The 115,343-nt window shown below is 31.2% G+C and carries 130 protein-coding genes, 2 pseudogenes and 1 riboswitch (1 of these 133 running past the window's edge); of the genes and pseudogenes, 46 read left to right on the top strand and 86 right to left on the bottom strand.

What is annotated here, in order from left to right:
• Nucleotides 1–450 carry the 3' portion of a CoA-disulfide reductase gene (locus KA814_RS12210; protein WP_064209436.1) on the top strand. The gene continues 873 nt to the left of window position 1, outside the view, so 450 of the gene's 1,323 nt are visible here — the last part of the coding sequence; the start codon falls outside the window, past its left edge; the stop codon is at nucleotides 448–450.
• 63 nt (nucleotides 451–513) lie between these two features.
• On the opposite strand, the gene KA814_RS12205 is transcribed toward KA814_RS12210, so the two are convergent.
• The 9 genes from KA814_RS12205 to KA814_RS12165 all read right to left on the bottom strand — a co-directional run bounded on the left by KA814_RS12205 (nucleotide 514) and on the right by KA814_RS12165 (nucleotide 13,932).
• The gene (locus tag KA814_RS12205; protein WP_046208041.1) at nucleotides 514–903 is read right to left on the bottom strand and encodes a YisL family protein; all 390 of its coding nucleotides are present in this window, start codon (nucleotides 901–903) and stop codon (nucleotides 514–516) included.
• 227 nt (nucleotides 904–1,130) lie between these two features.
• Nucleotides 1,131–2,036 carry a fumarylacetoacetate hydrolase family protein gene (locus tag KA814_RS12200; protein WP_046208040.1) on the bottom strand — a complete coding sequence of 302 codons (906 nt, stop codon included), beginning with the start codon at nucleotides 2,034–2,036 and terminating at the stop codon, nucleotides 1,131–1,133.
• A gap of 119 nt (nucleotides 2,037–2,155) precedes the next feature.
• Nucleotides 2,156–3,295 carry a DUF418 domain-containing protein gene (locus tag KA814_RS12195; RefSeq protein WP_064209437.1) on the bottom strand — a complete coding sequence of 380 codons (1,140 nt, stop codon included), beginning with the start codon at nucleotides 3,293–3,295 and terminating at the stop codon, nucleotides 2,156–2,158.
• Between the two features lie 25 nt (nucleotides 3,296–3,320).
• Nucleotides 3,321–6,992: a helicase-exonuclease AddAB subunit AddA gene (addA, locus tag KA814_RS12190; RefSeq protein ID WP_107521906.1), complete on the bottom strand. Its 3,672-nt coding sequence runs from the start codon at nucleotides 6,990–6,992 to the stop codon at nucleotides 3,321–3,323.
• The gene (gene addB, locus KA814_RS12185) at nucleotides 6,989–10,453 is read right to left on the bottom strand and encodes a helicase-exonuclease AddAB subunit AddB (RefSeq protein ID WP_064209439.1); all 3,465 of its coding nucleotides are present in this window, start codon (nucleotides 10,451–10,453) and stop codon (nucleotides 6,989–6,991) included. The genes addA and addB overlap by 4 nt, the downstream gene beginning before the upstream one ends.
• A gap of 229 nt (nucleotides 10,454–10,682) precedes the next feature.
• Nucleotides 10,683–11,255 carry a signal peptidase I gene (gene lepB, locus KA814_RS12180; protein WP_064209440.1) on the bottom strand — a complete coding sequence of 191 codons (573 nt, stop codon included), beginning with the start codon at nucleotides 11,253–11,255 and terminating at the stop codon, nucleotides 10,683–10,685.
• Nucleotides 11,256–11,273: 18 nt separating this feature from the next.
• A complete protein-coding gene (gene lepB / locus KA814_RS12175) occupies nucleotides 11,274–11,792 on the bottom strand; it encodes a signal peptidase I (RefSeq protein WP_064209441.1) in 519 nt (172 codons plus the stop codon).
• 4 nt (nucleotides 11,793–11,796) lie between these two features.
• Nucleotides 11,797–12,372 (bottom strand): TVP38/TMEM64 family protein, encoded by a 576-nt coding sequence (locus KA814_RS12170; RefSeq protein ID WP_046208034.1) that lies wholly within the window; start codon nucleotides 12,370–12,372, stop codon nucleotides 11,797–11,799.
• A 228-nt stretch (nucleotides 12,373–12,600) separates the two neighbouring features.
• Nucleotides 12,601–13,932 (bottom strand): glucose-6-phosphate isomerase, encoded by a 1,332-nt coding sequence (locus KA814_RS12165; RefSeq protein ID WP_064209442.1) that lies wholly within the window; start codon nucleotides 13,930–13,932, stop codon nucleotides 12,601–12,603.
• A gap of 354 nt (nucleotides 13,933–14,286) precedes the next feature.
• Here KA814_RS12165 and KA814_RS12160 point away from each other — a divergent pair, with 354 nt between their 5' ends.
• From KA814_RS12160 to KA814_RS12135, 6 genes are all read left to right on the top strand, one after another.
• Entirely contained in the window at nucleotides 14,287–15,489 is a 1,203-nt protein-coding gene (locus KA814_RS12160; RefSeq protein ID WP_064209443.1) for an argininosuccinate synthase, read from the top strand.
• Nucleotides 15,482–16,864 (top strand): argininosuccinate lyase, encoded by a 1,383-nt coding sequence (gene argH, locus KA814_RS12155; RefSeq protein WP_064209444.1) that lies wholly within the window; start codon nucleotides 15,482–15,484, stop codon nucleotides 16,862–16,864. Before KA814_RS12160 ends, argH begins: the two co-directional genes overlap by 8 nt.
• A 252-nt stretch (nucleotides 16,865–17,116) precedes the next feature.
• Entirely contained in the window at nucleotides 17,117–17,431 is a 315-nt protein-coding gene (locus KA814_RS12150) for an ArsR/SmtB family transcription factor (protein WP_064209445.1), read from the top strand.
• A 3-nt stretch (nucleotides 17,432–17,434) separates the two neighbouring features.
• Nucleotides 17,435–18,724, top strand: coding sequence for an arsenite efflux transporter membrane subunit ArsB (arsB, locus tag KA814_RS12145; RefSeq protein WP_064209446.1), 1,290 nt, complete (start codon nucleotides 17,435–17,437; stop codon nucleotides 18,722–18,724).
• A 17-nt stretch (nucleotides 18,725–18,741) separates the two neighbouring features.
• Nucleotides 18,742–19,137: an arsenate reductase (thioredoxin) gene (gene arsC, locus KA814_RS12140; RefSeq protein ID WP_064209447.1), complete on the top strand. Its 396-nt coding sequence runs from the start codon at nucleotides 18,742–18,744 to the stop codon at nucleotides 19,135–19,137.
• 284 nt (nucleotides 19,138–19,421) lie between these two features.
• Nucleotides 19,422–20,405, top strand: a complete 984-nt coding sequence (locus KA814_RS12135) for a glycerophosphodiester phosphodiesterase (protein WP_064209448.1) — start codon at nucleotides 19,422–19,424, stop codon at nucleotides 20,403–20,405.
• 61 nt (nucleotides 20,406–20,466) lie between these two features.
• Here the strand turns inward: KA814_RS12135 and KA814_RS12130 are convergent, their stop codons facing one another.
• From KA814_RS12130 to KA814_RS12110, 5 genes are all read right to left on the bottom strand, one after another.
• Nucleotides 20,467–21,711, bottom strand: a complete 1,245-nt coding sequence (locus KA814_RS12130) for a Glu/Leu/Phe/Val family dehydrogenase (protein WP_019469653.1) — start codon at nucleotides 21,709–21,711, stop codon at nucleotides 20,467–20,469.
• A gap of 107 nt (nucleotides 21,712–21,818) precedes the next feature.
• Nucleotides 21,819–23,009 carry an ornithine--oxo-acid transaminase gene (locus KA814_RS12125; protein ID WP_046208027.1) on the bottom strand — a complete coding sequence of 397 codons (1,191 nt, stop codon included), beginning with the start codon at nucleotides 23,007–23,009 and terminating at the stop codon, nucleotides 21,819–21,821.
• Nucleotides 23,010–23,455: 446 nt separating this feature from the next.
• Nucleotides 23,456–24,589: an NADH-dependent flavin oxidoreductase gene (locus KA814_RS12120; RefSeq protein ID WP_064209449.1), complete on the bottom strand. Its 1,134-nt coding sequence runs from the start codon at nucleotides 24,587–24,589 to the stop codon at nucleotides 23,456–23,458.
• A 186-nt stretch (nucleotides 24,590–24,775) separates the two neighbouring features.
• A complete protein-coding gene (gene ygs / locus KA814_RS12115) occupies nucleotides 24,776–25,177 on the bottom strand; it encodes a S1 domain-containing post-transcriptional regulator Ygs (RefSeq protein WP_046208025.1) in 402 nt (133 codons plus the stop codon).
• Nucleotides 25,178–25,605: 428 nt separating this feature from the next.
• Nucleotides 25,606–26,202: a peptidylprolyl isomerase gene (locus tag KA814_RS12110; RefSeq protein ID WP_064209450.1), complete on the bottom strand. Its 597-nt coding sequence runs from the start codon at nucleotides 26,200–26,202 to the stop codon at nucleotides 25,606–25,608.
• A 67-nt stretch (nucleotides 26,203–26,269) separates the two neighbouring features.
• Between KA814_RS12110 and kapB the strand changes: the two genes are divergently transcribed.
• The 9 genes from kapB (at nucleotide 26,270) to KA814_RS12065 (ending at nucleotide 33,852) form a co-directional block, all read left to right on the top strand.
• A complete protein-coding gene (gene kapB, locus KA814_RS12105; RefSeq protein WP_064209451.1) occupies nucleotides 26,270–26,650 on the top strand; it encodes a sporulation phosphorelay system protein KapB in 381 nt (126 codons plus the stop codon).
• 128 nt (nucleotides 26,651–26,778) lie between these two features.
• Nucleotides 26,779–29,196 (top strand): Na+/H+ antiporter subunit A, encoded by a 2,418-nt coding sequence (locus KA814_RS12100; protein WP_210122762.1) that lies wholly within the window; start codon nucleotides 26,779–26,781, stop codon nucleotides 29,194–29,196.
• On the top strand, nucleotides 29,177–29,605 hold the full coding sequence (locus KA814_RS12095; RefSeq protein ID WP_080760407.1) for a Na(+)/H(+) antiporter subunit B: 429 nt from the start codon (nucleotides 29,177–29,179) through the stop codon (nucleotides 29,603–29,605). Before KA814_RS12100 ends, KA814_RS12095 begins: the two co-directional genes overlap by 20 nt.
• Nucleotides 29,605–29,952, top strand: a complete 348-nt coding sequence (gene mnhC1, locus KA814_RS12090) for a Na+/H+ antiporter Mnh1 subunit C (protein WP_040030166.1) — start codon at nucleotides 29,605–29,607, stop codon at nucleotides 29,950–29,952. The genes KA814_RS12095 and mnhC1 overlap by 1 nt, the downstream gene beginning before the upstream one ends.
• A complete protein-coding gene (locus KA814_RS12085) occupies nucleotides 29,939–31,435 on the top strand; it encodes a Na+/H+ antiporter subunit D (protein WP_064209453.1) in 1,497 nt (498 codons plus the stop codon). Before mnhC1 ends, KA814_RS12085 begins: the two co-directional genes overlap by 14 nt.
• 1 nt (nucleotide 31,436) lies before the next feature.
• Nucleotides 31,437–31,916 (top strand): Na+/H+ antiporter subunit E, encoded by a 480-nt coding sequence (locus KA814_RS12080; protein ID WP_064209454.1) that lies wholly within the window; start codon nucleotides 31,437–31,439, stop codon nucleotides 31,914–31,916.
• Nucleotides 31,916–32,209: a Na(+)/H(+) antiporter subunit F1 gene (locus KA814_RS12075; RefSeq protein ID WP_046208018.1), complete on the top strand. Its 294-nt coding sequence runs from the start codon at nucleotides 31,916–31,918 to the stop codon at nucleotides 32,207–32,209. Before KA814_RS12080 ends, KA814_RS12075 begins: the two co-directional genes overlap by 1 nt.
• Complete coding sequence (locus tag KA814_RS12070) at nucleotides 32,187–32,543, top strand: Na+/H+ antiporter subunit G1 (RefSeq protein WP_064209455.1); 357 nt, start codon at nucleotides 32,187–32,189, stop codon at nucleotides 32,541–32,543. The genes KA814_RS12075 and KA814_RS12070 overlap by 23 nt, the downstream gene beginning before the upstream one ends.
• A 127-nt stretch (nucleotides 32,544–32,670) precedes the next feature.
• Nucleotides 32,671–33,852 carry an NAD(P)-binding domain-containing protein gene (locus KA814_RS12065; protein WP_064209456.1) on the top strand — a complete coding sequence of 394 codons (1,182 nt, stop codon included), beginning with the start codon at nucleotides 32,671–32,673 and terminating at the stop codon, nucleotides 33,850–33,852.
• Nucleotides 33,853–33,960: 108 nt separating this feature from the next.
• On the opposite strand, the pseudogene KA814_RS13710 reads toward KA814_RS12065, so the two are convergent.
• The 7 genes and pseudogenes from KA814_RS13710 to KA814_RS12035 all read right to left on the bottom strand — a co-directional run.
• A pseudogene (locus tag KA814_RS13710) lies at nucleotides 33,961–34,149 on the bottom strand (transposase); the annotation flags it as partial.
• 297 nt (nucleotides 34,150–34,446) lie between these two features.
• Nucleotides 34,447–34,827, bottom strand: a complete 381-nt coding sequence (locus tag KA814_RS12060) for a PaaI family thioesterase (RefSeq protein WP_064209457.1) — start codon at nucleotides 34,825–34,827, stop codon at nucleotides 34,447–34,449.
• A gap of 29 nt (nucleotides 34,828–34,856) precedes the next feature.
• Nucleotides 34,857–36,173 (bottom strand): Na+/H+ antiporter family protein, encoded by a 1,317-nt coding sequence (locus KA814_RS12055; protein WP_046207525.1) that lies wholly within the window; start codon nucleotides 36,171–36,173, stop codon nucleotides 34,857–34,859.
• Nucleotides 36,174–36,383: 210 nt separating this feature from the next.
• Nucleotides 36,384–37,859 carry a M17 family metallopeptidase gene (locus tag KA814_RS12050; RefSeq protein ID WP_064209458.1) on the bottom strand — a complete coding sequence of 492 codons (1,476 nt, stop codon included), beginning with the start codon at nucleotides 37,857–37,859 and terminating at the stop codon, nucleotides 36,384–36,386.
• A 170-nt stretch (nucleotides 37,860–38,029) separates the two neighbouring features.
• Complete coding sequence (locus KA814_RS12045; RefSeq protein WP_046207523.1) at nucleotides 38,030–39,238, bottom strand: NAD(P)/FAD-dependent oxidoreductase; 1,209 nt, start codon at nucleotides 39,236–39,238, stop codon at nucleotides 38,030–38,032.
• A 237-nt stretch (nucleotides 39,239–39,475) separates the two neighbouring features.
• Nucleotides 39,476–39,835 (bottom strand): HesB/IscA family protein, encoded by a 360-nt coding sequence (locus KA814_RS12040; RefSeq protein WP_046207522.1) that lies wholly within the window; start codon nucleotides 39,833–39,835, stop codon nucleotides 39,476–39,478.
• 13 nt (nucleotides 39,836–39,848) lie between these two features.
• On the bottom strand, nucleotides 39,849–40,085 hold the full coding sequence (locus KA814_RS12035; protein WP_019469672.1) for a YuzB family protein: 237 nt from the start codon (nucleotides 40,083–40,085) through the stop codon (nucleotides 39,849–39,851).
• A gap of 440 nt (nucleotides 40,086–40,525) precedes the next feature.
• Between KA814_RS12035 and KA814_RS12030 the strand changes: the two genes are divergently transcribed.
• On the top strand, nucleotides 40,526–41,590 hold the full coding sequence (locus tag KA814_RS12030) for an NAD(P)/FAD-dependent oxidoreductase (protein ID WP_064209459.1): 1,065 nt from the start codon (nucleotides 40,526–40,528) through the stop codon (nucleotides 41,588–41,590).
• A 92-nt stretch (nucleotides 41,591–41,682) separates the two neighbouring features.
• Here the strand turns inward: KA814_RS12030 and KA814_RS12025 are convergent, their stop codons facing one another.
• Nucleotides 41,683–41,994 (bottom strand): YuzD family protein, encoded by a 312-nt coding sequence (locus KA814_RS12025; protein ID WP_064209460.1) that lies wholly within the window; start codon nucleotides 41,992–41,994, stop codon nucleotides 41,683–41,685.
• 106 nt (nucleotides 41,995–42,100) lie between these two features.
• Between KA814_RS12025 and KA814_RS12020 the strand changes: the two genes are divergently transcribed.
• Complete coding sequence (locus KA814_RS12020) at nucleotides 42,101–42,343, top strand: NifU family protein (protein WP_019469675.1); 243 nt, start codon at nucleotides 42,101–42,103, stop codon at nucleotides 42,341–42,343.
• 363 nt (nucleotides 42,344–42,706) lie between these two features.
• Here KA814_RS12020 and dltD read toward each other — a convergent pair whose 3' ends face one another.
• From dltD to KA814_RS11980, 8 genes are all read right to left on the bottom strand, one after another.
• Nucleotides 42,707–43,852 (bottom strand): D-alanyl-lipoteichoic acid biosynthesis protein DltD, encoded by a 1,146-nt coding sequence (gene dltD, locus KA814_RS12015; protein ID WP_064209461.1) that lies wholly within the window; start codon nucleotides 43,850–43,852, stop codon nucleotides 42,707–42,709.
• Nucleotides 43,849–44,085 carry a D-alanine--poly(phosphoribitol) ligase subunit 2 gene (dltC, locus tag KA814_RS12010; protein WP_064209462.1) on the bottom strand — a complete coding sequence of 79 codons (237 nt, stop codon included), beginning with the start codon at nucleotides 44,083–44,085 and terminating at the stop codon, nucleotides 43,849–43,851. The genes dltD and dltC overlap by 4 nt, the downstream gene beginning before the upstream one ends.
• A gap of 17 nt (nucleotides 44,086–44,102) precedes the next feature.
• Nucleotides 44,103–45,317 carry a D-alanyl-lipoteichoic acid biosynthesis protein DltB gene (gene dltB, locus KA814_RS12005; RefSeq protein WP_046207517.1) on the bottom strand — a complete coding sequence of 405 codons (1,215 nt, stop codon included), beginning with the start codon at nucleotides 45,315–45,317 and terminating at the stop codon, nucleotides 44,103–44,105.
• Nucleotides 45,314–46,777 carry a D-alanine--poly(phosphoribitol) ligase subunit DltA gene (gene dltA / locus KA814_RS12000; protein ID WP_064209463.1) on the bottom strand — a complete coding sequence of 488 codons (1,464 nt, stop codon included), beginning with the start codon at nucleotides 46,775–46,777 and terminating at the stop codon, nucleotides 45,314–45,316. The genes dltB and dltA overlap by 4 nt, the downstream gene beginning before the upstream one ends.
• Before the next feature lie 14 nt (nucleotides 46,778–46,791).
• Complete coding sequence (locus KA814_RS11995; protein ID WP_046207515.1) at nucleotides 46,792–46,938, bottom strand: teichoic acid D-Ala incorporation-associated protein DltX; 147 nt, start codon at nucleotides 46,936–46,938, stop codon at nucleotides 46,792–46,794.
• A gap of 446 nt (nucleotides 46,939–47,384) precedes the next feature.
• Entirely contained in the window at nucleotides 47,385–48,344 is a 960-nt protein-coding gene (locus KA814_RS11990; protein ID WP_064209464.1) for a 2-hydroxyacid dehydrogenase, read from the bottom strand.
• A 10-nt stretch (nucleotides 48,345–48,354) separates the two neighbouring features.
• Nucleotides 48,355–49,134, bottom strand: a complete 780-nt coding sequence (locus KA814_RS11985) for a TIGR01457 family HAD-type hydrolase (protein ID WP_064209604.1) — start codon at nucleotides 49,132–49,134, stop codon at nucleotides 48,355–48,357.
• 6 nt (nucleotides 49,135–49,140) lie between these two features.
• On the bottom strand, nucleotides 49,141–49,575 hold the full coding sequence (locus tag KA814_RS11980; protein WP_046207512.1) for a DUF86 domain-containing protein: 435 nt from the start codon (nucleotides 49,573–49,575) through the stop codon (nucleotides 49,141–49,143).
• 145 nt (nucleotides 49,576–49,720) lie between these two features.
• On the opposite strand from KA814_RS11980, the gene KA814_RS11975 reads away from it, so the two are divergent.
• On the top strand, nucleotides 49,721–49,987 hold the full coding sequence (locus KA814_RS11975; protein ID WP_046207511.1) for a DUF3055 domain-containing protein: 267 nt from the start codon (nucleotides 49,721–49,723) through the stop codon (nucleotides 49,985–49,987).
• Nucleotides 49,988–50,288: 301 nt separating this feature from the next.
• Here KA814_RS11975 and KA814_RS11970 read toward each other — a convergent pair whose 3' ends face one another.
• From KA814_RS11970 to sufC, 12 genes are all read right to left on the bottom strand, one after another.
• Nucleotides 50,289–50,675 (bottom strand): YutD family protein, encoded by a 387-nt coding sequence (locus KA814_RS11970; protein WP_064209465.1) that lies wholly within the window; start codon nucleotides 50,673–50,675, stop codon nucleotides 50,289–50,291.
• A gap of 171 nt (nucleotides 50,676–50,846) precedes the next feature.
• The gene (gene lipA, locus KA814_RS11965; protein WP_046207509.1) at nucleotides 50,847–51,776 is read right to left on the bottom strand and encodes a lipoyl synthase; all 930 of its coding nucleotides are present in this window, start codon (nucleotides 51,774–51,776) and stop codon (nucleotides 50,847–50,849) included.
• A gap of 81 nt (nucleotides 51,777–51,857) precedes the next feature.
• The gene (locus KA814_RS11960) at nucleotides 51,858–53,177 is read right to left on the bottom strand and encodes a bifunctional metallophosphatase/5'-nucleotidase (protein ID WP_046207508.1); all 1,320 of its coding nucleotides are present in this window, start codon (nucleotides 53,175–53,177) and stop codon (nucleotides 51,858–51,860) included.
• 20 nt (nucleotides 53,178–53,197) lie between these two features.
• Nucleotides 53,198–54,022: a sulfite exporter TauE/SafE family protein gene (locus KA814_RS11955; protein ID WP_046207507.1), complete on the bottom strand. Its 825-nt coding sequence runs from the start codon at nucleotides 54,020–54,022 to the stop codon at nucleotides 53,198–53,200.
• A gap of 12 nt (nucleotides 54,023–54,034) precedes the next feature.
• Nucleotides 54,035–54,883: a DUF72 domain-containing protein gene (locus KA814_RS11950; protein WP_064209466.1), complete on the bottom strand. Its 849-nt coding sequence runs from the start codon at nucleotides 54,881–54,883 to the stop codon at nucleotides 54,035–54,037.
• Nucleotides 54,884–55,068: 185 nt separating this feature from the next.
• Nucleotides 55,069–56,139 (bottom strand): NAD(P)H-dependent flavin oxidoreductase, encoded by a 1,071-nt coding sequence (locus KA814_RS11945; RefSeq protein ID WP_046207505.1) that lies wholly within the window; start codon nucleotides 56,137–56,139, stop codon nucleotides 55,069–55,071.
• Nucleotides 56,140–56,204: 65 nt separating this feature from the next.
• On the bottom strand, nucleotides 56,205–57,224 hold the full coding sequence (locus tag KA814_RS11940) for a hemolysin family protein (RefSeq protein ID WP_046207504.1): 1,020 nt from the start codon (nucleotides 57,222–57,224) through the stop codon (nucleotides 56,205–56,207).
• Nucleotides 57,225–57,461: 237 nt separating this feature from the next.
• Nucleotides 57,462–58,859, bottom strand: coding sequence for a Fe-S cluster assembly protein SufB (gene sufB / locus KA814_RS11935; protein ID WP_046207503.1), 1,398 nt, complete (start codon nucleotides 58,857–58,859; stop codon nucleotides 57,462–57,464).
• 136 nt (nucleotides 58,860–58,995) lie between these two features.
• On the bottom strand, nucleotides 58,996–59,445 hold the full coding sequence (gene sufU, locus KA814_RS11930; RefSeq protein WP_046207502.1) for a Fe-S cluster assembly sulfur transfer protein SufU: 450 nt from the start codon (nucleotides 59,443–59,445) through the stop codon (nucleotides 58,996–58,998).
• Nucleotides 59,435–60,673 (bottom strand): cysteine desulfurase, encoded by a 1,239-nt coding sequence (locus tag KA814_RS11925; protein WP_064209605.1) that lies wholly within the window; start codon nucleotides 60,671–60,673, stop codon nucleotides 59,435–59,437. The genes sufU and KA814_RS11925 overlap by 11 nt, the downstream gene beginning before the upstream one ends.
• Nucleotides 60,674–60,844: 171 nt before the next feature.
• Complete coding sequence (gene sufD, locus KA814_RS11920; RefSeq protein WP_046207500.1) at nucleotides 60,845–62,152, bottom strand: Fe-S cluster assembly protein SufD; 1,308 nt, start codon at nucleotides 62,150–62,152, stop codon at nucleotides 60,845–60,847.
• 98 nt (nucleotides 62,153–62,250) lie between these two features.
• Nucleotides 62,251–63,012, bottom strand: a complete 762-nt coding sequence (gene sufC / locus KA814_RS11915; protein WP_046207499.1) for a Fe-S cluster assembly ATPase SufC — start codon at nucleotides 63,010–63,012, stop codon at nucleotides 62,251–62,253.
• 365 nt (nucleotides 63,013–63,377) lie between these two features.
• Between sufC and popT the strand changes: the two genes are divergently transcribed.
• Entirely contained in the window at nucleotides 63,378–64,229 is an 852-nt protein-coding gene (popT, locus tag KA814_RS11910; RefSeq protein ID WP_046207498.1) for a polyprenyl-phosphate transporter PopT, read from the top strand.
• Between the two features lie 902 nt (nucleotides 64,230–65,131).
• Here popT and KA814_RS11905 read toward each other — a convergent pair.
• The 3 genes from KA814_RS11905 to KA814_RS11895 are packed head-to-tail and all read right to left on the bottom strand — an operon-like array spanning nucleotide 65,132 to nucleotide 67,163.
• Nucleotides 65,132–66,070, bottom strand: a complete 939-nt coding sequence (locus KA814_RS11905) for a hypothetical protein (protein WP_107521903.1) — start codon at nucleotides 66,068–66,070, stop codon at nucleotides 65,132–65,134.
• Nucleotides 66,071–66,724, bottom strand: coding sequence for a hypothetical protein (locus KA814_RS11900; protein WP_107521904.1), 654 nt, complete (start codon nucleotides 66,722–66,724; stop codon nucleotides 66,071–66,073).
• A complete protein-coding gene (locus tag KA814_RS11895) occupies nucleotides 66,684–67,163 on the bottom strand; it encodes a hypothetical protein (RefSeq protein ID WP_107521905.1) in 480 nt (159 codons plus the stop codon). The genes KA814_RS11900 and KA814_RS11895 overlap by 41 nt, the downstream gene beginning before the upstream one ends.
• 265 nt (nucleotides 67,164–67,428) lie before the next feature.
• On the opposite strand from KA814_RS11895, the gene KA814_RS11890 reads away from it, so the two are divergent.
• Complete coding sequence (locus KA814_RS11890; protein WP_107521957.1) at nucleotides 67,429–67,845, top strand: VOC family protein; 417 nt, start codon at nucleotides 67,429–67,431, stop codon at nucleotides 67,843–67,845.
• 80 nt (nucleotides 67,846–67,925) lie between these two features.
• Here KA814_RS11890 and KA814_RS11885 read toward each other — a convergent pair whose 3' ends face one another.
• The 3 genes from KA814_RS11885 to KA814_RS11875 form a co-directional block, all read right to left on the bottom strand.
• Nucleotides 67,926–68,126, bottom strand: a complete 201-nt coding sequence (locus tag KA814_RS11885) for a hypothetical protein (protein ID WP_107521956.1) — start codon at nucleotides 68,124–68,126, stop codon at nucleotides 67,926–67,928.
• A 111-nt stretch (nucleotides 68,127–68,237) separates the two neighbouring features.
• Nucleotides 68,238–68,537, bottom strand: a complete 300-nt coding sequence (locus KA814_RS11880) for a hypothetical protein (RefSeq protein WP_107521955.1) — start codon at nucleotides 68,535–68,537, stop codon at nucleotides 68,238–68,240.
• Between the two features lie 52 nt (nucleotides 68,538–68,589).
• The gene (locus KA814_RS11875) at nucleotides 68,590–68,832 is read right to left on the bottom strand and encodes a hypothetical protein (RefSeq protein ID WP_107528231.1); all 243 of its coding nucleotides are present in this window, start codon (nucleotides 68,830–68,832) and stop codon (nucleotides 68,590–68,592) included.
• 402 nt (nucleotides 68,833–69,234) lie between these two features.
• Here KA814_RS11875 and KA814_RS11870 point away from each other — a divergent pair, with 402 nt between their 5' ends.
• A complete protein-coding gene (locus KA814_RS11870; RefSeq protein WP_107528230.1) occupies nucleotides 69,235–69,759 on the top strand; it encodes a tubby C-terminal domain-like protein in 525 nt (174 codons plus the stop codon).
• Nucleotides 69,760–69,798: 39 nt separating this feature from the next.
• On the opposite strand, the pseudogene KA814_RS11865 reads toward KA814_RS11870, so the two are convergent.
• From KA814_RS11865 to KA814_RS11800, 14 genes and pseudogenes are all read right to left on the bottom strand, one after another.
• Nucleotides 69,799–70,368, bottom strand: a pseudogene (locus KA814_RS11865) (terminase small subunit).
• Nucleotides 70,369–70,383: 15 nt separating this feature from the next.
• On the bottom strand, nucleotides 70,384–70,944 hold the full coding sequence (locus tag KA814_RS11860; RefSeq protein ID WP_107521853.1) for a GumC domain-containing protein: 561 nt from the start codon (nucleotides 70,942–70,944) through the stop codon (nucleotides 70,384–70,386).
• 12 nt (nucleotides 70,945–70,956) lie between these two features.
• Entirely contained in the window at nucleotides 70,957–71,214 is a 258-nt protein-coding gene (locus KA814_RS11855) for a hypothetical protein (RefSeq protein ID WP_083600676.1), read from the bottom strand.
• Entirely contained in the window at nucleotides 71,192–71,761 is a 570-nt protein-coding gene (locus tag KA814_RS11850) for a hypothetical protein (protein WP_107521854.1), read from the bottom strand. The genes KA814_RS11855 and KA814_RS11850 overlap by 23 nt, the downstream gene beginning before the upstream one ends.
• Before the next feature lie 3 nt (nucleotides 71,762–71,764).
• Nucleotides 71,765–72,109 carry a pathogenicity island protein gene (locus tag KA814_RS11845; protein WP_107521855.1) on the bottom strand — a complete coding sequence of 115 codons (345 nt, stop codon included), beginning with the start codon at nucleotides 72,107–72,109 and terminating at the stop codon, nucleotides 71,765–71,767.
• A gap of 177 nt (nucleotides 72,110–72,286) precedes the next feature.
• Nucleotides 72,287–72,625 (bottom strand): DUF3102 domain-containing protein, encoded by a 339-nt coding sequence (locus KA814_RS11840; RefSeq protein WP_107521856.1) that lies wholly within the window; start codon nucleotides 72,623–72,625, stop codon nucleotides 72,287–72,289.
• A gap of 353 nt (nucleotides 72,626–72,978) precedes the next feature.
• Nucleotides 72,979–73,497 carry a hypothetical protein gene (locus KA814_RS11835; protein WP_107521857.1) on the bottom strand — a complete coding sequence of 173 codons (519 nt, stop codon included), beginning with the start codon at nucleotides 73,495–73,497 and terminating at the stop codon, nucleotides 72,979–72,981.
• 287 nt (nucleotides 73,498–73,784) lie between these two features.
• Nucleotides 73,785–75,497, bottom strand: coding sequence for a DUF927 domain-containing protein (locus tag KA814_RS11830; protein ID WP_107521858.1), 1,713 nt, complete (start codon nucleotides 75,495–75,497; stop codon nucleotides 73,785–73,787).
• Between the two features lie 13 nt (nucleotides 75,498–75,510).
• The gene (locus KA814_RS11825; protein ID WP_107521859.1) at nucleotides 75,511–76,386 is read right to left on the bottom strand and encodes a primase alpha helix C-terminal domain-containing protein; all 876 of its coding nucleotides are present in this window, start codon (nucleotides 76,384–76,386) and stop codon (nucleotides 75,511–75,513) included.
• Nucleotides 76,387–76,459: 73 nt separating this feature from the next.
• Nucleotides 76,460–76,768, bottom strand: a complete 309-nt coding sequence (locus KA814_RS11820; RefSeq protein ID WP_107521860.1) for a hypothetical protein — start codon at nucleotides 76,766–76,768, stop codon at nucleotides 76,460–76,462.
• Nucleotides 76,769–76,781: 13 nt separating this feature from the next.
• A complete protein-coding gene (locus KA814_RS11815) occupies nucleotides 76,782–77,165 on the bottom strand; it encodes a hypothetical protein (protein WP_107521861.1) in 384 nt (127 codons plus the stop codon).
• Between the two features lies 1 nt (nucleotide 77,166).
• Nucleotides 77,167–77,325, bottom strand: a complete 159-nt coding sequence (locus KA814_RS11810) for a hypothetical protein (protein WP_157947932.1) — start codon at nucleotides 77,323–77,325, stop codon at nucleotides 77,167–77,169.
• Nucleotides 77,325–77,597: a pathogenicity island protein gene (locus KA814_RS11805; RefSeq protein ID WP_107521862.1), complete on the bottom strand. Its 273-nt coding sequence runs from the start codon at nucleotides 77,595–77,597 to the stop codon at nucleotides 77,325–77,327. The genes KA814_RS11810 and KA814_RS11805 overlap by 1 nt, the downstream gene beginning before the upstream one ends.
• Complete coding sequence (locus KA814_RS11800; RefSeq protein ID WP_226955478.1) at nucleotides 77,597–77,821, bottom strand: helix-turn-helix domain-containing protein; 225 nt, start codon at nucleotides 77,819–77,821, stop codon at nucleotides 77,597–77,599. Before KA814_RS11800 ends, KA814_RS11805 begins: the two co-directional genes overlap by 1 nt.
• Nucleotides 77,822–77,970: 149 nt before the next feature.
• Between KA814_RS11800 and KA814_RS11795 the strand changes: the two genes are divergently transcribed.
• From KA814_RS11795 to KA814_RS11775, 5 genes are all read left to right on the top strand, one after another.
• Nucleotides 77,971–78,537 carry a helix-turn-helix domain-containing protein gene (locus tag KA814_RS11795; RefSeq protein ID WP_107521863.1) on the top strand — a complete coding sequence of 189 codons (567 nt, stop codon included), beginning with the start codon at nucleotides 77,971–77,973 and terminating at the stop codon, nucleotides 78,535–78,537.
• A gap of 362 nt (nucleotides 78,538–78,899) precedes the next feature.
• Nucleotides 78,900–79,037, top strand: coding sequence for a hypothetical protein (locus tag KA814_RS11790; protein ID WP_192958337.1), 138 nt, complete (start codon nucleotides 78,900–78,902; stop codon nucleotides 79,035–79,037).
• 10 nt (nucleotides 79,038–79,047) lie between these two features.
• Nucleotides 79,048–79,185, top strand: coding sequence for a hypothetical protein (locus KA814_RS11785; RefSeq protein WP_191905125.1), 138 nt, complete (start codon nucleotides 79,048–79,050; stop codon nucleotides 79,183–79,185).
• Between the two features lie 24 nt (nucleotides 79,186–79,209).
• Complete coding sequence (locus KA814_RS11780) at nucleotides 79,210–79,611, top strand: hypothetical protein (protein WP_107521864.1); 402 nt, start codon at nucleotides 79,210–79,212, stop codon at nucleotides 79,609–79,611.
• A 52-nt stretch (nucleotides 79,612–79,663) separates the two neighbouring features.
• Nucleotides 79,664–80,884: a tyrosine-type recombinase/integrase gene (locus KA814_RS11775; RefSeq protein ID WP_107521865.1), complete on the top strand. Its 1,221-nt coding sequence runs from the start codon at nucleotides 79,664–79,666 to the stop codon at nucleotides 80,882–80,884.
• Between the two features lie 145 nt (nucleotides 80,885–81,029).
• Here KA814_RS11775 and KA814_RS11770 read toward each other — a convergent pair whose 3' ends face one another.
• From KA814_RS11770 to KA814_RS11740, 7 genes are all read right to left on the bottom strand, one after another.
• Nucleotides 81,030–81,845, bottom strand: a complete 816-nt coding sequence (locus KA814_RS11770) for a MetQ/NlpA family ABC transporter substrate-binding protein (protein WP_046207497.1) — start codon at nucleotides 81,843–81,845, stop codon at nucleotides 81,030–81,032.
• An 18-nt stretch (nucleotides 81,846–81,863) separates the two neighbouring features.
• The gene (locus KA814_RS11765) at nucleotides 81,864–82,559 is read right to left on the bottom strand and encodes a methionine ABC transporter permease (protein ID WP_046207496.1); all 696 of its coding nucleotides are present in this window, start codon (nucleotides 82,557–82,559) and stop codon (nucleotides 81,864–81,866) included.
• A complete protein-coding gene (locus tag KA814_RS11760) occupies nucleotides 82,552–83,577 on the bottom strand; it encodes a methionine ABC transporter ATP-binding protein (RefSeq protein ID WP_064209467.1) in 1,026 nt (341 codons plus the stop codon). Before KA814_RS11760 ends, KA814_RS11765 begins: the two co-directional genes overlap by 8 nt.
• Before the next feature lie 81 nt (nucleotides 83,578–83,658).
• Nucleotides 83,659–83,764, bottom strand: a riboswitch (SAM riboswitch).
• Between the two features lie 53 nt (nucleotides 83,765–83,817).
• Nucleotides 83,818–84,117, bottom strand: a complete 300-nt coding sequence (locus KA814_RS11755) for a thioredoxin family protein (protein ID WP_046207494.1) — start codon at nucleotides 84,115–84,117, stop codon at nucleotides 83,818–83,820.
• Nucleotides 84,114–84,506, bottom strand: coding sequence for a toprim domain-containing protein (locus tag KA814_RS11750; protein WP_046207493.1), 393 nt, complete (start codon nucleotides 84,504–84,506; stop codon nucleotides 84,114–84,116). The genes KA814_RS11755 and KA814_RS11750 overlap by 4 nt, the downstream gene beginning before the upstream one ends.
• Nucleotides 84,507–84,754: 248 nt before the next feature.
• Complete coding sequence (gcvH, locus tag KA814_RS11745) at nucleotides 84,755–85,135, bottom strand: glycine cleavage system protein GcvH (RefSeq protein WP_046207492.1); 381 nt, start codon at nucleotides 85,133–85,135, stop codon at nucleotides 84,755–84,757.
• Between the two features lie 179 nt (nucleotides 85,136–85,314).
• Nucleotides 85,315–85,668: an arsenate reductase family protein gene (locus tag KA814_RS11740; protein WP_046207491.1), complete on the bottom strand. Its 354-nt coding sequence runs from the start codon at nucleotides 85,666–85,668 to the stop codon at nucleotides 85,315–85,317.
• 143 nt (nucleotides 85,669–85,811) lie between these two features.
• Between KA814_RS11740 and KA814_RS11735 the strand changes: the two genes are divergently transcribed.
• Entirely contained in the window at nucleotides 85,812–86,132 is a 321-nt protein-coding gene (locus KA814_RS11735; protein WP_046207490.1) for a thioredoxin family protein, read from the top strand.
• A gap of 122 nt (nucleotides 86,133–86,254) precedes the next feature.
• Here KA814_RS11735 and KA814_RS11730 read toward each other — a convergent pair whose 3' ends face one another.
• Complete coding sequence (locus KA814_RS11730) at nucleotides 86,255–86,800, bottom strand: nitroreductase family protein (RefSeq protein ID WP_046207489.1); 546 nt, start codon at nucleotides 86,798–86,800, stop codon at nucleotides 86,255–86,257.
• A 66-nt stretch (nucleotides 86,801–86,866) separates the two neighbouring features.
• Entirely contained in the window at nucleotides 86,867–87,586 is a 720-nt protein-coding gene (aroD, locus tag KA814_RS11725; RefSeq protein WP_064209470.1) for a type I 3-dehydroquinate dehydratase, read from the bottom strand.
• Nucleotides 87,587–87,760: 174 nt separating this feature from the next.
• Between aroD and KA814_RS11720 the strand changes: the two genes are divergently transcribed.
• The 5 genes from KA814_RS11720 to KA814_RS11700 all read left to right on the top strand — a co-directional run bounded on the left by KA814_RS11720 (nucleotide 87,761) and on the right by KA814_RS11700 (nucleotide 91,746).
• On the top strand, nucleotides 87,761–88,186 hold the full coding sequence (locus tag KA814_RS11720; RefSeq protein ID WP_046207487.1) for an organic hydroperoxide resistance protein: 426 nt from the start codon (nucleotides 87,761–87,763) through the stop codon (nucleotides 88,184–88,186).
• Nucleotides 88,187–88,673: 487 nt separating this feature from the next.
• A complete protein-coding gene (locus tag KA814_RS11715; RefSeq protein ID WP_064209471.1) occupies nucleotides 88,674–89,210 on the top strand; it encodes a GNAT family N-acetyltransferase in 537 nt (178 codons plus the stop codon).
• A 212-nt stretch (nucleotides 89,211–89,422) separates the two neighbouring features.
• The gene (locus KA814_RS11710) at nucleotides 89,423–89,689 is read left to right on the top strand and encodes a hypothetical protein (protein WP_064209472.1); all 267 of its coding nucleotides are present in this window, start codon (nucleotides 89,423–89,425) and stop codon (nucleotides 89,687–89,689) included.
• Between the two features lie 172 nt (nucleotides 89,690–89,861).
• The gene (locus KA814_RS11705) at nucleotides 89,862–91,157 is read left to right on the top strand and encodes a CitMHS family transporter (protein ID WP_064209473.1); all 1,296 of its coding nucleotides are present in this window, start codon (nucleotides 89,862–89,864) and stop codon (nucleotides 91,155–91,157) included.
• A 352-nt stretch (nucleotides 91,158–91,509) separates the two neighbouring features.
• The gene (locus KA814_RS11700; protein ID WP_046207483.1) at nucleotides 91,510–91,746 is read left to right on the top strand and encodes a hypothetical protein; all 237 of its coding nucleotides are present in this window, start codon (nucleotides 91,510–91,512) and stop codon (nucleotides 91,744–91,746) included.
• Between the two features lie 9 nt (nucleotides 91,747–91,755).
• Here KA814_RS11700 and KA814_RS11695 read toward each other — a convergent pair whose 3' ends face one another.
• On the bottom strand, nucleotides 91,756–91,971 hold the full coding sequence (locus tag KA814_RS11695) for a sterile alpha motif-like domain-containing protein (protein ID WP_046207482.1): 216 nt from the start codon (nucleotides 91,969–91,971) through the stop codon (nucleotides 91,756–91,758).
• Between the two features lie 311 nt (nucleotides 91,972–92,282).
• Nucleotides 92,283–92,489, bottom strand: a complete 207-nt coding sequence (locus KA814_RS11690) for a TM2 domain-containing protein (protein WP_019467917.1) — start codon at nucleotides 92,487–92,489, stop codon at nucleotides 92,283–92,285.
• A 277-nt stretch (nucleotides 92,490–92,766) separates the two neighbouring features.
• Between KA814_RS11690 and tsaT the strand changes: the two genes are divergently transcribed.
• The 5 genes from tsaT to KA814_RS11670 all read left to right on the top strand — a co-directional run bounded on the left by tsaT (nucleotide 92,767) and on the right by KA814_RS11670 (nucleotide 95,491).
• Complete coding sequence (gene tsaT, locus KA814_RS11685) at nucleotides 92,767–92,949, top strand: type II toxin-antitoxin system toxin TsaT (RefSeq protein ID WP_064209474.1); 183 nt, start codon at nucleotides 92,767–92,769, stop codon at nucleotides 92,947–92,949.
• Between the two features lie 568 nt (nucleotides 92,950–93,517).
• On the top strand, nucleotides 93,518–93,766 hold the full coding sequence (locus tag KA814_RS11680) for a hypothetical protein (protein WP_046207479.1): 249 nt from the start codon (nucleotides 93,518–93,520) through the stop codon (nucleotides 93,764–93,766).
• Between the two features lie 127 nt (nucleotides 93,767–93,893).
• Nucleotides 93,894–94,028, top strand: a complete 135-nt coding sequence (locus KA814_RS13775; RefSeq protein ID WP_256277551.1) for a hypothetical protein — start codon at nucleotides 93,894–93,896, stop codon at nucleotides 94,026–94,028.
• A 149-nt stretch (nucleotides 94,029–94,177) separates the two neighbouring features.
• The gene (locus KA814_RS11675; protein ID WP_064209475.1) at nucleotides 94,178–95,140 is read left to right on the top strand and encodes an arsenic resistance protein; all 963 of its coding nucleotides are present in this window, start codon (nucleotides 94,178–94,180) and stop codon (nucleotides 95,138–95,140) included.
• 162 nt (nucleotides 95,141–95,302) lie between these two features.
• The gene (locus KA814_RS11670; protein ID WP_046207477.1) at nucleotides 95,303–95,491 is read left to right on the top strand and encodes a hypothetical protein; all 189 of its coding nucleotides are present in this window, start codon (nucleotides 95,303–95,305) and stop codon (nucleotides 95,489–95,491) included.
• 92 nt (nucleotides 95,492–95,583) lie between these two features.
• Here the strand turns inward: KA814_RS11670 and KA814_RS11665 are convergent, their stop codons facing one another.
• Nucleotides 95,584–95,823 carry a hypothetical protein gene (locus tag KA814_RS11665; RefSeq protein WP_225309938.1) on the bottom strand — a complete coding sequence of 80 codons (240 nt, stop codon included), beginning with the start codon at nucleotides 95,821–95,823 and terminating at the stop codon, nucleotides 95,584–95,586.
• Between the two features lie 412 nt (nucleotides 95,824–96,235).
• Here KA814_RS11665 and vraX point away from each other — a divergent pair, with 412 nt between their 5' ends.
• Nucleotides 96,236–96,400 carry a C1q-binding complement inhibitor VraX gene (gene vraX / locus KA814_RS11660; RefSeq protein ID WP_164996921.1) on the top strand — a complete coding sequence of 55 codons (165 nt, stop codon included), beginning with the start codon at nucleotides 96,236–96,238 and terminating at the stop codon, nucleotides 96,398–96,400.
• 262 nt (nucleotides 96,401–96,662) lie between these two features.
• On the opposite strand, the gene KA814_RS11655 is transcribed toward vraX, so the two are convergent.
• The gene (locus tag KA814_RS11655) at nucleotides 96,663–97,049 is read right to left on the bottom strand and encodes a VOC family protein (RefSeq protein ID WP_064209476.1); all 387 of its coding nucleotides are present in this window, start codon (nucleotides 97,047–97,049) and stop codon (nucleotides 96,663–96,665) included.
• Between the two features lie 234 nt (nucleotides 97,050–97,283).
• Between KA814_RS11655 and KA814_RS11650 the strand changes: the two genes are divergently transcribed.
• Nucleotides 97,284–97,484, top strand: coding sequence for a helix-turn-helix domain-containing protein (locus KA814_RS11650; RefSeq protein ID WP_064209477.1), 201 nt, complete (start codon nucleotides 97,284–97,286; stop codon nucleotides 97,482–97,484).
• 251 nt (nucleotides 97,485–97,735) lie between these two features.
• On the opposite strand, the gene KA814_RS11645 is transcribed toward KA814_RS11650, so the two are convergent.
• Together KA814_RS11645 and KA814_RS11640 are read right to left on the bottom strand one after the other, a co-directional pair.
• Nucleotides 97,736–97,918: a hypothetical protein gene (locus tag KA814_RS11645; RefSeq protein WP_064209478.1), complete on the bottom strand. Its 183-nt coding sequence runs from the start codon at nucleotides 97,916–97,918 to the stop codon at nucleotides 97,736–97,738.
• Nucleotides 97,919–98,051: 133 nt separating this feature from the next.
• Nucleotides 98,052–98,861 (bottom strand): alpha/beta hydrolase, encoded by an 810-nt coding sequence (locus KA814_RS11640; protein ID WP_064209479.1) that lies wholly within the window; start codon nucleotides 98,859–98,861, stop codon nucleotides 98,052–98,054.
• Nucleotides 98,862–99,044: 183 nt separating this feature from the next.
• Between KA814_RS11640 and KA814_RS11635 the strand changes: the two genes are divergently transcribed.
• Together KA814_RS11635 and KA814_RS11630 are read left to right on the top strand one after the other, a co-directional pair.
• Nucleotides 99,045–99,317 carry a hypothetical protein gene (locus KA814_RS11635; RefSeq protein ID WP_046207471.1) on the top strand — a complete coding sequence of 91 codons (273 nt, stop codon included), beginning with the start codon at nucleotides 99,045–99,047 and terminating at the stop codon, nucleotides 99,315–99,317.
• Between the two features lie 649 nt (nucleotides 99,318–99,966).
• Nucleotides 99,967–101,397 carry a YfcC family protein gene (locus KA814_RS11630; RefSeq protein WP_046207470.1) on the top strand — a complete coding sequence of 477 codons (1,431 nt, stop codon included), beginning with the start codon at nucleotides 99,967–99,969 and terminating at the stop codon, nucleotides 101,395–101,397.
• A 347-nt stretch (nucleotides 101,398–101,744) separates the two neighbouring features.
• Here the strand turns inward: KA814_RS11630 and KA814_RS11625 are convergent, their stop codons facing one another.
• The 5 genes from KA814_RS11625 to isaB form a co-directional block, all read right to left on the bottom strand.
• Complete coding sequence (locus KA814_RS11625) at nucleotides 101,745–102,224, bottom strand: GNAT family N-acetyltransferase (RefSeq protein ID WP_064209480.1); 480 nt, start codon at nucleotides 102,222–102,224, stop codon at nucleotides 101,745–101,747.
• Between the two features lie 160 nt (nucleotides 102,225–102,384).
• The gene (locus KA814_RS11620; protein ID WP_064209481.1) at nucleotides 102,385–104,451 is read right to left on the bottom strand and encodes a heavy metal translocating P-type ATPase; all 2,067 of its coding nucleotides are present in this window, start codon (nucleotides 104,449–104,451) and stop codon (nucleotides 102,385–102,387) included.
• A 179-nt stretch (nucleotides 104,452–104,630) separates the two neighbouring features.
• Complete coding sequence (locus KA814_RS11615) at nucleotides 104,631–105,002, bottom strand: VOC family protein (protein ID WP_046207467.1); 372 nt, start codon at nucleotides 105,000–105,002, stop codon at nucleotides 104,631–104,633.
• A 212-nt stretch (nucleotides 105,003–105,214) separates the two neighbouring features.
• A complete protein-coding gene (locus tag KA814_RS11610) occupies nucleotides 105,215–106,012 on the bottom strand; it encodes a glycerophosphodiester phosphodiesterase family protein (RefSeq protein ID WP_210122761.1) in 798 nt (265 codons plus the stop codon).
• Nucleotides 106,013–106,884: 872 nt separating this feature from the next.
• Nucleotides 106,885–107,364 carry an immunodominant staphylococcal antigen IsaB family protein gene (gene isaB / locus KA814_RS11605; protein ID WP_064209483.1) on the bottom strand — a complete coding sequence of 160 codons (480 nt, stop codon included), beginning with the start codon at nucleotides 107,362–107,364 and terminating at the stop codon, nucleotides 106,885–106,887.
• 216 nt (nucleotides 107,365–107,580) lie between these two features.
• Here isaB and qac point away from each other — a divergent pair, with 216 nt between their 5' ends.
• Both qac and KA814_RS11595 read left to right on the top strand, forming a co-directional pair.
• Nucleotides 107,581–107,904, top strand: coding sequence for a QacCGHJ group quaternary ammonium compound efflux SMR transporter (gene qac, locus KA814_RS11600; RefSeq protein ID WP_046207463.1), 324 nt, complete (start codon nucleotides 107,581–107,583; stop codon nucleotides 107,902–107,904).
• A gap of 209 nt (nucleotides 107,905–108,113) precedes the next feature.
• Nucleotides 108,114–108,302, top strand: a complete 189-nt coding sequence (locus KA814_RS11595; protein WP_064209484.1) for a hypothetical protein — start codon at nucleotides 108,114–108,116, stop codon at nucleotides 108,300–108,302.
• Between the two features lie 115 nt (nucleotides 108,303–108,417).
• Here KA814_RS11595 and KA814_RS11590 read toward each other — a convergent pair whose 3' ends face one another.
• On the bottom strand, nucleotides 108,418–108,801 hold the full coding sequence (locus KA814_RS11590) for a YxeA family protein (RefSeq protein ID WP_046207461.1): 384 nt from the start codon (nucleotides 108,799–108,801) through the stop codon (nucleotides 108,418–108,420).
• 365 nt (nucleotides 108,802–109,166) lie between these two features.
• On the opposite strand from KA814_RS11590, the gene KA814_RS11585 reads away from it, so the two are divergent.
• Entirely contained in the window at nucleotides 109,167–110,306 is a 1,140-nt protein-coding gene (locus tag KA814_RS11585; protein WP_210122760.1) for an MFS transporter, read from the top strand.
• 102 nt (nucleotides 110,307–110,408) lie between these two features.
• On the opposite strand, the gene KA814_RS11580 is transcribed toward KA814_RS11585, so the two are convergent.
• Nucleotides 110,409–111,164: an SGNH/GDSL hydrolase family protein gene (locus tag KA814_RS11580; protein ID WP_107521944.1), complete on the bottom strand. Its 756-nt coding sequence runs from the start codon at nucleotides 111,162–111,164 to the stop codon at nucleotides 110,409–110,411.
• A gap of 229 nt (nucleotides 111,165–111,393) precedes the next feature.
• Nucleotides 111,394–111,603, bottom strand: a complete 210-nt coding sequence (locus KA814_RS11575) for a hypothetical protein (RefSeq protein WP_064209486.1) — start codon at nucleotides 111,601–111,603, stop codon at nucleotides 111,394–111,396.
• A 1,581-nt stretch (nucleotides 111,604–113,184) separates the two neighbouring features.
• Between KA814_RS11575 and KA814_RS11570 the strand changes: the two genes are divergently transcribed.
• Entirely contained in the window at nucleotides 113,185–113,796 is a 612-nt protein-coding gene (locus KA814_RS11570) for a hypothetical protein (RefSeq protein ID WP_064209487.1), read from the top strand.
• A 1,008-nt stretch (nucleotides 113,797–114,804) separates the two neighbouring features.
• On the opposite strand, the gene KA814_RS11560 is transcribed toward KA814_RS11570, so the two are convergent.
• A complete protein-coding gene (locus KA814_RS11560; protein ID WP_064209488.1) occupies nucleotides 114,805–115,098 on the bottom strand; it encodes an antibiotic biosynthesis monooxygenase family protein in 294 nt (97 codons plus the stop codon).
• Between the last annotated feature and the right edge of the window lie 245 nt (nucleotides 115,099–115,343).

Genomic DNA, 115,343 nt, shown 5'->3' with positions numbered 1-115,343 from the left:
GTACCATTAGCATGGGGTGCTCATAGAGCAGCGAGTATTATAGCAGAACAACTAGCTGGTAATGCATCTATACACTTTAAAGGTTACTTGGGTGCAAATATTGTAAAATTCTTTGATTATACGTTTGCCAGCGTTGGCGTAACACCACAAGAATTAGATAACTTTGATTACGAAATGGTAGAAGCTAACCAAGGAGAACACGCGGGCTATTACCCAGGAAATACTAAGTTACATTTACGTGTTTATTTCGATAAATCAAGCAGACGCATTATTCGAGCTGCCGCAGTAGGAAAAAATGGTGCAGATAAACGTATAGATGTTTTATCTATGGCAATGTTGCATAAGTTGACAATAGATGAACTTACTGAGTTCGAAGTTTCCTATGCCCCACCTTATAGTCGACCAAAAGATATCATCAATATGATTGGTTATAAAGCGCGCAACAAATAATTTCAGCTAATTTAATACGTGAAAATAAAAAGCGGAGACAGCTTAATGTCTCCGCTTTTTATATTACATACCAAACATTTGTGTGATTGGGCCTTGCGGTAAAATAACCCCAATAATGATAGTGATTATAATAACTGCAATTGTGCTCCACATCATACCATGACTTGCTTGTCCTTTTTTTCGTTTTGTAACTGTAACTTCCATTAATGCTACGACAGCCACACCACAAATCATTTTCAATGTTAATAACATGTGCCCGCCTGAATTTCCATCACCAAATGCTTGAATCCAAATCCAGAATCCTGAAATTAAGACTAAAACCATGAATAACCTTAATAACATATGAATTGGTTTAAAATAAGGTGTCGCACCTTGTTTTTCTGAGAAATTAAAATAAGCAGCGAAAAACAAGATAATTAGCAATACCCAACTTGCAATATGCATATGTAACATATTTAATACCCCCACACTATTTTTACTTTATAAAAAATATCAATACATTGTTACTTTTAATTATAAAATTAAAAGCGTACTTTTTTAATCATACTGAAAAAGTAAATATTTTTCAAAAAAAGTTCTGCACTTCACATTTTATCTTCATTTTCAATTTATAGCAACATCATTACTTTGTATCAAAAAAATTAGGCTAACTTATTATAATTAGCCTAATTCGTTTATAATTATTTTTCTGCTATGACATTTGTTAAAGTACCAATATTATCAATCGTTACTTTTACTTCATCACCTGGTTGTAAAAATTTAGGCGGTGTCATACCTGCCCCCACACCAGCTGGTGTACCAGTAGCAATAATATCACCAGGATGTAATGCTACATATTTCGAAATCTCTTCAATCAATTCATCGATTTTAAGAATCATTTCTCCTGTATTACCATCTTGACGAATTTCATTGTTTACTTTAGTTACAATATTTACATCTTCAGGTGTAGGTAATTCATCTTTAGTTACTATATATGGACCAACTGGGCAACCACCAGTTAAACTTTTAGATAAGAATGCTTGATCCTGTTCATTTTGGGCTTTGCGGTCAGTAATATCATTAATGATTGTATAGCCATATACATAGTCAAGTGCTAAAGCTTTAGGAATTTTCTCACCTGATTTACCTATCACAATACCTAGCTCACCTTCATAATCTAACTGATCTGTAATATCTTTATGATTTGGTATTACACTATTATCACCAGTTAACGATGAAGCTGCTTTTGTGAAGACGTATAAACGCTGTACCTCATGATTTAATTCGCTAGCATGGTCTTGATAATTACGTCCAAAAGCAATCACATTATTTGTTGGCGTGACCGGTGGCAAAAATTCAATATCTGCAAATGCGACTTTATATTCTTCACCTCTACCACTATCTTCTGCCGCTACGACTGCTTTACGAACCTGTTCTTGGAAATCTAATATTTGATTTTGTTGAAGACCATTCAATAATGTCTTAGGATGAAAGTCCCCTTCCGCAAAATCTGCAAAGACTTTTTTCAAGTCCCAAGCAGCTTCTTCTCTTTTAACTTTCACACCATAAGATGTCTGTTCATTATGTCTGAATGATAGAAATTTCATTCAATATCAGCTCCTCATCTTTATCTTATTACATATTATAACTATATTTAGTAACAAATCACAAATAAATACCCATTATTTTCAAAAAATTCAATAAACATAGACATGATATTGTATCGCTATTTTAAATAAGTCACTTTACGCCACAACCATTCAATAGGGCCGTATCTATAAAATTTCAGATACACATAACAGAAAATTAGTTGTAAGTTATATACAACCAATACGATTAAATAAGATTCATACAGTGGTAACTTATTATATAAACCTAAACCTACATAAATAAATGTAAAAATAAAACTTTGCATTAAGTATACTGTTAGACTCAATTTTCCTGGGTATTTAAAGATATTTACGGTTTTGGAAAATTGCTTAAATCGACAACAATAGATAAATAACAATATGTAGCCAAACGCTACAAGTGGCCCACCAATCATAGCACTAATGATTGCAAAAGCTTGGTTTCCAATGTCCACTACATATGGCATTTTAAAAGCGTATCCAACAATTAACATAAGGCATGCATATAAAACGTGACGATAACGATTTTGTGCGAATTGTACCTTTTCAACCAAGTTGTATTTTTGTGCTGCCATTCCTAAAAACACATACGGTAAAAATTCAAAATATGCAGAAAAAGTTATTGTATCTATAATATTATAGGTGTTTTCTACAACATTTACTTTTAAATAGTTAAAATATTCGCCACTTTGCTTTAGATTGACGATTTCAGAAACATTAAATCCGCTTATATTAATAGTACTATATGGATCATCTAAGTATGTTACTAAAAAAGTAGGTAAAATTAAGATAAATGCTTTTATTGCATATAAAATAACACCTATTTTAAAGAGTTTCTTGCTACTTTTTTTAATACATAATACTGCAATCATCCCTGTAAATGCATAACTGAACAAAATATCTCCTGAAAATAGTAAAAAACCGTGTAATGCACCTAATATTAATAAAAAAGTTAATCTTCTATAAATAAAGGGATAATATTTCATCGCTCTTCTCTGACTATGTTTGTACATAATGGCTAAACCATAACCAAATAAAAAGGTGAAAATAGGATAAAAAGAACTGATTACAAACAGTGTAATAACTCTTAATATACTTTGATCTATCCCTTTCACTAAACCCGGTAAAAATGATTCCTCATATGGCATACTAAATGTCAATATATTCATCAATACAATACCTAACAAACTGAATCCACGTAAAGCATCCAGTTCGAATATTCTCTGCTGTGTCGACACTGTTTAGCACTCCTTTATCAAAGCATTATTTAATCGATTTATCATCTATTGAAAGCTGACCAAATTTAAAGAAGTATAAATAACCTTTAACAGGTTCGCCAAGTATGGTCTGTAAGGTATTTCTATAGTATTCCATTTGTATTTTATAACGCGCACGCAATTGATTTCCAACTTCTTCATCTGACATATGCAAGCGTCTATTAAATGCATCTGTTTTATAATCAACAAAGTAATATTGCTGATCTTTAATAAAAATCAAATCAATCATCCCTTGAATGATTGATGCGTCTGTTTCTACATCTTTCAACTGGTCTACTTTTGCTTGATTCACAACGAAAGGTAATTCACGATAAATATAATCACTTTGAGCAATCGTAAGATACAAGTCACTCTCAACAAATTTATAAATATCATCAAATTGAATATCAGCTTTTGCATCTTTAGGTATGATCGCTTTAACTATTAATTGGTCAACAAATATTCCAATTTCTTCTGCTGTCAGCCTTTCTTCTTTAAATGGTAAATGCTGCATTACCGTATGCATTAATGTCCCTATTTCATTTGCTTTTCTCTTTGTTTGTTGACTTAAGAAAGCTGGTCTTTCATATGAAGTTGTGCCAATACGATACTGACGAACTCTATCATAATTTGTATCCGCTTGTTCTGTTTCTAATTGTCGTTTTAATTCAGAAACGGACTGTTTTGAAGGTTTCATCATAGCTTCTTGATATGGATAGACGTAACTTAATTGCTGATGTATTTGCGTTTTTAATGTGTCATTGCCACCATTTATATACTCAATATCACTAACTGTACGCTGTTCACTATCTGAAATAACTTGTTCTGAAGCAATGTCTTCATAAAATTCTGTAGTCAAATTCACATAAGGTTGCATCGTTGAATCAATATCTTCTATTGATTGCTCAAAACGCATCTCTCTTGGTAAAGATGATGATTGATATTTTGCTAATATTGGGTATATCATATCAATCGGTCTTTGGGCTGTAATCCGATAACTGACTGGTAAATGTGTTTCCGAAACAGAAACCTGCTCTAATTGTGTTAATTCTTTCTCATCTTTAACACGGCCAATCAAAAATAATTGTTCCTTAGCACGTGTCAACGCCACATAAATTAATCTCATCTCTTCTGAGACCATTTCTTTTTCCGCGATTGCTTTCAAAGTGACTGATGATAATGAAGGATAAGCTAAATTTGATTCTACATCATAATACGTCATTCCAAGTCCATAATTTTGATTTAAAATCACAGGTTTATGTAAGTCATCTCTTCTAAACTTACGCGATAAGCCAGAGTAAATAACAAATGGAAATTCCAGCCCCTTACTGCTATGGATTGTCATCATTCTCACAACATCATCATTAGGACCTATGATGTTTTCTTCACCGAAATCTTTTCCTCGCTCCATAAGTTCATCAATAAATCGAATAAATTGATATAGACCACGAAAACTAGAATTTTCAAATTCTACTGCTTTATTAAACAAACCATATAAATTCGCACGTCGACCTTTGCCACCAATAAGACCACTAAAATATTGTATAACATAGTGATCATTGTAAAATTTATTAATCAGTTGATATACAGGATGATTTTGACTGTACGATTGATACATAGCTATATCTTTTAAAAATACTTCTAATTTTTTGACCAATTTCTTATTTGCCAGGTCATTTTCCATATAATGTTGGATAGATTGATAAAAATAATCATCATGAGGACTAAATACTCTAATGTTTGATAATTCATCTTCTGTAAATTGGTAAATAACTGAACGCATTAAACCGACTAAATAAATATCTTGTAGTGGGTTGTCGATCGTTCTTAAAAAAGACAATATCAGTTGCACTTCTGTTTGTTCAAAATAACCTTCTTTACTATTAACATGGAACGGAATATTATGATCCTTAAATGCTTGTTGTATTTTTCGTGCTTGCCCATATGATCTCTCTAAAATAACAATGTCCTTGTAGTTAGGCTTTCGATATTTTTGGGCTTTAATATCAAAGATTTCACGTGTATTCATTATTTTTTCAACTTGTTGTACAATATATTCTGCTTCTTGTTCAAAACCATTTAACTCAGAAGATGCATCTTCTACTAGCATATTTAAATTCACATCATATGGCTTGTTGTCAAAGGGAGCTCCATAATATAACTGTGCTGCATCATCATAGTTAATCTCTCCTACAGATTCATCCATCATATGTTTAAATAAATAATTAGTTGTCGTTAACACTTCTAATCTTGAACGGAAATTTTGTGATAAATCTATACGTAAGCCATATGATGAGCCATCTACAGTAAAACGATTATACTTTTCGATAAACAAACTAGGATCTGCTTGTCTAAATTTATAAATCGACTGTTTGACGTCCCCTACCATGAATAAGTTGCCATCATGTTCCTCACCACGTTTAATACATGACAAAATCTTTTCTTGTACTCTGTTTGTGTCTTGATATTCATCTACTAATATTTCTTCAAACTGATCACGATAAGATTGTGCAATCATTGAAGGTGAACCATCATCATTTGTTAAAATTTTCAAAGCAAAATGTTCATAATCCGAGAAATCTAAAATATTTCGACTGCGCTTTTTTTGATTAAAAAGTTCTATGACATCTTTTGTAATAAGGCTAAGATAAGATACTCTAGGCGCTAAACGTTGCATATCTTCTTTTAGATTTTCTGAAGACCTTGAAAAATAATCATTCTTAACTTTTGACACTAATTTTTTATAATTATCATAATATGCTTTACCATCATCATAAGCATCTATCATCATTTCGTTTGCTTCTTTAATTTTTTTATCTTTTCGAGGAAATGTTTTTTCAAATTCGTGTTGTACGATTGCTTCATGATTGATATGGCCATTTTCCATAGCTTTGTTTAAGAATTGTTGTTCTTTTTCAATAACTGCAATTTGTTTATCGACTTGTTCCAGCATCATAAATAAATCATAACTTTTATTTAATGACTCTAAGGCAGACCTCATAAATATCATGGCCAACTCATTAAGTAATTTTAATAACGCTTCCTGTTGCACTACATCTTTATATGGTGTTGCAAGACCGCTTAACCAATTCAAAGGATTGGGGTTAGCAACACTAAAGAAATACATTTTTTTCACAATATCTCTGAGTTGTTCATCATTCCTATCTGAGGACAACTGTTCAGTTAAATCAACAAAATGCGGGTCTAAGATGTCATAATGTTGTTCTAAAACCTCATCTATGGTTTGTTCCAGTAATAAAATATTTTCCGCTTCACCACTTGTTTTAAAGTTTGGATCAATATCCAATACATCGTAATGTTGCTGAATTAACTTTAAACAAAAACTGTGTAGTGTAGAAATTTGAGCTTGGTGAATTTTGATGCGCTGATTCTTTAAATGCGTATTATCAGGTGATTCAATAAATGCTTCTTGTATTCGTTGATCTACACGTTGCTTCATCTCTCTTGCACTTGCATTAGTAAACGTTACGACTAATAAACGATCTACATCGACCTTATCTCTAAGAATGCGTTGAATGATGCGTTCTACTAAAACCGCTGTTTTACCAGAACCTGCAGCTGCTGCTACAAGTATGTCTTGATCCTTTGCAAAGATACTTTTCCACTGATTATCGGTCCATCTTGTGCCAGCTGGTTTTACAGGAATCTCACTGATCATTCTTCTTCCTCACTTTCTAACTCCATATTTTGTACTGCTTCAATTGGGTTGATTGTTTCGTCTACGGTTCTATAGCGTTTACTGTCAATCATGCCATCAACATGACAGACTGGTTTATAGTTACAGAAATCACATGGCAGTGTTTGATTATATTTCATTGGCGCTACTTCTGTGTGACCATCCATAATATTAGATGCTGTTTCTATAAAATTTTGCTTATTATGTTGAATTAATTTATAAATCGTCTTTTCGTCCGCGACCTTACTATTAGATTTAATGCCTCCATCTTTTTTTAAACCTAAAGGTACAATATCTGAATTATAGCTAGGTTCTATTCGAGTATCAAAAGCATCCAATACTGCTTCGTCACTATTTAATAAGCCACTTAATTTAAAGGATTGGATAAATTCTAAATCCCTTTTCGTTTCATTTAATTCATTCCACGCAAGTTTAATACGTGGTTCATGGACATGAAAGTACAATAACCCACCCGGCTTAGTCATATTGGTTAGGCCGAGCCTTGCTTTATTTTGTAATACAATATCCATATAAGTCATCATTTGCATTTGCATGCCATAATATACTTTTGTTAAATCTAAGGTCCCACTATATTTTGATGATTTATAATCAATAATATTCACAAAACTTTCATTTCCATGGTTATACGTATCTATCCTGTCAATTTGTCCTCGAATGTTGATAGGAACCCCTTGTTTAGTTTGTAAAGGCTGCGCATACAGTTCTTGATTGTCCCTAGGTTTTTTTCTGAAACTGGCTTCAAAGCGTTGCGGTGTGAATTTACTATAACTACCTTGATATTTTAACGCCGTTAAAGTTGTTTCTACTATTGAACCAATGCGCTGTGACAAATAGCGATAATAAGCTGTTGAATTTAATAGATTAAATTGTATCTCTGGTAGGATTTCAGATAACGCGTCACTCGTCAATTTGTGAATTTGTTTGATGTTTAAATTCTTAAAGTCGCCATTAATTTTTTCAGAGATAAATTTTAATACTTGATGGAATATATCACCTAAATCAAAGTTTTCTAGTTTATATTTTGTTCGTTCATTAAGTCGTAAACCATGTGAAGCAAAATGCTTAAATGGACATGATTGATACCCTTCAAAACGTGATACACTAGCATTTATAGTCGTACCATATAAATCCTTTGATAAAGATTCACTTAATTGTACAGTTTTATTATCGTAAGTGAGTGCTGATAACAAATAAGTAAGCCCTTCATTTAACTGCTCATCATCCCTCATAACTTGGTATGTATCTAACCACGTATCAGCGACGATTTCTTCATCAAGCCAAGCTTTAAGTGATTCAAATAATGCAATTTTTGTTTGATGTGGATGTTCCATTAACGTTAGCGGATTTGCTCGATGTTGACGTTGGATGTTTTGTACTTCAAGATCTGTAAATAATTGCTGAATTTGACCTAAAAATGGACTTGCTTCTTTTTCATCCCCATTTGATCCCATTAAGGAATATGAAAATGTCACCTCTGAACGCCCTCGTGTCATAGCAATATAGCAAACAAATGCTTCATCCATTTGTAATATATCTGATGTTGGACTTAATTCGATATCAGCTTGTTCTTCAAAATATTTTTTCTCCTCATCTGTTATTAAGCCTGAAGCATTCACAGTCTGTGGTAAAATGCCATCATTGACCCCAACTAAATACACATGTTCTTTATTATCAACTTTTGCTAGGTCCATTGTACCAATGCTAACTTGATCAAGCGTTTGGGGAATCATTACAAATTCCAATTGATCCAAACCAATATCTAATAACTCTAAAAATCTACTTTTTGTTAAATTTTGAGTTCCAAAAACCGTAACTAAATCATCTAATGTTTGAATAAATCCATGCCATATTTGATCAATTTCTTCTGATTTACGGTGTTCGCCTTCAGCGTCTAACGTATCACGTTCTGTCATTAACTGACTGGGCAAATCGAACGATTCAATAGCTTCGTAAAACGCTGTTGCAAAATCAACAGCTGTGGTTGCATCAGCCATTTGATTTTCAAAGCGCATAATTTTATCTATCACATCTGTTTTTAACTGAATAACCCTTTCAAATGTTTCACGTTCTTCTTCTGTTAATGGTTGTCGTTTTAAACCCATTTTCCTAAATTGTTCAACTTGGAAATATTTATCATCTATCCAACGTTTTCCATAAATACCACGTTCTAATACAAAATTTTCTAAAATATCAATTAAGTACTGGCTGTCTTTAAATTTTTTAGTTAAAATATTCGTTTTAAACAAACGCATTAGAGGCTCAAAGTTCCAATTTGTCTGAAGCACTTCAATTAACGAGCGAAACATTTCCATTATAGGATGATGAGTCATAGAAGCCTTGACGTCAATGTTATAAGGTATATCGTATTGTGGTAATATCGATTCCATTAAGTAGGCATATGATTCATCTCTATATAAAATAGCAATATCTTGAAAACGTCTACCTAATTCACGGTTTTCTTTTAAAATCCGTCTAGCAACTTCATTTATTTCTTCTCGCATCACTGATGATTCTAGGATAGAGATATGACCTGTTGATGCAATAGGTTCAAATTGCAATGCATTAAAGTTTTTCTCTAAATGCGATAAGTCATTATGAATAAATCTTTGTTGTTGATAAAATGGTTTAACATTTAAATGAATATTCAAATCATTTGCGATGGCTTGCATTTGTGTTAATGATTCTGACGGCTTTCTAAATAAACTAAAAACATCTTTATCTCCATCTGTAGTTAAAGCAACCGTAACTTGCTTGGTATGCTGAACTAATGAACGAATGATTTGATATTCAATTGTAGAAAAGTTATGAAATCCATCAATGTAAATCTCAGCACGTTGCAACCAATCGGATTGGTTCATCACCTCAATAAATCGCTGCAAACTATCCTCAGTAGAAACATACTCGCCACGAATCCTATCTTCTAAATGTTTATATATTAACGCGATGTCTTCTAATTTGTGTTTAGTCCTCGTTTGTAAGTGGTTGTTTGCTATATAATCTTCAATATGTTGTGGAGAAACTGCATATTTTTTAAAATCTTGAATTTGCTCATATAATTTTTCACTAAAGCCATAGTATTTTACTTGAGATTGATATAATTTCAATTCTGACTGATGTTGTTGAATAATGTCATAAATCATCATTTCAGTACCAACTTTGGATAACTGTTGTTCTGTTAATCCACCAACTTCTTGAAAAACACGGTGACTTAAACGTTCAAAATGGAGCACTTCAGTTCTCAAACTGCCATATAATGATGGATCTTTTACAAAAGCTTGCTCTAACTGAAACGTGTTTTGGGTAGGTGCGATTAAGATAATAGGATCACCTAATGGATTTTGTTTCATTTTAGTTTTTATTTCTTCTATTACACTGTGCGATTTACCAGTGCCAGCTCTCCCAATATAAGCATTAAATTCCATTGCGTGCAACAACTCCTTTGATTCATATTTTAACATATTAGGCATTACACTTTGTTTAATAGTCTATGTGATTTACCTACATTTAAGTTCATAAATGAATGATATACTGTGTAAGTTTAATATTTGAAAGGTGTCATTCAAAAGGTTCAAAAAGCACAAATTTAACAACATTAATATATAGAAAAACCTGAGACATTTTTATGTCTCAGGAAGTATACACATATGCTATCTATTCATAACTGACATCTGGGTTAAATCCAAATGTCATTTTATTTAACGGCCAATATCTAAATGAAACTTTACCTACTACCTTATCTTCATCAATCAAACCAAATGAGCGGCTATCCTTACTCACTTCTCGATTATCGCCTAATACTAACAATTTCCCTTTTGGAATTTTGTTTTTTCCATCAACCTGATTGATTTCTTTTGTTTTATAAGTACCTGTAATGTATTCACCTAGTTTGTGTTTTTCATTGTAATCTAAATAAGGCTCATCAACTTTTTTACCATTAACATATAATTGATCTTTTTTATATTCGATGTTATCTCCAGATGTACCAATAATACGTTTTACATAATCTTGTTCCTTATTAGCGTGGAATACAATGACATTTCCCTTTTCTAAATGACCTAGCTTTTGACCAATCATATTTACAACTACGCGTTCACCATCTTTTAAGGTTGGGTCCATAGAATCCCCTTTGACTGTGTATGATTTTGCAACAAAATTTGTAATCAATAGGACTAACGCTACTGCGACAGCAATTGACACAATCCATTCTAGTATTTCTTTTTTCACTTTTTACACCTCGTCTATTTATTTAAAGTTTACTGTGAAGTTGCTTAAAGGGTAATACCTTAAACTTACATCACCAATAATGTCTTCTTGTCGAACAAAACCCTCTGTTCTTGAATCGTTTTTTAGTTCCCGATTATCATTCAATACAAAGTATTCGCCTGGTGGAATTATATCTCCTTCAGAGCCTTTAATATTTCTGAGGGATAGATCTTTCATACTTGACTCAGTATACATTTCATCTACTTGTCTGTCATCTCTATACAACTGATTATTTTTAAAGGTTATAGATTGGCCAGGCTTCCCGATAATTCTACCAATATGTACATCGTCACCTTTATGGTACATGATGATATCGTTAAGCTTTAACATATTAAAAGTCGTTTTGATTTTATTAACAATCACACGATCATTTTGTTTCAACGTTGGCGTCATACTTTTATCTTGTATGACTGCTCCTGTAATAATAAAAGTCTGAATCAATATTACAATAATAATCGCAAATATTATAGAAATCAAATGTTTTACTACCTTACTCAAATTGTCACTCCTCTGGAGAATGCATAAAATATCGTTCAAGTTTTCTACCTATAAACCAAACGACAATAATAACAATAATGATGATGACCAACCTTAAAGGCTGTGTAAATAGCGTCGTAATATCATTGCCTAACCATCCAATCAAACCAATCATTATCAATTTCGAACTGAACAATACTACCAGATAAACGTGTGCTCTGATATGCGACAAGCTTACGACCAAGTTTACTAATGCACTTGGGGTAAAGGGGAAACATAATAGAATGAAAATAGGGATAACGCCTTTTCTATCTATAAAATGTATTAACCTTTGAACCGAGGTGCGTTGTTGTAATTTTTTCATATAACGTGTATGGTTCAATTTGCGAAAACCTAAAAATACAAGATAACTTCCTAAAACAGTACCCAACCATGCTAATAATGTACCCATCAAAAATCCAAATGCATTCACATTCACAATCACAAATACAATAATAGGTAGTACTGGGATAAATGCTTCAATAAAAGGCAATAAAAATCCTACGATATAACCTAAACTACCAAATAAATCAAACCAATACTGCACTTGTTCTTGAGTCATTTCATCAATCCCTACCAATGTTAGTCAACGATTATTATAAGTGTATTATAGCGATTTTAAAACAATTATGTATACTTTTGTGTAAATATCAGTCTCAAGTACCAAAACAGTAAATGACATTACACACAAATGATAAGTTTTTTATAAAATAGCACATAAAAAAATTTCCGCATTTTCAATGCGGAAATTATTTTCTCAGTCACTTATTAATCTAATGCACAGATAAAATTATAGACGTTTTTCTAATGCTTCTTTTTTATCTTCAAAACCTGGTTTACCTAATAATGCGAACATATTTTGTTTATATGCTTCTACACCAGGCTGGTTAAACGGATTTACACCAAGTTGATAGCCACTCATTGCGCAAGCCATTTCAAAGAAATAAACGAGATAACCAAATGTTTCTTCATCTAATTGTGGAACATTGATCACTACATTTGGCACGCCACCATCAGTATGTGCTAATAAAGTACCTTCAAAGGCTTTAGTGTTCACTTCATCAATTGTTTTACCTGCTAAATAGTTTAAACCATCTAAATTGTCATTATCTTCTTCAATTGTAATATTATGCTTTGGTGTATTTACTTTGACAACAGTTTCAAATAAGAAACGACGACCTTCTTGTACATATTGTCCAAGTGAATGTAAATCAGTTGTATAATTTGCACTGGATGGATAGATGCCTTTGTAATCTTTACCTTCTGATTCACCAAATAATTGTTTCCACCACTCGTTAAAATATTGCATTGAAGGTTCATAATTGATTAACATTTCAGTGTCATAACCTTTAGCATATAAAATGTTACGGATACTAGCATATTGATATGCAATATTATCTTCTAAGTTTTCAGAAGAGAGCTCTTGTCGCGCTTTTGCAGCCCCGCCCATCATTGCTTCAATATCAATACCTGCGACAGCGATTGGTAATAAACCTACTGCAGTTAAAACTGAGTAACGTCCACCAATATCATCCGGCACTACAAATGTTTCATAGCCTTCATTTGTTGCTAATTGTTTTAATGCACCTTTTTCTTTATCAGTAGTAGCAAAAATACGTTGTTTTGCTTCTTCTTTACCATATTTATTTTCTAATATTTGTTTAAATAGTCTAAATGAAACTGCTGGTTCTGTTGTAGTACCAGATTTAGAAATAACATTTACTGAAAAATCTTTACCATCTAAATAACTAATTAACTCTTGTGTATATGTCGAAGATAAATGATTACCTACAAAGACAATTTCAGGATATTCATTACTATTTCTAAATGCCGGTGTCAACATTTCAATTGCAGCACGTGCACCTAAATATGAACCACCAATACCAATTACAACAAATACATCTGAATTATTTTTGACACGTTTAGAAGCTTCTAATATACGTGAAAATTCTTCTTTATCATAATTAACAGGTAAATCAATCCAACCTAAGAAATCACTACCAGCACCTGTTCCTTCATGAATTGTATGATGAATTGATTTAACAATATCTTTTTGTTGTTTTAATTCATGTTCGCCGAAAAATTCTAAAGTTTTACCATAATCTAATTGAATATGAGTCATCTAAATTGCCTCCAGTGTTTTTGATTTCATACATATTTTACTAAGTTTATTTTGACTATTCAAACAACTAGCCTACAAAACAAAATTTTTTATAATTATTTTAGCTTATTCATTTCTTATACAACAGACAGAACATCCAATTATATATTCACTGATATATACATCTTCATAAAACGCACATAACTCCAAAACACCTATAATTCAATATACAATCAGACGGTTAAATTGTAAGAAATTTCTATAATTTGCATATTTATGTATAAAAATGGTTTTATTTTCATTATGCTTCTGCTATACTTACTAATATCAAATTTATAAACAACATATTAAAAAATTCAATTGAGGTGTAACGGTATGAAGGAAAAAATAGTTTTAGCATATTCGGGCGGTTTAGATACAAGTGTTGCAGTGAAATGGTTGATAGATAAAGGCTATGATATCGTAGCTTGTTGTCTGGACGTCGGCGAGGGTAAAGATTTAGATTTAGTGCATCAAAAAGCTTTAGATATGGGCGCAGTTGAATGTCACATTATTGATGCCACAGAAGAATTTAGTGAAGATTTTGTTTCATATGCAATCAAAGGCAATTTAATGTATGAAGGCACATATCCCCTTGTATCTGCATTATCAAGACCTTTAATTTCAAAAAAATTAGTTGAAATTGCTAACAAAACAAATGCAGTAGGTATTGCACATGGTTGTACCGGCAAAGGTAATGACCAAGTTCGTTTTGAAGTGGCCATAAAAGCATTGGATCCAGAGTTAAAAGTATTTGCTCCAGTAAGGGAGTGGGCTTGGAGCCGTGAAGAAGAAATTGACTATGCAATCAAACATAATATTCCAGTACCTATCCAACATGATTCACCATATTCTATTGACCAAAATTTATGGGGAAGAAGTAATGAATGTGGCATTTTAGAAGATCCATATGCAGCACCACCAAAAGATGCATTTGACTTAACGAATGAAATTGAAGATACACCTGACGAAGCAGATGAAGTCGTACTTACATTCGAACAAGGCTTACCTACCGCTTTAAACGGTAAATCCTATAAATTAAGCCAATTAATTTTGGATTTAAACAAATTAGCGGGTAAACATGGTATTGGAAGAATTGATCATGTAGAAAATAGACTCGTCGGTATTAAGTCTAGAGAAGTTTACGAAACACCTGCAGCAGAGGTTATAATCAAAGCGCATAAAGCACTCGAAACGATCACTTTAACTAAAGATGTCGCTCATTTTAAACCTGTTATTGAAAAACAATTTTCGGAACAAACGTACAATGGACTTTGGTTTTCTCCACTAACTGATAGCCTAAAAGCGTTTGTAGATAGTACACAAAAATTCGTTTCTGGTGACGTACGTCTTAAATTATTTAAAGGTAATGCCGTTGTAAATGGTAGAAAATCGCCGCATACACTATATAATGAAAAATTAGCGACTTATACAAAAGAAGATGCATTTAATCAAGAATCTGCAGTCGGTTTTATTGATATCTTTGGTTTACCTACAAAAGTTAATTCTATGTTACACGGCGGATATTCAGATGAGTAATAAAGCTTGGGGCGGAAGATTTAGTGAGCAACCCGAAGACTGGGTCGATGAATTTAATGCCTCCATTCACTTTGATAAAACGCTCATCCAATATGATGTGCAAGGAAGTATTGCTCACGCTAAAATGCTAGCTAAACAAGATATCATAACCGATGAAGACTGTCAGCAAATAATCAATGGTTTAACAACGATTTTAAATGATTATGAACAAGGTAATTTATCATTCGATGTTTCTTTAGAAGATATTCATCTAAACATTGAGCATGAATTGATTAAACGTATCGGTGATGCAGGTGGTAGGTTGCATACAGGACGTAGCAGAAATGACCAAGTTGCTACTGATATGCACCTATATACTAAAGAAGAAGTTACTCAAATTATTGAGCTCGTCAATGAGTTGCAACAAACAATTGTCAATATCGCAGAACAACATGTCAATACAATTATGCCTGGTTATACACATTTGCAAAGAGCTCAACCTATTTCATTTGCACACCATATACTGACTTATTACTGGATGTTAGATAGAGATAAATCGCGTTTTCAAGATAGTTTGAAGCGAATCGATATTTCACCACTTGGTGCTGCTGCTCTAAGTGGAACGACTTATCCAATCGATCGTCATGAAACGCAATCTTTATTGAATTTCGGCTCTGTTTATGAAAATAGTATAGATGCTGTAAGTGATAGAGATTATATAGTAGAAACATTGCACAATATATCATTAACAATGATACATTTATCACGTTTTGCTGAAGAAATTATCTTTTGGTCATCAGCAGAAGCCAATTTTGTAACTTTATCGGATGCATTCTCAACAGGTTCCTCAATTATGCCTCAAAAGAAAAATCCTGACATGGCAGAGTTAATAAGAGGCAAAGTAGGACGTACGACAGGAAACCTAATGAGCATTTTGATGACGCTCAAAGGTTTACCACTTGCCTATAACAAAGATATGCAAGAAGATAAAGAAGGGCTATTTGATGCGGTGCATACGATTAAGGGCTCCTTACGAATTTTTGCTGGCATGATAGATACAATGACTGTGAATGTCGATCATCTACAACAAACTGTTTACAATGATTTTTCAAACGCTACTGAATTGGCTGATTACCTTGTCAATAAAGGTGTTCCGTTTAGATCAGCACATGAGATTGTAGGAAAAATCGTACTGTGGTCAATTCAACATAATGTCTATTTATTAGATGTGCCGTTGGAAGAATATCAGAAAGCGCATAAACGTATTGATTCAGATATTTATGATTATTTAAAGCCAGAAAATTGCGTTAGTCGTAGAATTAGTTATGGCTCAACTGGACAATCAGCGGTAGAACATCAATTATCAGTTATCAAGCAACATCTAAATACAAATTAATAAACCTTTAAAAACTGGAAGTTAAACCAATAATTAACTTCCGGTTTTTTTCTTCCATCCATAGTCCAACGTTTTAATCCATTTCACATTTTACTTAGCTCCCTCAACATATGTTTGTATAAATGTATTAACAGTACCCAACTCACCATGTCTTGAATCCTATAGATAAAGCTATTTATTTATATGTCTCAAATCTATATAGACACTTTTCTATATAGATGTTAGTCTATTTAATGCTTAGGAGGTATCATTATGTCTTATAAAAAGCTTTCAGCATTGCTTAAAATTTTATCAGATTCAAGCAGATTAGAAATATTAGATTTACTTTCTTGTGGTGAACGATGTGCATGCGATTTGTTGGAGCACTTTCAATTCTCACAACCCACGCTAAGCCATCACATGAAAACATTAGTGGATTATGAGTTAGTGCATACACGTAAAAATGGAAATAAGCGTATGTACCAGCTTAATCATGTTATTTTAGATGAAATCAATCAAAGTCTCAATATAATTCACACATCGAACCAACATTGCGCATGTCATAATATGAAATCAGGTGAATGTTAATCAATGACCATTTTAGCTATATTAATTTTTCTTTTAACATTAATTTTTGTCATATGGCAACCTAAGGGATTAGATATTGGTATTACTGCTTTAGCTGGGGCTATCGTAGCTATAATTACAGGTGTAGTTAGCTTTTCCGATGTATTAGAAGTAACAGGCATCGTTTGGAATGCCACGTTAACTTTTGTTGCTGTTATTCTTATTTCATTAATATTAGATGAAATTGGTTTCTTTGAATGGTCTGCACTACATATGGTTAAAGCATCGAATGGTAACGGGTTAAAAATGTTTGTTTTCATCATGCTATTAGGGGCAGTTGTAGCAGCATTTTTCGCAAATGATGGTGCTGCTTTAATCTTAACGCCTATCGTATTAGCCATGGTGAGAAATTTAGGATTTAATAAAAAAGTCATCTTCCCTTTTATTATTGCCAGTGGATTTATCGCTGATGCGACATCATTGCCCCTGATTGTAAGTAACTTAGTAAATATCGTTTCTGCAGATTATTTTGATATAGGATTCATTGCGTATTTTAGTCGTATGATAATCCCTAATGTATTTTCTTTACTAGCTAGTATTCTCGTATTGTGGCTTTATTTTAGAAAATCTATACCACATACATTTGATACTGAAAACATTTCAGTACCTAAAGATGCTATTAAAGATCCTAAATTATTTAAGATTTCATGGATTGTATTAGCCGTACTGCTCGTAGGCTATCTTGTAAGTGAATTTATCCAAATACCTGTATCAATCATTGCAGGTATGATTGCTTTTGTCTTTGTATGCTTAGCTCGTAAATCTAATGCAGTTCATACTAAGCAAGTAATTAAAGGTGCTCCATGGAATATAGTGTTATTTTCCATTGGTATGTACCTCGTCGTATTTGGGTTAAAAAACGTGGGTATTACCACAATTTTAGCCGACGTATTATCCAGTATTTCAAGTTATGGACTATTCAGTAGTGTTATCGGAATGGGCTTTATATCGGCCTTTTTATCATCAATCATGAATAATATGCCTACCGTTTTAATAGATGCAATTGCTATTGGCCAATCCAATGTCGTTGGCACTTTGAAAGAAGGTATGGTTTATGCGAATGTCATTGGCTCTGACTTGGGCCCTAAAATCACGCCTATTGGTTCTTTAGCTACATTATTGTGGCTTCATGTTTTAACACAAAAAGGTGTAAAAATTGCTTGGGGTACCTATTTCAAAACAGGCATCGTCATTACCATTCCAGTACTATTTGTTACCTTGTTAGGTTTATATTTCACGCTCGTTATTTTTTAAGAAAAGAGGTCTTAATTATGAAGAAGAAAATAATTTATTTTATATGTACTGGTAACTCTTGTCGTAGCCAAATGGCTGAGGGTTGGGGAAAGCATATATTAGGTGAAACATGGCATGTCTATTCTGCTGGTATTGAGACACATGGTGTTAACCCTAAAGCGATAGATGCTATGAATGAAGTAGGTATTGATATATCAAATCATACGTCAGACTTGATTGATTATGATATTTTAAAGCAAGCAAATTTAATCGTAACATTATGTAGCGATGCAGATAAAAATTGTCCAATTTTACCACCGAATGTAAAAAAAGAACATTGGGGTTTTGATGATCCAGCTGGAAAAACTTGGACAGAATTTCAACGTGTTAGAGACGAAATTAAATTAGCAATTGAAAATTTTAAAACCAAATAAATGTATTAAGTCACCGGCACAGCAGCTTTGACTATGCCAAAGCGTCCGTTTCAAATGAAATTGACGCTTTTTGTTGGTTTGAACTTATATATAGACATATGAAGTTAACGTGATTAAACTAATACATTCTATATATGCTAGAAAAAATTTTAATTAGTTTAATATATTGTTATAACAATATTAACTTTTTAAATCTTAAATTTTAATCGTGTAAATGTCATTCTCAAACAAACGTTTATTTTGTAGGGTTGATATGTAAATACATATCGAGGAGTGACCCATTCTTGCAAAATTTAAAAAAAGCATTATCAACGAGTCTAGCAACGTTATCTCTAGCTTTGATTGGAACGACATCTATAGCAACTGCAAGTGAAAATAACCACAATATTAATACACAATCATCTGCCACACCCTCAAAGCAACAAGGTAACAACTCACACAACCCAAACAGAGCTCAAAATCTAACAGGTGAAAAATATGCAACGATTGCTCATAGAGGTGCCAGTGGTTATGCACCAGAACATACTTTTTATTCATATGATAAAAGTCACAATGCAATGGGAGCATCATATATCGAAATCGATCTTCAGATGACTAAAGATGGTCATCTAGTTGCCATGCATGATGAAACAGTTGATAGAACTACAAACGGTACAGGTAGAGTTGATTCATATACACTAAAAGAATTAAAGCAATTAGATGCTGGTAGTAAATTTAATGCCACAAACCCTCAGTATGCTAATTCAAATTATGTAGGTGCTGAAATTCCTACATTAGATGAAATATTAGAACGATATGGCCCGAATGCAAATTATTATATTGAAACTAAATCACCAGATGTGTATCCAGGGATGGAAGAAGCAGTATTAAAAACACTAAACAATCACAATATGCTTAATGAGCAATCATTAAATCAAGGGCATGTCTTATTACAATCATTTTCACCTGAAAGCTTAAGTAAATTGCATCGTTTAAATAGCAATGTCCCATTAATAAGGTTATTAGATAAAGGTGAGTTACCCGCGTTAACTCAACAAGATTTTAATCAAATGCGTCAATACGCAATCGGTGTCGGCCCTGAATATACAGACTTAACTAAACAAAATGTTAAAAACCTTAAAAGAGCTGGTCTGCTGGTACATCCTTTCACCGTTAATAATGAAACCGATATGCACCGCTTAAATCGATATGGCGTTGACGGCGTTTTTACAAATTATCCTGATTTATATAAACAAGTCGTTCTAGATAATGAACAAAAAAACAAATAACAAAAAAGAAGAAGTTCTTGGGTTCAAGAACTTCTTCTTTTTCTAAAAGTTAAATATTTAATTAAGCCCAACCACGATAACGTGCAGCTTCAGCAGTACGTTTAATACCTACAATATAAGCTGCTAAGCGCATATCAATTTTTCTATTTTGGGATAACTCATAAATTGTATCGAAAGCTGTGATAAGTTTTTCACGTAATTTTGTATTTACTTCTTCTTCTGTCCAATAATAACCTTGATTATTTTGTACCCATTCGAAGTAAGAAACTGTTACGCCACCTGCACTTGCTAATACATCAGGTACGAGCAATTTACCACGTTCAGTTAAAATACGTGTACCAGCTGGTGTTGTTGGGCCATTAGCCGCTTCAACCACAATATCAGCTTTAATTTCATTTGCATTGTCTTCTGTGATTTGATTAGCAATCGCTGCAGGTACAAGAATATCACAATCAAGTTCAAACAATTCTTTATTAGAAATTGTTTCTTCAAATAAATTTGTTACAGTACCAAAGCTATCTCTTCTATCTAAAAGATAATCAATGTCAAGACCGTCTGGGTCATGTAAAGCACCGTAAGCATCTGAAATACCCACAATTTTTGCTCCCATATCATAAAGGAATTTAGATAAGAAACTACCTGCGTTACCAAATCCTTGAATAACGATACGTGCACCTTTCAAATCTAGACCTCTTCTTTTAGCAGCTTGTTCTATGGCAATAACTACTCCCAGTGCAGTAGAACGGTCTCTACCTTGTGATCCACCTAATACAATCGGTTTACCAGTAATAAACCCTGGTGAATTAAATTTATCTAACGAACTATACTCGTCCATCATCCAAGCCATGATTTGTGAGTTAGTAAATACGTCTGGTGCTGGGATATCTTTTGTAGGTCCAACAAATTGAGATATCGCACGTACATAACCACGAGATAAACGTTCAACTTCATGTATACTCATTTGTCTAGGATCACAGATGATACCACCTTTACCGCCGCCATATGGCAAGTCGACGATACCACATTTTAATGTCATCCACATAGATAATGCTTTAACTTCTTCGACATCAACGTCTGGATGGAAACGCACCCCACCTTTTGTTGGTCCAACTGCATCATTATGTTGAGCACGATAACCTTTAAATGTTTGAACCGTACCATCATCCATACGTACAGGAATGCGGACTTCAAGGAATCTTAATGGTTCCTTTACTAAATCATACATCCCATCATCAAATCCCAATTTATGCAATGCTTCTTTAATAATTTGTTGCGTAGAAGTAACTAAATTATTATTCTCAGTCATGATTCATTTCGCCTCTTTTTCGTTACTAATGATTTCGCTTTCACGATAATTGTAACATAAGATTTTGCTTTTTAAAGGGTTTTCAAAACTTAAGTTACAGAACATTTTTATTTAAAAACATTTCTTACTTTATCCAATGCAAAGTCCAGTTCTTCTTTGGAAATAATAAGAGGTGGTGCAAATCTAATTACTGTATCATGTGTTTCTTTACATAATAATCCTTCTTCTTTTAACTTTTCACAATAAGGTCTAGCATTTTCATTTAGTTCTATACCAATAAATAATCCACGACCACGCACTTCTTTAATCGCTGGGTGATTTATTTTTTCTAATTCTGATTTAAAGTACTCACCTAGCTCTAATGAACGCCCTGCTAAATCTTCATCAACTAATACATCCAACGCTGCAATCGATACAGCACACGCTAATGGATTACCACCAAACGTTGACCCGTGAGAACCAGGTGTAAATACGCCCAACACTTCTTCGTCAGCTAATACAACAGAAATTGGGAATACACCTCCACCTAATGCTTTACCTAAAATATAGACATCTGGTTTTACATTATCCCAATCTGTGGCAAATAATTTTCCTGAACGCCCTAGTCCAGCTTGAATTTCATCAGCAATAAATAATACATTATGCTCATCACATAATTCTCTAATTTCTTTTAAATAACCTTCTGGTGGAACATTGATACCTGCTTCTCCTTGAATAGGTTCGATTAAAATAGCAGCAGTATTTTCATTAATTGCTTCTTTAACAGCTTCTATGTTTCCAAAATCAACTTTACGGAAACCATCTAATAATGGACCGTATCCTCGTTGGTATTCTGGTTCAGATGACAATGATACTGGCGCCATTGTTCGGCCATGGAAGTTACCATTGAACGCAATAATTTCAGCTTTATCAGGTGCAATATCTTTCACATCATAAGCCCAACGACGTGCTGCTTTTAGTGCTGTTTCAACCGCTTCAGCACCTGTATTCATAGGTAAGGCTTTATCTTTACCGGCTAACTTGCATATTTTTTCATACCATGCCCCTAAGTTATCACTATGAAACGCACGTGATACTAAAGTCACTTTGTCAGCTTGATCTTTTAAAGCCTGAATGATTTTAGGATGTCTGTGACCTTGGTTTACTGCAGAATAAGCAGATAGCATATCCATATATTTATTTCCTTCAGGATCTTTAACCCATACACCTTCAGCCTCTGAAATTACAATTGGAAGTGGCACATAGTTGTGGGCACCGTAATGATTTGTTAATTCAATGATTTCTTCAGATCTTGACATAATATCTCCCCTTTGCATGAATTATATAATAATTTATTGGCATTACTCATTCATAGCATAACGTATTTATTCACTTACGAAAACTATTTTCCGAAAATACTATAAAATCATCGATTCAGAACTTACATTACAGCTTTTAAACGTTAAATTTAGAATATAACCGTCAAAATGTAAGCCTTTACATTAATATAATGACACATTCTCGACCGTTTACACAAGCCAATTTTTATAAATTTAAAAATTCTTCTTGATTTAAATCCAGATTACAAGATTTATGCTAATTCTAGTGTTCATAATTTAAAATTTTATACAAACAAAAAACGTCAATTTCTATAATTTTTTTCAATAGAAATTGACGTTTTTTTGCTAGTAAAATATTTATAACTTGTGCTCACTTTGGCAGTTAGATAGGGTTAATAAAGTTAGCATTTACGCATTCAAAACTTTTATTTATTATCAGTTCTAGGCAATGGATAAAAACCTTTATTAAATTGTTCCCATAATTTTGGTGGCAAGTGATGTTTATCTGCTCTTTGCGGATCAAATTGAGATAGAATTTCATCTTCTTTGCCATCTTTAATTTTACTTACAAAATTATGATCTAACAAGATTTCACGTCCTAGTGCGACCAGTTCTACACCAGTTGACTCAATTGCTTCAATAGCTTGTTCAGCTGTGAAAATAGATCCTATACCTATGAGTGGCATACGTCCATTCATCCACTCTAAAATAAGTTTAATACGCTCTTTGCCTTTGTATTGACCTTCACGCGTTTGTGAGTGAATATCCATTAACGATACATGTAAATAATCTAAAGGTTTTTCTACTAATAATTCAATCAACTCTTTAGTAATTTCCATGCTTATACCTGGAGATTCAGCTTCTTCAGGAGAAAATCTATAGCCAACGATAAAATCTTTACTTCCGTATTGCTTAACAGTATCTGTCACTTCATCTACCACGCTTGTAGCAAATTTATAACGGTCTTGTCCCCACTCATCATTACGACGATTATAATATGGAGATACAAATTGATGGATTAAGTAATGGTTTGCACCGTGAATTTCAACACCATCGAATCCAGCTTCAATGACTCTTCTAGTTGCTTCACCGAAAGCTTTTATTGTTGATTCAATTTCCTCTTTTGTAATTTCACGTGCATCATGTGCTTCTTGTTCACCAAAACTCTTTAATGATATCGGGCTTGGCGCCGCAACATCCCCATTAGGTGTTAAATTAGGTAAAGATTGCGCGCCACCATGATGTATTTGAACAACCGCTTTTGCACCATTTTTTTTCATAGCTTTTGCCAAACGTTTTAGACCTTCTATATTAGAGTCATGTGCTACTGAAGGTTGTCCAGGAAAAGCTTTACCTAAATCTGTTACATTGCTTGCAGCTGAAATTGCTAAACCAACATCTTTTGAACGCTGTTCCATATACACAACCTCTTCATTAGAAATTGTGCCATCGTCATTAGATGAAACATGTGTTAAAGGTGCTAGTACAAATCGATTGTCTAAAACAACTTGATTTGGTAATTTTAATTTTTCAAATAACGGTTGAAATTTTTTATCCATTAAATTAAATCCTCCTAAAATACAAAATACTTAAATGTCATTACATAATCACTTTAAGTGTTTTTAATTCTAACTTCATTAGTTTTAAATATAAAATTATATGCTCACGCATATAATTTTATATAGCTACTCTTCCAATAAATTTTAGCTTATAAATAAAAAACACTAACATCTTAAAATAAGATGTTAGTGTTTTTTAAAAGATGACTGTTCATCTTTTATCGCGTTTTTGGACTGTTTAATCCAAACCGGTAAGCGTTCTTTAATTGTTTGAAACCCATATTTTTCGGTTTCTTTAATTTCATCTAATACTGATTGCTTTTCTTTTTTACGTTCATAATTTTTAAAATAGTCGTTATCTTTTAAAGAAAGATTTAACTTTCCTTCTTTATCAATTGAAATGACTTTCGCTTTTACAATTTGTCCTTCTGATAAAAACTTTTTTAAATTATGGACGTAATCATCCATAATTTCAGAAATATGGATTAATCCTTCAGTATTGTCAGGGGTTTCTACAAAAGCGCCATACGGTTGAATTCCAGTCACACGAACTTTGATATGTTGACCTACTTTATAGTGATTATTCAACGTGATAACCCCTTAATTCGTTTTACTTAACATGTTCATAATAGCATAAATCATTCAATGGTACTAATATTACCTAGAAAAATTTCACGATTTATCAAAAATCAAGCTACACAACCACGGATTGAATTTCTCTTATATCTCATTATACAAAGGCTTTTAAACCATTCCCAAGAACTGATACTTGCATCAATGCTTTCAAAATAAAAATTCTTAGGTTTTTACTTATAATGGTATTTAATTGAATATATTACACCATCACGCTCCAATGGAGATAACTAAAATTGTCAAAATAAAATAAGAGGCTGAAACAATGAATTTGTCTCAACCTCTTAAACATTTTTTATTTTTAATATAACAGGTATTTAAAAACAATTTAAAAATGGTTAAATGCTTACTAGAGTTTACCATCTTTCAAACTTTATTTTACCTTATTTTTCAATAATATCTATTGAATCAATCGTGATATCATGTAAAGGTTTATCCTGTGGTCCTACCTTAGTAGCCGCAATATCTTCTAATGTAGATTCACCTTCTAATAATTGACCAAAAACAGTATGCTTTTGATCTAACCAAGGTGTACCACCCTTTTCACCATAAGCTTTCACAATCGGTTCTGGCCAACCACCATCTACGAGTTGGCTAAGCATAGATTCTGGTACTTCTTTCATTTGAACAATAAAGAATTGTGAACCGTTCGTATTCGGTCCAGAATTTGCCATCGATAAAGCACCATATAAGTTGAATGCTTCTAGTGAAAACTCATCTTCAAACGGACCTCCATAAATACTTTCACCGCCCATACCAGTTGCTGTTGGGTCGCCTCCTTGTACCATGAAGTCATTGATTACTCGATGAAAAGAAATGCCATCATAGTAGCCATTTTTTGCATGTGTAACAAAGTTTTCTACAGTTTTAGGCGCAATATCAGGCAATAATTTGAAAGTCATATCACCCTTATTTGTATGCATAACCATTTTTATTTCATTTTCGTTTACTTCTGAATTTAACTGAGGATAGTTCGACATTTTTATTCTCCATTTCATGTTAAGATGATATATGTATTCTAACATAAAATGAGGAGTGTATTGAATTATGTTATATCGTTTTGCACATAAAACTGGAAGTTATGGTGTATCTATTATAGAAGAAGATGACAATCAAGTACTTGTTCAAATTGAACAGGTCATTAAACATCCAAAACAAGGAGACTTACATCACCCAAACGAAACGAACAATGTCTTTTTTCACGAACGCAAAGCTTTAAGTCAATTTGAAAAGCGCTATACTTCAAAATCCAAACTTAGACCTTTTAATGTAGAAGAACTGGATTATATACAATCTTTACAATTTGCCATTACGAATTTAGAAAACAAATTAAAAGAAGAAAATACCGAATTTGCACAATACTCACTTGCTAATTTAGCACAATTAAAAAAAGATTATTCAATTCAATACAAACAAAATTTTGAATAAAAATACCGTGTTTCTTCTTATTTAAAACAAACTTAAAATTAAAGCTCCACAAGGGTTAGCGTGGTTTTTCAGAATAGTCTTATTCATGTATAATGACCTTATACTATTTTTAAAAGGAGGATAAAATAATGAGTTTGATACATATAGCGGTGTTATTACCGTTAATATTTGCACTCATTATTCCAATTGTATATCGCGTACAAAAGCAGATACATTTAGGATGGTTTGTGTTACCTATCCCCGTCGTCTTATTTATATATTTTATATCAATCATTTCGACAACAATGTCAGGTGAAAACGTAGTACATAAAGCAAATTGGATGCCTCACTTTGGCATGAATTTCGATTTATACGTTGACGGCTTAGGCTTATTATTCAGTTTATTAATAACTGGTATCGGAAGCTTGGTTGTATTATATTCCATTAGTTATTTAAGTCGACAAGAGCAATTGGGTCATTTTTATTGTTACCTTTTGCTTTTTATGGGTGCCATGTTAGGGGTCGTATTATCAGATAATATCATTATCTTATATCTGTTTTGGGAGCTAACTTCATTTTCAAGTTTTCTACTCATTTCATTTTGGAGAACAAAACAAGCATCTATTTATGGTGCACAAAAATCAATGCTCATAACTGTTTTGGGCGGTCTTTCTCTGCTAGGTGGCCTTATTTTACTATCACTTGCAGGTAATTCTACCAGTATTCAAACGCTCATCAATCATGCGTCTGAAATTCAGACAAGCCCTTACTTTATATTGTCTATGATTTTTGTAATCATTGGAGCAATGACTAAATCAGCTCAGTTTCCATTTTACGTTTGGTTACCGGATGCTATGGAAGCACCGACACCCGTTAGTGCTTACTTGCATTCTGCAACGATGGTTAAAGCTGGTCTTTACTTAGTTGCTCGTATGACACCAATATTCGCACTTTCTCAAGGTTGGATTTGGACGATTACTGCAGTCGGCTTAATCACGCTGTTCTGGGCATCTTTGAATGCCACAAAACAACAAGATTTAAAAGGCATTTTAGCTTTTTCAACTGTCTCACAATTAGGCATGATTATGTCAATGTTAGGTATCGGGGCAGTAAGTTATCATTTCGAAGGTGCAGATAGTCAAATTTATGTTGCTGCGTTTACAGCGGCTGTGTTTCACCTTATAAATCACGCTACATTTAAAGGTGCATTATTTATGGTAACTGGTGCTGTTGATCACAGTACAGGAACACGTGATGTCAATAAATTGGGTGGCTTAGTAACAATCATGCCAATTTCTTTTACGATTACATTAATTACATCATTGAGTATGGCGGGTATTCCACCGTTTAATGGTTTCTTATCTAAAGAGAAATTTCTTGAAAGTATGATTGAAGTTACACATGCTAATATCTTCAGTTTAAATAGTATTGGCATACTCATACCTATCGTAGCCATTTTGGGTAGCGTATTCACTTTTGTTTATGCAGTTAGATTTATTGGTCAAATATTCTTAGGTAGTTATAAACCAGATAATTTACCAAAATCAGCTCATGAAGTTTCAAAATTAATGCTAATCTCTCCAGGTATTTTAGCACTACTCGTCATTGTTTTTGGGTTCTTCCCTTCAATATTGACAGGTACGATTATTGAACCAGCTGTCAACGCAATCAGTAATAATACAAATGCAACAGCTGAGTTTCATATGTTCCATGGATTTACACCAGCCTTTTTCTCCACATTGGGCATTTATGTAGCTGGTATATTGTTAATATTTAGCTTTGGTTATTGGATTAGTTTATTAAAAGCACAACCTACAAAACTAACAATCAATTATTGGTATGATAAAGTTGGAACGGTATTCCCAGGCTATTCTAGTCAATTTACCAACACTTATGTTACTGGATTTACACGTAATAACTTATTAATCATTTTTGCGTCTTTAATCGTAATTACACTTGTGACATTATTAGTAACACCATTCAGTGTTAACTTTAAAGATGTTAGTGAAATCAGACCATTCGAATTGATCATCGTAGTCATTATTATTACGGCAGCTTCAATGATTATTTTTGCTCGCTCACGTCTATTCAGTATTATCATGGCAAGTGCAGTAGGTTATGCAGTAGCAATCTTCTTTATTTTCTTTGGTGCGCCAGACTTAGCGCTGACGCAATTTGTTGTAGAATCTATTTCTACTGCATTGTTCTTATTATGTTTCTATCACTTACCAAATCTAAATCGACATAACGAGTCCACTTCATATAAGTGGCTGAATATTTTGATTGCCATCGGTGCTGGTACTGTTGTAACAGTATTAGGTTTAATCACATACGGAAATAGACACTTTGGCTCAATTGGAGAATTTTATAAAGCGCATGTATATGATTTAGCTCATGGTACAAACATGGTCAACGTTATCCTAGTTGATTTCCGTGGTACGGATACTTTATTCGAATCTTCAGTATTAGGTATTGCTGGATTAGGTGTTTACACAATGATTAAACTTCGTTATAAAAATAAACCAAATGATGAAGGAGGAACTCACATTGAAAAGACAGAAAAATAATTTAATATTCCAATACTCTGCCATTGTGATTTTCTTCTTAATCGTTATGTTTGGTTTACACCTATTTCTAACAGGACATTATACACCTGGTGGCGGTTTCGTCGGTGGCTTACTACTATCAAGTTCACTTGTGATTGTAGCTGTTGCTTATGATATTAAAACGATGCGTAAAATATACCCATGGGACTTCAAAAAACTCATTGGTATCGGGTTGTTCTTTTGTTTAGCTACACCGATGGCGAGTTGGCTATACAATAAAAACTTCTTTACGCATACACCTTTTGAAATTCCATTAGGTATTTTAAAACCTATAGAAATGCACACTGCCACATTTTTTGATTTAGGTGTTTTATGTGCGGTTGTTGGCACAATAATGACTATAATATTAGCGATTGGAGAGAATGAGTAATGGAAATAGTGATGATTTTTGTTTGTGGTATTCTCACTGCAATGAGCGTCTATCTCATTCTTTCTAAAAGTTTGATACGCATCATTATTGGGACTACATTACAAACACATACAGCTAATTTATTTTTAATAACGATGGGTGGTCTTAAAAAAGGTGAAGTCCCTATTTATGAAAAAGGGTTTACTTCATATGTGGATCCAATTCCACAAGCACTCATATTAACAGCAATTGTAATTTCATTTTCAGTAACAGCCTTTTTCTTAGTATTGGCTTTTAGAAGCTATAAAGAACTAGGTACAGACAACGTAGAAAGCATGAAAGGGGTGCTAGATAATGATAGAGAGTAATCTTATTATTTCATTACTTGTCATACCAATGTTAACAATTATTGCATTAATTTTTATTGGTAAACGCCCTAAAATTAAACGCTACGTTGCACTAACAGGTACTGCAGTTACATTAATTTTTGCTTTTATAAATCTAAAGAATGTTCTCAGAGATGGACCTATAAAACTCGAGCTTGGTTCATGGGATGCACCTTATAGTATTGTTTTTGTTACAGATATTTTTAGTATCTTACTTGTGATTACAAGTTTAATTGTAACAATGTTGATTATCTTATATTCATATCAATCAGTAGGTATCGAACGTGAAACATATTATTATTATTTTGCCATAATGTTTATGCTCACAGGTGTTATAGGCTCATTTATAACTGGTGATATTTTCAACCTTTTCGTATTCTTTGAAGTATTTTTAATGGCATCTTATATTTTATTAGTTATTGGTGGCACACAAGTTCAATTGAGTGAAACGATAAAATATGTGCTTGTGAATGTGACATCTTCTGCTTTCTTTGTTATAGCCGTTGCAATGCTTTATTCTGTCGTCGGTACATTGAATTTAGCAGATATCAGTGAAAAATTAAGCCAACTATCAACACAAGACAAAGGAATTATCAGTATTATATTTATTATGTTCATCTTTGTTTTTGCTACAAAAGCTGGTGTGTTTCCAATGTATATCTGGCTACCAGGAGCTTATTATGCGCCACCTATAGCAATTATCGCTTTCTTTGGTGCATTATTAACAAAAGTTGGGGTTTACGCAATAGCTAGAACAGCAAGCCTTTTCTTTGGCGATTCCTCTAATTTTTCGCTGTACACCATTCTATTCTTAGCCTTACTTACAATTATTTTTGGTTGTGTGGGTGCAGTAAGCTACTTTGATACTAAAAAAATTATCATTTATAATATTATGATTGCTGTTGGTGTCATTTTAGTAGGCGTAGCAATGATGAATCAGGCTGGCATGATGGGCGCAATTTATTATACTTTACACGATATGTTGATAAAAGCTGCACTATTTTTCTTAATTGGTGTGATGTATAAAATCACCAAAACACACGATTTACGCAAATATGGTGGCTTAATCAAACATTATCCTGTATTAGGTTGGTCTTTCTTTATCGCTGCTTTAAGTTTAGCTGGTATTCCGCCGTTAAGTGGTTTTTATGGTAAATACTATATCGTTCAAGCTACTTTCGAAAAAGGATTTTATTTAAGCGGTATAATCATATTACTATCTAGTTTAGTCGTACTTTACTCTGTTATTCGTATTTTCTTAAAAGGATTCTTCGGTGAATCTGAAGGTTATGAAGTCAATCCTAAACTGCAGTACAAAGGTATCTTAACAGTAGCTATTTTTGCAGTTGCCATATCAGTAATATTTGGCCTATCCGCTGACTTTTTACAACCAATCATAAAAGATGCTGCTGAAACATTCTATAATCCTAGTGTATATATAGACAGCGTATTGGGGGGTAAATAGTATGGCAATTCAAATATTAGTAAATTTAATTTTATCTGTGTTTTGGCTATTCGTTACCGGCAGTTATACATTTAATAATTTCCTTTTAGGTTATATCTTTGGTCTTTTATTAGTATTCCTAATGCGCGGTATCTTACCCGGTAGATTTTATATTATTACTATTTATAAAATCATTAAATTATTTATCGTGTTTTTAGTAGAATTGATTAAAGCAAATATTGATGTTATTAGAATTGTAACTAAGCCTAAAATAAACAACGAACCCGCCTTTTTTACTTATCCGACCGATTTAAAAAAAGATTGGCAAATTGTGTTGTTATCAAATTTGATTACCCTGACACCAGGCACAATTGTTCTAGGCATTAGTGATGATCGCACAAAAATATACATTCACAGTATTGATTTTAGTACTAAGGAAGAAGAAATAGAAAGTATTAAATCATCACTTGAAAAAGTGGTAAGAGAGGTAGGCGAATATTAATGAACTACAACGTAATATTAATCGTGGCATTAGTTATCGTAACATTGTCAATGTTTGGTATGCTTGTTCGTGTCATTATCGGCCCTTCTCTTGCGGATAGGGTTGTGGCACTCGACGCAATGGGTATCCAACTAATGGCGATTGTAGCACTATTTAGTATTTTCTTAGGTACTAAATATATGATGGTTGCTATTTTGTTAATTGGTATTTTAGCATTTTTAGGAACCGCAGTGTTTGCAAAATATATGGATAAAGGTAAGGTGATTGAACATGATAACAACGATCATCATTAGCATAGCACTTATCTTAGTTATCCTCGGCTCACTCATAAGTGCACTAGCTGCGATTGGCCTCTTGCGTTTAGATGACGTATATGCGCGCGCACATGCTGCTGGTAAAGCCGCTACATTGGGAGCAATGTTACTTATAAGTGGTGTTTTCTTATATTTCATCGGGCGTGAAGGTTACGTAAATATGCAATTACTTATTGGAATATTATTTATTCTGATAACAGGTCCACTAGCAAGTCACCTTATTATTAAATCCGCATATAATTTGAGAACACCCGCTTCCAAAAGAACAAAACGTGATGATATACAAAAAGACCTAAAAGATACAAAATTGTAAAGTCATTAACTTACGCATTCCAATTAACTGGGATGCGTTTTTTATTTTATAAAATTAATGATTGCTAAATTCGGTGTGTGATGATATATTAAATCGTAATTATTACGTTTTAAAAGGAGCTGAAAATATGTCTACTTGGACCATAATCGGTGGCGGTATCCAAGCAGTTACAATTGCAATAAAATTAAAATCCATAGGTATCAAAGACCACGAACTAACAATTATTGATCCACATCAAAGTTTATGCGAGCAATTCGAGGATTATACTCAACGCATTCAAATGCCTTATTTACGTTCGCCGTGTGTCCACCATATACATCCTAATCCCTTTCATTTAAATCAATTTGCTAAATGTCATCAATATATTAATGCCAGTTATGGACCGTATAAAAGACCAAATCGAGCGTTATTTATAGACCATATTCACCATCTATTACATAAATTCAATTTGAACAAGAACCATATTGTCGGTTTTGCTAATAAAATCAGCTTCAACCAAAAACAATGGCATGTACAATTATCACAACACAATTGGATTACATCAGATTACTTGGTGATTGCAACAGGTTGTAATCACGTACCCTATATTCCACATAACTTTAAACATACACCAGATGTATATCATATTTTTGATTCACAATTAAATTTACATAAACAAACTTCTCATGTCGTTGGAAGTGGGATTTCTGCAGCACATGTCACTTTAAAATTACTACAACATCAACCGCAATCAGTCATTCATCTTTGGACAAATAAAGTCATTGACGTACATGACTTCGACGCAGATCCAGGTTGGTTAGGTCCCAAAAAAATGTCAAACTTTAGTGCATTAACTGACTCAAAAACCAAACTGAAAATCATTCAAAAAGAGCGCCATAAAGGTTCTATGCCTAAAGAATTAGCATTGAGGCTCAAAAAACACATGAAGCAAGGTAAATTAATAATGCATATCAATGAATTAAAAGATATACATCATCATCATATTTGTACAGAACAATATTGTATGTTCTATGATAGCGTAGTATTAGCCACAGGTTTCGAAGATACACTTATGCAACAACCAATTATCAAGCAGCTCGTTAAAAATTTTAATGCACCTGTGTCAGATGCGGGACTGCCTTCTATTTCATCTCATTTAGAATGGTTACCGAATTTATTCGTCACAGGTGGTCTAGCAGATTTAGAACTCGGTCCCTTTGCTCGCAACATCATGGGTGGCCGTGAAGCAGCAGCAAAAATTGCAACTGCTGCATTATCAAAAAAACGTATTGAACATAAGATATATTTAACAACAAATAAACATATTTAAAAGGATCTGGGACATAAAGTGCTTGGACAAGTGAAAAGCCAATTTCAATTGAAATAATAATTAACTCATTGAGTTGCTAATTTGCTCATATTAAATACCATTAATACCAAGAAATAAAGATACTAATAAGACATCTACTTTAAGATTTACTTTAAAACGATTCATTGTTTTATAAAAAGGTGTTTGATTTTGTGAGAGCTACATCATTTAGATACGATTATTAAGCATTTTTTCTATTTTACGACCAGTGTATACAGATTGGGTGTATGCATGTAGAATAATTATTAACATCATTTTGGTTAATATAAGACCTTGTTTTTAAAGTATTTTAATGTGAAATGACATATGAATACATTGTATTTTGGCGTGTCGATTGAGGAAACAAGGCAATCTGAAGCTGTTTCCTAAGAAAGCGAGACAACCATACGAAATATTGAATAACAAAGAAGCACGCAGATGCATTAATTAAATCATCTGCGTGCTATTTTTCTAGGTTTTTATCCCAAGCTCATATATAGTTTACATGTAATAATAATTAGCTTGAATACACGCTAATCATTAAGATTAAAATCACCAATCTAATACTTTAATTTCTCATTGCCGTTTACGTGGTTTTATAGCAACGGTTCCTCTCATTACACAAATCAATCTATCATTTTGGTCTCTGATATCTATGTTCCAAACTTGAGTCGTACTACCTTCATGTATGATTGTAGCAGTCGCAAATATTGTCCCTTCGGTTGTCGAACCTATATGATTCGCATTCATTTCTAAACCTAGGGGAATGTAATGCTCTGTGTCAATGATTTCAGCAGCCCCCATAGAGCATGCTGTTTCTCCGAGCGCTAAACTCGCCCCACCATGTAAAAAGCCAAATGGTTGTTTCACTTCATCTGTTACTGGCATGGACATAACCATAAGTCCATGTTCTTGTAGCTCTACCTTTATCTTTAAAGCATCAAGCATATTTGCCATTTAAGACACCTCTTTTTTTATTCTTAGATTTATAATATCATAGCCGCTATTGTTCCAAAAATAATTAGAGGAATGTTATAGAAAACAAAGTTTGGAATACATGTATCACGAATGTGATCATGTTGACCATCAACATCTAAACCTGCCGTAGGCCCTAATGTTGAATCACTTGCAGGTGATCCTGAATCACCTAATGCACTTGCTGTTCCTATCAACGCAATCAATGCCATAGTACTTAATCCTAAAGATTCACCTAATGGCACAAATAACGTTGCAATAATAGGTATTGTAGCAAATGATGAACCGATACCTAATGTTACGACCAAACCAATAATGTACATGACAATAATACTAAATAATTTATTCTCACCAATAACATCGCTAAGCCCACTTACTAAATTACCGATATCTCCTGTTTCATTCATTACACCTGCAAATCCATTTGCTGATAAGATTACGACACCTATAAATGACATAATTTTAATACCATCTACAAATTTTTGGTCTAACTCAGTCCACTTGTATGCACGTGAGATGAAGAATACAAGCACACCAGCTAAAGCCCCAAATATCATAGAATCAGTGAACATTTGTACTAAAAACGTAGCAATAATAGAAATAATGGTTACTATGAGGACATATGGTCTAATTTCAATTTCACTCATATCTTTAATATCTTTATGTTCAGAATATTTTCTAGGTTTTCTATAATAATAAATACCTGCAATTAAGCCAACAATATAGCCTAATGAAGGAATCAGCATCGCTTTCCATATCATGCCCATTTCAATTGGATGATCTGCTTTAGAAAATCCGCTTTGAATGATTTGATGGAAAATCTGACCGAAACCATATGGCAATAATACGTATGGCCAACATAAACCAAAGCCAATGATAATAGCAATTTGTCTTCTATCTATATTAAGTTCATTGAACAAACTTATTAATGGTGGTATCACAATTGGGATAAATGCAATATGTACAGGTATTAAGTTTTGGCTCATTACACTCATAATTAAGAGGGCACCGATAATAATCACTTTAACTTTAATACGTGACATTTTACTGTTTTCCGCGTGAATAGCATTGATAATTTTATTTACTAAATAGTCAGTAATACCACTATAAGAAATCAACGCAGCAAACCCGCCTAGTAAAGCATAGCTCAATGCCACTTCTGCGCCATCAACAATATTTTTACCAAATACAGATACAATGTCTGTGACGCTCATACCTGCGATTAAGCCACCAACTAGTGCACTGATAAATAAGCTTATAACAACATTTAATCTACATAAACAGAGTACAATCATCAGTACCACTGCTATAACAACTGCATTTATCACAAAAGCACAACTCCTTTATTACGTTATCGAACTAAAGTATCACGAGATTTATAATAACAATTGCTTATCAAATTGTCAATCCTATCTTGATATTTAGATGAAACATGAATCATTAACCTGCCAACCTTGTGATATAAGGTTAAAAAAACTTCAAGTTAATCTACTAAAATTAACTTGAAGTTTTTGTTTTTAATGATAATATTGTTACACCTATAGTACGCTTAACCATTGTACGATTGTTGATATTAGATAACCTGTAGGTCCCACAGGCCCTTTATAACTTGATTTATTCGTAGTAGCAGGCCCTGCGATATCAAAATGTAAATGTGGTGTATTACCTGCAAAATGATTGATAAATGTTGCTGCAAACAATGCTTTACCTTGACCATTGGTATGGTTAACTAAATCAGCCACTTCACTTTTTCTTATCAGTGCTTGTTCTGTGTCAGTAATCGGTAATTCAAAGACTTTTTCATCCATCATTTGTGCTTGTTGTAGAATAGATTTTAACGTAGTGTCAGCATTTTGATTAAAAACGGCAGCTTTATCTTCACCTAACGCAGCTACAGCAGCGCCAGTTAACGTTGCAAAATCTAATATTATACTTGGCTGAAATTGATTTGCATAAAATACAGCGTCACCTAAAACAAGGCGCCCCTCTGCATCAGTATTTAATACCTCTACTGATTCTCCGCTAAGTGCTGTGTAAACATCATCTGGTTTCATTGCTTCGTCATTCACCATATTTTCGGCAGCGGCAATAATTCCAACAATATTTAGTGGCAGTGCTAATTGACGAGCAGCTTCGATCATTCCTATTACATTTGCTGAGCCACACATATCAAATTTCATGGTCTGCATACCTGTTTTTGATTTGATTGAATAGCCACCTGAATCATACGTAATGCCTTTACCTACGAGTGCAATAGGATTTTCTCCTGGTTTTCCACCATTATAAGTCAACGTTATTACGCGTGGACCATTTTTAGAACCTTTACCAACTGCATGAATTAACCCAAAACCTTCTTTTTGTAAAGTTTTATTATCTTTGATATCAACTGATACGCTAGTGTCATTAAATTGATTTTGTATCAATTCTGCATAATAAGCTGGTGTCAATATGTTAGGTGGTATATTACTATAATCACGTGCTAAATTAACAGCAGTTGCAATAGCCTCTCCTCGTTCAATAAACTCGACAATGTGATCTTCTTCTGTGTGAATCTCTATTGTTAATTGATAAGGCGCTGATTTATTAGTTTTATAACCATCAAAATGATAGATAGATTGTTTACTTTGTTTACCAAGAATTTCTGCTATTAATTCCGTTTCTACTTTTTGAGATTTAAACGTGTTAAACAACAATGATGCTTTAGTTATCCTTTTGCTATTTAAAGTTTGAAATAAATTTCCGAAGATTTTTAAATAATCATTATATCCTAATGTTTTAGTATTTCCTAAGCCCACAGTAATCAGTTTATGTGCCTTCTCATCTACTTTAAAAAATGTACTCGAAATCGCTCCAACATTGGTGCTGAAAATATGATGTTCTTTTAAAGGGGATAATAAGTCTTTTATGTCATTTCCAGCAATTTGTATCGACTCTAATTGATTTAAATGTTCAGGCACACCTACAATAATTGTTTCTTGTTCAATCTTAGAAGTGTTATTTATAACTGTTTTCATCAAACATCCCTCATTTCAATTTATTCTGTCACATTCTATCATTTTAATGTCGGATCATTATAAAAATGATAGATTATATCATACTATATATAAAATTTGAGGCTGAGACAATTTATGTCTCAGCCTCAATATTTATGGTCAATAGATACATATCTATTGGTTATCAGTTATTAAAATTTACCTTTTTTAAATGCTAAACCAATACCACCAAGTTTGAATACTGCACGTGTATCGATTACTTTTTTCATAAATGCAGCTTTTTTACCTTGGATATCTTTACCATAAACAACACCAACGCCATCGTTAGCACCTAAAGAACATACTGTACCGCGATCAACATATTCAAACTCTTGAGTAGGTTGACCTTCTAAAATATTTTTAATGTTCTTAGCAGTGTGCTCGCCTTCTTGCATTGCAATTTGTGCTGTAGTAGGTAATGGGCGTTCTTCACCAGCTGGAATAAATGCAGAACAATCACCTATTACAAAAATATCATTATAACCATCGATTGTTAAATCTTGATTTGTAACGATACGGCCACGTTTAACGCCTTCGAATGATTCTTCCATTAACTTACTACCACGAACACCTGCTGCCCATACAACTGTATTTGCTTCTAATTGTTGTTCTTCATCATTAACTTTAACTACGAAACCTTTTTCATTTGCAGCAACAATCGGTGTAGCAATTTTAAATTCAACACCTTTACTTTCTAAATAACTAACTGCATGGTTTACTAATTCATCAGAGAATTGAGGTAACATTTTTGGAGCAGCTTCTACACAAGTAATTTTAACTTTTGTTTGATCTACACCATATTTGTTACATAACTCAGGGATACGGTCAGTTAATTCACCTAAGAATTCAACACCTGTAAAGCCTGCACCACCAACGATAATAGCTAAATCTTTATCATCTTTATTTTTAGAAGCAGCGTAGTTAGCAAATTTGTCTTCAATATGGCGCGCTAATTTACGTGCAGTTAAAATATTTTCGATTTGGAAAGCATGATCTTTCATACCTTTAATACCAAATGTTTCACTTTCGAAACCTAAAGCAACAACTAAAATATCAAAATCAAAGATTCCTGCATCAGTTTCTACTTTTTTAGCATTGCGATCAATTTTTGTAACTTCTGCTTTAATGAAGTTTACTTTATTCTTATTGATTACGCTTTCAACTGGATATAAAACATCTTCATAACTAATTGTTCCAGCTGAAGCTTCATGTAACCAAGTTGCTTCATAGTGATAATCATTCTTATTGATTAATGTAATTTCAGCTTCATCAGCTGAAAGTTGCTTTTGTAATTTGGTAATAGTTTGTAACCCAGCGTAACCAGCGCCTAAAACTAAAACTTTTTTACGTTCTTGAGCCATTTCATTCACCTAAGCTTTCATAATTTTTTTGTTGCGATCGTCTTTTTATAATTTACTGATTTACATAGAAATTCACAAAAAAGACATTTTTCATCCAACACTAATTTTATAGTTTTTATAGTTTATTTTCAAGCCGAAACGCATATATTGTTTATTTTTTCACATAAACAGATAAAAGACTATAGTTCTAACCACATTTAGTCGAACTATAGTCCATAAACACTCGGTTTAAAATTTTTAACAATCTTCTGGTGAACCAGAAACTTTTGCAGTTCTGAATGAACTTCCACAACCACAAGATGCAATTGCGTTTGGATTGTCTATTTGGAAGCCACCGCCCATTAACGATTGTTTGAAATCAATTTTTGTACCTTCCAATACTGGTATATCATATTTATCAACTAGCACTTTGACACCGTGAAATTCAAATATTTCATCATTTTCACTAGGTTCAGCTTCTGCAGACATACCATACGTTAATCCTGTGCAACCGCCACCATTAACTTTGATTTTCAAAAAGCCATCTGGCATATCATTCTGTTCCATCATATCTTTAACTTCGTATGCTGCCGCTTCTGTTAGTTCAACTACTGCCATTGAAATTACCTCCCTAAAAAATCCATGTTTCTTCTATATGTGAATAAATATTTTGTAATAAGTCGTCTGGTGATTCTCCTTCAACAATATCACCGTTTACTAATGCATACAAGCCACTTGAGCAAATGCCACAATTTTGCAAACATCCATATTCTAAAACGTCTACACCTGGATCATTTTCAAGTTGATTATATACATAATCTCCACCTTTCGCTAAATTCGAAATGCAGAACTCAACTATTGGATTCATATTACACCCTCTCAATTAATTATCAGTTTAGTAATTATAACAAAATCACATCACTTTTGACCACTTACTAGCTTATATGAATTAATCATTCATTTTGTTGTTTTTGTAACAATTCAATTAAAACAAAACACGTTTTCGTATAAAATGCCATTCACACTAATTTTTTATATTGTTATAATCATATTGTATTTTTAAAGATTTATGTTTACAAATTACAATTCATCACGTTTATTTGTAGAAGTATATAAAAAAGCATATAATATATCTAAGTAAGCTTATTATGAAATTGGTATTTCGTTCAATGAAGACGAATATGATTTAACCAAATTGTATTTATTGACTTACATTGACGACAAGAGATAAAAATATTATTTATTAACAAAAATAAACTGTATTTTTATCAAATTGCTCAATATATTTTTACTAAAGGGGTATCATAAATGAAAAATTTAGTACTATTGGGTGGCGGATATGGAAATATGCGCATTATGTCTCATATTTTACCATCGGCACTTCCTGAAAATTATTCTATTACATTAATTGATCGTATGCCTTATCATGGTTTAAAACCAGAATTCTATGAATTAGCTGCTGGTACTAAATCAGACAAAGATATTCGTATGAATTTTCCCGATTCAGAACGTATTAATATTGTGTACGGAGAAATCAATGATATTAATTTAGAAGATCAAATTATTTCAGTTGGCAACACAAAAGTAGATTATGACGAATTAGTCATTGGACTTGGTTGCGAGGACAAATATCATAATGTCCCAGGAGCAGCAGAATACACACACAGTATCCAAACGTTATCAAGTTCACGGGAAACATTTCATCATATCAGTGAATTACCAAATGGAGCAAAAGTGGGTATTGTAGGTGCGGGTTTAAGTGGCATCGAATTAGCGAGCGAACTTCGCGAAAGCCGTAAAGATTTGCAAATATACTTATATGATCGAGGAGAACGTATTTTACGTCGTTTTCCAGAAAAGCTAAGTCGTTATATAGAAAATTGGTTTAAAAAGAACGATGTAACGGTAGTTCCAAATTCTGATATTAATCGTGTGGAACCTGGTAAAATTTTCAATAACGATGTACCTGAGCCATTGGATTTAATCGTATGGACTGCTGGCATTCAACCTGTGGAAATTGTTAGAAATTTACCAATTGATATTAGCAGAGATGGCCGTGTCATCCTAAACCAATACCATCAAGTCCCAACCTATAAAAATGTATACGTAGTTGGCGATTGTGCAGATTTACCTCATGCACCTAGTGCACAACTTGCTGAAGTTCAGGGAGACCAGATTGCTGATGTTATGAAATTACAATGGCAAGGTAAACCTCTACCAGAAAAAATGCCAGAACTCAAAGTTCAAGGCTTCTTAGGTTCCCTTGGTGATAAAAAAGGGTTTGCTTACATCATGGATAGAACCGTTACGGGTCGTTTAGCTTCAATCTTAAAATCTGGTGTGCTATGGTTATACAAATATCACAATGGATAAATTTTAATCAGTAATTATAAAGACACGTCTTCCTATACTTTATTAACATGCGTAAAAAGTATAGGTACGTGTCTTTTTTTAAAATAATTAAATTAATGCGCATCCATAAATTGAGTGATATCTCTCAATTGTACATACCCATCTGAAACGTATTCATCATTCATCGTTACAAGCGGATAGAACAATTCATCATCTTGAATACGCTCAATATATTGTTGATCATGATCAGTTAAATTTTCAGTATCCTTTTCTATATCAATATACGTAAACTCAAATTGGATATCTGGATACTTTCTTTTGAGCAATGGTTGCAACCAATCAAAAGTATTACGCGCTGTTGGCGCATTAACACAGCTTGCACAAACAACATCTGCACCATAAACGACTACACTTACTTTATTCATTTTACTTATCCCCTTTTGTCTCGATTGATAGATTTTTCTTTATATATCTATTATAATAAAAAGATAGACAGAAAATGAAATAATATACTTGAAAGGAGGCATTTCCATGCCAACTGAAAACGTAACAATGTTTGATCAAGTAGCAGAAGTAATTGAAAAACTACGTCCATTCTTACTACGTGATGGCGGCGACTGTTCGCTAGTAGATGTAGAAGATGGCATTGTTAAACTTCAATTGCACGGTGCATGTGGTACATGCCCAAGTTCAACAATCACATTAAAAGCAGGCATCGAACGTGCTTTACATGAAGAAGTACCTGGAGTAGTAGAAGTAGAGCAAGTATTCTAGTTGATCAACTTATAAATAAATTAAACAACAAAAACGTCAAATTTTATAGAATTCTTCGTTTATGAATCTTTCATCAAATAGCTGATTTATAACAAAATGCACTTTCATTTAAACATGAAAGTGCATTTTTATATTAAAACCAGAAATAAAATTGAAAATTGTATGATAGCGAAGTGATTTGACTTTATTGATTAAATTTATACAAGTCATTCCTGACGTAATCAGCACGCTGTTCATTTTTAATCAAAGGCAGAACCGATAAATAAAATCAGTAAACACGATAGAAAATCCATAGTTGCGATTTCCTATCCTAGTCAACATTTTAATCATCATTCAAATCATTCATCCTTAATTTGAAAGTAGTTATTTGCGCATGTGCTGAGCAATGTGCTCACTAATATAAACCCAACCTTTCCATCCTATATGGACGGCATCACTGATAACATAAGGTTCATAATCTTTATCTGTCATGTCGTAAATTTTCCCGCCACGACTAATAACTGTGTTCTTAATTTTATTATATACTTTCTGACGTTTTTCTTTATTTACACCTATGTGATCGTACCATTTTCCATTTGATGGAAGACTAATATATTCAATATCAACACCAGCCTCTCGCATAGTATCTACCAATAACTCCAAATCTTTAAATTCTGGAGAATTACTATTAAATTCATAATCTCTGTTCACTTTACGCTTATGCTTTTTTATTAATTGCCAATACTCATCTCTAATTTTAAATATATTTGATTGTGAATGTTTAGCACCATAGTATTCAGCTTTATTGCGAAGCATCCCCCAACTGTCATCTTGTGCAGTTACCGGTGTAATATCTGCTAACTCAGTATTTGCAAGAGGTAAATTCGACTTTATTGCTTCAATTTTTTCAAATTGATTCATTTTAAATGATGATACATATTGGTCATTGTCACTTATTTTACCTTTAGCTACTTTTTCTAAATAGTTTCGATTTTCTACATTTTTAAATCTTAATAAACGTTTGGCATAGCGCTGTTTAAGTTCTGGGCTTAAATGCTTTTGCTTAAATAAGCGGTTCAACTGTGCTTTAGACATACGAGCATCAAAATTTTTATTAGTTAATCCATGGTTTGTAAACCATTGCGGCGATATAATAAGTGACATTTTCTTTCCTTTTAAATGATCATATTGTGAGGCTAATTCCACAGCATTAATTAAATCTGTAGAACCACCTGTGCCAATTAGAAATGGTTGCTTAGCATGCATATTGTTATCGCGCAACAATATAGATGGATTAAACGGGTCATCTTTCTCAAGTTCACTAGAACCGTAAATTGGATAAAAATGATTCGACTTAAACATCTGCTCTTGGATTAACGTACCTTTTAACACTTGATCTGAGAGTGAAGTACGTTGATTATCTAACGTTTTCTGAGTGATTAATCCACTAAACCAACTAGAAGGTAATATTAAGAAAATCCCAAATAAACATAAACTGATGATAATTGGTATAAAATGTTTTAATTTCATCTTAATTCTTCTAATACCGCTGCAATCTTATTTGGTGTTGCCCATTCATCTCTGTCAAAATCCATAATTGAAACCTCAATATCTAATTTGTTTTGAATTTCTAATAATAAACCGACCGTTTGAAATGAATCTATAATACCTTCTTCAAATAATTCAATGTCAGGATTTTCTTTCACGATATTATTTTCAGTTACTTCAATTAATAAATCTAATACTTGTTCTTTAAATTCCATTATTATTCCTCCTAATTTTAAAACAGTTTTCCTGAAAAAATCAGAAAACCAAATGTTACAAAATGAAATGTTACAACAATACTCAAAGCAGTTGTAAACTGGTTCTGCCAACGTGGACGATGTTTTTTTCTCCATTTTTCATAATAGCCATATCCAATAAATAATGCTGCATGATACAACCCATACAAAATGTAATAAAGTTCTATACCATGCCATATGCCCATTATTAAAAAGTTTAAGAAAAAGGCTATATTCGACATTGCAAATTGACTTTTTAGTAATTTTTTCTTTGACATAAAAAATAATGACCGCATATAAATACAATCTCTAAACCAAAATGATAGTGACATATGCCATCTATTCCAAAAATCTTTAATATTTTTAGCTTTAAATGGCTGGTTAAAGTTTTGTGGCGTTTGAATACCATAAATATAGCTAAACGCAATAGCAAAAAGTGAATATCCGGCAAAGTCAAAAAATAAATATAAACTGTATGCGTACATATATAACCATTTTGTGATAACACCAGAAAAATCGAGCATTAATGGATTAATTGCAAATGTTTGTATCAAATAAGCAATAATATATTTGTATAAAAATCCAAGCATAATGTAATGTATTGCTTTGACAAATAAACCATTATAGTCACTTCCACTCAGAATTTTATTGTCATCTTTCACAAAACGTTTGTAACGATCAATTGGTCCTGAGGAAATGGTTGGAAAAAACGATATAAACTGTACGACTTTCCAAAATTTAATCTCTTTGATTGAGCCATCTCTAATTTCCATTAATAGTTGAACACTTTTAAAAGTAACATACGAAATGCCTAAAAATCCGATGAATTCTATGACTTTACTCTCATGTAGTTTTAACTGTGCCATTCCAAACCACGAGCTTTGCATAACTTTCACAACAATAAGTGGCAAAACAGAGAGAAAAATAACCGATATAAATTTTGCTGTTGTATTATTTTTAGCACGAGAATTCCAGTAATATATGATAATCAACACTTGCCAAATTAAATAAAGGATAAAATTTATCAGTTCTAAACTCAAAAAAGCTTGTCCAAATAGATGATGCTTATTCGATGAAAATATTAATATAATCATGACTGCTGTACTCAAACCATTATAAATTTTGCTCTGCTTACCCATAAATCCTAATATAATAACTGGTAACAAAATAACAAATGCTATAAGAAAGAATGTAAAATCGCCGTATGGAATCATTTCTCTATAGCCTCAGCAATCTTTTTACGATCTAATTTTCCATTCATCGTAAGTGGTAATTTCTTCATATATATTAACTTTTTTGGAATCATATATTCGGGCAATACATGTTTTAATTCCGTTTTTATTTCATGAGTTAAAGTTTGAACGTCTTCGTGGGTTTCGCAATCACTTAAAATAACTGCAGCATTTAAATGAATGACTTTGTTATTTTTATAAGTTGGTACAACAACTGCATCTCTGATTTTTGCTAACTTTCGCAATTGAAACTCTATTTCTTCTAATTCCATACGATAGCCGTTTAATTTAATTTGATAATCTATTCTTCCATTAATAAACCATTGGTTATCAATCAATTGTGCTTTGTCACCAGTATAATAAGATTTCTCACCATCCAATTTGGTAAATACTTTTTTTGAACGTATGTCATCTTTGACATACCCTTCACTTACGCATTTACCTGAAATGATAAGTTCACCATCGTCGGTTAACGATAACTTCGTTCCCGGTTGAGGTATACCTACTGGTAATGGATTATATTGATTTAAAACTTCATCTGTAACTAATATACTTGTGACAGCTACCGTAGCTTCTGTAGGGCCATATGTATTGTAAATGTATGCAGATGGGAACCGTTGAAGCAATAGTTCTGCTGTTTTATGTGCCAAAATCTCACCACAAAAGAAAAATTCTTTCAAATTACTATAATATGTTTCCGTTAAGCGTGGCAGCATAAGACACATTTCCATAAATGAAGGCGTAGATACCCATACATTTATTTTTGCTTCTTCTAACATTTGATTTAATAATTTTGGTTTATTTATCATTACTTTATCTACTAAGTTTAAGGTTCCAGCAGTCATTAAACACGGGTATATGGACATGACAGATAAATCAAATGAAAAAGGCGCTTGATTGAGCCATTGTTGATTTGAACCAACTTGATTGAGTTCTAACATCCAATTTGTAAAAAGATTGAGACTTTCATAACTGATTTGTACACCTTTTGGTGCTCCAGTAGAACCTGATGTAAAAATAGTATAAGCAATATCAGAATCTTTTATATTACTTACTGTGGTGTCATCTTGTTTTACACTTGATAATGAATCTTTTGAAATAAAAGAAACATGCTCTATTTCTATTTGTTCATCAGTAGTATTAAATATATATTGTGGCTCTATTTTATTTATAATTGATAGCATACGATCTTGAGGGATAGAAGTATCTAGGGGAACATAACCACAACCTGCCTTCATACTACCTACCATTCCTACAATCATATACGGGGACATATGCCCGTATAAAATCAATGGTGTTTTAGCATCTTTTAATATCATTGCAAGTTGGTTGGCTAACCGATTTAGTGCTTCATAGGTCAAAATTTCGTCATTATGTTTAACTGCAACTTGATTTGGACAGTTTTCTCCATGTCCTATTAAAGTTTGAATGATGTCTTTCATGATAGTCTCCTTAATTAAAATTCATTGTAAATAAAGTTATTATGTGTATCACCTGTACCATAAATTAAATATAATGCAATTAATATAGTTAGGTACATTACTGTCAATAACCATGGCTTGAATTTTTGTAAAGCAGTATGTTCTTTATCGTTTTTGTGCATATTTCACCTCTAAAATTTATATAAATTCAACATTAATCATCTTCATTAAATTATTTTTTATATTTTACACCTTATTGTATATAAGTTATTCAACTTTTTCACCAATTAATTATACAATTTTTCCTACATCATTACAATTAAATATTTGTGCATATATATAACAAAATTGTTAGATAGTATATAAATAAATAGAGTATTATTTTAAAATTCAAAAAAACACACAATAAACTCATTTAAAAGAATTTATTGTGTATTAATTTTAACTATTCTAACCCAAGATATAGTAATATACATGAATGTAATGACCCTTTTTATCAAATGAGGTGAGCATCCTCGATTTATTAAGTAAGTTCAAATTACGCTATTTAATGTAATGTTCCTAAAAAATAAGCTGCCAATCACCCGAGCTAAACAGGTAATAAGCAGCTTAAATTCGTTTCAATCATTTATACAACGGGCGTTTTAGGATCTTTTTCGTCTAATACTAGCTTTATATTATCTATGCACAGTTGTATCATTCGGTCTCTTGTTATAACCGATGCACTACCAATATGTGGAAGTATCGTTGCATTGTTCATTGAGAGTAATGGATGTTGCATATCTATGGGTTCCTCTCTTAAAACATCTAAACCACATGCTTTAATTTCTTCATTTTGCAACGCCTTCACTAATGCTTCTTCATCGACAACAGCACCTCTACCGATATTGATAAAAATCGCATCTTTTTTCATCATTTTAAATGCCTTATCGTCAAATTTATCACGTGTTTCTGCAGTTAATGGTGCCGTACAAATGACAAAATCACTCTCTTTTAATAATGTTTCAAATGAAACGTATAATGCACCAAGTGCTTCTTCATCATCTTTATGTCTGGTTCTATTATGATACATTATATTCGTATTGAAACCTTTTAGGCGTCTCGCGAATGCTTTTCCAATATCCCCCATACCATAAATACCAACGTTAGCTTGATATAAATCTTTACCAGCAAATAAATACGGCCCCCAACTCTGCCATTCACCGTTTTGAACATATGTTTCCGCTTCGACTACACGTCTTGCTACTGCAAGCATTAAGGTAAATCCTAATTCTGCTGTCGTTTCAGTTAAAACACCTGGTGTATTCGTCACAACAATACCCTTACTTTGCATCAAATCAATATCTATATTATCATAGCCTACTGCCATGTTTGCTATGACTTTCAGATTTGGTGCAGCTTCAATCACTTCTTCATCCATTATTTCACTTAATGTCACAAAACAAGCAGTTGCGTCTTTTAAAGCAGTTAAAAACTTTTCTCGTGGCATAGGGGTCAATGACGCATCCCAAACTTCTACTTCACCGATGTCCTCTAATTGCTTAATAAATTTCTGTGGAATTTTTCTACTAACTACGATTTTTTGCATTCAATCACTCCTAAATTTCGAGTTCTTTGATTACTCCATTTAAATCTTTAAAACTATATGTTGGCGGTATTGCTTTTTGATTAACATCATCTAAAGTTGATACACCTGTTTGAACATGTATTGTATCAACATCAACATTGATTCCAGAAAGTATATCTGTATCATATAAATCACCTATCATTGCAACTTCAGAGCGATCTAACCCTAAAATTTCCAAGGCTTTATTCATAATAATAGGTTCTGGTTTACCAATAAATATTGGTTCAACACCAGTAGAGACTGACACAACGCTTGTAATCGCGCCATTACCTGGTAAGAATCCACGTTCTTTGGGTATGGATACATCTTTATTAGTTGAAATAAATTTTGCACCGTTTCGAACACCTAGCGTAGCAGTTGCTAATTTTTCATAAGTTACAGCTTCATCCAAACCAATAACTACGTAATCTACATACTCATCATCTGTTATTTTCAAATGATGTTGCGTTAACGCTTTTTCTAAACCTGAGCCACCTAACATATAGATTGAAGCGCCTGGTTGTTCATCAGCAATATATTCTGCAGTTGCTAGAGCAGACGTCACGACTTCATCTGCTGTAGCATCAACTCCCATCGCTTTTAATTTTTCTGCTACTTCTGTAGGTTCTTTGGTAGAGTTATTCGTAACAAATAAATGAGGTATTTGATGCTTGTTTAAGTATTCAATAAACTGCGCTGCACCATCAATTTTTTCATTTCCTTTGTACATCGTACCATCCAAATCAATGAGATATGCTTTGTACTGTTTCATCAAAACTTACTTCTCTCCTTTTTGTCCAAATGCTGTTATAGGCACATTTTCATTATTCAAAAATTGTATTACCTCATCGATAAATTGTTGATAATAATCAAGTGTTTTATCAAAAAGTGGTTTTAACTTTGTAGTATCGAGCTCGTCATAATAATGAACGAATTGTTTTCTAACATCTACAGTTTGGTTAATATTACTTTGAGTATCTTTAGTGATTACATTTTCTAACTCTAAAATATCGATGACATCTTTATAATTGCCTGGATCTCTTAAAATAAAGCCATCAATAATCATATTACCAATATCTACCGATGATTCGATCAACATTTGTGAAATTCTTTCAAATGCATAGTGATTATCTCTATATTTCGGATAATCATTTACCAATTGTTGTAAGTAATTTATTTTTTTATCTAACTTTTCTTTATTAACAAAATACATCTATGTCACCCCTATCATTCTCATCATACCACACCTTTGCAGTCGAATTCATTTATGGTTATACTGTAAACTAAGACTTTTTATTTCATTAAATGATTCGAATGATAAAAAACTTTAATAACTCAATGATGAAAGGGTGTTTATTATGATAGATATGTACCTCTATGACGATGATGAATCTTCACAGGTACAATTTGTAGGTTTCGTCGGAGAATATAGTCGTTATGATTTAATGCTCATACAAACTGATCGCCATTTTGGAAAAACAATGGTTTTAAACATGCAAACAAATAAATTTGGCATTATTGGTACAGATGATTTAGAAGAAGAAGGCTATATTGCTTATATTTTAGGTGTAACTGAAAATGAAGGCAATGAAATCACTGAATACCTCAATCAAGTTATACAATAATTACCACGATAAACGCACATGTTTAAGATAATATTGCTTGCATAAAATCACTTCAATTTGTTAGCAATTAGTTTATCCAATATTGCTAATGAAATTAATGCACATGATATGTCACAATTTCATGAATCATTCAATAATAACTGCTTGATATAAGGCTGAATCACCTACGATAATCAGCCTTTTTCATTAGGCACCATATTTCAATCATAGAAAAAGGCTACGATACTAAACCTTAAATCTCGGTTCAATATCGTAGCCTAACTTATTAATAATATGAAACTAACTCTAAATCTACATCAACTTAATGCTCAGTATCTTGAATTGTTGGTTGGATTTTGACATCTTGTAATTTATTTTCTTCAAAAGGTATTTCTGCATTTTCATCCTCTGTTTCAATTCGGGATTTAATCTCACTTTCAGGAACTTTTCTTAAAATAAAATACGGACATCCAAAATTGCAGTATTCTAATAAATAATCTTGAATTGTCGAAAAGCGCTTACTTAATTCAGCCTTTTTATTCGAGTCTTTATAGAATCCTTTTAACCTTAATTGATCATATCCAAAATCTCCTACAATATAATCATATTTATCTAAAATGTCTGCGTAACGATTTGCAAATAATGTTTCATCAAAACATTCTCTATATTCTTCTATAATTTCAAAATAAAAACTATTAACTTTTATCATTATACTCACCTAATCTAATTTTCATTACTCAATTTAACCATACAGTGTCTGACTTAAAAAGGTTAGTAATCTATTATTATAATTGCTAATAAAAGACTTAGCCCAAAGTGAGTTAACGTGCGTCGTTAATTGCTCTAATTGAACTAAGTCTTTAAATACAATTTCTATATTTTAACTATTAGAATCCATGTTAAGTTGTTCTTCACCTAAGCGATGTCTTTCTTTTGCAGCTTCATTCACTTGCTCATCTGCATGATAAGAACTTCTCACAAGTGGTCCAGCTTGGCAATGTTTGAAACCTTTATCCATTGCTACTTTTCTTAATTTACCAAATTCTAATGGTGTATAGTATTTTTCAACTTTTAAGTGTTTACGTGAAGGTTGCAAATATTGGCCGATAGTCAAGATGTCTACATCATTTGCACGTAAATCATCCATTGTTTCATAAATTTCTTCGTGAGTTTCCCCTAGTCCTACCATTAAACTAGATTTTGTTGGTATATCAGGTTGTAATTCTTTAGAACGTCTTAAGAATTCTAAAGTACGGTCATAAGTCGCTCTAGCACGAACTCTTGGTGTTAAACGACGAACTGTTTCAATATTATGGTTTAAAATATCTGGTTTTGAAGCCATTAATGTTTCTAAAGCTTCGAAGTCACCACCCATATCAGATGGTAATATTTCTATTGAAGTATAAGGGTTACGCTCACGTACTTTACGGACTGTTTCAGCATAAACATTTGATCCAGCATCTCTTAAATCATCACGTGCAACCGCTGTTATAACAACATGTTTTAAATTCATTAATTCAACAGATTCTGCCACACGCTCTGGCTCATCTAAATCTAACTCATTTGGCAATCCGGTTTTAACCGCGCAGAAACGACATGCACGCGTACAAACTGCACCTAAAATCATAAATGTCGCAGTACGACGCTCGCCCCAACATTCATGTATGTTTGGACATTTTGCTTCTTCACACACTGTATGTAAGTTCTTTTCTCGCATCATTTTCTTAAGACCAGTGTAGTTTTCGTTAGTATTCAGTTTTATTTTCAACCAATCTGGTTTACGTAAAATTTCTTCATTTTTAGTAGCCATAACCGTACAATTCCTCCTGATTTCAAATCTGTAATCATTATAACGAAAATCGGATTAAATTAAAACGTAAAATGTAATATTTTAATATTCGAGCAATTTATCTTTATAAATATCTCTTAAAAATTCTGGCATTAAGTAATCTATAGATTGTTCTTTAAGCGTTGGGAAATAACGACCAAATGTATACATATCAACAGTACCTAGCACATAACTTTTATCGTCTTCAATTTCTTCTCCGTTGATAAAATATCTTGCTTCAGATTCGATTAATCCTAAATTATAAAGTATATAACCACCAAATATATCTCCTCTAAAACCTAAACCTTGTGCATGTTCATTTAGATATTCTTGCTTTTGACTTTTAATGATTATATTTTTTAATTCTAGACCGTTTAAGCGGATGCGAACAGCATTAATAGGATGAGGTAACATTTGATGTATATCAAATTCCGTCACTTGATCCGCTGAAATACCTTTTACAATCAATCCTGCATTAATAATTGTGCAGTCAGCATTCGTAAATTCAAATATACTTTCAGCTAACATATAAGACGTCTTTGTTATTACATCTGTCCTTCTCTGCAAATCAACTGGTCTATTAATAACTGGATCGCTTAACAGTGCTTTACCTTCTTTTTCGAAATGTGTTTCTACTTCCGGCAAAGTGTCTACTGGATAAATCACTGCTTGTTTATCTACAACTTTTTTTTGGTCTATCTCTAATGTTACTTCACCTAAAAAGTGACCATATTTACCAGCAGCTGCCATTAGCACACCATTATTCATTTCACCATTTTCAAAATAATGATGTGTATGACTACCCAATATTAAATCAATTTCAGGAATTTCTTGGCATAATTTTTCATCAAAAAACACACCCACATGACTCATAATAATCAATAAGTCATACGCATCTTGATGTGCGCTAATTTCATCTTTAATCGCTTCTAATGGATTCGTAACAACCCAATCCAAAGCCCTATAAAATGGTGTGAATGGCGCAGTGGCTGCAACAAATAAGATTCTCACACCTTCAATCTCTTTGATGATTGATGATGTAATATTTCGAGGTAAGTCACCCTGTTCGTCAAAAACATTTGCACAAGTTACATCAAATTCTGCATTGTCATAAAGTGTGTTTAATGCATCATGTGATATTGTCATACCTTCGTTATTACCAATAGTTGCTATATCACAATGTGCTTGATTTAAAAGCTCAACATTTTTGATTCCCATAGTAGCTTCTGTAACAGGAGCAGATAAATCTACATGGTCTCCAATATCTAAATAGAGCGAGGGATGATTTAATTTTGGTCTCTCTTGAGCTAAATATTCGGAAATACGAGCATACTCATGCAAATGACTGTGAATATCATTTGTATGGTAAATAGTTAATTTCACCTTGGTACCCTCCTCTTAGTTTATAAAAATGACTTAATAATTAAATATAGTCCCATTATAAGCATAACTGTTCTTAATAACATAACCACAGTATTTGATTGTATGGATTGATTGACTTTTACACCAATTTTCGCACCCAAATAGCTAGAGATGATTAATACAATAGAATATACCCAAGCTACATGTCCTTGTGCAATATGTCCAATAGAACTCATCACGCTGGAAAAGAATATCATCATCATACTTGTACCAACTGCGACATGTGGTGGAAATCTAAAAACAATTAACATTAGCGGTGTCATAAGTGCACCACCACCAATACCAAACAATCCCGTCAAAACACCTATAAATAACGTTGATATAAATGCCACAATTGGCGGAACACTATAATGATGTATTTTTCCATAACCGTCTACATATGTACGCTCATACTTAGGCTTATTAAACATTTTCATTGGTTTTATATTATTTCTTATCATAAGCAGAATTGCTACGAATATTAAGAAAATACCAAAATATAAATTAAAAGAATCTAAAGTTAAAAAACGACTTAAAATTGATCCAACCAAAGAGCCTGGTAACAAACCAAATAAAAAGATGGAACCATTTTTGACGTCAACTTGTTTCGTTTTTAAATAACCTAATGTTGACGATAGTCCTGTCACGATTAATATTAATGAAGATGTTCCTATGGCAATCTGAGGTGTGATGCCATGTAGTAAATCATTTTCTACGCCCAAATAAACTAAAGTTGGGACGATGATAATACCGCCACCAATGCCCACAAGTGAACCCAATATGGCTGATAAACCACCAATTAAAATCAAAATGATTATTGTTAACATATCTGACCGCTCCTAAAATAATTTTAATTGTTGTGGTGCTAAGCCTTCATAATCAATGCCTAATAATGTTTGGTATGTTTTAGCATTTTGTGCAGCATGACCACCGGAGTTATTATTAAACACGACATAAATATTTTTAGCTTTTTGTTCTAATAATTTCACTTTTTGCGCTAAATCATTAAGTTCTTGCTTATTATAATCATACAAATATCTAACGTCTCTCCAAGCTTCATCCGTCATGTCTTTTTTTGTCCATCCATGTTCGTTTCTACCATGATAACGCACAAATGCTGTTTCGTTTGTAATACGATTGACTAATGGTATAGAACCTTGGCCTACTTGTGGTTCATCACATACCGCATGTATCATGTCATGTTCAGTTAAAAAAGCTAATGTTTCTTCTTTATACTTATCATTAAACCAGGATTGATGTCTAAATTCTATACAGACAGGAAAATCCTTCAACTGTTCTCGTACATATCGAATATATTTAATGTTTTGAACTGTGCAGTCAAACCAAGGTGGAAACTGTACTAATACCATCGCTAACTTTTTTTCAGATTTTAATGGCGCTAACATCGCTTTAAACTGATCAAAAAGTATTTGTCTTGATTCAGCAAAATCATGATAATCTGCATGAAGTGTTAATGCCTGATGAATTTTAACAATAAATTGAAACCTCTCAGGCGTTTCTCTTATCCATTTCCTAATATTTCTTTCAGGTTGTATCGCATAATACGATGCATCTAATTCTACGATGGGAAAGTGACTTGCATATGTAATTAGCTTATCTGATTTACGCTGTAAATCTTCGTACAAAGTATCATGGTCTCCCCAACCTGTTAATCCAATATTTATCATAGTATCACCAGTTACATGATACCATAGATGATTTATGAGATTCACTAGATTAAATTATATTCTTCAATTGTTTCAACGGTTAAGGTTAAGAAAATCAACGGTCTTTTAAAAGATTCAATAGATACAAAAATCAAAAAAGTTGCTATCATTTATTAAATAGCAACTTTTATTAAAACATCTAAAGATTAATCATCATTGAGTATGCGTTCTGTTTCTTGTACGATATCAGCTATCAATTGAGCAGCTGAATTCGGTTGGGATAACCTTGGACTTTGTCCGCTCCATAAATGCGTCCATTGTTCCTTACCTAAATCAGCTGCAGTTTTACGAATACTATTCGTCAATTGATTTTGAATAGGATAATCTGGAATATCATCAGCATAACTTTCCATCTTGTGTATAAATTCATTATCGATACCTCTAGCTGGTTTTCCCGTAAAGGCTTTTGTGATAACAGTATCTGTTTCTTTGCTTTGCTGTATTGCATTTTTATATAATGTTGAAGCTCCACTTTCTTCTGAAGTTAAAAATGCTGTTCCCATTTGTACAGCCTCAGCACCTAGCACCATACTTGCAACCACACCACGTCCATCCATAATGCCTCCTGCTGCTATAACTGGAATAGATATATTATCCACGATTTGTGGTATCAATGACATGGTACCAACCAATGGCGTGTGTTCACCAGAAGTCACAGTGAAAGAACCTCTATGACCACCCGCTTCACTACCTTGAGCAATAATCGCATCCATTCCTGCGCTTTCATTGGCTTTCGCTTCTTCAACAGAGGTTGCTGTGCCTACCACAGTAATCTGACGCGCTTTCAATTTTTTGATAATATTTTGATTTGGGATCCCAAAAGTAAATGATACTACAGGAACCCCTTTTTCAATCACCATATCTATGGCATCGTTAAATTGCTGTTCTTCACTAATATCAATCACAGGTTCCTCTAAGTTTAAAGCTTTTCTATAGGGTTTTAACCATGCATTCATGTGTTCTACATTTTCTGGAATATATAATTGTTCACTTGGAACAAATAAATTAACGGCAAAGGGTAAGTCAGTTAATTCTTGCACATAAGTTATCTCAGAATCTAATTTTTCTGGAGTAAAATAACCTGCTCCAATCGTACCAAGTCCTCCACTATTACTGACAGAAGCTACTAATTCCGGTGTCGTACTACCTGCCATACCTGCCTGTATGATTGGAAGCTTGATATTCAACATTTTGGTCACCTTTGATGAAAAGTGCATACAAAACACTCCTTTTATTGAAATACAATAACCTAAATATCACTGAAAATTTATTACAAAAGTTTTTATTTTTTATTATAAGCTTGCATTTGTGCGTCTAATTTTTCTCGTTCTTGTTCATCCATTTCATCTTCAATTTCCATACCTAGCATCTCTTCAATCAAGTCTTCATGAGACACAATGGCATCTGTGCCACCAAATTCATCTAATACAATCGCTAAATGTTTGCGCGACACAGTCATTTTTCTGAGCACCCATTCTGCTCTATTATGTTCATTCACAAATAAAGGTTCTGAAGTATATTGTAAAATATCATTTGACTTTTCTTTACTCCATGCTAACAAATATTTTGAATGGAAAATGCCAATAATATGATCGATATCACCATCATATACTGGATAACGTGTATATGGATTCGTCACGACAGTATCATATGCATCTTCATAAGATATATCAGCCGGAAACGCGGTTACATTAATCCTCGGTGTTGTATCAATATTGGTTATTTTTAATTGTTCAAAATCCATAACACCTTGGATTCGATTTCGTTCCATTTCATTAAATGCACCTTCGCTACCTGCAATTGTAACCATCTGTCTAATTTCTTCTTTTGATAACCGTTGTTGATCTTCTTGTCCTTTGGAAAGTAAATTATTAATCATATCCGTTAACCAGTTTAACAATTTCGTAATTGGTTTAAATATTATGACAAAAAATGCAATTGGCGTGTAAACCAATCTAGACATACGATCTGGATAAGTTGCAGCAACAGATTTTGGAATTACTTCAGAAATAATGATGATAGCAACCGTTGTCACTGCAGTAGCTATACCAACGTTCACGCCAATATCCACTGCTAAGACTGTCACCAATGTAGGTAAAATAATATTCGCAATATTATTTCCAATTAAAATTGTAGTAATAAACTCACTGGGTTTTGTAAGTAGTTTTGATAATTTAGCGGATTTTTTATCTCCATTTTCAGCTTCAGTTTGTATTTTCATCCTATTTGCAGCAGTTAAAGCTGTTTCACTACCAGAAAAGAAGAATGAAGCAAATAAAAGTATGATTATAGCAATAATCATATCAGCATAACTCCTTTTTGTATTCTATAAAATTTTAAACGATATGTATCAATTCCCTCATATTACAATGCATAAACGCATTTCTAACTATTAGAACTACGTTTTCAAAACAATACGAATAAAAAAACACGAGGTGATACAAATTTGAATCCCAAAAGTATACGGGTATCAAAATAGTATCACTCGTGTTTTATATTTAATCATTTACTGTAAAACCAAATTTTTGATTACCAATTTTTAGCCGATTGAACCTTCCATTTCAAATTTGATAAGACGATTCATTTCAACAGCATATTCCATTGGAAGCTCTTTAGTAAATGGTTCAATGAAGCCCATAACGATCATTTCTGTAGCTTCTTCTTCAGAAATACCACGGCTCATTAAATAGAATAATTGTTCTTCAGAAACTTTTGATACTTTAGCTTCATGTTCTAATGAAATATTATCATTAAATACTTCATTATATGGAATTGTATCTGAAGTTGATTCATTATCTAAAATTAAAGTATCACATTCGATGTTTGAACGTGCGCCTTTAGCTTTACGACCAAAGTGTACGATACCGCGATAAATTACTTTACCACCGTCTTTAGAAATTGATTTAGATACAATCGTAGATGAAGTGTTAGGTGCTTTATGAATCATTTTTGCACCAGCATCTTGAACTTGACCTTTACCAGCGAAGGCAATAGATAACGTACTACCTTTAGCACCTTCACCCATAAGTACACAGTTTGGATATTTCATCGTTAATTTAGAACCTAAGTTACCATCAACCCATTCCATATTACCATTCTCATGTACTAATGTACGTTTTGTAACTAAGTTATAAACGTTATTAGCCCAGTTTTGAATTGTAGTATAACGCACATGGGCATCTTTGTGGACGATAATTTCAACTACAGCTGAGTGTAGTGAACTTGTTGTATAAACCGGAGCCGTACAACCTTCTACATAGTTAACTGAAGCACCTTCATCTGCAATGATGAGTGTACGTTCAAATTGTCCCATGTTTTCAGAATTAATACGGAAATACGCTTGTAATGGCGTATCTAGCTTAATATTTTTCGGTATATAAATGAATGAACCACCAGACCAAACAGCTGAATTAAGTGCTGAGAACTTATTATCTCCAGCAGGCACAACTGTTGAGAAATATTGTTTAAATAGGTCTTCATTTTCTTTTAATGCAGTATCAGTATCTTTAAAGACGATACCTTTTTCTTCAAGTTCTTTTTCCATATTGTGATAAACAACTTCGGATTCATATTGAGCTGAAACACCGGCAAGGTATTTTTGTTCAGCTTCAGGGATACCTAATTTATCAAATGTACGTTTGATTTCTTCAGGCACTTCATCCCATGAACGTTCAGTTTGTTCAGATGGCTTAACATAATAAGTGATATCATCAAAATTCAATTCTGATAAATCGCCACCCCATTGAGGCATAGGCATTTTGTAGAATTGTTTTAATGCTTTCAATCTATAATTAAGCATCCATTCTGGCTCTTCTTTCATATTTGAAATTTCACGGACGATATTTTCTGTTAAACCGCGTTCTGATCTAAAAATGGAAACATCTTCATCATGGAAACCATATTGGTAATTACCCACATCAGGTGCTTTTTTAGCCATTTAAATCACTCCTTTTATATATTAAAACGACTCGCGTCAAGACAACTTCGTTTGTAGTTACATCGTATTACAACTAATCTTGGTGTTATGTCTAGTGTGAATGGAAATTTACACAATGTCAACGTATCAACATGGATTAGTCTTCTGTATTTCCTTCTTTTTCAACTGTACCTTTTTCTAAAGCTTTCCAAGCCAAAGTAGCACATTTAATTCTAGCTGGGAATTGAGAAACGCCTTGCAGCGCTTCAATATCTCCCATTGCTTCACTGATTTCATAATCTTCACCAAGCATCATTTTTGTGAATTCTTGACTCATTTGCATTGCTTCAGCTAAAGAGTGACCCTTTACTGCTTCAGTCATCATTGAAGCACTAGACATTGAAATTGAACAACCTTCTCCATCAAATTTTGCATCTTTGATAAAACCATCTTCAATATCAAACGTAAGATGAATGCGATCCCCACAAGTTGGATTATTCATATCAACTGTCATTGCACCAGTATCTAAACGCCCTTTATTTCTAGGGTTTTTATAATGATCCATAATGACTGAACGATACAACTGGTTTAAATTATTAAAATTCATATGAGAAAAACTCCTTCGTTTGCTTCAAGGATTCTACTAATTGATCAATATCTTCTTTAGTATTATAAATATAGAAACTTGCACGTGCAGTTGACGATTGATTCAACCATTTCATCAATGGTTGCGCACAGTGATGGCCTGCTCTAACTGCAACACCTTCAGTATCTACTGCAGTCGCTACATCATGAGCATGAACATCAACCATATTGAACGTTATAACACCCGCACGTCTGTCTTTTGGTGGCCCATATATTTCTATACCTTCAATTTCAGACATCTTATCATAAGCATACGTCGTCAATTCATGTTCATGTGCTTGTATCGCATCAAAACCTAGGTTTTCAATATAACGGATTGCTTCAGCCAAACCAATCGCTTGCGCAATTAATGGTGTACCCGCTTCAAATTTCGTAGGTAAATCAGCCCATGAAGCATCATATTTTTCAACAAAGTCAATCATATCTCCGCCAAACTCGACTGGCTCCATTTTATCTAGCAAGGCACGTTTACCATATAATACTCCGATACCCGTAGGTCCTAGCATTTTATGGCCACTAAAACTATAAAAATCAACATCTAGTGATTGCATATCTAAATCCATATGTGGCGCTGCTTGTGCACCGTCTACGCTTACGATAGCACCATGTTCATGAGCAATATCAGTAATAGTCTTAATGTCATTAATTGTACCTAATACATTTGAAACGTGTGTAATAGCGACAATTTTTGTATTATCATTAATTGTTGCTTTTATATTTTCAATTGTAAGTTCACCATCATCTGTCATTGGAATGAACTTTAAAGATGCATGCTTACGCTTAGCCAATTGTTGCCAAGGCACGATATTGGCATGATGTTCCATTTCAGTGACTACAATCTCATCACCTTCTGAAATATTCGCATCTCCATAACTATGTGCAACAATATTAATTGATGATGTAGTACCACGAGTGAAGATAATTTCTTCAAAATATTTTGCATTAATAAAACGTCTGACTGTTTCACGTGCGCTTTCATAACCATCAGTTGCTAATGATCCAAGTGTATGTACACCACGATGTACGTTAGAGTTATAACGCTTATAATAATCCGCTATAACATCAATAACTTGTATTGGTGTTTGACTAGTAGCAGTTGTATCTAAATAAGCAAGGCGATTATTGTTAACTTTTTGGTTGAGAATTGGAAAGTCTTTTAATATTTCGTTAACATTTAATGATTGGGTCAAATTATCCACAGACCTTTCTTAATTTAAAAAATCAATAAAGAAACCGTAGCAATTTAAGAAATACAACAAACTAACGTATATTATTTCATTTAATCTGAGCATTTTATAGTCATGTTCAATAACATTCTCTTAATCTTATTTTGCTGCGGATTCAATTGTATTCAGTGTTTATTATTTATTAACTTTTAATTCGATGACTTCACGTAACTTACGTTGAACATCTTCGATTGGCAATTCACGTACAACTGGGTCCAAGAAACCATGAATAACGAGACGTTCAGCTTCTTGACGTGAAATACCACGGCTCATTAAATAATACAATTGTTCAGGATCGACACGACCAACTGATGCAGCGTGACCAGCCTCTACATCATCCTCATCGATAAGTAAGATAGGGTTCGCATCTCCTCGTGCTTTCTCAGATAACATCAGAACACGAGATTCTTGGTTCGCAATAGATTTCGTACCGCCATGTTTAATATAACCAATACCATTAAATACTGTTTGCGCACCTTCTAACATTACACCATGTTTTAAGATGTAACCATTTGTTTCTTTACCATATTGAACAATTTTAGAAGTTAAATTAATTTTTTGACTACCAGTACCAACAACAACTGATTTAAGTTCACTTTCAGAACGGTCACCAATTAAATTCGTTGTATTATCAATGATTTGGCTACCTTCGTTCATTAAACCTAACGCCCAGTTGATAGTGGCATCTGCTTCAGTAACACCGCGACGAATAATATGCCCAGTGAAACCTTTATCTAAATAATCTACTGAACCGTATGTGATTTTCGAATTAGCACCAGCACTCACTTCTGAAACAATGTTAAGTTGATTGCCTTCTCCACTGGCGATTGATAAGTAGTTCTCTACATACGTTACTTCAGCACTTTCCTCAGTTGCAATAATGACATGATTAAAGAAACTGGCATTTTCATCGTCATGCAATACTACATATTGAATTGGATGCTCAACTACTACATTTTTTGGAACATATACAAATACGCCACCATTTAACAATGCAGTATGTAGTGCAGTCAATCTATGTTCATCAACTGTAACAGTTTCATTCATAAAATATTTTTTCACTAAATCTGGATGGTTTATTAATGCATCTGCTAAGCCTTCAACGATAACTCCATCATTTTGAGCTGAATCAGAAACTTTTGTGAACGCTAAAGTATTATTATGTTGAATAACCAAATTTTCAGTGTTTTCAACATCAATTATCTCTCTAACTTCACTTGGCAATTCTTCTAATGACTCATATACGCTACCTGTTGTTTCATGTTGTTTAAATGAATCAAAGTCCCATCTCGTGATTTTTGTTTTATCTGGTTTTGGCATTTCTAAAGTTTCAGTTAATTTCAACGCTTCTTTACGTAATTCAGTTAACCAAGAAGGTTCATTATGGGCTTGTGAATATTCAACAAGTTGTGCTTCAGAAATGTTCAAAGTTTCAGTCGTCATACTTTTTTCCTCCCATTTGATGATTGTATGATTTAACTCATCGGTATAAATCAAAACCTAAATCTTCATCTATAATATTTTTTCATATGAATTAAGACTTATTCTGCAGCATTAAACTCTTCTTTAACCCATTCATAACCTTCTTCTTCAAGGCGTTTCGCTAATTCAGGTCCTCCTGAAGTAACAATTTTACCACCGTACATAACGTGTACATGGTCAGGTGTAATATAATTTAATAGTCGTTGATAGTGCGTAATGATTAATGAACCAAACGTTTCTCCGCGCATTTGATTGATGCCTTTTGAAACTACTTTTAATGCGTCAATATCAAGTCCTGAGTCTATTTCATCTAAAATAGCAAATTTAGGTTCTAACATCATTAATTGAAGAATTTCATTACGTTTTTTCTCCCCACCTGAAAATCCTTCATTTAAATAACGTTGTGCCATATCTTGATCAATATCTAAAAAGTCCATTTCCTTATCTAACTTTTTAATGAATTGCATTAAGTTAATTTCTTCGCCTTCTTCACGTTTAGCGTTTATCGCTGAACGCATAAAGTCTGCATTCGTTACACCAGTAATTTCTGATGGATATTGCATAGCAAGGAATAATCCCGCTTTAGCACGATCATCAACATCTAACTCTAAAATGTTAACGCCGTCTAATAATACTTCACCTTGTGTTACCTCATAGCTAGGATGTCCCATGATTGCAGATGATAACGTCGATTTACCTGTACCATTAGGTCCCATTACTGCATGTACTTCTCCTGTATTAATTGTTAAATTAACACCTTTAAGAATTTCTTTATCTTCAATAGACACATGTAGGTCTTTAATTTCTAATGTTGATGGCATACATATTCCCTCCGTATTATATGATATGTTTTTCCTATCCAGTTTATAATAATTTTAATCTACAGTCAAAAGACTGAGCCCTTGTTACACCTTCTAATTATAACGCAGTTGTGTTGGAATATAAACCTTTTCAAGTGCTAAATTAAAATTGTTATCAAAATACAATGATTTTTGTTAGTGCAATAAAGAATTCTTTAACTGATAATATAAGATATGATGTTCTCAACTCATTTATCCCTATATTATTCATTATGAACAAAGCATATTCTATAATCATTTATTCATTTTAACTTTTGTTTTTAATATAGTTCTAAGACAAATTGTGCTATCATTTTTAATATATTTTAGATAGAAAGGATTATGATATGTCAAAAATTAAGTGGTCAAATCTATGGAAAGGATTTGCAATGGGCACATCAGATTTAGTACCCGGTGTAAGCGGAGGAACTATCGCTTTACTTCTAGGTATTTATGATGATTTTATACGCTCTATTAGTGGAATATTTTCAAAGAAGTTTTGGGAAAGCTTAAAATTCCTGATTCCTATTGGGTTAGGGATGGTCATTGCCATAGGTTTATTAAGTAAAGTAATTAATTATCTTTTAAGTGAACATACCGTGCCAACGATGTTTTTATTTGTTGGTCTAATAGCAGGCATCATACCCTATTTATTAAACACAGCAAGAGTTAAACAAACATTTCAAACTTCTCATTATTTACTCGTTTTACTTGGTATTATAATCATTGTAGTGATTACCTTATTAAATGATGGTGATAAACATGCAGGAGAAACACTTGAATTATCAACTGGTCTTATTATTAAATATTTTATTGCAGGTGTTTGTGCTTCTAGTGCAATGTTACTACCAGGTATTTCAGGGTCCTTTATGCTATTAGTATTTGGTGTATATGGTACTATAATGTTTTCAATTTCAGAATTTATGTCTTTAAATTTTAACGCTGTACCTATCTTAATGATTGTAGGTATTGGAATTATTTGTGGGTTCTTATTTTCTAGTAAATTGATTCAGTACCTTTTAAACCATTACACATACTTAACATATGCCATTATCATTGGTTTTGTTGTAGGATCACTGTATGCAGTATTTCCTGGGTTACCAAGCGATGTTACTACATGGATTATTTCTATTATCACAATAATTTCAGGTTACTTTATTAGCTATAAACTTGGACATATTACGAGTGATGATTTTTAATACTTCTATGCAGAAATCATATTAATTTATCAGTAGCTTACTAAGATTTTGACTTTGAAATCACGTAATAACATTTGATTTCTCCCCATATTAAAATATTAAAAGCCCGGAATGGTAATGATTCGTTGCAATAACTAGTTAAGTAGTTTAGTTACAAATCCATACCATATCCGGGCTATTTTACATTCATGCTTATACATCAACAGCGAAATGATATATGATGAACGCTTATATATAATGACGCAACCTATATCATGATATAAGTTACGCACAATTTTAAGTTCTCCCTGTCACAGTTTGAATGATAATATAATATTGAATAACGCCTTCAATATTTTCGTGCTTTAAAGCAATTCACTCAAACATAATTTAATTTTAGTCTATAAAACTTTAATTTTCAAATATGCAATTTTTCTATATAAAATCACCTTGTAAACAAAACAAATGAATACCGCTTCAACTTAAAAGCCATTTTGTATACCATTAAGCCCATAGAGCAATATTTCATAAGTTACTTGCATCAAATAGTTTTTGATATGAAAATATGATCATCTTGAGTGAATAAATTTAGATCAATATAACTGTTTGGACGAATTTTCCGAGTTATACTGATAATTTCACACACTGCCCTTTTACTAAATTCAAACAAAAAGAACCCTTCAACTATTGAAGTTAAAGGGTTTGTTAATTGTGTTGCTATTATTTTGCTGGAATAATTAAGTAGATTATCAAGGAAGCTCATGAATATTCAAAATGCTGTTATAAAGGCATTTATGAGCATATTTTTTGAAATCTCAGTTCATACCCTTGCCCTTATTATCAAAATCACGCCCTTTTTTTGCCCTTAATAATTATTATTACTATTCAAAATAACTATACTTTATATTTGTAAATCACAAAAATTAAGTGTCGCCATTTTGTGATTTTTTTTGATTAACTTTTTCTTCAATATCTGTAATTAATTTATCTAAAAACTGATTATAAACACCATTTCCCCAATTATTATTACTTTTATCTTCTTCATACCATTCACTTAATAAAGGCATTATTTCTAAATAAATAAGTAATAATATTTTAGCAGTTCTTTCATTTTCCTCTAGATTTCTAAAATCACCGTTATATTCATCCATGTCTATATTAATCGAGCCATTAATATGTAATTTAAACACAAGTTTTTGGTGGTTATTAAATCTCACTTTTAATTTTATCGAGGTCAACTTTCTACTTTCTAACAAAAATGCTATGGAACTAATCAAATTCATAACCGTATCTCCATCTGTAGTTATGCGACTAATTTCATCTTCAGCATCACCTTTGAACCCTATTATAGATTCTATTTTTAACGTTTGTTCTTCTTGATTATCCTCATTTATTGAGTAAACATTTAGAGAGTTATAGAATTTATAAATTAACCAAATAATAAAATCACTTTCAACCGCTATCTTATTATCGACAATTTCTTTATTACCAGTATAGTTTAATATATTCCTCAATATATTTTTTGAGTCTGAATGTCTGGAAATTATATAATATATTACACTTTTCTTTTCATAAGCCACAATATATCCACTAATTATTGATTCGCTTTTTTCATTAATAAGAGCTGCTGTAGGTCTTACTTTTGTGAAATTAAAATCTACTTTCTCAAATTCTATACTTTCACTTTCTTTTTTATAAATGTTGTTTTCTAAAGAATGTTTATTTATTACTATATTTTTATAATGCACTTTTGTTTCATCATTTGTATTAAAAGAATTTTCCTCTTCGTTAACTAATAACTCTATTACTTTGTTAAAATTTTCATTTTCTTTATCTTTCCATCGTGTAGTATTTATCCCCATTTATTTATCCCCTTTTATTTCAATTTTTCTTTCGATATATTTTTTAAAACACCGTTTAATACTACATGCTATTTCTATATTTTGTTTTTGTTCAATTTGTTTTGAAGAAATAACATATTGAAAAGGAATAGTTACTATAGATCCATCTGTTAAACTTATTTCTTTTAAATCAATTGTTAATTCATTTTCTTTTTCTTCAAATAAATTTAAATAATCCTCCCAATCAACATTAATTCCTTTCGGAAATATTATTTTGAGATTACTATATCCACTAGGAAAACTATCCACTTTTCTTTCTAGTTTTAGCATTATAAAACCGAATTTATAATCATCTCCGCTCTTTATATATAAAGGCGTGTCTCCACTTTGTTTATTTTCATTTAAAATTTGAACTTCTAATTTCGAAAATTTTCTATAAATTATCGTTTCAATTAAGTACAATATAAATGACATTATTATAATAAGTAAACTTAACATAATATCTATGATTAAATCTCTCGATGGTTTAAGCACTGTACTAGAAACAAAGTCAATAAAATTTTCAATAAAATTAAATTCACCTAAGAATGACAATATTACAATACTCAAGATAAATACAAATAGAGGCTTTAAATTATTGTATATTCGCATAGCAATTAATCCCAAATATTTCATTTACTATTCTCGTCAAATAGTCTTTGCTTTCTTTAAGTGTATCTGTCTCTATTTTTATTATTCCATTATTTTTAATTGTAATTTCCTCATATTTCTCATTACTAATTACTTTTATTTCATGAATTTTAATGTAATGATTACTATCTTTGAAAACTTCATTATTTAACTTGTATAAATCATAGAATGATTTAATTTTCGAAAACTTATAATCATTAATATCTATATAAGGATTAATAGGGACGTTAATATTAGTTATTTCGTACTGCTTTTCAAGAAATGCAAATGCTAATTTTATGAGTATTTGATTATTTAATATCAATTCAATGTTTCCTTTTTTTCTTTCCACTTCTAAAAAATCTAAATAATCGTGATCGCTTTTATATTTTAATAGTTCTAAATTTTTTTTGCTCATATTTTTAAATATTTTATAAAAGTACATATTAACGTCCCTCCCTTTTCTTTATGTTTTTTATTTATTATACAACTTTCTAAAACAAATTAATATCTATTAGTCAATTTTTATTCACAATCATTATAATAAACTATTCAATAAAAAAATCACCAACACTTCTGCTGGTGGTAATTGTTTATATATATCTGTAAGAAGCGAACATAAGAATCTATGTTTTTCCAGAGTTATTCTTGCGCTTAACGTAACGTAATACTTTACGCTAAACATAAATTCAAGAAAAGGTGGAAATACAATGGAATTTTATCAAATGCCAATGTTTAACAAAATATTAGTCTCTGATATAGAAAAATCAGAAAAATGGTACGAAAAAACATTAGGGTTCAAAAGTGTATTTAAATTTAAAAATGACAAAAATGAGGTACTGATGAATCATTTAAGATTGGAAAAGTATCAAGATTTAATGCTTATTTGTAGTAGTAACTTTGAAGTAGGAAACTCAATTTACTTAAATTTATTAATTAAGGACATCGAAAACAAATCTAAAACTATTTCTTCAAAGTTTGTTGTGAGTGGACTTGAGGAACAATCTTGGAATGCTAAAGAAATGACTGTTAAAGATCCTGATGGACATTTAATCACACTTACTCAATCAAACATTAGCGATGCTGATTTCGAAAACCTAATGAATCAAGCTTCAAAAAAATTCTAATATATCTAATTTAAATATTTAATATTATATTTGATATAACAAACCCACTCCTCAATTCAGAGGTAGTGGGTTGTCTTATGCTACTTAAATCCTTTTCTTTTAATTTGTCTAAATGTGAAAACACCAAATATTATAATAAATAATCCTTGTGTACATCTAATTAACGTTGAACTAAAATCTATTGCTCCAACATTTAATATTTCTCCAATAACTGGTATAACTATATTAAACGCTAGTAAGAATAAAGTGATCCCTACTAAAACTTGTTGTGATTTGAGCATAATTAACACTCCACTTTATAAAATTACAGTTACAAATGTCGCTATCCACATACTTTATTAACCTTTAATACTACTTTTTCTCTTTGAGACTTCTATATTCAAAACTAGTTTTCACTCTAAAATACTCTTTATTTCCTGTTTATGTTCAACTAAAGTATTATACTTTTCTTTAGGTGCAAATTCAGACAATAATACATCTAGTGACTCATCATATATTCTCTTAGCTTCAACTTTACTCTCTTTATTCACTGCTCTATTTATTTCTCCAATTTCTTCAAATAAATCAGCACTCTTTTGTAAGTAAATAAGTTTTTCTTTGTTAGCATCGCGATCAATCAAGCCATCTCTAATACCATATTTAATAGCATAATAAAGTAAAATTGCTGATAGAATTATGTATACGAAAACCAAACCAACACAACCTTTCAGTTAATAAATTTTAACAAATAATCTTGATTTTTTATCATTTCTTACATGCACTGAATAGGCCAATTATGAAAATTAAAATAGAAATAAATAAACACAAAGTATACAAGCCATTAAACTCTGGAGTGTTATACAAATCAATTAATTCTAAATTGCTAAGATTATTAAGAAAACCACTATCATTAGGAGACATTTCTAAATGATCAAATATCATTATCAAAATAAATGTTCCTACAGCAAAAAGAATAGCAGAAATTAAATATTTAGATACTCTTTTCATACTCCCCCTCCTAAATATCGCTTAAAATATAATTTCATACTAACATACTTCTAATTAAACTTATATTGCCTATACGTCTAAATTAAGTTCCTAATCGTCTTATCAGCATTATTATATGTAACAACAACAAAACAACCCACCAGAACTTATATTGATGATAATCAAATTTCATAATCCAATTGATTACAACATACTATATATGCTATTTTTTTATTAATACTAAATATATTGAGGTGATTCATATTACAGTTGTCGAACTTTTTATTCCCTTAGTAATTTTCATTTTAGTCTTTGTAATCGGATATATTTGTGCCAAAATTATGATACGTTGATAAATTAAATTTTTAGAGACGCAAATTAATCTATGATTGTCTTAAATATCGAACTAGAGAGGACAATACAATGTATAAATACAAAATTTACAACAAACTATCCACCTCACTTTCAAAAATTATTAACGACGATACAGAACATATTGTTGGCTATATTAAAAAGGATTATTCAAATATTTTCACTCGTCTTATTGATTTAATTGGAGACGGAAAGTTTTTTAACAATGTTAAAGTGTATACTAAAAATAAAGAATTAGTTTTTATATCAAAGCAGAAGAATCCATTTAAATATAGAAATTTCACAATTAAATTTACAGATAAAAATAATACATCCATTAATTTACAAATAAATGATAAACATTGGTTTAAAATATCTGAATATACAACCTTCGCTATTTTAAATACTGAATATGTACTACATAAAAACATTGGATATTGGGCTTATATAACTAATAAAGAAACCGGTAATAGATTAGCACGTTGGAAAAACCCATTAACTTCTCCAACATCAAATTACTTTGAAATGTTAGATCAGTCATTAAATGATTATGAACTCCTCTTTTTAGGTATATTCCATACCTATTTATATGAATAATAAAAAACAACCACTAATATTTAAATAGTGGTTGTTTTTCTAATCCTCCAACGGAACATCATCAATAATTACTGTCCTACCTGTATACTTGTCAGTAGCTTGTTCTATTTCCTTATCCAATTATTCATCATCACTACCCCATTCACCTATTTCAATAACGAATGGTGTGTTTCCAGTTATTTCTTTTTTATCTGTAAATAGTGTATGGTATTTGCCAAGTAGATCACGCGCTTTTAAACGGTCGCTAATCTTAATCGGTACTTCCACCATCTCAACACTTTCATTGTAAATGATATTGTACTTGCCTGTACCTGGATTCTTAACGTATTCACCACGTTTAGTGACTACCTCTTTCATTTCAGTTTCTTCCCCTACCGCTGCATTAGATAATAGATGTAGAATCTCATTTGCAGAAAGCACATTATCATCAATAACCTTGCTTTTGACGTCATTTATATAGTTTGCTACCTTTTTATTCTTAAGTAACCTATGGCCTTGTGTGTGGGCGCTCTGTGGGCTATAACCTGCCTTTATAGCCGACTGTGTTAAGTTTAGAGTCTTTAGGTATTCAGATACAAATTTCTCTTGTCTTGGATTTAATTCGCTCATTTAGTCACCTCTTCTTTAAACTTTGATTTCTTCGCCAGTTGGCGTATAAAGTTCGTGATAAAATGGTGTATTTCCTGCCGATTTTCCGTTGTGTATCATTTGCTTTTGAACATTGTATTCATCAGCCAAACGATTAATCTGTCTATCAGCATAATTAATTGAATTATCATATTGAGCTCTTAAATCAAGCACCTTACTTTTGGCTTCGCGATATTCATTGCGTATATTTAATAAATTATTTGCTTCTTCTTCATATTTCTCTTGGTACTCAAGCTCTAACAATTGTGCGTGTTTAGCTATTTTTTTAGATTGTACTTGAATTACTTCGGGTAACGTATCAATCATAACTGCAAATCTTCTTGATTTACGTTGTATTTCATCTTCTAATTGTTGCAGATCTTCTTGTAATTCCTCAGACTTTTCAATCTCATTATTAATAACAAAATCTTTATACTTATTCTTTAATTGTTGTAATGCTTCGTCTTGCTCACCTAATTCTCTTGATAAAGCTTTAATACTTTGCTCATAATCCAATACATATTGAATAGCTTTTTGAATTGATTCATTATTCTTCATGCTTAACCCTCCCTAATACCGAAACAGCTCTCTGTTTTTAGCTATTTGGTTTGTTCTTTCACTATCATCTTTTATGTTCATGATTTTCTCACGCTTTTCATTACGTTCAATATCAGTTAAATGATCATTCGGATTCTGTTTCTTTTGCTCTTCAATTTCTGCTTGCTTCTTTTCTGTAAATTTATTTAATCGGTATTGCTGTATATCGGTTAGTTCCAGTTCATCTACCATTTCATTTAAATGTTCATTAGATAAGTAATTTGTGTTCAATTCTACCTCGCCCCTCTTCTTTAATTTGTTTAGCGTGTGCTTCATTACGTTCACGCCGTTTGATTTCTCTTAGTTCATTTCTTTTTGTGCGATCATCTGTTACTATTTCATATAATTCCGACTTTAATCTATCTATAATATCTGGGATATAAGAAGCATTAGATTTCATGTATCGCTTAATATCATTCTGTTCATTAATCGTGTACTTACCTATCACCTTATAAAAGGCTTTTAGGTCTCTTTGACTCTTACGCACAAACTTATCAAGCTTCTGTTTTTGTTCCATTATCTCTATTGCTAAAGTCTCTAGTGGAAAAGCTTCATAATAGATTTGATGTAGGTATTCATCACTAGCTAAGTGAGGATAAGTACGGTCATACATTGCTTCTATATCTTCTTCTGCGCCACTTATCTTTTCTGAGATGTAGTAAGGATTAAACCTTGTAAGTAATTCATAATCACTAACTTCTTTCCTTATTTCATATGTCACTGGTGGCTCATATGTGCCATATACAAGCTTTGGTTGATTATCAATAATAATACTCACCTACTATACCTCTAGTTTCTTAATAGCTTCATATCGTCTTACACTGCCATCTATAAGCCTTTGTATGCTAAGCATAGCTTGTTGTTGCTCTTCCTTATTACGAATCATGTAATAGCCACGCTGCGCCTTCTTATAGCTACACCCAATCGCATATCCATGTTGTTCAATTAAGTTACTAATTACTGATCTAATCCATCTTTCATTCGTACTATTTATCTCATAACCTAATTGATTTAATATCTTTTCTTTAGTAATATATTTATTCGAAGCATTTCTTATCACGTTGAGTACCTGCAAGTGGTCATCGGGTAAGGTTTGCTTCTTTTTTTCTGGCGTTGAAGTTGTCATTTAATCACCTCGATTCTTTTTACTTTATACAGTAATTATACCATTTTTACACGTTTACTACAAACTAACGTTCGTTATTTTACATTATTTCAAAACTATTAATCATTCTTAAAACGACTGCAATCAAAGACTTTATACAGTATAACCATACATAATCACACTATATCACCATCAGAACTAACGTTCGTTTTTGAGTTGTTGGGATTTTTCTTCTTGTTCTTGCTTAATTTTCTTTTTCAAACTTTCTAGTTCTCTGTTTGTCATATCAATCGGTTTTTTAAGTTCACCTTTCGATGTAGTGTGTTCAATAGCACGTTCCGATTCAGGTAATGTTGCGATTTCATACAACGCCCTACTCCCTAAATTCATGTACGTGTATGAATTTGAGTTAAGTTCATTTGCGATTTTCATCATTTTGTTAGCTGTATCATGATTCATGTTAATTGATTGCAACCACTTACCAAACTCTCCATGAGCAAGGTCATTCTCTTTCACATGTTTTAATCTTCGTCCAATCTCAAATATCGATTAAAATTGCACTCAAGTGCAATTCTGAAACGTATCACAGCTTAATATACTCACATTTCTCCAACAAAGACTTAGCAAAGCCCAAATTTGGACCCTGCTAATTATTTTGAATAATAGATACAATACACATCTAAAAACGTGAGGTAACGATTCGTTCCCCCAGATTATGACGTCGTATTTCACGACCCCCTTATACGCTCTAAAACGTCATCATTTATCAACAGGAAGGAACGAAAAGTTACCCTCTTATTCACTCAGAAACTTAGCATTTCTATGCATAAAGAGGAGCACCCAAATAGGTACCCCTTACAAGTCTGTACTACTTAAAATAAGTTAAATATTTATCTATCAATATACCTAATCATCAAGTTTTCTTTATTTTGTCCTACTTTACCTTTACTTTCAAATCCATGTCTTTCGAAATATTGCGTATTCTTATCCGTTTCAGTCCATAAGCATAAATCAAGTTTCGTTTTTGCTGATACCTCAATAATAGAATTAAGTAATAATTGTCCATGACCTTTTTGTACAGAATTTAAGTTATCAATCTCTATCATCCAACCATCTTTAAAATGTTTCTTATGCAGAACATTAGGTTTTCTAATATTAAACTTAATCATTCCTTTAAAGTCATTTGTGATTAAAAATATATCCCCTCCATAGTTGTATAAATAGAACTCATCTGTTAATTCAAATACTGAATGTATAAATGCTTTTTGCGGATCGCGTGGATGGAATAAAAGACCAGCAACTAATCCTTTTTTCATTTCTTCTTGGTTATTCTTAACCTTTGCTTTAAAAGTTATATTTCTACTTAATAATTCAAATTGTTTCTTACCTATCTCTGTAACTGTTGCCATTAATCATTCCTCCTAATATAATGTGTTACTTTGGTTACTGACTTGTTACTGCATTTGTTACCATAAACCATTGATATAACAACGTTTATAATAATTAGTAACAAGAGTAACAACTTTTTATTTATAGAGACCATGTATATATTGTTGGTCTTTGACTATTTTTATTACTTATAGTCTTATAATAACTAGTTTGTTACTTTTGTTACTATACAGTTAAAACCTTGATAACACTGAATTCATGAGTAACAACAATCATTTTTTTATTTGTTACTCACTTGTTACCATTGTTACTTGTAATAATCTGAAGTAGGATTATATGAATTTGTAAAATCAAACCCTAATTTTTTTACAACATCTTTTTTTATGGCATAACCCCTGTAAGGTGTGCTTTTATGTTTCACTTGTTTTTGTTTTCCGATGTTACTTTCAACTAGATATTTTTTCCTACTCCATTCACCAGTTATAGTATTCATCTCATGCCCTAAGAAATCTTTAACTGTTTCACCTAAAATACATAGATAATCACGCTTATATATGGCTTTTACATCGCCACTTTTAACATCATGATAGCCTTCACCTTCAATATGATTTCTATTTGCATCTAGGTATTGAAGTAATTCTTCTAACATTTGTTTAGGTTTATCAATATTTCCATTATTTTTAATCATGCTGTGATAGGCTTCATCAACAATTCTGTAATGATCATGTTCAAATCCTTCAATGTCATTGAGTATTTCACCGGTAACTTGCATCAAAGCAAAACAACGACCCAACCTAGCCATAACTTCATTATCCTCAGCTTTTTTAACAAAGTATTGTTGAGCACTTTTAAATGAAGCATGGTAATTATCCTTATTGGATTGAAATTGTTTAATAAATGCTTTTCCTAATACTCCATGAGATTCATCTATAGATTCAGCTAAACTAGCAAAATCAAAATCTTTTGGGTACGGGTCATCTTGCAAAGTTATCACACGACCAGAAACGCCACCTTTTTCTCCTGCCATATCTGGCATAGAGACTTCACCAGTCGATAATAAAATATTCTGCCATGTTTTTATTTCATCTAAAGTACGGTTTGTATTACTTCGTGACTTAGTTTTACCACCAGAAAAATTATACACAGTATTTGAAATAAAATTAGAATGTGTGTTACGTGTATCATCCTTTAATAATGGAAATGAATTGAAGAATACTGCTTGTGCTTCAATACTGTTTTTAGTTGAATTCCATTCAGTAATTAATCCGTCATTCCCCCAAACACTTGCCGCAATCTTTAAAGTAAAAGTTTTACCTGTTGAAGTACGACCAGATATCTCTACAATGAACGGAGTGATTTTAAATTCATGCAAAAGCACTGAGCCTAGTGATGCATATACCATCATCATAACCATTGGTAGTGATTTAATTTTATTGAATACATTTTTTGAGTAATCATTTAATGTACCTTTTGTTTCAAAGGCTTTGATTAGTGATCTATATCCACTATCATTGTTAAATAATTTAATGTTACTCGTTTCTAATTCTTCTTTATACGGATAAATGAAGTAGTTTTTTATATGACCCAACCTATTAGCTACCGATATATTAATAGGTGGTTTTTCACGCATAGATGCATTGATAAAGTCTACCAACCTTGCTGATGTCGTAGATGTCACATCCAACTTATTCTTGGCTAGCTTGATTAAATTTCTTGCATCAGTAATTTGTTCAGCTTCAACATTTAAATTTACATCATGATTATTATCTTGGAATTTAAGATTATAACTAACTTCATTACTTTCAATATCTTCATAGCGCTCATTCACATTAGGTATTGTACTTGTAACAAAAATTTTCTTATCTGGTTTATTTTCACTTTCGCTAGGAATAATTTTATACAAATGAGATATTCCATTGTATTGCTCGATTTTATAGTTTCTAGGAATCAATTCTGATTCTTTTTTAGTAACATCTGCTTGTTTCTCTTCAATCCAATCAAGCATGTTTTCATCACTCATTGAATACCTCCAATCATAATTTATAGTGTTTTTTGAAAATTGACTGAAATGTCGCATTGATTTCCCTATCTGATATAGGTGGTTGACACATTTTTCCGTAATTATAAGCCAAACCATATATAAGATGATTGTTCACGCCTTTATTAAATAGATGACCTATAATAGACGTTAAAGCGTTATTTCTAGATCCTGTAGTCACACCATGCGCGACTTCTTTCCAATACTCATCATCACGTTTATTAAATTTTAGGTTACTATTATTTTTAGAATCGGCACCTACTTTTTGATACCATTTTGCCAATATAGATTTATTCAAGATAGTAGCATCATTATATCGGTACATGTAAATTGCATCTTTGTGTTGAATTACTGGTAATGCCATACATCTACTAGGTTGATAACTACCTTCATCTACTTTATGACCAATTTTATTGGCGACCACCTTTGAACATATTCTATATTCTTCTGCATTTATAGGCTCTTCCAGTGGCACTAGCAAACGTATTCTAGGCGCATTTGTTGTATGACTGAATGTTGTGTGCCAAAACCATGAAACATCGCTTAATTGCTCTCTAATTGAGTTATGAAGTACTTTAAAATCTGATATATCATCATAATCTAATACAATTATATTTCTATTAATAATATTCTTATCTTGTCGGTATTTTTGTTTCTGATTACCATATTTATCTACACCATCAGACACATCTCCGTATATTGCTGTATTACGACTATACTTATTCTTATTTATCTTGGGCACTTGTAATCGATTAACAAGTTCATTCCAAGTACATTCAGTAAATTGTGTGAATGATCCAGAATCTAAACTTTCATACTCAACGACTGATACATCAGTATCATATTCAAGAGTTATCTTATTAAATCCCAATAAATTCCACCTACCTCTGTAAAATATTGTTCAAATTTGGTAGAATGAATGTGTATTGATTTTCACAATCATTCTAGTTCTTTGCACTATCTGTAGAGTTTGGTCGCTGTTCAGATAGTGCTTTTTCTATGCGTTCATTTATTTCTTCAACTGTGTAACTGAGTTCATCTACTAACATTTTCAACGTTGATGAAACAATGTAGTTAAAGTCTTGAAATTCTCTAGCATGATTGGCTAATGAATATTCTTTACCTCTTTCAAAAGTCCTTACTGCTTCCTCATCATAAGTTTGACGGTCGCACACCATATTCAGTACTGCTTGTAATTTCCTCTCGAAATTTCCACTGTTCAAATCCTCTTTGATATTTATTAATTCATTCATTTTCTCTGCCCCTTTATTTATAAAAATTAATGTAATTCGGTCTATTCTTCTCAATCGCTTTGATTAACTTTTCGATTTCTAATTTAGCAAGATATAAATTGTTTAGGTCGTCTTCTCTTGCGAATTTGCTTAAATTACTTAAATTTGAATCTACAACTAACCCTTGAACAGTTTTACCAATATCTTCCATAGATTCCATACATGTGAAGTCCATAGCCATATCTCGAATAACATCCTTATCTTGACTACTAATTAACCTCTTACCTACTAATTCAGCAATTATAATTGCTTGATCTCTATCAAATCTTTTTAGCCTTTTCATACCTTTATTTTCCTTACGATCTACATATAGTTTATACATTAGTTCCTTGTAATCTTCTTTAGTAATATTTGTCATTTTATTCATGCTCCTTTAATTTGAATTTCTTACTTAATACCAGTGCTCCCATACTTAAGTACATGTAAGTTACAAAACTGATAAATATATCTTCTGTATGCAGTGCCAACAATATAGTGATTGTAATGATTAAACTCATTAGCAATAGATAAAGTTTCATCACAACCACTCTCCATTTTTAAGTTTTAACCAAGCTTCAAATTTCTCTATCTTGATAACTACTAAAGTACTACTGAGACTTAGATACATATCTTTGACACCTCTATCATTTTCTTTGTACTCATTTAGCAATCTAGAAGTAGTTGATCTACTAAAACCAAATAACTCTCCAATAGCCTTAGGGGCACAGTAAATTGGATGTGTTATTACTTGTTCTGTCTCAAGTATCGTATTTTCTTTTGTTGGTTCTTCTTGCAATTTGTGAACTGACATTATTTAACCTCCTCTTTTTGTTTTATTTCAAATACATCTTTAATATCCAGATCTAATGACTGAGCTATTTTTTTGGCTGTTTTTGGTGACGTTGTTCTTTTCGCATTAATAATTGAATTTAGAAAGTAGGGATTAAACCCCGTATATAAAGCGAAGTCTTTAATATTCATCCCTTTAAATGCAATCGAATTCTTTAAAACGTCAACCTTAGCTATCATTTTCATATAATCCCTCCCCAACTCTATTTTGTTAGTAAACTTTATTTTTGTTTACAAACAAATAGTAGCACCTTTCTTATTTTTTGGCAAGTCTTATATAAAAAGTTTACTAACAATCATTATAAAGTTATACTTTACATAAAAGGAGTGGTTATATGTCATCAACAAAAGAAGAAGAATTCGCAAAGATAATAAAAGAAACACGACTCAGTGGTGGCGTTACTTTAGATGATTTAGCAAAATTTGTAGGTGTTTCAGATGTTTACATAAGTCGAATTGAAAATGCTAAAAGGTTTCCTTCTAAAAAAGTATTATTTCCGTTGCTACTTTTTATTGAATACGAAGAATACACTGGAGATTTAGTTAATAAATTATTGACTTTATTCTCTACCATAAAAGATATAAATCATCAGGATTTAGAAAATGAATATCAACAATATAGAAATGATTTCAAACAAAACCAAATAGATTTATCTAACAAAATTAAAAACCATCAACTTGAAGTATCTATTGATAAATTTAATAAAGTAACATCAAAAACTATAGACAAACCCTATTACGATTTAAGTTGGTTACTAACACAAGAGGAATACGTCTTGTTTTTTAGTGATATAGAAACTAATAATAATGAATACTTCAAGCATTCCTTGACTGATAAAGATAAGCAAATGATATATAATGTTGTAAAAAATATTCTTAAAAGAGTTTATGAAAATCAATAATTAAATTCTTAGAAATTAAAAAGAATGTTGCATTTTACATTCCACAAGACACATCACAATCAGAACATAAATAAGCCCTACGCAAAGGAGCATTACTGTGGAGTATATTATAGGTATAGTAATCAAAGTCATAAATTTCATATTAAGCACAATGCTCGATGGTTACTTGTATACTAAAGAGTTTATTGAAGAGAGAAAGAAGAATAAGGAATAGCCACCCACTACGTGTCTTTGCACACGTACGCCCTATTTTAAGGTTGTGAGATACATAGTAATATTTTAATTAAGTAGTGTTGAAAATGATGGCATGACTATAGATGACTATAAGAAGAAATAATGTAGCTTAAATTGGAGAGGATATTATGAAAATAGGTAAATACAAATATGATTACAACTATTTACTGATGGCGATACCACTCTTAGTAACATCTATATTTGTACCAGCAGTTTTTGTAGCATTTCTAATCTGTTTAATATGCGGATTTGAGGAGCGTAAATAGGAGGGATATTATGAAATTCAGAAAGTATAAAATTGATGAGTTCTATTTACTTTTAATCCTAATATTTATAGCATTGTCTATATTCGCCCCATCTATCATAATTACAGTTGCACTATTAATCATATTAGGATTAGAGAAAGAAGAATGATATATAACAAAGGGGAAATTTTTGATGAAAAAGGTATCATTTTTATTATTAACAATACTGTTAGTTTTAGTAGCCTGTGGTAAAACAATTGAACCAAGTAAAGTAATTAAAGATTTTAAAGAAGATGATTTAAATGTGAAAAACGAAAAAGAAATGAAAAAAGAAGATTATGGTGCTGCACCTATGAAGGCAGAAAAAGCTAGAGTGTTTGAAATTGAAGATGGAAAGAATGCTAGATTATTTATGTTTAAAAGTGATGATGATCTACAAGAAACTAAGAAATACTATGATGAGTTAGGTAAGTCTAGCGCTATCCTATATTCGCATACTTATTCTAAAAACAACTATTTATTGCAAATGAACGGTGAAATCGATGATTCTACTTTTAAAAAATATAAAAAATCATTAAATAAGACGCTTGAGTAAAGAGAATAGAAATATCTAGCACTGTAATTTGATTATATGGGAGGGATGACAAATGTGGCATGAGCAATTCACTAATAAGCACAATCAAACACAGTATCGTTTCTACGAGAAGTACAAAGACCCATACACAGACAAATGGAAACGTGTGAGTGTAGTTCTTAATAAGAATGGTAAGCAATCACAGAAAGAGGCTCAGAGGCTCTTAAATGAGCGTATAGAGGGCAAACTAAATGATAAGACCCCAACAGACCTAAAAACACTTACCTTTCACCAAGCGTGCGATGAGTGGTTTAAAAATTACGTTAAAACATCTGGATCAAAACGAACAACAATTAAAACAAAGTTGAGTAAATTAAACACTTTAAAAAAATTTATAGATAAAGATATTTTAATCAATAAAATCACACTGTCATACGCACAACAAGTATTTGATGAAATAGATAATAAAGGTTATGTGTACCAAGTGAACAAAGAAGCATTAAGTATATTTAAACATGTATTTGAGTATGCTAGACGCATATATAATTTACAAAACTTAGAATTCTTAAAAGATATTACACTAAACAAAAAAATCAAAACGTATGATGAAATCAAGAACAAGCGCAATAAGTATCTTGAATTAAGTGAAATAGAATTAATTATTAAAAATATCAATACAAAAGCACAGAAACTTCATTCGGGTATTCATAAGAGATTTTATACATTCGTTGCACTCATGACTGAATTTCAAGCGTTAAACGGTATGCGTATCGGTGAAATGTTAGCCATTCAAAATGAAGATGTAGACTTTGAAAATAAAAGTTTAAATATTAATGGCACAATACATTGGTTTCATGATGAATCTGGTGGATTCGGTGTAAAAGATACCACTAAAACAGAGTCTAGTTACAGAACAATAGGATTAAGCAGTAGAAGTTGTGAGATATTAAAGAAAGCAATACTGGAAAACAAAAAGGATTCAAAATGGAACGATGGATATCTAAATAGAAACTTTGTTTTTACTAATCACAAAGGTAATCCAATGCAGACTGAAAGATTCAATAAGATACTTAGGGAGTCAGCTAAAGATGTTGGTATCAAGAAAGAAATTTCTTCACATATATTAAGACATAGCCACATATCATTACTCTCTCAACAAGGTGTATCACTTAAAGCTATTATGGATCGTGTAGGCCATTCAGATCACCGTACAACCCTATCTATTTATTCACACGTTACAGAACAGATGGATAAGGATATGATGAACAAACTTGAACAGGTAAAACTTGGATAATGCGCTCGAATCTGGGCGTATTTTTTTATGCTTTAAATTCGATAATTTGCACACACCGCCCTTTTTATGCCCTTTTTCTAATTTTAAACAAACAAAAAGAACCCTTCAACTATTGAAGTTAAAGGGTTTTTTAATTGTGTTGCTATTATTTTGCTGGTACTACGGCTCCGTCATATTTTTTATTGATATAATCTTTAATTTCTTTAGACTGTAATACATCCATCAACGCTTTAATTTTTTTGTCGTCTTTATGGCCTTCTTTTACACCAATCAAGTTAGCATATGGATTATCTTTTGCTTTTTCTAAAACAATTGAATCATTTTTAGGACTTAATTTTTGATCAATTGCGAAGTTTGAATTGATGATTACTGCGTCAGCATCTTCTTTTTGATAAATCTTAGGTAAGTATTCTGCCGATTGTTTATTATTAAATTTGATATCTTTTTTATTTTCTACGATGTCATCAAATTTAGCATCTTCAGTTTTAACACCTTTTTTAATTTTAATTAATCCAGCGTCAGAGAAGAATTTTAAGAAACGTCCTTCTTCTGCAGGGTTGTTTGAAACATAAACAGTAGCACCTTTTGGTAATTCTTTTAAACTTTTATATTTCTTTGAGTAAACAGCCATAGGTTCTAAATGTACATTTCCTGCTGACTCAATTTTATAGTTTTTGTCTTTCTTTTCAGTATTTAGATAAGGCGTATGTTGAAAGAAGTTTGCATCTAACTCACCTTTATCTAATAATTTGTTAGGTGTTGTATAATCGTTAATCGTTTTAATTTTTAAGTCATAACCTTTATCTTTTAGAATTGGTTTTGCTTTTTCTAATATTTCAGCATGTGGTGCCGGAGAAGCGCCAACTGTAATTGTCTTATCTTTACCTCCGCCGCCATTACCACAAGCAGCTAATACTAATGCTAAAGCGATGATTGAAGCTAAACTAAATAATTTTTTCATATAATTGTCCCCTTTAACTTAACGTTTATCTATTTTATTAGTAACTTGATCTCCAATAAATTGGATGATAAAAACAATAATTAAGATTAAAATTGTAGAAACGAATATGACATCGTTTTGGTTTCGTGTGAAGCCAGTTAGGTATGCTAAGTTACCTAGACCTCCAGCTCCAATCACACCAGCTACTGCAGTAGAGCCTACTAATGCTATTGCTGTTACAGTTATTCCAGATATTAATGCTGGCATAGCTTCAGGTAACAACACTTTCTTAACTACTGTCCATGTTGTAGCTCCCATTGACCAAGCCGCTTCTATAACACCCTTGTCTATTTCTTTAAAAGCAATTTCCACTAATCTAGCGTAGAATGGTGCTGCACTGATAATTAGTGCAGGTAAAGCACCTGTTGGACCACTAATTGTTCCAAGTACTAAACTCGTAAATGGTATAAGTAGTAAAATTAAAATAATGAATGGTATTGCTCTGAATAAATTCACAATAAACGATACGACACTGTAAAACACTCTAGCTACTGGTGATTGGCTTTTAGCAGATAAGAATAAAAGCACACCAAGTATCAAACCAAAAATAAAAGCAAATATTGTAGAAATCAATGTCATATAAATTGTTTCATATGTAGCTAACCAAACTTCATCCCAACTTACATTAGGCATTGTTAGCATTTCCTGTAGAATCTCGCCGAATGAACTACCCATGCTTTAACACCTCCACAGAAACATGTTGTGCTGCTAAATCATTTTTGAACTTTTCGAATTTTTCAGAATTCACATCTAATAAATGTAATACTAAAAATCCTAGAGCACCATCTTTAGTATGCTTAATATTTGCTTCAAGAATATTAACATCTATATTATGTGTCTTTGTTATGTATGATACCAATGGTTCAGTTGTATTATTTCCTGTAAAATTCAATCGTACGATATAAGCAGTTTCATCTAATTCGATTAATTCAGAAATAGACTCATCAAACTCATCATTTAAGTCCTCTTTCACAAAGCGTTTTGTTACTTCATGCTGTGGATTTTCGAAAACATTTGACACTTGTCCTTGTTCAATGACGCGACCATTTTCCATTACTGCCACTTCATCACAAATACGTCTTATGACCTGCATTTCATGTGTGATAATAACTATTGTTAAATTTCTTTCTTCTTTAATTTTTAATAATAATTCTAGTATTTCATCCGTTGTTTGCGGGTCTAATGCACTTGTAGCTTCATCGCAAAGTAAAACATTAGGTTCATTTGCTAATGCACGGGCAATACCTACACGTTGCTTTTGTCCACCCGATAACTCTGATGGATAGGCGTTTTCTCTACCCTTTAGTCCTACCAATTCCACCAGTTCAATCGCTCTTCTTTTGGCTTCATTGCGTGATACACCAGCAATTTCTAATGGAAAAGTAATATTATTTAAAACATTACGTGACCACAATAGATTAAAATGTTGAAAAATCATGCTCACTTTTTGACGTTTTTTTCTCAATTCTGATTTTGATAATTTCCCAATCGTATCTCCATCAATGATGACATCTCCTGAAGTTGGTTGTTCAAGATTATTTAAAAGTCTTATCAAAGTACTTTTACCTGCACCCGAAAAACCAACCACACCAAAAATCGAGCCTGATTGAATACTTAAATCAACATGATCTACTGCTAACACATCGTGTTTTTTCGTCTTGTATCTCTTAACGATTTGATTTAATTCAATCATTGTCGTTTCCTCCTTGTATTGCTCATTCAATTAAAAAATGCTTTCTCTTTTCACTGAAGAATAGAGAAAGCAATGTCGCTTCTCTCATCTTCTAAAGTTTATCTACTTTATGTGAATTGGCACCATTTCTATTACAGACGGTTGCCGGGCTTCATAGGGCACATCCCTCCACCTCTCGTGATAAGAGTACATTATTTAATTATCCATAATCCTACCATTGTACTAAAGATTCGTCAATAATTATTTTAAATTTTCTAACAAATAAGGCACTGATTGAAATGCATAAATTCTTTTTTGTTCTTCACCTTTAGACATAAGCATAAGTATCGGTACCGATTGTATCTCATGTTGTTGACTAAAATCAGGATGAAAATTTAAATCTATTTTAGTAATTGGTAATTTTAAAATTTCATTCGCAATATCTAACATGCGTTCTGACACTTTACATGTACCACAAGTTGGCGTATAACCAAAAATTAGATATTTTTCTTTATCTACGTGTTCGAAAACATTAACACGCGTTTCATTCTTTACATTCATGTTAATAAACTGACCCTTTCAGCAATATAATCTAATTTGGCTTTTGCTACTTTTTCTTCATCTTTCACTATAAAACCATGTTTTGCTAACACTTTTGACAAATAGGCTTTAGGGCATCTCGCTACTTCACCATATTGTTTCTCTATGCGAATATGTTTACTTTCACTTAAATATTTTTTGAACCATTTACGTATCTTTTCACCTTCATCATCTGCATCCGCAAGCACATAAACTTGCTTGTCGTATAACGATTCTATCATCTCATCTAACTTATCAATTCCCATAGTACCGTTTGTACAAATGATTTCAATCGGTTGGTCAATCACCTGCTTCACCCGTTTCTTGTCTGTTTTACCTTCGACAATTATAACTTGGTTTAATATCGCCATGACAGTCACCTCTAAATGTGATAGTAAATTCAATTTTATATTTAGTTCTACACCATACATTATCAACATAAACATTTATTATAGTTTCTTATTAAAATCTTATAATTGAACCATCCATTTGTCACCATTGAACTTTTTAATGTTTTTGACACTTCAAAATCAATTAATATATTCAAGTGAAATTTAATCTTTTGTTATAGAAAAATAAAAACTCCATGATATATCGTATCGTGGAGTTTGATTTCATATTATTCACCGATCATTTCAGAATATTGGTCAGCTGACATTAACTCGTCTAATTGACTTTCATCGCTTAACTCAACTTTAACCATCCATGCTTTTTCGTATGGTGATTCATTAACGAATTCTGGACTATCTTCTAGTTCATCATTTGTTTCTACAACTTTTCCTGAAACAGGTGCATAAAGTTCTGAAACTGTTTTCACTGATTCAACACTGCCAAAAGATTCACCTTCATCAATATCGTCATCAGTTTCAGGCAATTCAACGAATACGATATCACCTAATTCACTTTGCGCATACTCAGTGATACCAATTGTTACTGTATTTCCTTCAATTTTTACCCATTCATGTTCTTTAGAATATTTTAATTCACTTGGTACTGCCACGAGAATCCCCTCCTAAATGTTTTTACATATTCATGATGCCATATGAAAGGCTTACAATCAACTATTTAATTGATTTTACAATACTTCTCATGTTTTACAATTCATCGCACAAAACTTTTCCGAAGTATATAACGGTTTTTTCAAAAGTTGTTAAAAATGAATTGTAAAAGCATGTGTGTTTACAACCAAGTTTCCTTGTATTGTTCCTCTTTAAAACCTACCGTTACTTTATCCCCTAATACTGCGAGTGGTCGTTTCACTAACATACCATTTGAGGATAATAAATCTAGTTTTTCTTCGTCAGAAAGGTCTTTCAATTTATCTTTAAGGCCTAGTTCACGATATTTTGCACCATGTGTATTAAATAGTTTATTGATATCTATACCTGTAGTATTTATGATTTCTTTAAACTCATTTTTAGTTGGTGTATGTTGCACAATATCGATGGGTTCAAAACTTACCCCGTATTCTTGTAAAAATTTAGCTGCTTTTTTACAAGTTGTACAATTAGGATATTGGTAAAATTTTATCATTTTTCAGAACCTCCTATGCTTAGTTAACACTAATATAACAAACTTATAACAAAAACGCTCTAATTATTAAGCTGATTTTTTTATTTACTGCAATTTGTCAGTTATAATGTCAATACTAATATCTTTTATAAAGGAGTCTAATTATGGAATCTATTAATACTAATGATCAATTTAAAAGCACAATACAAAGCGACGCACCAGTCATCGTTAAATTTGAAGCAGGATGGTGCCCAGATTGTAAAGCTATGGACATGTGGATTGACCCAATTGTAGAAAAATACAACAATTATAATTGGTATACTGTAAACCGCGATGAATTAGAAGATGCCGCGGCTGAAAATGACGTTATGGGTATTCCAAGTTTATTAGTTTTTAAAAATGGGGAGAAATTAGCACATTTACATTCAGCAAATGCAAAATCTCCTGAACAAGTTGAATCATTCTTAGCTGAAACATTTGAGTAATTTTTGCTTTAATTCTTTTATTTTAACTTTTAAACAATCAAAATTTTAAAATAGACATTATTAGGGAGTGGGACTGAAATCTTTTTATAAAAAGATTTCAGTCCCACTCCCTTTTTTCATGATTAGAACTTATCAATGATTTGATTGTGTTGGCGTTCTCTGTGTGGCATTCTTTCTAAATCTTCCAAATCTGTTAAATATAATAACCCTACTAAACGCTCATCATCTTTCACACCAAATATTTTACGTATTTCAGGATTAAATATATAAGCCGGAGACTTCCAACATGTACCAATACCTGCTTCAAAAAGTAATAACATGAGATTTTGCGCAAATGCACCAAATGCCATATTATTCTCTAAACTTTCTTTTTGTCTTGGATCTTCTTTAACGATTAAAGCAAGCATACCACCTAAATTAGTAGCAACTTTATAGTGATCTTCCTGTTTTTTTCTTAGATTAGGAAAAGCAATTTCAGTTAATTGCTTACTCATATCTCCCAATCTATCTTTTGCGATATGAACCACTCTCCAAGGTGCTCTCAAACCGTGATTCGGTGCATCTGTAGCACGCTGTATCGCTTCATATAAAGCATCGTCATCTATATTCATATCTCTTCTAAAGACCTTTATACTTCTTCGTTGAGCTATTGCATCTTGTAGTTCCATCTAATATCGCCCTTTCACTATTGATAACTATTTTCAATTATAAGACAGGACGATAAGATTTTCAAACTACTGATATAACTTTAATTGCGCGCTTAAAGTTTCAACTTGAATCTGTCCAGGTGCTTTAGGATTATCTAAACAACCATATGATACTGCGCCTCCAAATAAACCTTGTGCAGTTCTCGAAATGGTGCCTAATTTCGACATTGCAATGCCAATGACTTGTTGCGGAACTGTATCTACTGTTGCTGATAATGCATATAATAAATTTAAAACATCTTCTTTACTTAAAGGCATGACCGCGACTTTTAAGTAATCTGGATTCATTTGATGCATTTTAAAATATAAATGTTTTAGCTGTGTGAGTGCTGGTGTTTTTTGAAAATCATGATAAGACAATATAACTTCAATATTATTTTTGTGTGCTTGGTCAATCAAGTTCAATATATATTGAGATTGTTGGTTAATTTCAAATTCTACATCAATCATATCTATGTGATCTATTTTAATTATGCTTTCAAGTAATTTAATGTACGAATCAAACGTCAAATCACCTTTACCCCCTTGTGATTGTGTCCGATACGTAACTAAAAGTTTTTTATTTAAATTTAATTCATATAATTTATCAATGACATTAGCTATATCATTTATCTCTGGTGTTGCCCAATGATCAACTCTCAATTCTATTATATCGATAGAAGTTTGATATTTTACTAATTCATGTAAAAAAGTTTGTGAAATTTTATTTTCTGGCTCTATCGTTACCGCAATTTTTACTTCAGACATTTTAAAAACTTCCTTTTCAATCAACATTAAAATTATTGTATAACAATCTTAAGAACTAACACAATCTTTAAAGCGTACATTTAAACAAATAACAAAAATCTATTCACCTTTTATATGATTAAAATTTAATTTTAAGGGTATTGTTGTTATATAAGTAATTTAGGAGGTAATATAATGGCAGTAAATTATGAAACAAAAGCAACGAATACAGGTGGTCGTAACGGTCACGTGCAAACAGATGATAAAGCAATTGATGTAGCAGTCATTCCTCCAGCACAAGCTGATGCTGAAAAAGGTACTAATCCTGAACAATTATTTGCAGCAGGTTATGCATCATGCTTTAATGGTGCATTTGATTTAATTCTTAAACAAAACAAAGTCAGAGGCGCTGAACCTGAAGTCACTTTAACTGTACGTTTAGAAGATGACCCAGATGCAGAAAGCCCTAAATTAAGTGTTTCAATAGATGCAAAAGTTAAAAATGTTTTATCACAAGAAGATGCTGAAAAATATCTACAAGATGCACACGAATTTTGCCCATATTCAAAAGCGACACGCGGTAATATTGACGTAGATTTAAATGTACAAGTAGTAGAATAGTAACAATAAAAGCCCCCAAAATTCGATTAGAATTTTGGGGGCTTTTATTGTTAAATTAGTACTGCTTATGCTTATGTCGTGATGTCTTTTGATCATTTCCTCTTTTTTTAATTGTCTTCATCTTTATAATTAATCCATATGTAAATCATTAATATGGCAAAAGAAATCAAGATAAGCAAAATTAGCGAAACTATAATAGTCATTAAAGATTCCACTTATCGTGCCTCCGCTCATAATATATCACTCACCATATTATACCATAACCATCCTATCCATTCGCGTCATTTAAAAATTAAATAAAATACAATTAAACACTTAATAATTTTATATTTTTTTGGCTTTCGAAATAAACATGATTCCATGTTTTTGAATAAAATTAAATATAGTGTTGCTCAATTTTACTTTTTCCCTTAAAATCAAATTTAATACGGCGTTAAAATTAATTAAACTATTATATAAATGGTTTATAAAATTTAGGAGGCACTCAATGACAAATATACGTTACTTATCAATCGATGATATATCCAACTATAGAACATTATTAAAACGTGGCATTCATGAAGATCTTGACGTATTTGCATGGAAATTGCAAAATGATCGCTGCTTGGCCGAACTAAATTTACAAGATTTACTTTCTACCAATTCAAATAAATCAATTGTCATTGGAGCCTTTCAAGATAGCGTTTTGATAGGTTCTGTAACACTTATATTTAATCAGAGTTATAGCTTGGCACACAAAGCAGTTATTGAGAATATGTGTGTTATGGGCGAAAACCATGAATCTAGAGAATATCTTGCTAAACAATTAATGGAATATGTATTCCAAATCTGTCAAAAAAAACAAATTGAAATTCTAATGACTTCACTTATATCAAATAATATTAGTGGCAAAGTCTTTTTTAGCAATTTAAATTTTGAATTACTTGCAATAGAAAAATTTGCTCGGAAATATGAAGTGGGTTATGTTGACGAACACTGGTTGATTTATTATTTCAACGGAGAAGATATGGCATTATTCGAATAACATATGACATAGTTATTGAAACCACCTCATTCAATCAATATACGTTCCACTACCTATGATCATTTAGCATTTTTGTTAATAACCTTTTTAATAAATGTTATGACATATTTAAAAATGACTTGCAATTAAATTGTTAAGCAAATATTATTTTATTAAGCTATCATTTAAAACATTAGATTAATAAAAGTATTTCTTAGAGAGGACTGAACAATTTGAAATATGCAACGACATTATTATCACTGTTCTTGTCATTAATTACATTAACTACCCCATTATTAGCTGTTAATAAAATTTTAGAAGAAGATATGCAATTATTAGCTGGTCTATTATTCATTTTAGGCGTACTACTCATTAATTTATATGCATGTTTACGTGGGGATCGTATTGCTAATATATTTGCAATGTTGGTATCGTTATTTTCATTAGCATTATTAAGTTATCCATTTTGGAAATCGTATGTAATAAACTTTTTCATTTAATTTTATGAATACATATTTTTTATAATATTTAATTATCAAAACACTTCATAACTATACATATTAGTTATGAAGTGTTTTTTCTATATACATTTTTTAAAAAAGAAAAAAATTTTATTTTAAAAATTTTCTGAAAAGTATATAATGATTAAAACAAAGGGGGAAAATTGAATATATGAACTTAGCAATTCTCGGTTTTATTATGATTATCATCTTTATGGTATTAATTATGACTCGTAAAATGTCAGCTTTGACTGCATTAATTGTTATACCAACCATTTTTGCTTTAATCGGTGGTTTCTACTCAGGTTTAGGTAAGTTTATGCTAGATGGCATAGAAACTGTTGCACCAACTGGAATTATGCTGACTTTTGCCATACTTTATTTTGGCGTTATGATAGATGCAGGATTATTTGAACCAGTCATTAATCAAATTATAAAAGTCGTTAAAGGGGATCCAGTAAAAATAGCAATAGGGACCGTAATATTAGCATCAATGGTAGCACTTGATGGTGATGGTACCACTACTTTTATCATAACTGTAACTGCAATGATGCCGCTTTATAAAAAAATTGGTATGAGTCTGTATACTTTATCTACATTAGCACTTTTATCTATCGGGATTATGAACATGTTACCTTGGGGCGGACCCACTGCACGTGCGATTTCATCTTTGCAAGTAACTACTGAGGAAGTCTTTGTACCAATCATTCCTGCAATGATTGGTGGTATATTATTTGCTTTTGGAGTTGCTTACATACTTGGAAAACGTTCAAAAAGATATCTCACATCAAATACAAATATTGATTTAAACGATATAAAACCTACTGATATAAAAGAAGAATCTTTATTAAAAAGACCTAAAATGCTTATTCCAAATGCGATACTTACAATTTCATTAATCATCTGTCTGGTTATCGGCTTAATGCCAATACCAGTTATGTTTATGCTATGGTTTGGCTTTGCAATTTTACTAAACTATCCTAATTTAAGTATCCAAAATTCTGTTGTGAAAAAACATGCTGGCGACGTACTTTCTGTAATTAGTCTTGTTTTCGCTTCAGGTATATTTACAGGCGTAATGAATGGGACAAAAATGGTTAACGAAATGGCTAATACCTTAGTACAAATTATACCAGATGCTATGGGTAACCACTTTGCACTAATCACTGCAATTCTGAGCGGACCATTTACATACTTTATGGCAAATGATCCTTTCTATTATGGTGTATTACCTATTTTAGCTGAATCTGCACAACAATTTGGCATTTCTAAAGTTGATATGGCCAGAGCTTCAGTTCTTGGTCAACCCTTACATGTATTAAGTCCATTGTATGCTGCTGGTTATTTACTTGTAGGTATGCTAGATATAGAATACGGTCAAAATCAGCGTATTGTAATAAAATGGGCAGTTGGCTCTAGTCTATTCATGATTTTAATTGCTTGTATTTTAGGAATTATACCGTGGTAAAATGTAATTCACAACTTGCAACTAGAATATATGTAAAGTAAACAAAATCGTTAGCTTTTGAATATAAAAAGCACTCATCCAATTTTTTAGTTTGGATGAGTGCTTTATTTGTATACGAGATGAATAATTTGCCTCACCAAGTTAATTAGTCGATGATACGTTTTTCGTACTGTGCTTATATTTATATATTAACGATGATAAATATAAGCTTTAAAACACTGCATAATAACAAATTTCAATCATTTATTATTTTTTCATCAATAAGTAGACAAATAACATAAAATTGTCGTTTTATTTTATGGGTACTTGGGTAAAACTTAACGTCGGATTTACAATGTTAAGGAGTGTTTTTATGGATCAGATTCATGAGTGCAAATATATTAATCCTTCAAAAATTTCTCTCGATTGGGAATGTTTTGTTCTAAGTAAAAGTGACATGGAATTGGATGGTTTACCTACAGAACTTATTAATACATGGATGGCTCAAAATATTATTGAACCTTTTTCAATAAGAAATAATGAAATTAACTTTAGAACGGAAGACATTAAACATGCTTTAAAAATAAGAAATTGGTATTACGAACACTGAATCTTTATTTTAATTGACACTTAAATTATTCAGATATAAACTTAATGCCCTTTTTGCAGATGTCATTACTTCATTGTAATTATAATTCGTTTTAAAGTATGCATATAATTCCTGATAACCAGTTGCATGTTTAGGGAAATTGTTATCTTTATTTATAAAATAGGCAAGTTGACCAAGTGGCGTGTCGTCATTAACAAAGTCAATAATAAAATCATAAAATGTCATAAGCATTACCTCGATTACTTAAATTTTAATCGTTACATGTCTTACTATTTAAAGCCTTTTCATAATCATAACAAATAATATTTATTTGTCTATCACTGTTCATTTTTAAAATTAAAAATGATGAGTTTAATTGTTGTTACCATAGTATTTAACTAAAATTGTAAATATTGTAAAGTTTATGGGTTTCATTACTAAAGCAATAAAAATTTTATATCTTTTCACTTAAATTTTATTGTAGTCATTATTCTTTTACAATATAAAAACAACCTAGGCGAAATTGTTTCGCTTAGGTTGTTTTTTATACAATAATTTTAAACTAAAACATTACCATTTTGATCTGCAGGTTTAAATACCGTAATAATTGCACCAATGATAGCTAAAATTTGCGGGATACCTGTCCAACAAAATACAAGGAACAAGAGACCCATTCCGGTTTTTCTAGCATAAAACTTATGAATTCCAAAACTTCCTAAAAACACTGCTAAAACAATATAAATCACTTTATTGACTTCATTCATTATTTTCTATCTCCTTACTTATTCGATTCACTACTATTATACAATGTTATACTAAATAAAATCTAAAATTTTAATGCTATACGCTTATTCTTTTCTAATGCGCAGACACTTTTTCAAACAAAACGCATTAGAATATCTTATACTATGGCATCTTATGAATAAATGATAAAATAAGACTCAAACTAGCTTACTAATCTAAAAACCATTAATTTTTAAGTTATTGAATAAAATCATCAAATTGTACAATTAAGATGAAATGCAAAGGAGGGACAAGACTTTGAGTTTACATTTCATGATTATATTTTGGCTTTCACTCATATTTTTAGTTTGTGGAATTATTTCCTTAATAATCTATAAGTTAAAAGGTACACAACAAACAAAAGAATCTTTACTCGGACTGACTGTTATTTTAATTATTTTTGGTGTTGTAGGTATACTCTTCACTATCATTTTCGGTTAGTTCATTTTAAAACTTTCAATATACGTGCAAAGTGTAGCGATCAAACATGCTTAACTTAAACCAAACGATATTATAAACTTCTTGAGGTACCACTTAAAACAAATTAAATAAGTGGTACTTTAGTATAAGCTTTCGCTCATATAATATTTAAAGTTCATTTTTCTTCCTAAAACCTTAACTCATTTAAAAAACGAATCAGGTATGCTTATACCTATGTTTAAGTATCGAACGTATCGATTCAGTTTGTAATAAAATGAAAAACCATTAAGAGAATAATAATTAATATAAAGAAATATATAAAACGTTTAATCGCTCTGATTTTTTCATGGCGTATTTCTTCCTTAGAGTGATTGACATTTTCATGCAACCTCGTATTTATAAATAAAAATGGCATCGTTGCTAAAAAAGCAAAAATTAATGCTAATATAATAGATAATAAAACAATCATGCTATCACCTCATATCAATATATTTATTGAACTTATTCCCTTTCGAGTTCAATTAATTCAAAATTTAAGATTCTACTGTAGAAAAATCTTAAAAAAGCACAATCATAAGGAGAGAAAAATATGAAGTTAACTTATTTACCTAAATGGCAAATAATAAATCAAAGTCAAAAAAATTTTATGATTCAAGAAGATACAACATCTATTTCTCTTGTGAGTCCAATTAATGAATACGCGATGGGCATTTTAAGCCAAATTTATTTTACGATTGAGCAAGGCAATGTTGTTAATACTACGATTGAAAATAATAGTGATGAATTGAAAGTAACTGTCGATGAAGAAAATTTAACACTTTATATCTTCGACCTTTAAACAAACCAAACATGAAAGAAGCTCACTTCACCGTATTTTTATTCAATTAGTCGATGATTAGTGTATGATATATATAAATATAATTACTTTGAAACAAACATATAAATTCATACAGGTAGGTGAAAAGATGAAACTATTAAAAAATCTGTTATTACTTATATCTGGCGTTTTAGTGATTCGTGCATTACTTTTAAGTATTGATAACACAAACGATGATAAAATCGAAAATAAAGTGAGCGTTCAAGATAAAAACAAAAAATAAAATCTAAACTAACTGTTCATATAAGAAGTGGGACTAGAAATCAAATGTCATACATGATTTCTCTCCACTTTTTTTGTTTCAACTATTCTGTATCACTGACTGTGTATGTAGCAAATCTAAGAACAAAAATTAATATACGAGAGGTTATTATGCAATACATAAAATCCAAAATTGAAAGATACCAAATTTATATTTATTTTATTGCACTTTTTAGTGGAATAATCGTTGGCTTAATATCCAATGATTTTGCTAATATATTAGAAACTATTATTTCTGCTAGCTTGTGTATCCTTATGTTTAGTATGTTTTCACAAATTCCATTTTTTAACATCAAACACAACTTACTTAATATAAAATCTATTTTGGCATTATTAACATCAAATTTTATAGCTATACCATTATTTGTTTTTGGTTTAATTCAATTGTTTGATGTTTCAAATGTTCCTATCATCATAGGGTTGTACCTTGTTTTACTAACGCCTTGTATTGACTACGTAATCGTTTTTAATGCTTTAGGAAAAGGAAATGAACAACTCATGTTGTTTGCTACACCACTGCTGTTTATAGGCCAAATTTTATTATTACCTTTATATTTTACATTGTTTCTAAACATTGATATTTTTTCACAAATAGATATTTTGCCATTCTTAAAGTCATTTTTAATGTTCATAATTTTCCCTTTATTATCAGCACTTTTATTACAATATACCAGTGAAAAATCTGAAAGCATAAATCAAATATTAAAGTTAACATCTTGGCTTCCAGAAATTTTCATGGCACTGGTTTTATTTTCAATTGTAGGTTCACAAATAAATAAAATTATTTATAACTTAAATATTGTCTTTTCAGTAATACCTATTTATATTTGCTTTTTAATCGTATCCCCTTTTATAGGTACTTTATGTGGAAAATTATTTAAAGTAACACAAGAAACTAAAAGAACGATAGCTTTTAGTTCAAGTACAAGAAATGCACTTGTTGTCTTACCTTTAGCTTTAAGTTTACCAAACCATTGGGTAACCATTGCAACTACTGTGATTATTACGCAAACATTATGTGAATTATTAGGCGAACTTATCTACATCAAAATGATACCTAAATACATTAAATAATTATATTACTATTTATCAGAGGCTAATTATTATTCATTTACTCTTAAATATATTAAACTAATATATAATTAACATTTTACACCACTCTCATTAAATAGTTCATGAACTCTGTCTCATTTTAGCCAAACGCTAATTTTTTAATTTGAAAACGGGGTGATTAAGATGCAAATTTTAAGAAGCGTATCTGAAAATAACCGTACAACTTTCCACATTAAAACGGATTTAGGCTTAATTATTAAAGTTACTGTTGATAATGAATTAACTTCAAAAGATAACAAACTTTTACTAATAAAAATAGCTAACGACATGGATCAAAAACTCCAAGGCAATGTTGAATCTTTTAAAGCTTAGTGATTTTTGAATAAATGTATGCATACAAAAAGGAGTGAAAATAGGAAACCATCAGTAAAATATGGATTCCTTTTCACTCCTTTTATTATTTATTAATTAACAAGCACAATGATAAATCCAATAAATAGCACTAACATTGATAGCCTTGGCTTACTTTTTCCAAACAAACCACTCAATAATACAAATGCTAAACCTACAATTAATAATTGATTATTAAACGTTGTTAGCCCCATTAAATCACCAGCCATCATTATAACGCCATATATAACAACAATCGTTATCGCTAGGCTACATAAAAATGACAATATACTCAATAATCTCACAATATACATCCCTTTTTATAAATAGTTATACTATATGCAGTATAAAACAAAAACGCCGCTTCGAAAAGCGACGTCAATCTCGAAAATATATTCCACACTAAAGTTTGGAGGACTTTTTGTGCTTGGTTAGTTATACCCTTCTTTATAAAATAAAAACACAAAAAACTAATTTTTCCAAAAAATTATCATGAATTATAATTAACAGTTAAAAATGCATTGTTTTGAATAAGATTCAACAAGTTAATTAAATTAATTGAATCATACCAGTGGAAAAGAATTTAATAAAAAGTTATCCTATAGTTAAAGTATTAATCATTTCAATTATAAAATAATAATTTATTCGTCTTATAAAAGTAATGTTTCTATTTATGCATTATTTTATATTGTAGTGAATTGTTTTATAGAAAAAAAGGGTGATGAGATGAAAGTATTACGGAAAGTTTATAAAGACGAAGAACCAATTTACCATGTTAAAACCGATAAAGGTTCTGTTATTAGAATTAAAGGTTCTGACGAATTGACCGATGCAGAAACTGAAGAATTATTAACAATAGTTGCAGAGGATATTGATAAAATGAAAAAATAAATAATCAAATTTTGAACGATGATGTTTACGATGGACAAAGGGGTTACATCGTAAGTATCATCGTTATTTTACTGCTTGGTTAGGTATCATAACTGAGTCTTTATATATTATATAATGCTTTTTTAACAATGATTGATACTGAAATCACATTTTATAAAATACTTTGATGGAATAAATAACAAGCACCAAGTTTAATTTATATCAACATAAATTAAATTTAGTGCTTAACAAAAAATTACGGAAACTATTCGTAAATATATAATTATTGCTCAATCAATTGAATTAAGTTACCACAAGTGTCATCAATGATTGCTAATTTAATTCCTTCAACCTCTTTTGGTACTGTATGGAATTTCACATCTAGATCTGACAGTGACTGATATGTTTGTTCTAAATTAGAAACGCCAAACATTGTGACAGGAATACCTGCATTAAATAAATCGTTTTGATATGTTTTTGCTATAGGATTCTCATTAGGTTCAAGAACAATTTCTACCGGGTTGTCAGAATTGTTTTCTTTTACAGTTAACCATTTAAACCCGCCACCAATCTCCATACCATGTACAAGTTCAAAACCGAGCTTTTCTGTATAAAATTGTTTTGCCTTTTCTTGATCATCTACAAAAATACTCGTAGCAATTATTTTCAATTTATTTCCTCCTTTATTTATAAATATTTTTAATGTCTTCTTTTTATACCCAATTCTTGTCCCCTGACACTTTAAATATTCAACCAATGATTCATAGTTAAATTAAAAATATTAAAGTTGTTAGTAATGACAATGCCAATGAATACTAAATTATTAGTAATTTGAACATACCTTTTATCTGTACTAAAATAACTAATGTAAGTCTTATGTATTTAATTATGGGAGGTTTAAATTTTGGAAGCTTTAACTGAATTACGCGAAAAAAAGCATTTAAGTTTGTCTAAATTAGCGATTAATTTAAACAAAAATTATGAGAAAAATTACAGAATATGTCAAATTTGGGATTGGGAACATGGATATAGAGAACCATCAGAGAATGACACTAAAATACTAGCTGATTATTTCAACGTATCTCAAAAAACATTTAATCAATAATTATATGAATTTAGTACGAATATTGAATTTATATAATTATTGATTAGATTGTTATCATGTATCACTATTTATATATAAACTAGACAACTATCATTTATTAAATCGTCTAGTCGACATGCAAAGTCACAGATAGTTAATGTATGTTTATTGTTAATGAAAGTCATGCAATGACAGCCATTTTCTAACTGTTCAGAGTCTGTATGTTGTTTGAGCCTGAAACATTTTCAGGCTCTTTTTTGTAGTGTTATTCATTACTTTTTATAAACAATTGTAATAAAATAATCTACGCCTTCCACAGTGTTCGTAACAGAAGGTGTCACTGAAACTAGTTCCCAGTGTTGTTTATCATCCACTTCATGTAAAAATTGGTTCACTCGTCCATCAAATTCTTCAAAGCTTTCTTCGTATTCCATATGCAAAGTTTTAATAAACATATTTGTCTCCTTCTATTATTTTGTATTAATTATTTTCTTATTATAAATCTTCCAAATTACTGAAACAAACATTTTGAAATATTTGAGGACTTAATAAATTATAAATTTGTAAATATACTTTAAAAACTTATGATTACTGCATTTCATTATCCAACCAATCAACAATTTCTTTAAAAATACTCTTATTAAAAGAAGATTCATTAAATATTTCATGTTGTAAACCATCATATATATGAATTGATTTGTGTTCTGAACCTATTTCATCAAATAATTGTAGTGAATCTTTATAACTCACCAAACCATCCTCTTTGCCATGTAATATTAATGTAGAATCAATAAATTTAGAGGCATTTTCTTTTAAATACTTTATTCCCTCAATGAGTGTTGATACTAGTCCCATTGAAATTTGTTTAGCGTTTAAATCATCTAATGCATATTTTTCAACAACTTCTTGATCAGAACATAGTCCTTCACTAAGCACGTTATCAAAATAACTATTCATATCTATCTGTTTGTCTACTTCACCAAATAATTTTTTATTATATCTCGTTAAAGCTCCTGATGTTATGATGCCACTTACTTCATTCGGATGTTGTGTACCGAATAAAGTTACAGTATATCCACCCATACTATGACCAATTAAATAAATTTTACCTTCATAATTTTCTTTAACTTTATCAATCACTGCAGACAAATCTTCTACGATTTCATCCTTATTACTATAAAATGTCTGTTTTCCTTCCGAACGGCCGTGTCCGCGTTGATCATATCTAATGACATTGAATTCATTTTCATTCAAATAACTAGTTATTTCATCATAACGATCAAGATGTTCAGCTAATCCGTGGACAATGATAATATTTGCTTTAGCCTTTTCAACTTCATTTATTTTTGTATAAAGTTTCGTGTTATCTTTGGACAATACATATTTTATATAATTCATTTTCACTTCACCTCATAGTATTAAAAATAAATTTATTTATACTATTAAAGTCCCCCTTTCAAATTAGAAACAAACTTAATCTGCCTATAATATTCCATAAATTCGTAAATGGTGATTGACCTCGACCTTCTTTCAACCTTTAAATCTTAGTTAATGATATGATTATATTGGAGGGCGATATGAATGGCGAAATATATATTATCCTATAATTTAAATTCTATTTCTTATGGATATGAAAAGTTACCATCAAAGTTAAATCTTGTAGGTAAACCATTGTACATTTATAAAGGACTGTGGTTATTAAAAAGTGACTTGGATCAAAATAGCATTTGTGAAAATATAAAGAGTGCTTTCAATTCAAATGATGATTTTTTAATATTTGAAATTAATCAAAGTCCTTTGGGCACTTTGAGTGCACAAAAGTACGACGAAATATTAAATTTACTTAATGATTAAACATATTCTTAAATTTGAATGTGTTTTTTATTTGTATTATTTAAGTTAATTTCATAAATATGTTATACTTTTTATTACTTAAAAGATTTATGTATAGTACAATTATATAAATGGTCAGTTTTGTACTTCAACCTATTTCACAGTTTCATTTGCAATTTCATAATTTTAAAACAATGACCATTGTTAAGGGGATATTTATGAAAATTATTGATTTCAAAATTAGTAACTATGATATAATCTATACTGTTAAAACGGATAACGGACATACGTTTTCCCACGCTCTACCAAAGGATACAACATCACAAAATGTTCATCGTTATTTGAATATATTGTGTATTAATGTTGACCGAACAAAGTAATATATACCTATAATTATTAAGAGGACAGCTCTTTTAACTGTCTTTAACTATCAAATAGATACAATATTTCTAACAAAGTCTAGCAAATGATCTGCAAAGTTCATTTACTAGATTTTTTTATTCTCATTAATTCATACTACATTCTTCAACTAAAATCATATTTATTTAATTCTTTTATAAAAATTTTGTTATAATTAAGTTTAAAATAATTTTTCAGAATATTAAGATTCTATTTTATATAAAATAATGATATTAGTTCAAAATTTTTGTTAACTCAAAGGGGTGTATCAATGAAATTTTTAAAAAACAAAGGGAAAACAACAAATAAAAACAGAAAAAAGTTCGAAATGCCTCATATTTATGTCATATTATTTATATTTGGTGCCATCGCTACCATTTCCACTTACCTCATTCCTTCCGGAGAGTTTAATCGAATTGAAGGACCTGAAGGCAGAGAAATGGTTGATGCAGATTCATTTCATTACATAAAAGCTACACCAGTCAATATAATAGACTTTATATCCATTATTCCTAAAGGACTCATAGCAGCAGGTGAAATCGTATTCTTCACACTTATTATTGGTGGTATGTTTATGGTATTAAGACGTACTGGCATTATTGAAATTGGTGTTGATAAACTCGCGCGTAAATTTTTAAACCATAGTATCTTTATCATTCCAGTATTGACCTCTGTATTTGCAATTATTGCTACTTTAATTGGTACAGCTGAACTTTCGCTTGTATACATACCAGTTATCATTCCGTTAATTATTGCCTTAGGCTATGATTCTATAACGGCTACTGCAATTGCGTTATGTGGTACTGTAGTCGGTTTTACAGTTGGTGTATTAAATCCAATCAACACTGGATTGGCTCAAAAATTGTCCGGTGTACCTGTTTTTTCTGGTATTGGCTTACGACTCACACTCTTTATCATTGTGCTCTTTGTAACAATATTATTTATAATGAGATACGCTCAAAAAGTAAAACAAAATCCAAATATCAGTTTAGTTTATCAAGAAGACACAGAAAAAAGACAGACATATAAAGATATTACGAAGCACAAACCATTGGTTGCCACTCAACGTCAAAAAATCGGTATTGCTATAGTATTAACCTTTTTCGTCATACTTGTTTATGGCGTGACTACACAAGGTTGGTTTATGGTTGAAATGTCCGGCTTATTTATCATTATGGGCATTGTCGTTGGATTAGTTACCGGGTTGACTACACGTGAAATTTGCGAATCATTTAACGACGGATTTAAGGATGTTTTGATGGGCGCTATCATTGTTGGGCTTGCCCGTTCTATCGTGGTAGTTCTTGAAGATGGTAAAATTATGGATAGTATTGTCTATGGATTAGGTTCTGTTATTGAGGGGGCCACACCGACTGTCGCAGTCATTGGTATGTATATCGTTCAGGTATTAATTAACTTCATCATCTCATCGGGGAGTGGTCAAGCACTTGTCACTATGCCTATCATGGCACCTTTAGCCGATATGCTAGGTATTACTCGCCAAACAGCCGTTTTGGCTTTCCAATTAGGCGATGGTTTCACACATGTATTCTACCCCACAAGCGGTTATTTCATGGCTGCATTAGCTATTGGTGGCGTGTCTTATACCAAGTGGATCAAGTTTTTCTTTCCACTATTTATTATATGGGGACTTATTTCTATTGCTACATTGGTAATTGCGCAATTAATTGGCTGGTCCTAAATATGCTAATACTGGTCATTCGTATATCAGAGCTATTGATAAAATTTTAGTCTTTTATAACTTTTAATGAGTACATAAACGTCAATTTCTATTGAGATGAAATAGAAATTGACGTTTCTTCTGTTTTATAAAAAATGATATGCTGTTGAACGATTAACCTTTTTGGCAAACTTTGAGAATCAATTCAAGTTCACGTTTCCCCTATGGATACAGTCAATCACCATTCTATTAAAAATCAATCAATCATTAATTCATTCTAAAATACTACGGTTTTCATTTTCTTTGATTACCAATTTTTAAATTCCAGTTGCAAGATTATTCTCTTATTTTTAAATTAATGTTTTATGTTAATCATCATTCTCTATCACTTTTTCCATTCTATAATTAGTAGTTTGAAACCCTAACTTATGATACAAGGACACTGCCCGCCTATTATGACCGAACACATGTAAACCGATACGATGTATATTATTTTTTTCACAATAATCTTCGATACAAAGCATAGTTTTCTCACCTAATCCTTTCCCTCTATAATTGTCAAAAATATGTACATCATAAATAAAACACTTATTTATCTTTTTATTTTCCGCAAAATGCAGCCAGCAATATCCAATCGCTTCGTTCAAATAAACAACAGTAAATAAATATTGATTATCAGTAGCTAATCCGTGGGGCAGTAATTTTTCAAAATCTGAACGTGCCCTTTCAATAGCTCCTTCTGTTTCCCAAATACCGCTTTTTATATGTTCATGTGCATATTCATGTATGCTCTTTTCATAAACTTTATCAAAAGTTCGTTGCGTCATTGGTTCTAGTGTTAACGACATGTCATCCCCCTCTCTTTAAATTAACACTAGTTTAGCATAATTCATTTTTCGTTTACGAATTAAAAAAAAGTGGAACAAACACGTTACCTTTAAAAAGATAGTGTCGTTCCACTTTATCAAAGTCACTATATTCGCACATTTATTCAAAATTTTTATAGTGCTATTTCAATTTCAATGTCATCGCATTAATGGCAACAATAACCGTACTTAAAGACATCAAAATTGCTCCGACAGCAGGTGATAAGATTAAGCCAATAAATGCTAAAACGCCAGCTGCGAGCGGTACAGCAACAATGTTATATCCAGCGCCCCACCATAAGTTTTGAACCATTTTTCTCATAGTATTTTTAGAAAGTGTAAGGAAATGAATAATGTCTGATGGTGCACTTTTAACAAGAATCACATCTCCTGATTCAACAGCAACATCCGTACCTGCACCAATAGCCATACCTATATCCGCTCGAATTAAACTAGGTGCATCATTGATTCCATCACCAACCATCATTACTTTATGTCCCTCAGCTTGATAGTCTTGAATAATCTTTTCTTTATCTTCAGGTAATAGTTGAGCATGAACATCATTAATACCTAGTTCTTTAGCGACCGTATTTGCCACTTCATTATTATCACCTGTTAACATCACTGGTGTAATATTTCTTGATAATAAATCCGAAACCATTTTTCTCGAACTTTTTTTAATTTTATCACCTTGTGCAATCACTCCTATGACTGCTTCATTATGAATTAAAAAGCTAACTGAATTACCTTGTTTAGCAAGTTTTTCAAACTGTTCTATATCATATTTCAAATTATTTTTTTCTAAATAACTAACATTGGTAATTTTATATTTTTGATTTTCTATTATACCTTGTAAACCAACACCTGGTATATTTGTTACTTCTTGAGGATTTTTGATTGTGATATCTTTATTTTTTGCAAACGTCACGATGCCTAAAGCAAGTGGATGGTTAGAATTACTTTCCAATGAGGCAAATAAAGATAAGATTGCTTCATTATCACTTTGAGGTGTATAGCTTTCATAATGATTAACTGAAAAATCACCTTCAGTTAAAGTCCCTGTTTTGTCCATCATAATATAGTCAATATGCTGAGCTAATTCAACAGAAGATCTATTTTTTATGATTAAGCCATGATGTGCACCAATAGAAGTTGAACGTGCTGTAACAAGTGGTATTGCTAATCCCAATGCATGCGGACAAGCAATAACCAATACTGTCACTAATCGTTCCAAAGCAAAATCTAAATTATTATGGATAATCATCCACACGATAAATGATATTAAACCAATACTCACTGCAAAATAAAATAGATAGCCTGCTACTTTATCTGATAATAATTCAGCGTCTGATTTGTCATTTTGTGCTTGATTGACTAACCCCATCACTTGGGATAAATAGCCATTTTCACCTGTAGCAGTTACTTTGACATTTACCGTACCTGAACCATTTATTGAACCACCAATCACTTCATCTTGTACATTTTTAACCACTTGCTTAGATTCTCCTGTGACTAATGATTCATCTACAGAAGTACTACCTTGAATAATCACACCATCTGCCGGTATGCTTTCTCCAGCTTTCACTTCTACGATATCATCCACTTCGATTTCTGAAATAGAAACTTCTTCTTTTTGTTCTGAATCTATGACTTTTATTGCTTTGTTAGGTAGAAGTTCTGCCATTTTCTTTAAAGCATTGCCTGCATTACCAACTGCATTCATTTCTATCCAATGTCCTAATAGCATAATTAATATTAATGTTGCTAATTCCCAGAAAAAGTCCATTACATGTCCTGATACATTGCTAAAATGATTCATATAAAATGCATATAAACTATAAACATATGCTACAGAAATACCTAACGCAACAAGCGTCATCATACCAGGTTTTTTAGACGCAAGTTCATCTTTTGCACCAGTTAAAAAAGGTTTGCCACCATAGAAAAACAAAACTGTGGCAAGTACTAATACAATCCAATCAGAACCATTAAATGAGAACTGAAACGGTAATTTTATTCCCATCATTGGTGATAAAATGATGATTGGTATGGCAAATAATAATGATATAAAAAATTTACGCTTAAAATTACCATGATGATGTCCATGGTGTTCATGCATTTCATGTTCTTCATGATGATGTGTATGATGTCCTTCGTGCATCTGATGCTCATGACTATCATGTGCTTCATGATTATTGGAACTTGTCATATTATATCCTCCTTACAAAGTGTATCGTTATTCTCTTAACATAAACGATTATAACATATACCCCTATAAGGTATAATAAATATGCTTACAATTACTAAAAAAGACTGAAACCAACGAATTTCATCGCCTTGATTTCAGTCCTTTTGATCACAGCTATTTATTTTAAGAAATACTAAATGCTATTCACTTACTGCAAAATAATTACCTTGTCCATCTTGAAAATTAAATACACGCGTTCCTGACATTTCAATAATATCATGTCCAGTTAAACCCATGTCTTTTAATTTTGTATAAAGCTCATCAAAATTAGAAGCTTTAAACATCAGTGATGGTGTTCCCAGATTAACACCTGGGCTATATTTTTTTATAAATTCTTTTTCCATAATAGAGATAGATGTTTCAACTTCATTATTGGGAGCAATTTCTACTGCTTTATATCCCTCCGCTAATGCTTCTTCTGATAAAACTGCAAACCCCATGGTATTTTTCCAAAAATCAACAGCTTTTGACTGATCATCTACATATAGCATGACTTGATTTAATTTTTCCATTTCAATACACCTTTCAATTTTAGACATGCTTAAATATAGCCAAAACGATATACATATAAACGATTTATGTAAAAAATTTTTCCCTGTATATAAGTATATAAATTTAAAGTTAAGTATTCTCATTAATAATTTAATCTTCTAAAGGATTCAAGTTCCTACCTAAACACAGTATGTTTCTATATATCATTGGTGGGATGAATTTATTATTTTATCTATGGGTTATTATTAAAACCACCGTCAACACCCATTTTTTTCATTTCTTTTACTTCTTCTTGACTATTCAATGTAAACACATGAACTTTTAAACCGTTTTTGTGAGCTCGTTTAATCAACGCTACATCTACGTTTTTCTGACTTATCCCTATGCCATATATAAATTTTGACAAACCTTGCAGTTCTTTATCTGATAATTCATTAATCTCATTATCATCAATCAGTTTTATTAATGGAATGTTTTTATTTATTTTATGGATGTTTACTAAACTACTTTCAGAAAATGACTGTATTATAACTTTGCCCTTTTTTAGTTTATATTTGCTAAGTAAAACTTTTTTATTAAGTTCTTCTATTAATTTTTTATCCATACCCGGGTAAATTTCAGGGTTTTTGGTTTCAATGTAGAAATTAGATTTTTTATAATACTTTTTTAATATGTCTGCTAATTCTGGTACTTTTTCATTTTTATACTTTTTCTTAAACCAAGATCCTGCATCTAATTTTTTAATTTGCGATATGTTTTTGTCTTTTACAAATCCTGTACCATCGGTAGTTCTATCAACTTTACTGTCATGCATTGCAATCAATTTATTATCTTTAGTCATTTGTAAATCTACTTCTATATAATCTGCATCTAATTCAATTGCTTTATCATATGCGACAAAAGTATGTTCAGGCGTCGTTCTGCTAGCACCTCGATGTGCAATGTTTAAATATTTTTTACTTAAAACATCTGGAGCACAGCCAGAGAGTAATATACTACATAAAATACACACGCCAATTACTTTTTTCATTTTTACGTCTCCCTTTTACCATATAATTAATAACAAAAAATTAATTATTTACTCATTAAAATAACCACCCTTAAAGGTGGCTGCAAAAATAATAAAGCTCTAAAATAAATCATATTTTTATAATATTATAGTAAATTAGGTTTTTCAACGCTTTTTATAGTAAAATTCAGCAACACTGTGACATAAATAAATTATTATTATATAATATGAACAAATAATTCATTTGTCATAGTTAATTCAAAATCATGATATGCTAAATCAAAATGAGGTGCTTTATGAGATTTAAAAAAAGTCTAAAATATTCTACTATTTTTTTCTTGATAATAACATTTATCACAATTTTAACTAGACCATCAGAAACAAAAATAAATGAAATTATGAACGCTTCTAATTTCAATACATTACTTTTGATTAGTAACGAATTTATAAAAACAATTTCTATAAGTTTACCACCATCAATCATCATATTTTTGGTTTTTTATTTTTATATTTTAAGGTCTCAACAAGATTAATATGCTAAATGATTTTTTGGACAAACTTACTTATCTCTTATTACAACGCAAAAAATTGTTAAAAATAAATTTGTAATTAAAAAGTTAATGCTTCTCAAAGCACATGCTTAAATCTTTACTTCTAAAATTATACATATAATTATATTCATTCATTTATCCTTAACCTATTAAACCCACTCTAAAAATAGTTTTTATTTCAAAAACGCCCACCAATTGGTGAGCGTTTGTTTACTGAAATTTAGTTTTATAAAAAGAAGCATAAGCATCATCTATTAATCACTTTATGACTATGCATTTGTAAAGTACACACTGCTAAAAAATTTAAGGAATAATGTGCAACCTACTTTTATTAACTACATTTTAAGTATTAATTTGTACTTTAGTTACATAGCCATCATTTACATAAAATTTAATTGATGTACCGTTATAATTACGTTCATACATATTCCCTGCTGGTGTGTCCGTTACATCTGAAGGTCCATATACTGTTAATAAATCATTTTTTGAAACAGTTTTACCATCTAAATCAAAAGTAACAGCATCTGCTTTATTTTCGCCTGTTTTACGAAATGATTGATCATATATATCTACCATCTCCGCTGTTTCTGCATCGCTATTTGTAATTTTATAACCATTAATTGTTAAATTTTTGTATTTAATTGCATTAATAAAATCTTGATCCAAAATAAATTCACTATTTGCTGATGTATAACCTGTATAGTTATAATATGGCGTTTCTGCTGCTTGGGTTTGTGATTGATGTGAATCGATTGCTGCTGCACCTATTGCTGTACTAAATACGAGGCCGCAAGATAACATTATCTTTGACACTTTATTCATATTAAACACTCCCTGTAAAAATTTTGAATCTCAGTTGATTCAATTGTAATATTACACTTATATTACAAAAAGTCAATTATTTACTGATTAATATAATCCCCAAAATTTTTGAGTTCACAAAAATTGACACCTCACAAATCATTAGAAAATTACAAGTCTATTATTCATTAATTAAACAAGTAAAATGAAATTATCAATTATAAAGGAGAGAATATCATGCCTTATTTATTATTAATTTTAGCTATAGTAGGAGAAGTCATAGGTAGTGCATTTCTTAAATCATCTGAAGGTTTTTCTAAGCTTTTTCCAACTTTGGCAACAATTATTTCATTTCTTGCATGCTTTTATTTTTTAAGCAAAACTTTACAATATTTACCATTAAATATTACATATGCTAGTTGGGCTGGACTTGGTTTGGTACTTACAACGATTGTGTCAGTTGTAATTTTCAAAGAACAAATTAATTTGATGAGTGTCATTTCAATTACTATTATTATTGTGGGTGTTGTATTACTTAATACTTTTGGGTCAACTCATTAGACGCTTAATTTTTAAATTATTAGCCACCTTAGACAGGTGGCTACAGACTGTCGACAAAGTCTCCAACTTTGTTAGCAGTTTTTTTATACACGCTTTCCGCGGGCACTGCCTTAGCCTGTAGTCTTCGTCTAGTGCTATTCCCGCAGGAGTCGGCATAAATCACTGCCAACATTATAATATATGTAAATTAAGCAGTGATGGTGTTTATTATGTTGAATAAATCAATTGATAAAAGAGATCAATATAAAATGATTTCTATCTCTGACTTAGTCGCTAATAGTCATTTATTACGTATAGTCGATGCGATATTAGATTTAAATTTTGTATATGAACTTGTCGAATACAAAGGAAGAATTAATATAAACATGGTCAAAGTAAATTCGTTTCTGAAAAATTGAAATGTGCCTTATCTATAGTAAAAATACGATTTACTATAGAATCCTAATTCATGTTCATAATAAAAAAAGGAACTGTTTGAAAGTCCCTTTAAAGTGAGTTACCAAGTTATAATTTTTAATTTTCAATTTCCTTCAATGCCTTTTTAGGTATATCCATTTTATTCACTTCTTCATACGTAGCCACATGGGCTCCTTTATGAGTGATTTTCAAATATTTGTCTAGCTTTAAAGTTTTTGCAGCTGTGAAAGTTATATCTCTACTTTCACCATATTTATTATAAGCATTTTGTGTGTAGCTAACTCTATCATATTCGAGAAATTTATCAGGCTTTTTGGTTTTTACATAACTATTTTCTTGCTTCACTAGGGGGTTAATTTGATCAATTATGCCAGCAATTTCTCCCTCTTGCTTTTTTCCATTGGATACTATGTACATGCCTATTAGTATTATTGCTAAACCTAGTATTACAACTGGCATTAAAATCAATATCTTTTTCATTTAAAATCATTCCTTTCGTTATATAAAATTATTTTATCAATCAATATGAATTAAGTGTACTTACAATATTGTTATCTTTTTTCACTTAAAATTTAGTTGGATATATAAACTAATATAGTTTTAACCATACTTTTTAAATAAACAGAAATATTCTAAGTAATTATTTTCGTTAAAAATAAAATATTGTATAATATAATCATCAAAAGGAGGAGATTTTATGCTAGTCAGAAAAAACACGTTAATAATTCAAATTAAAACTAAAACAACAGGAGGAATAAATGATTAAATCAATCAATTATATAAATTTGCAAACAATATATGATTGAAATCTTACTTTTAATCATTTATTCCAATAAGGAGTTATAATGATTAAAAGAAGTTTAATTATTCCACTTTATATCAATATTTTTTTGGCATTTACTGGCATAGGACTAGTCGTTCCAAGTTTACCTTTAATAATTAAAGATTTATCTATAACTGGAAATGCTTTTGGAGTACTTATTGCAGTTTTTTCTTTTTTCCAAATGATTTGTTCACTTATAATTGGATACTTTTCTGACAAGTACCCCAAAAAGCACTTTTTATCGTTTGGATTGTTATTCTATATAATTTCAGAATGCTTATTCGGGATAGGTATGGATTTTTATACACTCTTTGTTTCCAGAGTATTGGGAGGTATAAGTGCTGCCTTAATGACTACATCTATTATTGGCATTATCGGAGATATCTCTGATGAAAAAAATCGTGATAAAAATTTCGGCACATTTTCAGCTATAACATCATTAGGCTTTATCATTGGACCAGGTATAGGAGCGTTGTTTTCATCAATCCACATAAGATTACCTTATTTTATAGCTATGGTAATAGGTATGATCATGTTAGTTATAAATTTAAAGTTAAGTATTCCACATATTAAAAATGAAGATGTACCAAAAAATAAAAATTTCAAAATAAAATTCAAAGACTTAAAACTATATTTATTACCTTCTATAATTATATTCTTATTAGCATTTGGACTAGCTGCTATAGAAGAGCTTTATCCATTATACTTAGTCGATAAAGCTGCTTTTACATCTATTAATATAGCTGCCGCGATTATAGGTGGATCTTTGCTAGGCGCTTTCACTCAATATTTTCTATATCCTAAAATTTCAAAGTATTTGAGTGAAATTTCGATCATCACTATTAGTTCTATGTATTCGATCGTCATATTATTTAGCTTGTTATTCTTAAATTCTGTGATATCCCTCATATTAATAAGTTGGATTATATTTATTGGATTTGATATCATACGCCCTACTATAACAGTGTATCTATCAAAATTAGTTCAAAACAAACAAGGTTTAGCAGGTTCAATAAACTCTACTTTTACCTCTTTAGGTACTTTAATAGCACCAATTATTACTGGTTATTTTTACTCTCAAAATATAAATGCACCAGTTTATCTTGCTATGATTTCTATTGTCTTAAGTATTTTTACTTTGTTCATTTTTCCTAAAAAGTAAATAATGGATAATTAAAAAGGATAGGCATTCATTTGCCTATCCTTCTGCATTAAATCCAAAATGAACTGCTAGCTTTTCTGATTCGTAAAAAGTAGTTCATTTTTATATTTCTTTGCTCAATATATTTTTTATCTTTTCTTTAAAAAGTGGTGTATAAATATAGCGATAGCCTTTTAAAGTTGGGTGTGCATCATCAGCAAAAAGTGTATTATCATATTTTATTTGTTCATTTGCCCATTGATTGCCCCAAACATCTAAAATTTCAATATCCCATTTTTCTTTTAGTTTATATAAATTATATACCAAAAATTCATAATAAGGATCTGCTTTTCTAATACAAGTATAAAATAATATAGGCGTATCCCAGGTTAATTTAGCGTAACTAATAATATATTCCATTGCGCCAATTGTTGTTTCTACATCAAAAGCATTATGATCATATTCTTTTTTTATTTCACCTACAGATTTATTTAACCTACCATCATTCGTTGATAACTGACAAATCAACAAATCAAATTTGTTTTTACTTAACTTCTCTTTTTTTATTCTTTGGACATATGAATTTTTTTCTGTTCCTGCCAAACTTGTACCCGAAAGTGCTTCTTTCGTTGTGTTCATATGAGATTCTATATTTAAAAATTCAACAAATGAAATCCCATGAGAAGCCGCACCATATGTAATTGAAGAACCTAAAAAAAGAATGTTTTTATCAGCTAAACCATCTTCTCTTTTAAAAAATTGGGAGTTCGGTTTAAAACTACTTTTATTGCCTTTTCTTATATCATTAACAAAATTTGTCACTGCAGAAGCTAATTTCCCAACAATATACACGCTAATTAACATTATTACCTTTTTCAATTTTATAGCTCCTTTTGGACATTATCATATTAAATTCTCAAATATACATTTTAATTAGTTAGGTACATTGAATTACTAATTTTCATGATATTATAACTTGATTATGACAGAAAGTTTATAGTCTAACTGTATGCATAAGTCAATGAAAAACAACTCATGATATCAATATTTTTTATATTTCACATTGATAATCTTATTTAAGTATTCAATTTTATATAATTTAATCTTTTTAGTTCAAAAGTTCTACGTCTATTGAAATAATATTACTCACATTGATATATCTACCACTGTCTTTTAAGTAAAAGTATTCATGTTTCTTAATTGCTTTTTCAAACCTTTTTAAAGCCAATGCTTCACTAATTTCCCAAATATTTTCTACATACTCACGAAACATATTTCCATCGCTCGTTTTTATTTTAAAAACAAAAATTTCGTCCATCTATATTCACCCTGTGTAAGTATTATAAATTAATTATCCAACTAATTACTTAGCATTGCAAATTAGATACATTTCTAAATCGAAATACATTCTTACAATAACTTAATTGCTTTCAAAAATAATGCACAAGCACATAGCATATAGATTTTTAATAAAACAAAAGCCCTCAACCGCAATGGGTGAAGGCTCGGCTATGAAGACGCTGGGAGTTTGTTAAAGCGATTAACTATACATTTTTATAACTATTGCTATATCAACGTTTACATTCTCTTGATGCTGTAGTGTAAAATATTAAAATTGCAAAAACAAAAGAAATTTGTGCACTCTTAATGTATTCGTTCCCGCATGCAAGAGTTAATTACTTAAATACTTAATAATGTTATTAATCTGTTTCTTTAAATCGTTCTTGAGTAGCTGGCTCAGCACTTTTTTCTTCGGTTGTATTTTCAGAATGTTGCTCTTTTTTTATAGACTTCCCAATTGTACGTTTTTCTTATGTATTTTCAAGAGTCGTTCCTTTATTTTTGTCCACAATTACTTATGCTTAAGATGCCTCATTTTGACCATAAAAAGGTGTTTCTATGTAATAGTGATTTTCGTCACTTTTGCCTTTGTGATGTATTAATCACTCTTATTAAAAAATACTTGATTTTCCGTTTATAACTTTTCATTAGCAATTGTTTTCGCTTGATTGATAGTTAATTTTCCACCTTAATCATGTGACTTATCATCGACATTTTGTTTGTTATGTTTTGAATTACTTTTATAATTTTCATTCGACTTTTTATGGTCTTCATTGGATTCATTTGAATTCCTCACATCATCCAGACTAATAAAATCACATCCACTCAAAAAAATTATAGTTACCAATGCTGAAATAAACAAACTTTTAATTTCACAATAAACTCTTATCTATATTCCTAGTACATATAACTTAGTAGAGATGTTTTTAACATAAAATACATAATTAAATATTAATATCCAAAATATTTATATATAACATATAATATTAATCCAATGGTTGGTCCACCAATTATTACCATAACCACAATACACCCAGTATCACCCAAAGCCCAATGCAATATTTTAAAGATTACTAGCCAAAATACAACAGTAACAACGATCCCTATAAGTAATATCAATAACATAGTAAAAATTCCAATTAAATCCATTCTATCCTCATTACTACTCCTTATACTGTTTTAAAATTTAACAAAGTATATTGTAACATTCTTTCACTTTCATTCAACAATAATGTTATTCAAAAAATATAATGTCCTATCATTAATTATTTACATATTGTTTTTCACTATCTAAAATGATTACAATTTTTAAATCTGCTATTCTTCTTTAGATTAATAACTTTCGTTACATATCCCATCATACATTAAGTTACTTAATATATATTTCTGACATTTACTCTGTAATACATCGGGCAATGAATTTACGTATACTTTTCGCTTTATTAAATAACCATAAGCATATTCACAAATATTAAATTTAACTATAACCTTTTGTTATCACTATTTTTTAGGTATAGTACAATTAAGTTAATAATTTATTTTTAAGGGAGAGCATTAAATGAAAAAGATTTTATTTTTATTATTAGCAAGTTTCTTAGTATTAGCAGCATGTGGCAATAAAGAAGAAAGTAAATCAGATGATAGTAAGGAAACAAAATCATCAAGTAATAAGAAATCAAATGATGAAAAGAATGATATTAAACAATCTGAAGATAGCAAAGACAAATCAAATGATAGTTCTAATGATGAAGTAACAAAACAAAATGAAATTAATGAACAACCTGTTCAATCACAAGAACAAGTGAATACACAAAAGCAACAGATGACACAACAACCTATTCAGTCGCAAGAGAAAGCAGAACAATCTGAATCTGAACAACAACAAAACTCACAAGTGGCTAATAAAGAGCAATCAAATGTACCTGCTGGTGACGCAATGTTTGGTGAATATAAAAAAGATGGTACTTATTGTACAGTTGGTGGTTGTTTAACACCTGAACAACAAAAAGACCAAGAAGAAGCAAATTATGAAGAGATGGAAAATCAAGGATATTCTCGTGAAGAGTACGATGAAATTCAGAATAAAGCTGCAGAATTACAACAACAAAGAGACAATGGAGAAATTTCATCAGAAGAATTTACGGATAGTTATCTTGAATTATATGATTGATAATCCTATTTATCATATTTTTATATGGGCATTAAACTATGCCCTTTTTATTTTAACTCCGCAATATCCTTCAAACTAATTCTATTTAATCCATTTCATTCATATAAATAAAACAATTGTACATAGTCATCTACTTTGCGAATATATCCTTCTATATTTTTAATATATCCACTTTCATAATAACTAATAATCACTTCTGAATCATTGAGCATTTCGAACGTTAAAGTTTATTCAATTCATATAGTTGATCATCGCTAAATAAAGACTTAACTATTTTATTCTGATCTTTAACATACTATTCTAACATTTCATACTTTTCGAGCATAAACTTGAAAAGATGTAATTTAACTAATCCATGTTCTTGTAGTATTCGTGATTAAGATATTCACGTAGTGTTTTACGATAATCAGTTTCATTTTTATAATTATCTGGAGTCATAGTATTACCTCAATAAATATTGACGGAACACTTGTTATTATATGTAAATAAAAAATAACCACCCATTGACATGTGTGAGTGGCTTATTAGAAAGACAAAAATATTCAATTAACTATACAAAACATTCATAAACTACGATTATTTCTAATTTTCATTGCTTTAATAACTATGTATATTGAATTTACACCCATTATAAGAACGTAAGGTATTAATATAATCAAATTTTCTAATTGTGTAATAAAAATAAGACCAAATAAAAATAAAATATTTAACCAAATAGATATAAAATAACTTGTGTCTAATTCAGGATTTATCTTCACAAAATCACCCATTCTTTAAAATTTCAACATAATTGCTTTATTGACATTGAGCTACGAAACAATTTTATTTTAACACAAAAAATAAGGCCAGCACATAAGTTCTATATCCTTGATAATCAATCCAACACCCTATCAAAACTTGTCGTACTCTCTTATCTGATACTTCAAATATACGTCCCACCATGATAATTTAATAATCTGTTGTACTTTATATATCACAGTTGTTGTTCAAGTGACCTAATTAAATCACTTAAATTTCTATTTTATAAAAATGTTCAACTACAGGAAAAGGTTCATAATAACAATGCAATAAAGACTTCCAATTATTATATTCTTCAGACTCACGAAAACCTATTGTATGATCTTCTAATGTTTCCCACTCAACCAATAACAGATACTTACCTTCTTCTTCAAAACACTTATTTAACGAATGATTTATATAGCCTTTCATTGAACTAATAATACTAGAGGCTTCTATAAAAGATTCCTCAAATTCATTTTCCATATTCTTTTTAACTTGTAACATCGCTTCTTCAAGTACCAATGCAAAATCCCCTTTAAAATATATTTTGAAAGAAATTAATACGATTTCCTTTTATTTTAACCACTTTTATATCATTAATCTATTTTGCTTTATTCCAATTGCTTTATTGACGTTGAGCCTCGCAATAATTTATTTTAATGATAGCATAAAAAAATAGGGCAAACACATAAGTGCTTACCCTTCCACTATTTTATCCAACACCCTATCAAATACTTGTTTCACTTTCTTATCTGATACTTCAAATA

Origin of the sequence: Staphylococcus sp. GDY8P196P (assembly GCF_017891705.1) — a bacterium.
GTDB lineage: Bacteria > Bacillota > Bacilli > Staphylococcales > Staphylococcaceae > Staphylococcus > Staphylococcus ureilyticus.
The sequence above is the reverse complement of the archived record's forward strand: the minus strand, read 5'-3'. Positions and strand labels throughout refer to the sequence as shown.

Coding starts and splice junctions, on each gene's coding strand:
- KA814_RS11610 (WP_210122761.1), bottom strand. CDS start 106,012: ATGAAAAAAGTAATTGGCGTGTGTATTTTATGTAGTATATTACTCTCT.
- KA814_RS12100 (WP_210122762.1), top strand. CDS start 26,779: ATGAGTTTGATACATATAGCGGTGTTATTACCGTTAATATTTGCACTC.
- addB (WP_064209439.1), bottom strand. CDS start 10,453: ATGGAATTTAATGCTTATATTGGGAGAGCTGGCACTGGTAAATCGCAC.
- KA814_RS12065 (WP_064209456.1), top strand. CDS start 32,671: ATGTCTACTTGGACCATAATCGGTGGCGGTATCCAAGCAGTTACAATT.
- KA814_RS12040 (WP_046207522.1), bottom strand. CDS start 39,835: ATGGCAGTAGTTGAACTAACAGAAGCGGCAGCATACGAAGTTAAAGAT.
- KA814_RS11765 (WP_046207496.1), bottom strand. CDS start 82,559: ATGGGTAGTTCATTCGGCGAGATTCTACAGGAAATGCTAACAATGCCT.
- KA814_RS11770 (WP_046207497.1), bottom strand. CDS start 81,845: ATGAAAAAATTATTTAGTTTAGCTTCAATCATCGCTTTAGCATTAGTA.
- KA814_RS11635 (WP_046207471.1), top strand. CDS start 99,045: ATGGCGAAATATATATTATCCTATAATTTAAATTCTATTTCTTATGGA.
- KA814_RS11705 (WP_064209473.1), top strand. CDS start 89,862: ATGAACTTAGCAATTCTCGGTTTTATTATGATTATCATCTTTATGGTA.
- KA814_RS12205 (WP_046208041.1), bottom strand. CDS start 903: ATGTTACATATGCATATTGCAAGTTGGGTATTGCTAATTATCTTGTTT.
- KA814_RS11625 (WP_064209480.1), bottom strand. CDS start 102,224: ATGTCGTTAACACTAGAACCAATGACGCAACGAACTTTTGATAAAGTT.
- sufB (WP_046207503.1), bottom strand. CDS start 58,859: ATGGCTAAAAAAGCACCTGATGTGGGTAATTACCAATATGGTTTCCAT.
- KA814_RS11640 (WP_064209479.1), bottom strand. CDS start 98,861: ATGAATTATATAAAATATGTATTGTCCAAAGATAACACGAAACTTTAT.
- KA814_RS11885 (WP_107521956.1), bottom strand. CDS start 68,126: ATGCTCAAATCACAACAAGTTTTAGTAGGGATCACTTTATTCTTACTA.
- KA814_RS12080 (WP_064209454.1), top strand. CDS start 31,437: ATGGCAATTCAAATATTAGTAAATTTAATTTTATCTGTGTTTTGGCTA.
- KA814_RS11970 (WP_064209465.1), bottom strand. CDS start 50,675: ATGATAAAAGTTAATAGTTTTTATTTTGAAATTATAGAAGAATATAGA.
- KA814_RS11740 (WP_046207491.1), bottom strand. CDS start 85,668: ATGATAAAATTTTACCAATATCCTAATTGTACAACTTGTAAAAAAGCA.
- arsB (WP_064209446.1), top strand. CDS start 17,435: ATGACCATTTTAGCTATATTAATTTTTCTTTTAACATTAATTTTTGTC.
- KA814_RS12035 (WP_019469672.1), bottom strand. CDS start 40,085: ATGAATCCAATAGTTGAGTTCTGCATTTCGAATTTAGCGAAAGGTGGA.
- KA814_RS11900 (WP_107521904.1), bottom strand. CDS start 66,724: ATGAAATATTTGGGATTAATTGCTATGCGAATATACAATAATTTAAAG.
- KA814_RS11630 (WP_046207470.1), top strand. CDS start 99,967: ATGAAATTTTTAAAAAACAAAGGGAAAACAACAAATAAAAACAGAAAA.
- KA814_RS12160 (WP_064209443.1), top strand. CDS start 14,287: ATGAAGGAAAAAATAGTTTTAGCATATTCGGGCGGTTTAGATACAAGT.
- KA814_RS12020 (WP_019469675.1), top strand. CDS start 42,101: ATGCCAACTGAAAACGTAACAATGTTTGATCAAGTAGCAGAAGTAATT.
- KA814_RS11695 (WP_046207482.1), bottom strand. CDS start 91,971: ATGACATTTTATGATTTTATTATTGACTTTGTTAATGACGACACGCCA.
- KA814_RS12130 (WP_019469653.1), bottom strand. CDS start 21,711: ATGACTGAGAATAATAATTTAGTTACTTCTACGCAACAAATTATTAAA.
- KA814_RS12025 (WP_064209460.1), bottom strand. CDS start 41,994: ATGAATAAAGTAAGTGTAGTCGTTTATGGTGCAGATGTTGTTTGTGCA.
- KA814_RS11945 (WP_046207505.1), bottom strand. CDS start 56,139: ATGCACTTTTCATCAAAGGTGACCAAAATGTTGAATATCAAGCTTCCA.
- sufC (WP_046207499.1), bottom strand. CDS start 63,012: ATGCCATCAACATTAGAAATTAAAGACCTACATGTGTCTATTGAAGAT.
- KA814_RS11795 (WP_107521863.1), top strand. CDS start 77,971: ATGTCATCAACAAAAGAAGAAGAATTCGCAAAGATAATAAAAGAAACA.
- KA814_RS12200 (WP_046208040.1), bottom strand. CDS start 2,036: ATGAAATTTCTATCATTCAGACATAATGAACAGACATCTTATGGTGTG.
- KA814_RS11730 (WP_046207489.1), bottom strand. CDS start 86,800: ATGGAACTACAAGATGCAATAGCTCAACGAAGAAGTATAAAGGTCTTT.
- KA814_RS11575 (WP_064209486.1), bottom strand. CDS start 111,603: ATGGACGAAATTTTTGTTTTTAAAATAAAAACGAGCGATGGAAATATG.
- qac (WP_046207463.1), top strand. CDS start 107,581: ATGCCTTATTTATTATTAATTTTAGCTATAGTAGGAGAAGTCATAGGT.
- KA814_RS11980 (WP_046207512.1), bottom strand. CDS start 49,575: ATGTATTTTGTTAATAAAGAAAAGTTAGATAAAAAAATAAATTACTTA.
- aroD (WP_064209470.1), bottom strand. CDS start 87,586: ATGTCTGAAGTAAAAATTGCGGTAACGATAGAGCCAGAAAATAAAATT.
- KA814_RS11870 (WP_107528230.1), top strand. CDS start 69,235: ATGTATAAATACAAAATTTACAACAAACTATCCACCTCACTTTCAAAA.
- KA814_RS12085 (WP_064209453.1), top strand. CDS start 29,939: ATGATAGAGAGTAATCTTATTATTTCATTACTTGTCATACCAATGTTA.
- lipA (WP_046207509.1), bottom strand. CDS start 51,776: ATGGCTACTAAAAATGAAGAAATTTTACGTAAACCAGATTGGTTGAAA.
- KA814_RS11845 (WP_107521855.1), bottom strand. CDS start 72,109: ATGACAACTTCAACGCCAGAAAAAAAGAAGCAAACCTTACCCGATGAC.
- KA814_RS12170 (WP_046208034.1), bottom strand. CDS start 12,372: ATGACTCAAGAACAAGTGCAGTATTGGTTTGATTTATTTGGTAGTTTA.
- KA814_RS11975 (WP_046207511.1), top strand. CDS start 49,721: ATGATAGATATGTACCTCTATGACGATGATGAATCTTCACAGGTACAA.
- KA814_RS11585 (WP_210122760.1), top strand. CDS start 109,167: ATGATTAAAAGAAGTTTAATTATTCCACTTTATATCAATATTTTTTTG.
- KA814_RS11760 (WP_064209467.1), bottom strand. CDS start 83,577: ATGATTGAATTAAATCAAATCGTTAAGAGATACAAGACGAAAAAACAC.
- KA814_RS12045 (WP_046207523.1), bottom strand. CDS start 39,238: ATGGCTCAAGAACGTAAAAAAGTTTTAGTTTTAGGCGCTGGTTACGCT.
- KA814_RS11995 (WP_046207515.1), bottom strand. CDS start 46,938: ATGCACAAAAACGATAAAGAACATACTGCTTTACAAAAATTCAAGCCA.
- KA814_RS11810 (WP_157947932.1), bottom strand. CDS start 77,325: ATGAAACTTTATCTATTGCTAATGAGTTTAATCATTACAATCACTATA.
- KA814_RS11985 (WP_064209604.1), bottom strand. CDS start 49,134: ATGAAACAGTACAAAGCATATCTCATTGATTTGGATGGTACGATGTAC.
- KA814_RS11715 (WP_064209471.1), top strand. CDS start 88,674: ATGACAAATATACGTTACTTATCAATCGATGATATATCCAACTATAGA.
- KA814_RS11690 (WP_019467917.1), bottom strand. CDS start 92,489: ATGAATGAAGTCAATAAAGTGATTTATATTGTTTTAGCAGTGTTTTTA.
- KA814_RS11675 (WP_064209475.1), top strand. CDS start 94,178: ATGCAATACATAAAATCCAAAATTGAAAGATACCAAATTTATATTTAT.
- KA814_RS11570 (WP_064209487.1), top strand. CDS start 113,185: ATGAAAAAGATTTTATTTTTATTATTAGCAAGTTTCTTAGTATTAGCA.
- arsC (WP_064209447.1), top strand. CDS start 18,742: ATGAAGAAGAAAATAATTTATTTTATATGTACTGGTAACTCTTGTCGT.
- KA814_RS11890 (WP_107521957.1), top strand. CDS start 67,429: ATGGAATTTTATCAAATGCCAATGTTTAACAAAATATTAGTCTCTGAT.
- KA814_RS11615 (WP_046207467.1), bottom strand. CDS start 105,002: ATGGAAAAATTAAATCAAGTCATGCTATATGTAGATGATCAGTCAAAA.
- KA814_RS12050 (WP_064209458.1), bottom strand. CDS start 37,859: ATGAAAACAGTTATAAATAACACTTCTAAGATTGAACAAGAAACAATT.
- KA814_RS11590 (WP_046207461.1), bottom strand. CDS start 108,801: ATGAAAAAGATATTGATTTTAATGCCAGTTGTAATACTAGGTTTAGCA.
- KA814_RS11905 (WP_107521903.1), bottom strand. CDS start 66,070: ATGGGGATAAATACTACACGATGGAAAGATAAAGAAAATGAAAATTTT.
- KA814_RS11720 (WP_046207487.1), top strand. CDS start 87,761: ATGGCAGTAAATTATGAAACAAAAGCAACGAATACAGGTGGTCGTAAC.
- KA814_RS11790 (WP_192958337.1), top strand. CDS start 78,900: ATGAAAATAGGTAAATACAAATATGATTACAACTATTTACTGATGGCG.
- KA814_RS11620 (WP_064209481.1), bottom strand. CDS start 104,451: ATGACAAGTTCCAATAATCATGAAGCACATGATAGTCATGAGCATCAG.
- KA814_RS12030 (WP_064209459.1), top strand. CDS start 40,526: ATGAAAAATTTAGTACTATTGGGTGGCGGATATGGAAATATGCGCATT.
- KA814_RS11955 (WP_046207507.1), bottom strand. CDS start 54,022: ATGTTAACAATAATCATTTTGATTTTAATTGGTGGTTTATCAGCCATA.
- KA814_RS12165 (WP_064209442.1), bottom strand. CDS start 13,932: ATGACTCATATTCAATTAGATTATGGTAAAACTTTAGAATTTTTCGGC.
- KA814_RS11805 (WP_107521862.1), bottom strand. CDS start 77,597: ATGTCAGTTCACAAATTGCAAGAAGAACCAACAAAAGAAAATACGATA.
- dltB (WP_046207517.1), bottom strand. CDS start 45,317: ATGATTCCATACGGCGATTTTACATTCTTTCTTATAGCATTTGTTATT.
- dltD (WP_064209461.1), bottom strand. CDS start 43,852: ATGAAATTAAAACATTTTATACCAATTATCATCAGTTTATGTTTATTT.
- KA814_RS11645 (WP_064209478.1), bottom strand. CDS start 97,918: ATGTTTATTAAAACTTTGCATATGGAATACGAAGAAAGCTTTGAAGAA.
- KA814_RS11800 (WP_226955478.1), bottom strand. CDS start 77,821: ATGAAAATGATAGCTAAGGTTGACGTTTTAAAGAATTCGATTGCATTT.
- KA814_RS11670 (WP_046207477.1), top strand. CDS start 95,303: ATGCAAATTTTAAGAAGCGTATCTGAAAATAACCGTACAACTTTCCAC.
- KA814_RS11875 (WP_107528231.1), bottom strand. CDS start 68,832: ATGAAAAGAGTATCTAAATATTTAATTTCTGCTATTCTTTTTGCTGTA.
- dltC (WP_064209462.1), bottom strand. CDS start 44,085: ATGGAATTTAAAGAACAAGTATTAGATTTATTAATTGAAGTAACTGAA.
- KA814_RS12125 (WP_046208027.1), bottom strand. CDS start 23,009: ATGTCAAGATCTGAAGAAATCATTGAATTAACAAATCATTACGGTGCC.
- KA814_RS12150 (WP_064209445.1), top strand. CDS start 17,117: ATGTCTTATAAAAAGCTTTCAGCATTGCTTAAAATTTTATCAGATTCA.
- KA814_RS13775 (WP_256277551.1), top strand. CDS start 93,894: ATGAAACTATTAAAAAATCTGTTATTACTTATATCTGGCGTTTTAGTG.
- KA814_RS12070 (WP_064209455.1), top strand. CDS start 32,187: ATGATAACAACGATCATCATTAGCATAGCACTTATCTTAGTTATCCTC.
- KA814_RS12120 (WP_064209449.1), bottom strand. CDS start 24,589: ATGGATAAAAAATTTCAACCGTTATTTGAAAAATTAAAATTACCAAAT.
- KA814_RS11990 (WP_064209464.1), bottom strand. CDS start 48,344: ATGCAAAAAATCGTAGTTAGTAGAAAAATTCCACAGAAATTTATTAAG.
- KA814_RS11950 (WP_064209466.1), bottom strand. CDS start 54,883: ATGATAAATATTGGATTAACAGGTTGGGGAGACCATGATACTTTGTAC.
- mnhC1 (WP_040030166.1), top strand. CDS start 29,605: ATGGAAATAGTGATGATTTTTGTTTGTGGTATTCTCACTGCAATGAGC.
- KA814_RS11860 (WP_107521853.1), bottom strand. CDS start 70,944: ATGAAGAATAATGAATCAATTCAAAAAGCTATTCAATATGTATTGGAT.
- sufU (WP_046207502.1), bottom strand. CDS start 59,445: ATGAATTTTAATAATTTAAACCAGTTGTATCGTTCAGTCATTATGGAT.
- KA814_RS11680 (WP_046207479.1), top strand. CDS start 93,518: ATGAAGTTAACTTATTTACCTAAATGGCAAATAATAAATCAAAGTCAA.
- popT (WP_046207498.1), top strand. CDS start 63,378: ATGTCAAAAATTAAGTGGTCAAATCTATGGAAAGGATTTGCAATGGGC.
- addA (WP_107521906.1), bottom strand. CDS start 6,992: ATGATCAGTGAGATTCCTGTAAAACCAGCTGGCACAAGATGGACCGAT.
- KA814_RS11815 (WP_107521861.1), bottom strand. CDS start 77,165: ATGACAAATATTACTAAAGAAGATTACAAGGAACTAATGTATAAACTA.
- KA814_RS11835 (WP_107521857.1), bottom strand. CDS start 73,497: ATGGCAACAGTTACAGAGATAGGTAAGAAACAATTTGAATTATTAAGT.
- KA814_RS11665 (WP_225309938.1), bottom strand. CDS start 95,823: ATGTATATTGTGAGATTATTGAGTATATTGTCATTTTTATGTAGCCTA.
- sufD (WP_046207500.1), bottom strand. CDS start 62,152: ATGACGACTGAAACTTTGAACATTTCTGAAGCACAACTTGTTGAATAT.
- kapB (WP_064209451.1), top strand. CDS start 26,270: ATGTTATATCGTTTTGCACATAAAACTGGAAGTTATGGTGTATCTATT.
- dltA (WP_064209463.1), bottom strand. CDS start 46,777: ATGAAAGACATCATTCAAACTTTAATAGGACATGGAGAAAACTGTCCA.
- KA814_RS11785 (WP_191905125.1), top strand. CDS start 79,048: ATGAAATTCAGAAAGTATAAAATTGATGAGTTCTATTTACTTTTAATC.
- KA814_RS11750 (WP_046207493.1), bottom strand. CDS start 84,506: ATGGCGATATTAAACCAAGTTATAATTGTCGAAGGTAAAACAGACAAG.
- KA814_RS11780 (WP_107521864.1), top strand. CDS start 79,210: ATGAAAAAGGTATCATTTTTATTATTAACAATACTGTTAGTTTTAGTA.
- KA814_RS11940 (WP_046207504.1), bottom strand. CDS start 57,224: ATGATTATTGCTATAATCATACTTTTATTTGCTTCATTCTTCTTTTCT.
- KA814_RS11735 (WP_046207490.1), top strand. CDS start 85,812: ATGGAATCTATTAATACTAATGATCAATTTAAAAGCACAATACAAAGC.
- KA814_RS12075 (WP_046208018.1), top strand. CDS start 31,916: ATGAACTACAACGTAATATTAATCGTGGCATTAGTTATCGTAACATTG.
- KA814_RS11820 (WP_107521860.1), bottom strand. CDS start 76,768: ATGAATGAATTAATAAATATCAAAGAGGATTTGAACAGTGGAAATTTC.
- KA814_RS11595 (WP_064209484.1), top strand. CDS start 108,114: ATGTTGAATAAATCAATTGATAAAAGAGATCAATATAAAATGATTTCT.
- argH (WP_064209444.1), top strand. CDS start 15,482: ATGAGTAATAAAGCTTGGGGCGGAAGATTTAGTGAGCAACCCGAAGAC.
- KA814_RS11830 (WP_107521858.1), bottom strand. CDS start 75,497: ATGAGTGATGAAAACATGCTTGATTGGATTGAAGAGAAACAAGCAGAT.
- isaB (WP_064209483.1), bottom strand. CDS start 107,364: ATGAATAAAGTGTCAAAGATAATGTTATCTTGCGGCCTCGTATTTAGT.
- KA814_RS12110 (WP_064209450.1), bottom strand. CDS start 26,202: ATGTCGAACTATCCTCAGTTAAATTCAGAAGTAAACGAAAATGAAATA.
- KA814_RS11755 (WP_046207494.1), bottom strand. CDS start 84,117: ATGAATGTAAAGAATGAAACGCGTGTTAATGTTTTCGAACACGTAGAT.
- KA814_RS11775 (WP_107521865.1), top strand. CDS start 79,664: ATGTGGCATGAGCAATTCACTAATAAGCACAATCAAACACAGTATCGT.
- vraX (WP_164996921.1), top strand. CDS start 96,236: ATGAAAGTATTACGGAAAGTTTATAAAGACGAAGAACCAATTTACCAT.
- KA814_RS11895 (WP_107521905.1), bottom strand. CDS start 67,163: ATGTACTTTTATAAAATATTTAAAAATATGAGCAAAAAAAATTTAGAA.
- KA814_RS12060 (WP_064209457.1), bottom strand. CDS start 34,827: ATGGCAAATATGCTTGATGCTTTAAAGATAAAGGTAGAGCTACAAGAA.
- KA814_RS11700 (WP_046207483.1), top strand. CDS start 91,510: ATGGATCAGATTCATGAGTGCAAATATATTAATCCTTCAAAAATTTCT.